We start from the raw sequence: 111,081 nt of genomic DNA on the forward strand, positions 1-111,081 counted from the left end.
GGCCATGAGGGAGTTCTGTGAGTTCCGCAACCTGTTGCCCCGGGGCGTCAAGTTGTCTCCTGAAGACATCTGGGAACGCTGCGCCTATGTGTTGTCCTTCAAGATGCAGGAACCCCAGTTTTCCGGCCAGACCAAGGAACGTTTGTCCTCCCGGGAAGCCGCCGCGTTTATTTCCGGTGTGGTGAAGGACGCGTTCAGTCTGTGGCTGAATCAGCACACGGACATTGCTGAAGCACTCGCTGAATTGTTTATCAGCAATGCCCAGCGTCGTCTCAGGGCCAGCAAGAAAGTGGCCCGCAAAAAGGTCACATCCGGTCCGGCTTTGCCCGGAAAACTGGCGGATTGTTCCGGCAGCGACACCAACCGCTCGGAACTCTTTCTGGTTGAGGGTGACTCCGCCGGCGGCTCCGCGAAACAGGCTCGTGACCGTGAATTTCAGGCGGTCATGCCCCTGCGAGGCAAGATCCTCAACACCTGGGAAGTGGACTCCAGCGAAATTCTTGCTTCCCAGGAAGTCCATGACATTGCCGTTGCCATTGGGGTAGATCCTGGCTCCGACAAACTGGAAGGCCTGCGTTACAACAAGATCTGCATCCTGGCGGACGCTGACTCCGATGGCCTACACATCGCCACCCTGTTGTGCGCGTTGTTCGTCAAGCATTTCCGACCGGTGGTTGCTGCCGGCCACGTATTTGTTGCCATGCCCCCGCTGTATCGTGTTGATTTGGGAAAGGAAACTTTTTACGCCCTTGATGAGCACGAGAAGCAGGGCATTATCGACCGGCTGGCGGCCGAAAACCGTCGCGGCAAGATTTCCGTTACCCGTTTCAAGGGCCTGGGCGAGATGAATCCGCTCCAGTTGCGGGAGACGACAATGGCGCCGGATACCCGCCGGCTGGTGATGCTGACCATTGAAGACGGCGACGATACCGACAGCCGCATGGACATGCTGCTGGGTAAAAAGCGGGCGTCTGACCGCCGCACCTGGCTGGAGACTTACGGAAATATGGCGGATATCGAAGTCTGAATCGTCCTATATTTCTTCTGGTGCTTTAAACAGCATCCTTTATTCTTTCTAAGTATTCGGCAAACTCGTTATCCTGCCCCTTTTATCCAAAGGACCACCAGATGGATTGGCAGGGCTGGTTTGCATTAAGCCTTACGGGTGTGGCGTTATTATTGATGAGTGTCGGGCGGTTCGGCCCGCATCTCGTCATGCTGGGTGTACTCATAGTTCTCAGTGCCAGCGGCATTATCAGTGCCGATCAGGCCCTTGCCGGATTCAGTAACAGTGGATTGATCACGGTGGTTGCCATGTTCGTGGTGGCGGCGGGCATTCACCATTCCGGTGGAGTGGACCTGGTTGTCCATCACCTGCTCAGGTCGCCTCGTACGGTGCGCTCGGCCCAGGCCCGCATTGCATTCCCTGTCGCGTTGCTGAGCGGCTTCCTCAACAATACCCCGGTAGTGGCCACCATGATTCCCGCGGTCCATGCCTGGTCCCGCAAGATTGGCATATCACCCTCGAAACTGATGATCCCCCTGAGTTACTCCGCCATTCTGGGTGGTACCCTCACCCTGATTGGCACCAGCACCAACCTGGTGGTCAATGGCCAGTACCAGCAATTGACCGGGGAGGGCGGTTTCTCGATTTTTTCCATCACCGCCGTTGGGTTGCCGGTTGCTGTGATCGGCTTGGCTGTCATGCTTCTGGTGTTACCGAGGGCGCTTCCGGATCGTAAGGACCAGCAGAAGTTCGGTTCCATGCGGGAGTTCACCCTGGAGGTGGCAGTTGCCTTTGATGGGCCGTTGGTGGGCAAGAGTGTCGGAGAGGCCGGGCTGCGTGAGTTGGAGAGGCTGTACCTCGTCGAGATTGAGCGGGATGGCAGCGTTGTTACGGCGGTACCTTCGGAAGAGCGCCTTCGAGGCGGTGACCGGTTGGTCTTTGCTGGCGATACCCAGGCTATTTCCGATCTGCTGCGAATCAACGGTATTGTCCCTTCGGTACACGATGATGAGCCAAGCCTGAGTAAAGACCGGGCAGAGCGCCGGCTGGTTGAAGCCGCGCTGTCCCCGCAGTCGGAAGTGCTGGGTCTGACCATCCGGGATGCCCGTTTTCGGGATCGCTATGGCGCGGTGGTATTGGCAGTCGCCCGGGGTGGTGAGCGGGTGTCGGGCAATCTCGGCAATATTCGTCTGAAAACCGGCGACGTTCTGTTGCTGGAGGCACGTCCCGCTTTTGTCAGTCGTCAGCGATACGCCAAGGACTTCCTGCTGATCAACGACCTGGAAACCGAAACACCCCGCCATGACCGTGCCTATCTGTCCTGGGGCATCCTGCTGGTGCTCGTGGGCGCTGCCGCTTTTGGGGCATTGAGCATGCTGAACGCCGCACTGATGGGGGCGGCCCTGATGGTTCTTAGCGGTTGCTGTTCCGTCGGTCAGGCGCAGAAAGCGGTGGATGTACCAGTGATGCTTACAATTGCTGCGTCATTTGCCTTAGGGGCTGCGCTTCAGGAAACCGGGGCTGCAGGTTATGTTGCGACGGGCATTCTGGAGGTGAGCAGTGGTCACCCACTGCTGACCATCCTGCTGGTGTACTTCGCGGTATCGGTGCTGACCGAGGTCATTACCAACAACGCAGCCGCAGTGTTGGTACTACCCATTGTACTGTCAATGACAACGGCCCTGGGGATAGCGTCAGAGCCCTATGTTATCGCCGTGATGATGGCGGCATCCGCCAGTTTTGCCACACCACTGGGCTACCAGACCAATATGATGGTGTTTGGGCCAGGGGGATACCGGTTTATGGACTTCGTAAAGGTAGGCCTGCCGATGAACCTGTTTATCGGGCTGGTGACCGTCGGCGTGATCTCGGTGGTCTACGGGATCAGCCTTTCCTGAGGGCGGTTTCGGTAGGGTTGGCGAGAATGTCGCAGCAAAGAACCCTCAGCTCGCCCTTGTGGTAGTAACCGAGGGACAGGGTAACGCACATGTATGCGCCGGTAATACAGAGGTAGGGCGCGGTTATATGAACATGGCCTGGCTGGGCAATGGCCTGGCGTAGATACTGTTGGCGATACCAGTCGGCACTGGTGGTGCTTTCCAGCGGCCGGAATCGAGGGTCCAGGCCCCGGGCTGTGGCGTCCGATACCATGGTGTCATCAATTTGTACGCCGTTGGCATCGACCAGGTAACACCGCGACACCGCAGGATGATTCAGCAGGCTACTGCATGCCTCGTTCATCGGCATGCCCTGCGAGAGTGTGTCTACGGCACTACGAAAGAAATCCTCGAAGTAGGAAATCAGTTGCTGTGTTGGGTCTCTCGTTATCCGGTTTTTGCTCTTGTAGTCTTGCAGTAACCCGTCCAGGTCCGTCACTTTGTGGGGAATGTCCGCCAGGGCAGTACTTGGCCTGCTGAAATAGAATCCCTGGACAAAATCAACGCCCGCGTCGATAGCAATCATTGCCTGGTCGTGAGTTTCCACGCCTTCAAGGAGTACTAGGCACCCAGACTGATGCAGCAAAGAGACGATGCCGTTGAGTATCTGTCTGGCCTTGTGGTCGTCTGTGGCCCGAGTCAGAAGCTTACGGTCCAGCTTCACGATATCCGGTGACAGGTTCCAGATGCGCTCAAAGTTGGAATGCCCAGCACCAAAGTCATCGATAGCGGTCAGGCAGCCCAGCTGTTGGTAGTAGGCAACGGTTTCACGCAGTCGTTCTGCATCGTCCGTTGGCTGCTCTACAATCTCCATCACGATGCGATGGGGAGGCAGGCCCGTTTTCTTCAACAGTTCGCCGAAAAAGCTGTCGGCACGGTTGCCAGCTGAAACCACACGGGGAGATACGTTCAGGAACAGCCAGTTCAGCTGGTCCTGGAATCCGGAATAGTTGCTGATGTGCAGGTATCGGCAAAGGCGATCAAGCAGCAGGTTTTCGGCGTCAGAGCTCGGTAGCTCGAACAAATGAAGGGGTAATACCGCAGCATTATCGGTATCAAAGGCGCGAATCAGCGCTTCGTAGCCGACAACCCGTTTGTGGGAAATACTGAATATTGGCTGCAGCGCCGTTCGTAAAGTCAGGCCCTGGTAGTCGGCCGTCCATGATTCCCCCTCCCTGGTTAACATAGGCGACAGCACATCAACTTCCGGTGCGGTCATCTGCTCTGGGAGGGTTCGCGACATAGGCCTTTTCTGGTCCGGATAAACGAAAACATCGGGAAAGCCTGTGGCAGCCCGATCTGTTGATCCTGGTCGCATTTCGTTGACTTATAGGAAAGTAAATCAGTCAGCACGAACAGGATGGTCTAGATAGACAGAAGAGTGCCAAAAACAGCGGGTTATTACCACTATTTCATGTAAAAACAGGCAACGTCAGGCGGCAATGCGCAGGTGGGTGAGCAGGACCGGTGTCCGGCAGCTCCGGTGGGAGCTGCAGGGAATCAGTTGTTGCTGGGTACTGCGACGGATTCGTCGAATTCAAGTTCCATGTTTATTCCTCTCGTTCACTGAGTGACCCGAACCGGGTAAATGAAGTATGTAAAAAGTTTATCGTACCCATTGTTTTCCACAATCCGTAAAACCCGTATCAGACCAAAGGTATAAGGGATCGTACGTATGGGGTTGTTCATCAGAAAATCTGATCTTCGTCTCCAAAACATTTTGATTGGTTTTGTGCGGGGCTCTTCCTAAACTGTTGGGATCTTGTCTGGTATCAGGGAGTGGGACGTTAAGCGTCATGCAGGTACGCAATTCGAGCAGTAATTTTGGTGTGGTATCCGTAGCCATTCATTGGCTGGTGGCTGTAGCGGTGTTTGGCCTATTCGGGCTGGGTTACTGGATGGTGGATCTATCCTATTACGACGACTGGTATCGCACCGGCCCGGATATCCATAGAAGTATCGGTATATTGCTGCTGTTGGTCATGCTGTTTCGCCTGGTGTGGCGACTGTTCAATCCGCTGCCGCGTGCACTCCCGAGCCATAGCCGACTGGAAGTGTTGGCCGCTCATGGCGCACACTCTCTGCTCTATGTGCTGATTTTTGTTGCTATGGCCAGTGGGTATCTCATTTCGACGGCGGATGGGTCCTCAATAAGTGTGTTCAACTGGTTTGATGTGCCTTCGGTGACCGGCCAGATTAAGGGGATGGAGGACACCGCCGGGCTTGTCCATTACTGGTCTACCTGGGCACTTGTCGTGCTTGCCGGGGTACACGGTCTGGCTGCGGTTAAGCATCATCTGATTGACCGGGACGACACCCTTCGACGCATGTTGGGTTCAGGTCGCCGCCAATCGTAATTCAGACTATCGATTCAATCGTGCCTACGGGCTGTTTCAACAAGGAGATGAACATGAAAAAATTGCTGCTTGCATCTGCGGTTGCACTTGCGGTGTCTGGCGGAGCCCAGGCATCCGAGCACAGTGGAACCTATGCTTTTGATACCAAGGGTTCCCACCAGTTTATTACGTTCAAGATTTCCCATCTGGGCTATAGCTGGTTGTATGGCCGGTTCAACGATTTCGATGGTGAATTTGTCTACGATGCACAGAATCCGGCGAACAGTTCCGTTGAAGTTGCCGTGGACACATCCAGCGTTGATTCCAACCACGCCGAGCGTGACAAGCACCTGCGCTCGGAAGACTTCCTGTACGTTGACGAATTCCCAGAGGCCACGTTCAAGAGTAAAAGAGTGGTTGTGGACGATGAGGGCGAGGCCGATATCGTCGGTGACCTGACCCTGCGTGGTGTGACGAAAGAGGTCACCCTGGACGTGGAAATGCTCGGGCATGGTGACGATCCATGGGGTGGTTACCGCATGGGGTTTGAAGCTGAAACCGAATTCAAGTTGACGGACTTCGGTATCCCCATGGATCTGGGCAAGGCGTCTGAAACGGTTGAGATGATCATTTCTGTCGAAGGCATTCGCCAGTAAAAGCTTTCTAAATGCCGCCTCCAGATTTTAGTCCGGAGGCGGCAATGCTCCTTCCTTCAAATTCACACCTTGAACCGGCCTGTCTGCTGCTCAAGTTCCCTGGCATAGCCATCCAGCGATTCGCTAATGCGGTCGATGCTGCCTGAGCGCGTCATGCTCTCTGACGCCAGATCATTGATTTCAGTCACGCTTCGGTTGATTTCGTCAATTACCTGGGTTTGTTCCTCGGTGGCTGAAGCCACGCTGGTGTTCATGTCGCTGATATCCGCCATGGATTCGAGGATGCCCTGAAGCTCCGCCTCCGCCTCTGTGGCCAGCTTTTCAGTTTCCACCGCTTCCTTGCTGCCGGTCTCCATCACCGCAACGATATCGGCAACGCCGGTCTGCAGGGCAGTGATCATGGCCTGGATATCTTCCGTGGATTGTTGGGTGCGCTTGGCCAGGGTGCGAACCTCATCGGCCACAACCGCAAACCCCCGTCCCTGTTCGCCGGCCCGGGCGGCCTCGATGGCGGCGTTGAGGGCGAGCAGATTGGTCTGGTCTGCAATCTCGCGGATAACATCCAGTACCGAGGTGATGTTCTCCGAGTCCTGTGACAGCTTGCGTATAACCTCCACCGCCTTGGAAATCTGCGCCGCCAGTCGCTGTACCTGGACGGAGGAGTTGCGAATGATGGTGGCCCCGTTGCGGCCTTTTTCCTGGGCGTGTTTGGTAATGTCGGCCGCACGTGATGCATTGCCCGCCACTTCTTCAATGGCGCTTTGCATCTCATTGATGGCCGTGGCGACCATGGAGATAGCATCTGTTTGCCGTGTTATCCCGTCGCTGTTGTCGCGCGCCGCACTGGACAGCTCGGATGCGCCCGAGCCAAGTTGCTTGCTGAGGTCCTGGATGGAGCCGATCATGGCCTGGAGGTTTTCCAGCACCTGATTAAAGCTTGTGGCCAGTTTGCCGAGGTCATCGTCCATTTCCACGGGAATGCGTTGTGTGAGGTCTCCTTCGCCCCGGGCAATGTTGTCAAGTTGCTTCCTTAGCACACCAACGGACGCAATAATCATCCGGAGGAACACGATAAACAGAAGAATGCCGGCTATGACAGCGCTGGCGGTGATGACCAGTATAAAGGCCGAGCTGGCAGCCCCCTCCTGAGATGCTTCGTTGGCTACAATCTGAGCCTGCTCATCGGCGTGAACCCCCACCTGGTCGTAGTAATCCCTGAGCTCACTGAACAGCGGGTTGCTTTGTTCAGTCAGTAGCCTGTGCCCCGCGGCGGGGTCTCCTGACTGTGCAGTCCGCATGGACTCTCGAGCGGTCTCCAGCCAGAGGTCATAGGTTTTGCGAAAACTCTCGGTTTTCCCGGAGATACCAGTGCCTTGCAGGCGTTCTATCGCTTTCTCCAGCCTCTCCAGTGCTTGGTCAGCGTTTTCCTCGAAGTCAGCCTGATGCTGGTCCGGAGATTCATTGTTCTCCGTTGCGCTGATAAAAGACATTTGCGCGACCAGGGCCTGATAAAGGTCTCGATCGCCGTTGAGCGCTTCGCTTACGGCGGGAAGATAACGTTCGGAGAGCGTATCTGTGTCGGATACCAGATTCCGTGCCGTCAAGACGCTAAAAAGACCGATGACGATCAAAGCGATGGCGGAAATTGCGAAAGGTAAAGCGATCTTGGCTCTCAGGCCTAAGGAATTCTTGAAATTCATCTTTCCTTCCTGCTTTTCTGAAGACGCGTTTAGTCAGGATAGCATCGGAAAGAAGGTTGTCAGTGTTAGCGGGTTGCTTATGAGGTGTGGTTGGCAGGAATACCCTTAAAGCGTATCAGGGGACTCCTGGGCCGATTGTCCGTTCCGGCAGAGATGGCGCTGGCGCCAGAACTGGGCAAAGAAAATAACCAGTCCGATGAGCAACCCCGCCCACAGGTAAGGGCCCGCCAGTTGGAAAGTGCCGGTTATGGCAAACTCCACCAAGAGCATCAGGGTAAGAGCAAGAACAGCGTTCACCATGGCCGTAATCAGCGCCTGCCCACAGGCTTTCAGGTTGGGTCTCATAGTTCTCCACTCGTGGATGTCGTGAAACGGATCATCGTTTACTGATGGCGAGCATACGGTGAGGGTTACACTCTCTCCATGCGGGAATTCCGCTATTGGAAAATCCACGGGGTGTTGGTGTATCCGTCCCCGCCTCCATATAATGTGCAGTCCCGGCTTAGGCCGGGATAACCAGCGGAATTCATATCAGGCAATAACAAAGGGGCATCCATGCCAGAGTTTCAGACCACGGATGAAGGCTTTGAGCGGGTTTCATTGCGGGACTACACCGAAAAGGCCTACCTCGACTACTCCATGTACGTCATTCTGGACAGGGCGTTGCCCAACGTCGGAGACGGACTGAAGCCGGTGCAGCGGCGTATTATCTACGCCATGTCCGAGCTTGGTTTGAAATCCACCTCAAAGTATAAGAAGTCTGCCCGTACGGTGGGCGATGTCCTGGGTAAATTTCACCCCCATGGCGACAGTGCCTGCTACGAAGCCATGGTGTTGATGGCTCAGCCGTTTTCCTATCGCTACCCACTGGTGGATGGCCAGGGCAACTGGGGCGCGCCTGACGACCCCAAATCTTTCGCGGCCATGCGTTATACAGAATCCCGTCTCGCGAAATTCGCGGATGTCCTTCTCAGCGAGCTGGGGCAGGGCACAGTGGACTGGGTGCCAAACTTTGATGGCACCATGGACGAGCCTTCAGTATTGCCCGCGAGGTTGCCTCACGTACTTTTGAACGGCACCACCGGTATTGCCGTGGGTATGGCAACGGACATCCCGCCGCACAATGTCCGGGAGGTGGCAGCGGCCTGTGTAAGGCTGCTTGACCAGCCGGAGGCCACCACCGATGACCTGTGTGAGCATGTCCAGGGGCCAGACTTTCCCACCTACGCGGAGATCATTACGCCTCGCAAGGATATCCGCCAGATGTACGAGACCGGCCGGGGCTCGCTAAGAATGCGGGCGCGCTGGATTAATGAGAGCGGGGAAATCGTGGTGACCGACCTGCCTCATCAGGTCTCCGGGAACCGGGTGCTGGAGCAGATCGCTCAGCAGATGCAGACCAAAAAGCTGCCCATGGTCGCGGACCTGCGCGACGAATCCGACCATGAGAACCCGACCCGGCTGGTGATCGTTCCACGCTCCAATCGTGTGGATCAGGAAGGGCTGATGGCCCACCTGTTTGCCAGCACGGATCTGGAGAAAACCTATCGGGTGAATATCAACGTCATCGGCAATGACGGCCGCCCGGGCGTGAAGGGCCTGCGCGAAATGCTGACGGAGTGGCTCAGCTTCCGTCGCACCACCGTCACCCGGCGCCTGCAGCACAGGTTGGATAAGGTCCTGGCGCGTCTGCATATTCTTGAAGGCCTGTTGGTGGCCTATCTGAACATCGATGAAGTTATCGCGATTATTCGCTACGAAGATAAACCCAAAGCAGAGTTGATGTCCCGCTTCGGGCTGTCCGGAGAGCAGGCTGAAGCCATTCTTGAGTTGAAGTTGCGTCACCTGGCCAAGCTTGAGGAAATGAAAATCCGTGGCGAGCAGGACGAGCTGTCGGCTGAGCGGGATGAGCTGCAGGCGATTCTTGGCTCCGAGGACCGCCTGCGGGAGCTGATCAAGGACGAATTGCTGGCGGATGCGGAAACCTATGGGGATGATCGTCGTTCACCCATTGTCGAGCGCCGGGAAGCCAGGGCCTTCAGCGAAACCGAATTGGTTTCCAACGATCCGGTCACGGTTGTGCTGTCGGAGAAGGGCTGGGTCAGGGCGGCCAAAGGGCATGATATTGAGCCTGAGGGGCTTAGCTATAAGGCGGGTGACAGTTTTGCCATGGCTGCCAAGGGGCGTAATAACCAGCAGGCGGTATTCCTGGACTCCACGGGGCGGGCTTACTCCCTGGTCGCCCATACGTTTCCATCTGCGCGGGGGCAGGGCGAGCCTCTGAGTGGCCGTATCAATCCGCCGTCGGGGGCAACGTTCTCTGGGTTGCTGATGGGCGATCCAGCGCGGAAGGTGTTGTTGGTTACCGATGGCGGCTACGGATTCGTGACCTCCCTCAATGACATGATCAGCAAAAACCGCAACGGCAAGGCCGTGGTGTCGGTACCGAAAGGGGCGAAGATCATGTCGCCGGTGGTGGTGCCCGGCTCGGACAAGCCGCTTTATCTGGGTGCCATTTCCAATGAAGGACGGATGCTGGTGTTCCCGCTGAGCGAGCTGCCGGAGCTGGCCAAAGGCAAGGGCAACAAGATCATCAGCATTCCCTCGGCGCGGGTTCAGAACCGGGAAGAATATGTGGTGGCTGTTGCCGTTTTCGCTGAGGACGACCAATTGGAGATTCGTGCCGGCAAGCGCAAGATGGGGCTTCAGTTCAGCGATCTGGAGCACTACCTGGGCGAGCGTGGCCGCCGTGGTCATAAACTGCCTCGCGGGCTTCAGAGAGTGGATGCGATAGATGTGATTCAGTCAGCCAGCAATGCGGCAGGCGTTTCCGATGCAGACAGCGTTGCCAATGCAGAGGAGCAGCCTGACAGTGAGTGAACTGGTTCTGATTAACGTTTCGGGGCGCGACAAGCCGGGCCTGACGTCGGAGATAACCGGCATCATGGGGCAGTACGATGTGCGTATTCTGGATATCGGCCAGGCGGTGATCCACGACCACCTGACCTGGGGTATCCTGATCGAGATCCCCGATGAGTCCAAATCCTCACCGGTGATTCGCGACCTTCTGTTCCGACTGCATGCGCTGGATCTGCAGGTGCGTTTTGCGCCGATTACGATCGAGGAGTATCAGCAATGGGCGGAGGGACGTAACCGCGCCTGTTACATCGTCACGCTGCTGTCGCGGGATATCAAGGCCGAGCAAATTGCGCGGGTGTCTGCGATTACCGCCCGCCATGGCCTGAACATCGATAACATCAGCCGGCTTTCTGCCCGCCCGTCGCTGAATTCCTCCGAGAACCGCATTGCCTGTGTGGAGTTTTCTGTCCGTGGCACACCATCTGATCTCGAACAGCTGCGCTCCGACTTCCTGCATATCGCCGGAGAGATGAACGTGGATATTGCCTTCCAGGAGGACTCCATCTTCCGCCGTAATCGACGGCTTGTCGTGTTCGATATGGATTCCACCCTGATCGACGCCGAAGTGATCGACGAACTGGCTTTGGAGGCCGGCGTTGGGGCGCAGGTGGCGGAGATTACCGAGCGAGCTATGCAGGGAGAGCTGGATTTCGGGCAGAGCTTTGCAGAGCGTCTGGCGCTTCTCCAGGGGTTGGATGAATCCGTGCTTGAGGGCATCGCCGCCCGCCTGAATCTAACCGAAGGTGCGGAACACCTGATACTGAGCCTGAAATCCCTGGGCTACCGTACGGCGATACTGTCTGGTGGCTTCACCTACTTTGCTCGCCATCTGCAGAAAAAACTCGGGATTGACTATGTGTACGCCAACGAGCTGGAAATTGAAAACGGCAAGGTGACGGGCAAGGTGTCGGGCCAGATTGTTGATGGCAAGCGCAAGGCGGAACTGCTTCAGGAAATTGCGGAACGCGAGCATATTTCACGGGAACAGGTCATTGCGGTGGGTGATGGTGCCAATGATCTGCCCATGCTAAGCCAGGCGGGGCTCGGGGTGGCTTTTCGGGCCAAGCCCCTGGTCAAGGAATCCGCACGGCATTCGATTTCGACGCTGGGGCTGGATGCGATCCTCTACCTGATCGGGTTCAGGGAAAGCGACAGTCTGCAGGCCCGGGAAAGGTAGCAAAACGCGCGGCATGGGAGGGCTATGCCGCGCGATTCTTCAGTGGTCACCGAAGTCGTAGTTCATCTCCGGAACCGGGGCCTGCAGATAATAGCCCTGGATGTAGTTCACCCCAGCCTGCCACAAGGTTGCAAGCACGCTGGCGTTCTCGACCAGAGGCACGATGGTCAGCTTGCCTGCACTCTGCAGGCTCTTGACCATTTCCTTGACCTCTTCCTTGGCGTCGTCCTTCTTCTGAAGTTCTTCAGTAAAGGAACCGTCGATCTTCACGTAATCCACGTCGATATGCTTCAGGGTATTGAACGGATTCAGAGCGCACCCGAACTGGCAGATCGAGACCTTGCAGTGCAGCTCGTGAACCGCCTTGGCAAACTCTTTGGCCTGTTTCATGTAGTTGTTGGCATCACCTTCGCGTATCTGGAAGATCAGTGAGTCGCCCGGCAGGCGAGCTGCCTTCAGGGCCACACTCAGCCAGGGGGTAAAGGTTTTGTCTTCCAGGGTCTCTGCCGTCACGTTCAGGAACAGGCGGGTATCGTGCCCGCGCGATCGATGGCTGGAAAGCTGCTTGATGGTCTGCAGAATCACCCAGCGGTCAATCTTGATAGCCATCTCCGAGGGGCCAACGGGCGGCAGGAAGTCGTACGGTGAGACTTCCTCGTTGTCCTTGTTCAACATCCTGACGAAGGCCTCGTAGTGTTCTTCACCCTCGCCGCGTAGATTGATAATGGGTTGGAAAAGCAGCTTGAAGCGATTGTCATCCAGGGCTTTCTGGATGGCATCGACCGAGTTGCTTTCATCCATGGCCTCGTAATCTGCCGGGTTGTACACCAGAACGCCGTTGCCCTGCTCATGGCCCGGCTTTTTCTTCAGCTCCGAGGAGGCGGTGTGGGCCCGGCCCATCAGGTCCGGTGCCTTGGGTGCATTCTCGGTAATCGCGGCAACGCCGATGCTGAGAGTCAGTTGTACCGTGCGGCCGTTGATGTCGAACAGATGGTCTTCGACCTTCTTGCGAATGGCTTCACATTGCTCCGCCATGACTTTCTCTTCGCACGGTTGGCACAGCAGGCAGAAGGCGTCGTCGCTGAGGCGGGCGAGGACCATATTCTCAGGCGCCTGCTCCTTCAGCAGGGTAGCCAGGTCGCCAAGCATCAGGTCGGCGCCGGCAATGCCCACCTGGCCTTTCAGGCTCATGAAGTTGTCCAGGGCGATATAGGCCAGTGCACCAGTCTTGTTGTCCTTGCCAGCCGTCGCAATCGTTTGGCCCAAGGCATCCATCAGGTATTGACGGTTAAACAGGCCGGTTAGCAGGTCCTGGCTGCTGATCTGACGAATCTTCTCTTCCAGCTCCGCGTCGCTGTGCTCTGGCTGGATCACGATCTGGGTGCAGGTCTCACCATCATACGTCGCTGCGGATACCGACATGGTGACGCTGAGTTCCTGGTCGTCACTGCGGCGGGCGACGCAGTTCATGGTCATGCCATCCTCACCACTATCGGCGAAGGATTTCATGAACTCCTTGTATTTTTCCTGGCTTTCCGGTGTCAGGGTGTCGAGCACAGGGATGCAGATCAGGTCGTCGATGTCGTCGTAGCCCAGGAACTCCATGTACGATTGGTTGGCGTAGATGTGCATGCCATCGTTAATGTAAGCGATGGCGTCCTTGGAACTTTCCAGCAGAAGCTGGCAGCGTTGTTCAGATTCCCGTAGGTGGGATTCGAGAGTCCTGCGACGCCGCCGATCCTCCAGGGCGCTCAGCTCCCGGTTAACCACCAGCACCAACTGATCCGTGTTCTCGAACGGAACCGTGTCCTGTCCACCGGCTTTCATAATGGAGACTGTGCGCTCGCGATTGAATTCGCCGGTCAGGAGAACGAACGGAATGTCCTTGTCCAAGCGCCGAATCATCGCCAGGGCGCCATCTGCGCCGAACTCCTGTTCAACATCGTCGCGCGCTAAAAGCAGGTCCCAGTTACCCGTTTTCAGGGTTTCTTCAAGGTCTTCCTCGGACGTGATGCGATGGGCTCGCGTGGCTTTGCCCGAGTTTCGGAGCAGGCTGACCAGGGTCTCGGCGTCGTTCTGGGACGGATCAAGGATGAGCAGGTGTACGGTTGCGTTCTTTTTCTGCATTTCGTCAGATGTCTCGTGATACACGTTGGCTGTGCCGACACCTGTCGTAGAACTCAGAGCACGGGGCCGGCTTTCACTAACGCTGAATGATGCAGGGGTTACCGGTTAATAACAACCCTTCGGGCGGGTTCATAAGCGTCCGTTCACAGTAACGGTGCGCTATAGCGAGGGCCATAGTGAGTCGAACTCGTCTTCACTGGTGCCTGCCTCCGGCGGATTGCCGCCGGCTGGCGTTACACTGGCGCTCTGAAGCTTGAGTTCAAACTGACTGACACTGCCGGTCGCTGAAATCTTGCGGGACAGTGTGCCCTGATCTTCCCGACCGTCATGAAGCAATGAAATCCGGCTGCCGGACTGGAACGGAAGTCGCGGTGTGATTAGGGTTGCTGCCTGGTTAACGACGCTGATTTCCGGTAGCAAGAGGCCGCGCAGGTACTCGCTGCTGTTGCCAATTTTCTGAATCAGTCTTACGCCGCATGGCGCCGCACTGGGGGCCAAAAGCTCAATGCCAACCTGTGTGCCCTGGTTGCGAACCTGTCTTATCCAGCGCACAACCGCTACGCTCCAAGGGTGGTTTGACTGCTCGCGGACGCCGAGAACCTCGCCCGCCTGAAGGGAGGAGGGGACGTTGGTCTCCCACGCGGCGCAGTATCCGCCGGGACTGGTGTTCACCAGCAGTGCATGGTGGCGCTTGGGTTTTCTTCGATCACTTTCACTGTCTGGTGTGGCGCCAATACTGTTACGGAAGTTGATTGGCGTATCTGCCGATTGCAATGGCTCGTCGTTGGGCCCGGCGTCATGGGCGCCGGCCCAGGCATCCTGTTTCTGCCGGGACGAGCGCAGGAACATGTTGTCGTCGCCGTTCTGGTTGTCGTTGCCGCTGACAAATTCGTTGAACGTTTTTTCGCCGGCCACGTAATAATGGGTTGCGGTCAGGCCTACGCATATCTCGAGCGTGCCCTGACTGGCAATGCGATTGAAGTTGCGCTTGGCAAGGATGCCGAGCGCCTGGCTCAGGTGAGTCAGAAGTGTGTCGCCAATGCGGGAGGGCAGCTCAAGTTCGCTGGATCCACCATCCCGTTTGTTGCGGGCGTGCAAGGCGTCCGTGATCTGTTCTGATAATTCCCGAGTGTCGAAGTTGTAGCAGTCGTTACCCGGCTTTTGTTCCAGCAGGCTGCGGTAGACCGGCGAGGTGTCCCGCTCCATGTTTACCACGAACAGGCTGTCGTTATCGGTTTCGGGCCCGCAGGAAACCAGGTGGGTCCAGTTCTCGAACAGCTCGTAAACCTGCGCCAACTCGCCTTGCCGGAGTTGATTGGGGCGGGCGCAGCCTAGCAGCAGGATGCGTTTGTAGCAGTCTTCCACGGAGCTTCCACGGCGATGGGTCAGAGTATCGTCGTCGACGGACAGCCCCTGAATCTTGTTGCGATGGGCGAATCGGAAAAGTCGATGACATTCCAGCCAACTTTGCGCAGGGCTTGGGCAATACAGTTGATGGGCCCTTACGATCGTAGCTGCCAACTCTGAGATGGCGCGGTGAATCGCTGTCGAGACCGCCTTACGATTTTTGTCCAGGCCGCCGTTGTCCAGGAACTCAAGCACGCACAGTTTGTAGCCGCTGGCGGCATGGAGCTGGAGGGCTTGGGACAGATTGGCAACCTTGCGCTGCTTTTCCGGTAGTGCGACGGCCAAGCCAAGGTAGTGGCGAGACAGTTCGGAGCAGACGAAGTGAATCTTCGGGCGAATCAGTTCCAGCAGTTGCAGCCGCTGCTGAGGCGCGATAAACAGATGATTGAGCTCAATGATGGCGTGATAGAGCTGCCGGGAAGCTTCCCCAATATTCGCCATTGGTAACTGGTTTACCCAGTCCCTGAAGGCTTTGGGGGAAGTCTGGCAAAAAGAGAGACTTGCCGTCTTCTGTTCAGGAACGCGGAGATCGGGCTTCAGAATCATGCCTTCCATGCTATCACGCCAATTGTCTGGACCACGGTAGGTACTCCGGGTTGCACCACGAACTACAGGCGTATCTTGGTAACGCCTGCGTGTTTTAATCGGAAAACGCCGCGAATATCGGTTTTTATTGTTATCGCTTTCTGCACTGTAAAATAGCAAACGCACAACAAAAAGCGAGAAAAGCACGAGTTGACAATGTTTAACAAGTAAAATTGGGCCAACATTGCCAAATGGGTCACGCAAACAGGTCTAATGGTGTTTTCCCGGGCTGGCCCGGAATCTCCCTGACAAGCCTGGGTACCAGGAAACCTGGCAGCACTGTAATCAGTTGCCGTACCAGGTCCCGAGCCTTGTCGTCACTAACTTCGAAGTGGTGGGCGCCGGCCACTGGGTCGAAGGCATGGAGGTAATAGGGCAGTACACCGCACTCGAACAATCGCTCGCTGAGTTCCGCCAGCACTCTGGCGTTGTCGTTCACGCCTTTCAATATCACGCTCTGGTTCAGCAATGTGACGCCTGCAGCTTTCAGTCGCCCGAGGGCCTGTTGCGTGTCGGCATCCAGTTCGGCGGGATGATTGACATGGATGACGACGACAGACTGCAGGCGTGAGCCCGAGAGCCACGCGATCAGCGAATCAGACACCCTCTGGGGGATGACGACGGGCAGTCGGGTATGGACTCTCAGTCTGCGGATGTGTGGGATGGCTGCCAATGCCTCGGCCCAGGCCGACAGCAGCCGGTCATTCGCCACCAGCGGGTCGCCCCCGCTGAAAATCACTTCGTTTATGCGAGTATCGTCGGAGAGGGCCTTGAGGGCCTGCGACCGGTCCTCCGGCGACAGTCGGTGGTCCTCGTAGGGGAAGTGGCGGCGGAAGCAGTAGCGACAGTTGATGGCGCATTGCCCGGTCACCATTAACAGGGCGCGGCTATCGTACTTGCGAATCAGCCCGGTCGCTGGCATCGAGCCACTTTCCTGAAGTGGGTCGGAGACAAACCCGGGATAGGTGTCTGCTTCGGACGATAAAGGCAGCACCTGACGTAGCAGGGGGTCGTCGGGATCGCCCCTCGTGATTCGATTCAGATAGGGTTCGGGTACCCGTATGGGGAACAATCGGTGGCCTTCGTCCGCGCCATGGAGCCAAGCTGCCGGGTCGAGGTCAAGCCGGCGCAGGAGGGCATCCGGCGTAGTGACGGACTCCGAGAGCAGTCGCTGCCAGCTGTGATCAGCGTGATCGACGGGGCGGGCTTCTATACGGGTGGCGGTTCGCTGTATCATAGCCAGCTTCGAATTTCCAAAAGCATCGTTTCAGGTGATAATTTCATGGCTTCATATTCTACCAACGAATTCCGTGGCGGTCTTAAGGTTTTGCTGGACGGCGACCCCTGCATCATTCTCGAGAACGAATTCGTAAAGCCCGGCAAAGGGCAGGCATTCAACCGGGTAAAACTGCGTAACCTGATGACCAACCGGCAGTGGGAACGCACTTTCAAATCCGGCGAGAGCCTGGAAGCTGCTGACGTGATCGATCTGGAAATGGAGTACCTGTATACCGATGGCGAATTCTGGCACTTCATGAAAACCGACGGGTCTTTCGAGCAGTTTCCGGCGGATGCCAAGGCGGTTGGTGACTCGCTTAAATGGCTGAAAGAGCAGGATGTTTATACCGTAACGCTCTATAACGGCGCGCCTCTGACAGTCTCCCCGCCCAACTTTGTCGAGTTGGAAGTGGTGGACACGGATCCGGGTATGAAAGGCGATACCGCCCAGGGTGGCTCCAAGCCGGCGACGCTTTCCACGGGTGCCGTTGTCAACGTGCCACTATTTATCACCATTGGTGAAGTGCTCAAGGTGGACACTCGCTCCGGTGAATACGTCAACCGGGTCAAAAACAGCTGATTGGAGCCCTGGTGACTGACTCCCTTCAGTGGCGGCCCTCGGCTTCACAGGTGGCTCTTAAAAGCCGCGCACAACAGCTTGCCTGGGTGCGTGGCTTTTTTGCGCAACGTGATGTGATGGAAGTCGAGACGCCCGTGCTTGGCCGGCATGGTGTTACTGATATCAATATTGACAGTATCTCCGCGAATCCCGCCTCGATCGGAGTCCGCCCAGCGGGCGGGTGGCTGCAGACATCCCCGGAATATCACATGAAACGGATGCTGGCGGCTGGATCCGGCCCTATTTATCAGATCGCCCGGGTGTTTCGCGACGGTGAGTTCGGGCGGCGACACAACCCTGAGTTTTCCCTGCTTGAATGGTACCGGCCCGGTTTTACGGACGTTGATCTGATGGAAGAGGTCTCCGAGTTGGTTTGTGGCTGGCTGGGTTGTGAGCCGCCACGCACCATGGATTATCGCGATGCGTTTGTCCGGTTCGCGGGTATTGATCCGTTTTTGGCCGGTAATGACGAGTTGTCAGAGCGTTGCGAACAATGGATGGAACCATCCCAGCTGGATGGCCTCTCTCGTGACGATTATCTGGATCTGCTGATGAGCTCTCAGGTGGAGCCGGCACTGGCGGGCGTTGGGCCGGTATTCGTGACCGGTTATCCGGAGTCCCAGGCTGCACTGGCCCGTGTGTCTGAACGGTCCGGGGTGCGGCGGGCTCATCGTTTCGAGCTCTACGTGGGCGGTGTGGAGCTGTGCAATGGCTACTGGGAACTGACCGATCCCGACGAGCAGAGGCGTCGGTTTGAGGCGGACAACCAGGCTCGCCGCAGAGTGGGAAAGCCCGAGATGCCCATCGACCAGTCGTTCATGGCGGCCCTGGAGTCGGGGGTGCCCGATTGTTCCGGAGTGGCCTTGGGCCTGGACCGCCTGTTGATGCTGAAGTTGGGGCTTGATGAGTTGGCCGGCGTTATTGCGTTCCCGGCTGACCGGTGTTGATGTCGCCGAAAGCTTCACCCATGCGCACCGTACCGCCTGCTACCTGATTGGCGTTCCATTTCACGGCGCCCTTGGGCATAACCATGATCACCGTTGAGCCCAGGCGGAACCGTCCCATTTCCTCGCCTTTTTCAAACTGGATGGGTGTTTTGAGGCTGTCATAGCGACTCTCGGAAACCTCACCCCCGCCGGGTGCCACGACGCCGGCCCAGGTCGTCTCGACACTGCCCACGATCATTGCGCCGACCAGCACCAGGGCCATTGGGCCTGCGGGGGTGTCGAATAGACAGGCAACCCGCTCATTTCGGGCGAACAGGTTGGGCACGTTCTCCGCGGTGGTCGGGTTGACGGAAAACAGCTTGCCGGGAACGTACACCATTTCCCGGAGCGTGCCGGCCAGCGGCATATGAATGCGGTGATAGTCCTTGGGGGAGAGGTAGATGGTGGCGAATTCGCCATCGGTAAAGCTTGCCGCCCGCTCCTGATCGCCACCGAGCAGTTCGTTGAGGCTGAAGGACTGGCCCTTGGCCTGGAATACCCGATCATTGCTGACTTGACCCAGTTGGCTGATGGCGCCGTCAACGGGACTGACCAGAGTGCTTTCTCGCTCGTTCACGGGCCTCAGGCCGGGTTTCAGGGCGCGGGTAAAAAAGGCGTTGAAGCTTGCATAGGCCGCCGGGTCCGGTTCCAGCGCTTCGTTCATATTGACGCCATAGCGGCCGATGAACCACTTCACCACACGATCCTTTAGCCCGGGCATGCTTTCATTGTCCGCAAGTCGGCCCGCAAGGCGTGAAACCGCGAGTTGCGGCGTTATGTACTGGCTCATTACAAACAGCTTGTCGAACATTGGAAAGTGATCCTTGGCGCTCAAAGGCGCGAAGTTTAACAAATCGCGGGGTGTGTATAGAAATTGTTTCATATCTTCGCGGTTCGGTCCGCTGCTTGCTATTATCTGTGCAGGCCGGCCAGGCGGCTCCGCTTCAGGCGCCTAGCCTGACAGAAATCATAGAAGGTGTGTTCTCAATCCATGCTACTCATAATCGGTGCAGTCATTGTCATTGCCAGCGTCCTCGGGGGTTATGTCCTCCATGGTGGTAATCTTCTGGTGTTATGGCAGCCCACGGAAATACTTATTATCGGCGGCGCTGCAGTGGGGTCGTTCATCATTGCCAACCCCCTGCACACCATCAAGGAAGTGGCGAAAGGTGTCCTCAGCCAACTGACGGGTTCTCCCTACAACAAGTCCTTTTACATGGATTTGCTCAGCCTGATGTACGAGATTTTCGACAAATCCAGGAAACAGGGTGTGATGGCCATCGAGGAAGACATCGACAATCCGGAGTCAAGCCAGATCTTCAGCCGTTACCCCGCCATTATTAAGTCGAAGTACCTGCTGGCCTTTATCACCGACTACCTGAGAATTATCAGTTCCGGGAACATGGCAACCCATGAGCTCGAAGGCATGATGGAAAATGAGATCGAGAGTCGTCAGCACGAACTTGAAGAGCCAGCCCACGCTGTCAACAAGATAGCCGATGCTCTGCCAGGCCTCGGGATTGTCGCAGCCGTGCTCGGTATTGTTATCACCATGAACTTCCTGAGTGAGGGCCCTGAAAGAATTGGCCTCAGCGTGGCGGCGGCGCTGGTGGGAACGTTCCTCGGAATCTGGATGGGGTATGGCTTCGTTGGCCCCACCTCCATTGCCATGGAGCACACCGCCAAATACGAGATCAAGGCCTACGAATGCGCCAAATCCGCAATCGTTGCCACCGTGTCGGGCCAGGCGCCGCAGATGGCCATCGAGTTCGGCCGCAAGGCCCTGCCGTCGGATAAGCGGCCCGGGTTTCAGGAACTCAACGACCACGTGCGTTCAAAATAGTCTGAGCAAGAGCCGTCAGGAGCAGTTTCTTGGAAGAACAGCCAATCATCGTAAAGAGAAAAAAGAAAGTTGCGGCTGGGCACCACGGCGGGTCATGGAAAGTGGCTTTCGCCGATTTCGCTACCGCCATGATGGCGTTTTTTCTCGTGCTCTGGCTGACCGCAACGGCGTCTCCTGAACAGATTCGTGCTGTGGAAGGTTACTTCAAGGACCCGGTCGGGTTTACTGAGGGTGGGTCTCCCAATCCGGTGGATCTTGAGGGCAGTGCCTCGGTGATCAACGAAAGCAGCGAGGACATCGAGCGCAGCGATATCCAGATCGAAGACCAGGTTGTGGAGGAGCTGGCGCAGACTCTGGAGCAGCGGCAGATGGAGGAGCTCTTTCAGGACCTTCAGGACCGTATAGAGCAGAGCGAAACCCTTCAGGAGTTCAAAGATCAGTTGCTGATCGATATCACCAGCGAGGGCCTGCGTATTCAGATCGTCGACCGCTCACAGCGCCCCATGTTTGACAGTGGCCGGGCAGAGCTCAAGTATTATTCTCAGGACATCCTGTTCGAGCTTGCCAAGACACTCGGCACCGTCAACAACAAACTGAGCATTACCGGCCATACCGACTCCACGCCCTTCAGCGGTCGCCCGGGTTACACCAACTGGGAATTGTCGGCGGACCGGGCCAACACGGCTCGCAGAGCGCTCGTTGCAGGCGGTGTCAGGCAGGAGCAAATTGGCCGGGTTGTGGGGCTGAGCGATTCGGTGCTGTTTGATCAGGACGATCCTCAGGCGCCGGTTAATCGTCGTATTTCCATTATCGTGATGAACAAAAAGACAGCGGCTGGCATCCAGAGCAATGCCAGTCGATCGGGTGAGCCCTTGATTGACCTGACTGCCCCCTCTGAAGAGGAGCAGCAGGAGGCAATGAAACGGCTGGAAGAAGGCAGCTGGGCGGAAGAGAAGGAAGAACCCAAGCCCGGCGAGCTGAACTGGTAAGCCGGTTCAGTCGGCTTTCAGTCCCCGTGACTGCTGTTCCGCCATATCCTGAAGAATCCGGTTGAAGCTTTTCAGTCGCTCCGTGCTGATGCGACCATCCTCGGCAGCCTGCGCAATGGCACAGCCGGGGTCCCCCATATGGCTGCAATTGCGGAACTTGCAGTGACCGATCAGGTCACGTATCTCCCGGAAGCCGTACTCGATCTCTTGTGGTGTCATGTGCCACAGCCCGAACTCCCGGATACCCGGCGAATCGATGAGATCGCCTCCGCAGTTGAGGTGAAAAAGTTTGGCGGTCGTGGTGGTGTGAACCCCTTTCCCGGTGCTCTCCGAGACCGCGCCTACCCGGATCGATGCTTCCGGCAATAACGTCTGGATAATGGACGATTTGCCAACGCCTGATTGACCCACGAATACGCTGGTCTGACCTTTTACCAGGTCTTCAACCCTAACCGCCTGCTCACCCTCCAGGGTTTTTGCGGAGGTGCGCTCTATTCGATATCCGAGCTTTTCGTAGCGAGCCAGAAGTTGGTCGATTGCTTCCCGATTCTGGTCAGTCACCAGGTCGGTCTTGTTGAGCAGGATGATGACCGGAATGTCCGTGCTCTCGGCCGCCACCAGATAACGATCAATCAGGTTGTCGTGGGGTTCCGGTTCGGGGGCGATCACAAGGATGATGTAGTCAATATTGGCAGCGACGGGCTTGAGTGCGCCGAAGTTGTCGGGCCGTTGCAGTAGGGTGTGACGGTCGCAACGCGCCACAATGACGCCGGTATTGTCGCTGCCTGGGCGCCAGATCACCTTGTCGCCAGTTACCAGGCTGTCGATGTTCGCTCTCACAAAGCAGCGCAGCACCGTGCCGGTGTCTTCCCCCTCCAGGGCTTCCACGTCGAGTTGCTGGCCGTAGTGAGCGATAACAAGGCCTTGTTGCTCCGGGCCGAGATCACCAGCGTCCAGCTTTTCGCTGATGGATTCTTCTTTCTTCGCCGCCCGTGCAGCCCGCTCCTGCTGAATTTTCTTGATGCGCCACTGCTGCTGCTTGTTGAGTCGACGTTTAGCCATATCGTGGGTCGGTTAATTCCTGCTGGGAAATGGTGATTGCTGTAACATCATACGTGAATGATTTCGTCAGAGCCTGTTTGTTCTGTCGGGATTGGCCGATATATTACCAATATTACGAGGGTGGCCGGTCACTGCTTCCCGGGAGCGTCTGAAACCAGGGATGGTTTCAGTCGAGCGCACATGGATGTGCTTGTAGCGTATCCCGGGAAGCAGTGACCGGCCACCCATGCACGCATTGGAAGGCTGGGAGTCACCGAATGCCAGAAGCCAACTACCTTGTCTGGATTGACCTGGAAATGACGGGGTTAGACCCGGAAAAAGAGCGCATCATCGAGATAGCAACCATCGTTACGGATTCTGAATTGAACACGATTGAAGAAGGGCCGGTGATTGCCGTTCACCAATCAGACAAACTGCTCAGTGAAATGGACGAGTGGTGCACGCGGACCCATGGCGAAAGCGGACTGACCCAGCGGGTAAAGGACAGCAAGTACGGCGAGATCGATGCCGAACAGAAAACCCTGGAATTCCTGCAGCGGTATCTCGAGCCGGGGCAGTCCCCATTATGTGGCAATAGCATCGGCCAGGATCGTCGCTTCCTGGTGAAGTACATGCCGGAACTGGAAGCCTTCTTTCACTACCGCAATCTGGATGTGAGTACCATCAAGGAGCTGGCGAGGCGCTGGCGCCCGGATGTGCTGGACGGGGTTAAGAAGAAAGGCAGTCACCTGGCGTTGGACGACATTCGCGACTCCATAGAGGAGCTGCGGCATTATCGGGAACACTTCTTCCAACTGTAGGCTGCGGCGCTTTCAAGCTATAGGCCGTGCCTGCGAAGGGCCCAGTGCACATGCTCCCGAACCATCTCTGACGGAAAGTCAGCCCGCTGTTTTAGGGCCTCGATCACTGGGATGGTTGAAGGCGCATTGCCAAGGCCCACCGCCAGGTTCCTCAGCCATCCCTCGTAACCGGTGCGGCGGATGGCGGAGCCTTCAGTGCGTTTGAGGAATTGTTCTTCCGTCCAGAGGAACAGCGTAGCCAATTCGCTGTTGTCCAGACCATGGCGGGGCTGGAAGTCTTTTTCCGCCGTTGGCTTGCTGAACTTGTTCCAGGGGCAGACCAGTTGGCAGTCGTCACAACCGAACACTCGGTTGCCCATTTTGGGGCGCAGTTCTTCCGGAATGCTGCCCTTGAGTTCAATGGTGAGGTAGCTGATGCATTTGCGGGCATCGAGTTTGTGGGGGCCTTCAAAGGCATCTGTGGGGCAGATGTCCAGGCACGCGGCGCAACTGCCGCAATGTTCCTTTTCAAACGGTTCGTCCAGCGGTAATGGCGCGCTGGTAAAGATTTCTCCGAGGAAGAAAAACGACCCCGCTTTTGGATGAATCAGCATGTTGTTCTTGCCAATCCAGCCCAGGCCCGCGCGCTGGGCAAGGGCCCTTTCGAGCACAGGAGCGCTGTCTACGAAAGCTCTGTAATCGTATCCCGATACTGCCTCGTCAATGCGTTTTGCCAGGGTCGCCAGTCGTTTGCGCATCAGCTTGTGATAGTCACGCCCAGTGGCATAGCGGGTAATGTAGGCCTTCTCGGGGTTAGTGAGTATTCGCCCCGGGTTATCGGGCGCAGGCAGGTAGTCCAGCCGCACGGAAATGACTCTTTGCGTTCCTTCCACCAGTGAGGTGGGGGTATAGCGTTTGTCGCCATGATCTTCCATATACGACATTTCGCCGTGAAAACCCTTGCGGAGCCAGTCCTTCAGGCGAGCTCCGTGAGCACCGGTGTCCGGGAGGGTAATGCCGACATCACTAAAGCCGAGTTCCCGGGCCCAGGATTGGATGTGTTCCGGCAGATGTTCGAGGTTTTGATCGATCGATTCGGTCATGGAGTGCCAGTCGAGTGGCAACCGGTTTTCCCGGCGGCCCGAAGGGTAATGAAGTTTAATTTGATTAAGTTATGACCTTTTCCGCTGTTTTGCTATTCTTTACAGGTATCTGGCCGATTTTCTTAATCCGAATTCTTTAGCGGGAGCCGATTTTCATGCCCCTGTCTGGTGGTCATAGTTTACCAGAAGACCTCTACTCCGCCGATGCGGTGAGGGAGATTGATCGCTATGTAATTGATCAACAAGGGGTTGACGGATTTGACCTGATGCAGGCCGCAGCCGCCGGTGCGTTTCGCAGGCTGGTACGCAACTGGCCTGAGCCGGGCCGGGTTCTGGTGCTGTGTGGCGCCGGCAACAATGGCGGTGACGGCTATTTGGTGGCGGCCAATGCCGTACGCCATGGTTTGGATGTGGACTGTATTGCCGTTGCGCCGACGGGAAAATTATCTGGTGATGCCCGCAAGGCCTGGCAAAAATCCGTGGCCGATGGGGTAAAAGTGCGGGAACTTGCGGATCTTGGTAGCGGCGATGCGCAGCGATCAATTGCCAGCGTCGGTTTAATCGTGGACGCCATGTTGGGAACCGGCGTAACAGGCGCTCCCAGGGAGCCCTTTGCGGCGATGATCGACGCGTGCAATGAGGCGCCTGCGCCCGTAATGGCGATTGATTTGCCGTCCGGCCTGAACGCAACCACTGGAGCGGTGGTCGGACAGGCGATACGGGCTGATGCAACAGTGACCTTTATTGGGCTCAAGGCCGGACTGTTTACGGGGCAGGGGGCTGAGTGTGGGGGTGACATCCTGTTCGAGTCCCTGGATACCGATGACTGGGCCTCCGAGAGCGGTCAGCAGCCTTTTGCTCGCCGGGTTGACTGGCGGTCGATTCGTTCGGTCATCCCCAGGCGATCAAGAACCGCGCATAAGGGTCGTTTCGGGCACGTGCTCGTGGTGGCCGGGGACCGGGGTTTTGGCGGTGCCGGCCTGTTGGCAGCCGAAGCAGCGGCAAGAGCCGGTGCCGGACTGGTTACGCTGGCCACGCGCCCGGAATACGTCTCACCGGCCCTCGCGCGCTGTCCATCGGTCATGGTGCAGGGGCTGATTCATGGTTCTGAACTGCCGCCGTTGATTGAAGCGGCGGATGTCATAGTCTGTGGTCCGGGCATCGGCCAGGGTGCCTGGGGGCAGCAGATGCTCCAGCAGGTGGTTGCGAGCGGTAAGCCGAGGGTGCTCGATGCAGATGCCCTCAACCTGATGGCCTCAAGGGTGGCGCAGCCGGCACACAATCATATCCTTACCCCGCATCCTGGAGAGGCGGCGCGGCTTCTGGCGTGTGATGTGGCGGAAATTGAAGAGGATCGTGTAGGCGCTGCCGGGCGAATCTCTCAGATGTTTGGCGGAGTTGTGCTACTTAAGGGGGCCGGAACGGTGGTGGCAGGCGGAGGTGCAGTGCCGGACGTTGTCAGCGGCAGTAACCCTGGCATGGCGACTGGTGGCATGGGGGATGTTCTTTCGGGCGTGCTGGGTAGTTTGTACGCTCAACTGAAGGATGCCCGTGTTGCAACCTCGGCAGGCGCTGCATTGCATCTGGCGGCTGCGGACCTGGCGTCGGAAACCCGCGGTTATATGGGGCTGTTGCCGATGGACGTTATTGAGGCCCTGTCACAGGTATTGGTGGATTCTGAGCGCTGGCCGGATCGTCGTTCGGTTGGCGGTGGTGGAGACGAATGATGGACGTTGCAGCGCAGGAGCTCTCGCTGTTCCTGAAGGATGAGGTGGCAACAGAAAACCTTGGAAGGGGGCTCGCTACCGTTGTGGTTCAGGCCGGACAGGGAGCCATTGTATTTCTCGAGGGCAACCTGGGTACGGGAAAGACGACCCTGAGCCGTGGAGTCATGCGTGGCCTTGGCCATGACGGGGCTGTTAAAAGTCCGACCTACACCATTGTGGAGCCGTATGAGCACCTGAGCCCTCCCGCTTACCACTTCGACCTATACAGATTGGGTGATCCGGAGGAGCTGGAGTACATGGGTATACGTGATTACTTTCAGGGCCAGAGCCTTTGTTTGATTGAGTGGCCCGAGCGGGGTCAGGGAATCCTTCCGGATCCCGACCTTTGGATACGCTTGAGTGTCAGTGGAGATGGGCGTAAAGCGCTTGTCTCGGCGGCAACGGCTGTGGGTGTGGGGCTGCAGGCCAGGCTTGCGGCAATACCGTTGTCGAGTGTTCGAGGTTAATTATGTGTGATCAGTGCAGGTGGGCAGGAAAATGATGGCAAGAATGTTCTCCAGATGGTGCCTGGCCGGTAGTGTAATGCTGACTCTGTTGTTTCCTATGGCAGCAATGGCGGGCGTTAACGTGGAAGGCGTGAGGATCTGGCCCGCGCCGGACCATACCCGGCTGGTGCTGGATGTTGCCGACAAGATTGATCACAAGGTGTTTGCCCTTTCCGGGCCTTCGCGCCTGGTGATTGACCTTGAGAACACGACGCTCAAGGCCGATTTTGACAAGCTCGATCTCTCGGGCAGTCCCGTAAAGCGTATCCGCAGCGCCCCGCGCAACGGTAATGATCTTCGGGTAGTGCTCGATCTGAAGAGTGACATCAAGCCGCGCAGCTTTCAGCTCGAACCCAATCAGCAGTACGGTCACCGGTTGGTCGTTGACCTGATCGACGAAGGTGGCCTGAAGGCTCGAAAGCCTTCGGAGCCAACCGTCACCGAAAACGCCAACGGCAAGCGGGATATTATCGTGGTGGTTGATGCCGGCCACGGCGGCGAAGACCCGGGAGCAATCGGCCCCCGGGGCACCCGAGAAAAGGACGTGGTGTTGAGAATGTCGAAAACCCTGGCGGAATTGATCGACGCCAAGCCGGGTTATACCGCCAAGCTAACCCGTACCGGCGACTACTACATCGATTTGCGTAGCCGCACACTGCTGGCCCGGAAGCACAACGCCGACCTGTTTGTGTCGGTCCACGCCGATGCCTTTCGCACGCCTCAGCCCCGTGGTGCTTCGGTGTTTGCGTTGTCACAGCGGGGTGCCACCAGTGAAACCGCCCGCTGGCTGGCCAAGACCGAGAACCGCTCTGACCTGATCGGGGGTGCCGGTGGGGTGTCCCTTGATGGTCGAGATGACATGCTGGCGGGTGTGCTGCTGGACCTCTCCATGACCGCCAGCATCAATTCCAGCCTCGGTGTCGGGGACTCTATCCTCGGCAGGCTTGGCAGTGTCGCCAAGCTTCACAAGAAAGGCGTTGAGCAGGCTGCGTTTGCGGTGCTGAAATCACCGGATATTCCATCGGTTCTCGTTGAGGCGGGATTCATCTCGAACCCGAAGGAAGAGCAGAACCTTTCCAGTGCCTGGTATCGTGAAAAACTGTCCCAGGCGGTGTTTCGGGGTATCGATGACTACTTCCAGAAAACGCCCCCGCCAGGCACGTTGCTGGCGTGGCAGAAGCAGAACGGCCGTGGCGATGGCAGTGTCAGTCAGTACCGGATTCGCCGGGGGGATACGCTCTCAGGTGTCGCTCGGGAGAACCAGACAACCGTCAGCGAACTGATGCAGTATAACGGCCTCAATGATGACCGTGTTATGGTAGGGCAAACCATTCGTATTCCTGCATCCTGACACGAGGTCCCCTGGTAACATGCCCTCCATTCGATTACTGACGCCCCGCCTGGCCAACCAGATTGCTGCCGGTGAGGTGGTTGAGCGCCCGGCTTCGGTCGTGAAAGAACTGGTAGAAAATGCGCTCGATGCCGGTGCCCGCCGGGTCGATATCGAGGTGGAGCAGGGGGGTGTCAAGCTGATCCGGGTACGTGACGACGGCATGGGCATAGACGAGACGGACCTTCCCCTTGCGCTCAGCCGTCATGCCACCAGCAAGATTGAAAATCTCGAAGACCTTGAAGCAGTGGCGTCCCTTGGTTTCCGGGGGGAGGCCCTGGCCAGTATCAGTTCCGTTTCCAGGCTGGCACTGACATCACGCACAGAGCGCCAGGAGGCGGCCTCAAAGGTAGAAGTGGAAGGGCGCGACATGGACGCCAGTATTTCCCCGGCGGCCCATCCGGTGGGCACGACGGTGGAGGTCCGGGACCTGTTCTTTAACACGCCCGCCCGACGCAAGTTTCTCCGTACGGAGAAGACCGAGTTCAACCATGTTGAAGAATGTATTCGCCGCCAGGCCCTGAGCCGTTTCGACACCGGTTTTACGCTTCGACATAACCAGCGTGTGGTCCAGAGCCTCAGGCCGGCTGAGAATCCGCTGGACCGGGAGCGGCGGATTGGCTCTCTATGCGGTCAGCAGTTTATCGACAACGCCGTGGTGATTGATGCTGAGGCTACGGGATTGAAACTTTGGGGTTGGGTTGCCCTGCCGACCTTTTCCCGCAGTCAGGCGGATTTGCAGTACTTTTTTGTCAACGGGCGGGTGATACGGGACCGGCTGGTAGCGCATGCCGTGCGCCAGGCTTATCGGGATGTGCTTTACAACAACCGTCACCCGGCGTTCGTGTTGTATCTGGAGGTTGATCCCGCGAACGTGGACGTGAATGTTCACCCCACCAAGCACGAAGTGCGTTTCCGCGATGGGCGCCTGGTTCACGATTTTATTTTCCGGACGCTTCACAAGGCGCTGGCAGATGTGCGCCCGGATGATCATCTCAAGGGAGCGGTAGCCCAGTCCCACGGTCGGGAGGCCGGTACGGCAACCGGTGGTTTTGGCGTTCAGGCTGCCATGCCGGGTGTCAATCACCAGTCCGCCTCCGATCCGTTTGCAGGTTCCGGCGGCAGCCCGCAGCATGCCGGGTTCTCAGGGAGCCCGAGGCCCCCGCAGCCTGAATGGCAGGCCCGCGATCAGATGGCGTTCTACCAGTCCCTGAACGAGGGCGGTGGAACCGGGGCGCAGCCCGCGATGGCCGACACCGGTGATCTGGCCGTTGCGGCGCCTACGCCACCGCAGGACAGCGGTGATGAGCCGCCGCTTGGCTACGCCATTGCCCAACTGCACGGAATTTATATCCTGGCCCAGAGCCGTCAGGGCATGATCGTGGTGGATATGCACGCGGCCCATGAGCGTATTACCTATGAGCGTATGAAGCGTGCGCTGGAGGCGCAGGACCTCAAGAGTCAGCCGCTGCTGGTGCCGGTTTCCCTGGCTGTCAGCCAGAAAGAGGCGGCATTGGCGGAGACTCATGGTGAAGAGCTTTTGCAGTTGGGATTGAGGGTGGAGCGCATTGGCCCCGAAACTCTCGCTGTGCGGCAGGTGCCTGCGCTGTTGCGGGGGGCGGACACCGAGCAATTGGTTCGGGATGTGCTGTCTGACCTGATTGAGAACGGCGAAAGCGACCGTGTGGAGGCGGTGATACATGAGTTGCTTGGTACCATGGCATGTCATGGTTCCGTGCGTGCCAATCGGCAACTGACCATTCCGGAAATGAATACCCTGTTGCGGGACATGGAGGCCACCGAGCGCAGTGGTCAGTGCAACCATGGTCGGCCCACCTGGACTGTGGTCACCCTCTCGGAGCTGGACAAATTATTCCTGCGCGGGCGTTAACACCGGTATGACGGCATCAACCGCTAAAGGCACCAAGCCCCTGGCCATATGCCTGATGGGCCCGACTGCCTCGGGCAAGACCGACCTGGCCATCGAGCTCTGTCGCCACCTGCCCTGCGATATCATCAGTGTTGATTCGGCGATGATCTACCGGGGTATGGATATTGGAACCGCCAAGCCCTCGCACGAGGAGCTCTCCCAGGCGCCACACCGGTTAATTGATATCTGCGACCCGGCGGAAACATACTCGGCAGCGGACTTCCGTCGCGATGCCCTGCGTGAAATGAACGACATTGTGTCAGCGGGGCGGATTCCGTTGTTGGTGGGTGGCACCATGATGTACTTCAAGGCATTGCTGCATGGTATGTCCAACCTGCCGTCTGCTGATCCAGTCGTCCGGGAGGCCCTTGAGCAGGAGGCGAAGGAGCGAGGCTGGGGTGCCCTTCACCAGGAGCTGGAGCGACAGGACCCTGTGGCGGCGGGTCTCATTCATCAGAATAACCGGCAGCGACTTATTCGGGCACTTGAGGTGATTCGTCTGACGGGACGGCCGATTTCCTCAATATGGCAGGACAAGGCGAGCAGAGGCCAGGCAGAGAACCGTCAGAACAGCGATGGCATTGAGGATTACACCTATTTCACCCAATGGCAGGCAGACGAATCGCCGTCTCTTCCGTATACTGTAGTGCAGCTTGCGATGGCTCCCGCCGAGAGGCGGGTGCTCCATGAAAGAATAGCCCTGCGTTTCAACGCCATGCTGAATGCGGGTTTTCTTGATGAGGTCAGGGTGCTGAAGGCCAGGGGTGATCTGAATGCTGGCCTGCCCTCCATGCGTTGTGTCGGATATCGTCAGGGCTGGGCACATCTGGCCGGTGATTATGATTACGACACCATGGTGGACAAGGGCGTTGCTGCTACCCGGCAGCTTGCCAAGCGACAGCTGACTTGGTTGCGAAAGTGGTCCGATGTGGACTGGTTGGATAGTGGCGACAAACTTATGTCCGACACTGCCTTGAAAATTATTGAGTTTCGCACCACATTTAACAATTGAAGTTGACGATCTGCCTTTACTTATAAACAGGAGAAAACACATGTCAAAAGGGCACTCTCTACAAGACCCTTACCTTAATGCATTACGCAAGGAACGCATTCCGGTTTCTATCTTTCTGGTCAATGGTATCAAGCTTCAGGGCCAGATCGAGTCTTTTGACCAGTTCGTGATTTTGCTGAAAAACACTGTCAGCCAGATGGTCTATAAGCATGCCATTTCCACTGTGGTGCCCGCGCGGAACGTTCGTATTCCGCCACAGGCTCCGGGCGGAGAAGAATCTGAAGACTGATTTATCCGGGCACACCGGTGTTGTCACCCGCGCTCCCGAAGGGCCCGAAAAGGCTCCCAGGGCCGCGGGTGTTTGTTTTGGTGACAGGTGCAGCCTGACTGATTTGGAGTTGTTACTACTTGTTTGAGCGTCCCGACGTTGGTGAACGGGCGATTCTCGTTCATATCGAGTTTTCCTCACACGAAGAAGCTGAGGATCTGGGCGAGTTCCGTGAACTGGTCTGGTCTGCCGGTGTCGAACCCGTAGGTGTTGTCACCGGCTCGCGCAAGCAGCCCAGCCCGAGACTGTTTGTCGGCGAGGGGAAGCTGGAAGAAATTCGTGATGCCGTGACCGCCAACGAAGCGGATGTGGTGCTTTTCAATCACGCACTCAGCCCCAGCCAGGAACGAAACATTGAGCGTGAGCTGAGCTGTCGTGTGCTCGATCGCACGGGTGTCATCCTGGATATTTTCGCTCAGCGTGCTCGCACCCATGAAGGTAAGCTTCAGGTGGAACTGGCTCAACTTGAGCATATGTCGACCCGCCTTATTCGGGGTTGGACGCACCTTGAGCGCCAGAAGGGTGGTATCGGGTTGCGTGGCCCGGGTGAAACCCAGTTGGAGACGGATCGGCGGTTGCTGCGGGAGCGTATCAAGTCCATTCATCGCCGCCTTGAAAAGGTCCGTAAACAGCGTAACCAGGGTCGCCGGGCCCGGATGCGTGCGGATATTCCAACCGTCTCACTGGTGGGCTACACCAACGCGGGCAAGTCCACGCTGTTTAACCGCATAACAACGTCAACCGTTTACGCGGCGGATCAGCTGTTTGCGACCCTGGACCCGACGCTGAGGCGCCTGGAACTTCCTGACATTGGCCCGGTCGTAATGGCCGACACTGTCGGCTTTATCCGTCATCTTCCCCACAAGCTGGTTGAAGCCTTCCGTGCCACCCTGGAAGAAACCACCGAAGCCTCAATTCTGCTCCACATAATCGACTGCCACGATCACCGGCGTGACGAGAACATGGAGCAGGTGGAAGAAGTGCTGGCAGAAATAGGTGCTGACGAGATTACGGTGCTGCAGGTTTTCAACAAGATCGACCTGCTGGATAACTTCCAGCCGCGGGTTGAGCGCAACGAAGATGGCGTTCCCGTGCGTGTCTGGGTTTCTGCGGTCACCGGGGAAGGTCTTGAAGGCCTGTTTGATACCATCGTCGAACGATTGGCGGAGGACGTGATCCATCAATTCGTACTGCTGGGCCCGACGGACGGCAAGTTGCGGGCGCTTTTGCATGAAGCGGGCTCTGTCGTGACGGAAAGTCACCGCAATAGCGGGGATTCGGTACTGGAAGTGCGCCTTCAGCATCGTGACTGGTTACAGCTGTTGAGCCGCGCTGGCGTGCGCGAAAATGATGTAAGGCTTGAAGAACAACGTACATAGGCCGGCTGTGCTATTGCCGGGGCGCTTATAAATCCCTAGTATTTGCAGCCATTCGATTAGTTTGGAACGGAGAACACTATGGCCTGGAATGAACCGGGTGGAAACCGCAACGACAATGACCCCTGGGGTACTGGTGGTGGTCGTGGCGGAAATGACCAGGGCCCACCGGACCTGGACGAGGCGCTGAAAAAGGGTCTCGACAAGCTCAATCGCTTGCTGGGTGGCAAGGGCAACAAGTCCGGAGGCAGTGGCGGCAGTTCGTCCTCGGGTGGCGCCGGCGGTTTTGGTGCCATCCTGGCGTTGGCGGCCATCATTTTTGCCGGATACGTGGTCTTTCAATCGTTCTACACCGTGAACGAGCAGGAGCGTGCGGTTGTGCTTCGCTTTGGCGAGTTCAGTCGTACTGAAACGCCGGGTCTGCGCTTCAAGGTTCCGTTGATCGATAGCGTTTATCTGGTCCGGGTGACGAACGTCCGGAATGCGGAATCTACAGGCCAGATGCTGACACAGGACGAGAACCTCGTCTCTGTTGACCTTCAGGTCCAGTATCGTGTTGGTGATGCTCAGGCTTATGTGCTGAACGTCCGTGATTCCAACCAGGCATTGGCGTTTGCTACTGACAGCGCCTTGCGCCATGAAGTTGGTAGCTCAACACTTGATGACGTGTTGACGGAAGGTCGTGCCGAGTTGGCCGTTCGCGTGGAGCAGCGCCTGCAGAGCTTCCTGGAAGAATACGGCACTGGCTTGACCATTGTCCGTGTCAACGTCGAGAGCACTCAGCCACCCGATGCGGTGCAGGATGCCTTCCGTGAAGTGCAGCGCGCCCGTGAGGACGAGCAGCAGGTCAAGGAAGAAGCTGAAACCTACCGCAATAAAGTGGTCCCCGAGGCTCGTGGCCGGGCACAGCGCCTGACCGAGGAAGCGGCGGCCTACAAGGAAGAAGTGATTGAGCGTGCCCGTGGTGAAACCTCACGTTTCCTGGCGGTTCTTGGTGTGTATCAGACTGCGCCGGAAGTCACTCGCGAGCGTATGTACATCCAGGCGCTTGAAGGGGTTCTGTCGAATACCAGCAAAGTGCTGGTGGACACCCAGAGCAGCGACAATATGATGTACCTGCCTCTGGATAGGCTGACTAACCGTTCCGGTGCCAGCACCGGCAGCCAGAGCGGTTCCGGAAGCTCCGGCAGTGACATCGACATCAAGACCCTGTCAGATCAGGTGATTCAGGAGCTGCGTGGCAGGCAGGATAGTGGCGTTCGGAGGAGCAGATAATGATGGGACCCAAAAGTATTGTGGGCCTTGCAGGCGCCCTGATTGTCGTACTGGTTACGCTCTCCAGTGTTTACATTATCCCGGAAACCCATCGTGGCGTGCTGCTGCGGTTCGGTGAGTTGATCGAAACGGATATTTCAGCCGGGCTTCACTTCAAGGTGCCGGTCATTGATCAGGTCCGGGAATTCGACATCCGATTGCTGACAACGGATCTTCCATCGCGTCAGTATTTGACCATCGAGAAGAAGCCGCTGGACGTCGATTCCTACATCGCCTGGAAAATCCGCAACGTGGATCAGTTCTACCGGGCCACTGGTGGTGACGAATACCGCGCCTCCGAGCTGCTGTTGTCTCGCGTGGATAACGGCCTGCGGGATGAGTTCGGTGTTCGGACCATGGTCGAGGTCGTTTCCGGCCAGCGTGACGAGCTGATGCACACCCTGCGTGACCGGGTGAACGAAACGTCGCTCAAGGAATTTGGCATTGAAGTGGTGGATATCCGCGTCAAAGCCATTGAATTCCCGGGGCAGGTGAGCCAGAACGTCTATCGTCGAATGGCGACCGAGCGCGAGAAACTGGCGCAGGAATTCCGCTCCCGCGGTCGCGAGTTGGCGGAGGGTATTCGCGCGGATGCTGATCGCCAGCGCACCGTTATCCTGGCGGAAGCCTTTGCCAAGGCTGAGGAAATGCGTGGTGAAGGTGATGCTCAGGCCGCCCAGATCTATGCCGATGCCTATGGGTCTAACAGCGAGTTCTATAGCTTCTACCGCAGTCTGGAAGCCTATCAGAACACCTTTGCCAATGAAGACGACATCATGGTCATCGACACTGATAGCGACTTCCTGAAGTTCCTGAAGGACCCTCAGGGAAACCGCTAACCACGACGATGGTAGTGACAAAACCGGAATACCTCGGTATTCCGGTTTTTTTGTGTCTGCCAACAGTGTAAAATTCTGCCGGTTTTGGTTCGGGTTTTTATCTTTCCCCGAGCATCGCCCTAAATCCTGTGCACTCTCGCGGCAAGAAGCTTCCGCCCCGGGACAGAACGGACAACCGAATCTCATGACAGTATCTGATCGCTGGCTACTGCCTGATGGCGTGGAAGACATCCTTCCGCCATTGGCTGGACAGATTGAATCCCTGCGCCGGGATGTAATGGATACCTGCCAGCGTTGGGGTTACCAGCTGGTTATCCCGCCGTTGATCGAATACCTCGAATCACTTTTTACGGGCACCGGGCACGACCTGGAGCTTCAGACCTTCAAGCTGACTGATCAGCTGACCGGCCGGATGATGGGGCTGCGTGCGGACATGACGCCGCAGGCAGCACGCATTGATGCCCATACCCTCGGCCAGGAAGGTATTACGCGGCTGTGTTATGCCGGCCATGTGCTCCACACCCGACCGCGCCATATGCTGACAGGGCGCACGCCCATCCAGGCGGGTTGCGAGCTGTTTGGTAGCGCCTCCGAATCGGCGGATCTGGAAGTGATCAGCCTGATGCTTGAAACCCTGCGTGTATCGGGTTTGCCCCGGATCCATCTGGATCTTGCCCATGTCGCGATCTACGAGACATTGGTTGGAGAGGCCGGGTTTGATCGCGATACCGGCGCGGCCATCTTTGATGCCATGGCCCGTAAGTCTGTGCCGGAACTGGATGAATTGCTGGGCGGGTGCCCACCGGGTTCTGCTGGCGGCATGCTCAGAGAACTGGCCAGAGTCAGCGGTGGGAAGGATGCCCTGCGTGAGGCAAAGCGCATTCTTGAAGGGGCGCCGGAACCGCTTCGTCAGGCGCTGGATCAACTGGATCGAGTGGCGGATATGCTGTCCGCGAGCTATCCAGAGGTAAGCTTCGGGTTCGATTTTTGTGAGCTTCGAGGATACAACTACCATACCGGGCTGGTGTTTGCGGCCTATGTGCCGGGGCATGGTGACGCGGTTGCCAAGGGCGGTCGCTACGATGCCATTGGCAGTGATTTCGGCCGTGCACGTCCGGCGACGGGCTTTAGTCTTGATATCCGTGCGCTGGTCTCACTTGGTCAGCGAACCGGCCGCGCTGGCAAGGCCATATGGGCGCCAGCCACCGAAGATCCTGCGCTGGATGGCGTGATTTCCGGCCTGCGGATGACGGAGACGGTTATCCGCGCCCTGCCGGAAGACGAGGGCGTTGATCCTGGCACGCGCAATTGCGATCGTGCCCTGGTGAAGCGAGACGGCCAGTGGGTCGTGGAGCAGTTGGACTGATGACCTTCGGGGTCGGGCCACTCATTTACAGGTAAACCTGCGGGCACCCCATCAATTGGCGGGGCCGCACTGAGAGAGAGTCATGGGTAAAAACGTTGTAGTGCTGGGCACCCAGTGGGGTGATGAAGGAAAAGGCAAGATTGTTGACCTGCTGACCGATAAGGTTGCGGCGGTGGTGCGCTTTCAGGGCGGCCACAATGCCGGCCATACCCTGGTTATTGAAGGTAAGAAAACCGCCCTTCATCTGATTCCGTCTGGCATTCTTCGCCAGAATGTCCAGTGCCTGATTGGCAACGGCGTCGTGCTCTCTCCGGAAGCGTTGCTGAAGGAAGTCCGCGAACTCGAAGGCAATGGGGTTGCTGTGCGGGAGCGTTTGAAGATCAGTCTGGCGTGCCCGGTCATCCTCAAGACCCACGTTCGTATCGATCAGGCGCGCGAGCGAGCGCGAGGTGTCGACAAGATTGGCACCACCGGTCGCGGTATCGGGCCAGCCTACGAAGACAAGGTTTCCCGCCGTGGGATTCGCGTTGGAGATCTGTGTGACCCGAAGAGCTTTGAAGAGAAGCTCCGGGAAATCATGTCGTACCATAACTTCGTGTTGACCGAGTACTTCAAGGAAGAGCCCGAAGACATTGATCAGGCGTTTTCCGAACTGATGACCATGGGCGAGGAAATTCTACCCATGTCTGCCGACGTCACGGATATCCTCCATGACCTTCGCAAGCGCGGCGAACACATCCTCTTTGAAGGTGCGCAGGGCTCGCTGCTGGACATTGATCTGGGTACCTACCCGTACGTCACCTCCTCAAATACCACGGCTGGCGGCACGGCTACCGGGTCTGGTTTTGGGCCGTTGTTCCTGGATTACGTGCTGGGGATCACCAAGGCCTACACCACTCGTGTCGGTTCCGGTCCGTTCCCGACCGAGCTGTTTGACGATATGGGCCATCACCTGGCGGTCAAGGGCAACGAGATTGGCACCACCACCGGGCGTTCACGCCGTTGTGGCTGGTTTGATGCGGTTGCACTGCGCCACGCCATCCAGATCAACAGCGTATCGGGCATCTGCCTGACCAAGCTGGACGTGCTCGATGGCATGGATACGGTGAAGGTGTGCATTGGCTACAAAACGCCTAACGGGGAGATTACCCGCCCGCCGATCGGTTGCGATACCTACAAGGACATTGAGCCGGTGTATGCGGATCTTCCGGGTTGGCAGGAGAGCACGGTCGGGCTGACAGGCCTGGACCAGTTACCGGAGAACGCCAGGGCCTATATCCGTTTCCTGGAAGAGCAGATCGAAGCACCGATCGATATCATTTCCACCGGTCCTGACCGGGTAGAGACAGTCATTCTGCGCCACCCCTTCGGCGAGTAACCTTCCCGGGTTATCGCGGACACCTTCAGGGCTTGTCCGCGATAACCGTCGCCCTTTTCGGACCCGGATAACCTTCCACGGTCTTCGTTGGGTCGTCCGGGTCGAGAAAGTCCTGCAGCGACTGGAATTGCATCCAGTCAGTGCTGCGTTGCTCCTCGATCGTGGTTTCTGTCACATCCACCACGCGGGCGTTGCGAAAACCGGTTCGGTCCAGCCAGCGCAACAGAGTGTCGCAGCTGGGCAGGAACCAGACGTTGCGCATCCGGCCGTAGCGGTCCTCCGGCATCAGGCTGTAACCTTCCGGCCCATCCGCTATCAGCGTTTCCAGCACCAGTTCGCCACCCGGGCGGAGTGTGTCTTTCAGTTCCAGTAAGTGATCAAGTGGTGAGCGACGGTGGTAGAGCACACCCATTGAGAAAGTGGTGTCGAATGCTTCCAGCTTTGGCGGCAGATCCTCTACGCGCACCGGGAGCAGATCAATGCGCTGCTCCTGGCCTGCATACTGTTTGACGCTGAGAAACTGGAACAGGAATAACAGTCCTGGGTCGATGCCAATCACCCGGCCGGCTCCTTCGCCCAGCATGCGCCAACAGTGATAGCCAGAGCCGCAACCGACATCCAGTATCTGCCGACCACTCAGGTCTGACAGGTAGGGAGCGACGCGGTCCCATTTCCAGTCAGAACGCCACTCGGTATCGATATAGGTGCCAAAGAATTCGAACGGGCCCTTACGCCAGGGCATCAGTCCTCGCAGCCCTTCTTCGAGCTTTGCACGGTCTTCTGTGCTGAGGGGCTGGTCGGAGTTCAGGGTAATGGCCGACTGGTTCAGGTTCGCCGTGGCATCACCAATGTGGGGCAGGGTGTCCAGAGCCCGGTTCCATCGGGCAATATCCCCATGAGGGTTGTCGTCAAAGCGCTTTTGTAGCTGTTGCTGCAGTTGCTTTCGCCAGCGCTCAAGGCCACGGCTATCAAGATCGTCAAGCAGCGGGGCAAAGCACCCCTGCCAGTTGAAGGTCGTCATGGAGGCTCCGTTCAGTGCGATTTAATGGCGAGCATGGAGACAAAGTTGAAACACTGGTACCACACCATAACCTGACTAAATCCTGCGTTTATCAGTCTCTCACGGTGTTCGGCCAGGGTTTCCGGTATCAGTACCTGTTCCAGGGCGGAACGCTTCTGACTGATCTCCAGGTCGGAATAGCCGTTGGCCCGTTTGAACTCGTGATGGAGTTGGGTCTGTGTTGATTGCTCGGAATCGGATTCAAAGCGAATTTTCTCGGAGAGGATCAGTACTCCGCCGGGCAGTGTGGCGTCGGCGATGCGAGCCATCAGTTCTGCGCGTCTGTCTGGCGCCACGAACTGCAGTGTGAAGTTCAGGGTGGTCACCGACGCGTTCTCAATCGGGGTGTCGAGGATGTCCTCGCACCGCAGCGAAACCGGCAATGGGTGGTCGTCCAGAGCAATATAATGCTCGCAACGCTCAATCATGGCAGCCGAGTTGTCCACGCCTGTAAGGGTGCAGTCGCGGTCCCCAATGCCATGGCGCATGGCCAGAGTGGAGGCGCCGAGAGAGCAGCCGAGATCGTAGCAGTGACTGCCCGGGCGGGCATACTGTTCGGTGATCACTTCAATCATCGGAATAATCGTGGTGTAACCCGGTACTGAGCGCCGGATCATGTCCGGAAATACCCGAGCCACCGATGTGTCAAACCGGAATTCTCCGGTTTCCCGTTCAGTGGCGAACAGACGGTCCAGCGCCTGGCCCGGTTTTTTGTTCCTGTCAGCCATTGTCTGCTGGCTCCTGGCCCTCATGGACAGGCCTGTCGTGTGCGGGTGTCGGGCCTCGGCTGCAGCGTACGCCCCGGTTCTTGTAATCAACGAGGATGCCCCGGAACTCCGGGTCCACATCGGCGGCGATGGCCAGATACCCCTGTTCGCAGACAGCGTGGAGTTCCGATGACTTGGGCGACATGCGGAACTCTTCGCCAGGTTTGATGTGAACGGCCTCAAATTCCCCCACCGGCACATGATCCTTATTCTCGGCATGATCAATCCGCCCGCTGGCCTCCAAAACCACGATGGTAACGATGATGGTGGCAATGGCAGTGACAATCAGGCTGCGGACGGTAAATCGGGCCTCACTTTGGCTCATCGGTTGGTCTCCGGTCTGTCGGTAATAGTGGCCTCAATATTGGCCGGGTACATGAATGGAAGGGGCCTGTAGCGCCGCCAGTTGTTCCCGAAGTGACAGGATCTGGTCGGACCAGAAACGCGGCTGGGCAAACCAGGGGAAGAAACGCGGGAAGGCCGGGTCGTCCCAGCGCTTGGCCAGCCAGGTGCAGTGGGAAATCTGCCGGAAGCAGCGCATGGGTTCAATCAGATGACGCTCACGACGATTGAAATCGCGGAACATCTCGTAGCCTTCCAGTAGTTCACCAAATTGCTGGCCACGTTCAACGTCATCACCGTTCAGTAACAGCCACAAATCCTGAATCGCCGGCCCGGTACGGCAATCGTCCAGGTCGACAAACAGCATCTGCTCCTCGCGGCAGAGGATGTTGCCGGCGTGGCAGTCACCATGAATTCTCAGGGAGTGCACCTCGCCAGCGTCATCGATCCGACGGGCGCAGTGGTCGACAAGATCGGGAATCAGCGAGTCCCACGCTGGCCGAAGGTCATCTGGAATCCAGCGGTTTTCCGTAAGGAACCGATTGTTATCCTCAATGCCCGAAAGAATCGACATAACCGGGCGATGGTTGAAGGGCTCAGTGTCCCCGATATTGTGGAGCTGGCCCAGCCACTGGCCGAGGCGGTACAGGGTATCTGTCACGCTGGTGTCGGGCGCCTGCCCGCCCCGCTGCTGAAATACGGCAAACAGAAAGTCCCCGCAACGGCCCAGTGTATCGCCGGAGGGCATAGCCATGGGCGCCACGACCGGAATATCGGCGTTGAGCAACTGGACGGTAAACTGATGTTCTTCCCGGATCTGGGCTTCGCTCCAGCGCCCCGGACGGTAAAACTTGGCGATTACCGGTGGCTGGTCTTCAATACCAATCTGGTAAACACGGTTCTCGTAGCTGTTGAGGGCAAACAGGCGTCCACTGACCACAAATCCGGCGTCTTCCAGGGCATCAAGAATGGTATCGGGGGTAAGGGCGTCGTAAGGATGGCTGGAGGTTTCGGTCATAAATAAGGTTTAGTATCTCGAATTCTGTTGGGACTTCATGCTGGCGAGGTGATACCAGTTTTCGTCCAGTTCCCATCGCACCCGATCAATGCCAGACGCGCTGAGGACGATGTTGCCTGCCTGGGCCTGGACCTGGGCCAGTTCACGCTCGGCCCGTTGCCAGTCACGATCATTGTCTCCCAGGTTACGCATGCTCGGAAAAATGGTGGTGAGTGCTTCGTGCGTCGAGGTTTCATGGGAGCGCAGTGAGCTCATGATGGCGGTCCCTCCTTCAACCCTGAGAACACGATGCTGATAAGGATAGTTGGCCACCATTTCATCGGCCTTCAGTGCCTGGTTCAGGCTGATGACTTCAAAGCCTCGCCAGCCAAGCCAGCCAACAAATATGGCCGCCACCAGCATTACAATAATAAACTGCTTCCTGTCAGACATCGGTTCCCTGCTCCGTGCACTCAATTCACGGCCAAGTATAACGTTTCGGGGGCGACACCGTAATGCGATTCGGGCTTTTTAGCCAACGAGCGTGTTGGTGATGCTGACAAACGATCGAAACACAACGCGGGTGACGTTAGAGCAGATGACAGGGCGAGACATAGTACAGGCAGATACCGTGGTCATCGGTGCCGGCATTGTCGGCCTCGCAGTGGCCAGGACGCTGGCCATGCAGGGCAGGGAGGTGCTGGTACTGGAATCCGGCGCTCACTTTGGCGAAGGGGTGTCGTCCCGCAATAGTGAGGTTATCCATGCTGGTATCTACTATCCCGAGGACACCCTCAAGGCCCGACTGTGTGTTCGTGGTCGTCGGATGTTGTATGAGTATTGTCAGACCCGTGGCATCGACCACCGCAAAACCGGCAAGTGGATTGTTGCCAATGGCGTGTCCCAGGTGGAGAGGCTCGACACTATCGCCAGTCAGGCCCTTCGCAACGGTGTTCTGCTCCAGAGGGTAACCCGCAGGGCCTTGCGGGTTTCTCTGCCGGACGTGACCGCCCAGGAGGCGTTGTACTCACCGGAAACGGGCATTGTAGACAGTCATGGAGTGATGCTGTCGTTGCTGGGAGAGCTGGAGGACTACGGTGGCCATTTGGTCCGCCAGGCGCCTGTAGAGCGTGCGGCGACCTGTGACGGAGAGCATCGGTTGCAGGTTGGAGGGCCAGCGCCCTGTGAGCTCAGGGCGCAACGGGTGGTGAACGCAGCCGGCCTCGGAGCAGTACCATTGGCCACGAGCTGGCAGGGAGTACCAGCGGATATCGCGCCCCGCCAGTGGCTGGCCCGTGGTGTCTACTTCAGCTATTCCGGTCGCCACCCCTTCCATTCATTGGTATACCCTATCCCTGAACCAGGCGGCCTCGGCGTTCACCTGACGCTTGATCTAGCGGGCCAGGCTCGATTCGGGCCCGATGTTGAATGGATAGAGCGGGTGGACTTCTCGGTTGACCCCGGTCGGGCAAGGTCGTTTGCTGAAAGTATTCGCCGTTGGTGGCCAGCATTGGACGAGTCCCGCCTGCAGCCCGCCTATGCCGGCATTCGTCCCAAGCTTGCTGGCCCGGATGGTGGGTTTGCGGATTTCCGGATCGCCGGAGAACGTCGGCACGGCGTTGCCGGGCTGGTGCACCTGTTCGGCATTGAGTCGCCGGGATTAACGGCTGCTTTGGCCATTGCGGATGAAGTGGCAGGGCAGCTCGCCGACTAATGCGTTTGCATACCTTTATCCGGGGGTTCTTGCCAGCGCCCAGATCTGAACCTCCCTGGCGCCGGCCTCAAGCAGCACTTCAGTCAGGCTTCGTGCAGTGGCGCCGGTGGTGACCACGTCATCAACGATGGCAATACTGGCCGGCGGTATACGGGTAACCTGGTAGATTCCCCGCAGGTTGGCCAGGCGCTCTTCGCGGTTCAGTCCTCGTTGTGGCCGGGTGCGCCGGTTCCTGACGACAAGGTCAGCGCTCCAGGGAATGCCCGATTGACGGCTGATGTGCTCTGCAATATCCGCCGCTTGATTGAATCCTCGTTTTCGTCGACGGGCCGGATGCATCGGGCTGGCCAGAAGCAGGTCCGGCGTGCGTTCAGGATGGGTCTCCAGCATCAATGTCAGATGAGTGCTCAGATCCTGGATCAGGGGGCGGGCATAGGCGCGTTGGCCATTGTATTTGTAGCGCTGGACCATACCGTCAACCGGGAATCGATAGCGCCAGGGCGCGACGATTCGGCTGAAGGGCGGTGGGTCTTTCAGGCACTGACCGCAGATGAGTTCATCGCCAGCGTAGGCGATAGGCAGTGCGCAGCAGCGGCAGTGCGAGTGGTTGGCGGGCAAGTCCTGCCGGCAGGGAGTGCAGAGCCCGAAATGGGCATGCGGTTCCAGGCAGGCCACGCATTGCCCGCCGCGCAGCTGAAATAAGCCCTTGATGCTGATTTGAGCGCGCGGAATCCGTTTCGCGCTGTTAACCTTTGGTGTCATCAAGGTTGACAGCGATTTCAGTCCCTTTATCATCTGTTCAATCCGTAAACCAGAATCCCGGTAAAGTTAACAGGACTGAATCATGACTGCCACCGCACACGCCGATGCACCCTCTATAGCGCCTTCTGCCGCGCCTTCTACCTCACCGCGCCACGATTGGACCATGCAGGAAGCCCGTGCGTTGTTCGAACTGCCATTCAATGACCTGGTGTTCCGGGCTCAGAGCGTCCATCGTGAGCATTTCGACCCGAATGAAGTGCAGATCAGCACGCTCCTGTCCATCAAGACCGGTGCCTGCCCGGAGGACTGTAAATACTGTCCCCAGAGCGGTCATTACAACACCGGCCTGGAAAAGGAAAAACTGCTGGAAATTGAAAAAGTGGTTGCTGAAGCCAAGGCCGCCAAGGCAAAGGGTGCGTCCCGTTTCTGTATGGGGGCGGCCTGGCGTAGCCCGTCGAAGAAAAACATGGAATATGTCGTGGATATGGTGCGCCAGGTTAAATCCCTGGGCCTGGAAACCTGCATGACCCTCGGCATGTTGGAGCAGGAACAGGCCGACGAGCTGGCCGAAGCCGGGCTGGATTACTACAACCACAATCTGGATACGTCCGAAAAGTACTACAGCCATATCATTACCACCCGCACCTATCAGGACCGGCTGGACACCCTCGAGAATGTCCGTAATGCAGGCATGAAAGTATGCTGCGGCGGCATCGTGGGCATGGGCGAAGACCCTGACGATCGTGCTGGCCTTCTGGTTCAGTTGGCGAATCTGCCCCACCATCCGGAGAGCGTGCCGGTGAACATGCTGGTGAAGGTGGCAGGAACGCCGATGGAAAATGTGGAAGATCTGGACCCGTTCGACTTTATCCGCACCATCGCTGTTGCTCGGATCATGATGCCTGCCTCGCACGTGCGATTGTCTGCGGGCCGTGAAAATATGAATGAGCAGATGCAGTCCCTGTGCTTCCTGGCTGGTGCGAACTCGATTTTCTATGGCGAGAAGCTGCTGACGACCGCCAACCCCGAGGCGGATGCGGACCGCGAGTTGTTCAAGCGTCTGGGCATTCGGCCTGAAGAGCGCGAGCAGTCCTGCACCGAACAGGAAGCGGAAGAAGCTATCGTTGAAGCGGTCGAATACGAACAGACCCGTCACATGTTCTACGATGCCACCCGTGAGTCTGCATAGGCAGACAGCATGTCTGTGAGGGCTGGCCATGCGTGACTTTGCAGCAGAGCTGGAAGAGCGAAAACAGGCGGGGCTTTACCGCACCCGCCGCCAGATCAGCGGCCCCCAGCAGCCCGCGTTGGTTTCCGATGGCGTTCCGCTACTGTCGTTCTGCAGCAACGATTACCTGGGGCTGGCGAATCACCCCGGGATTATCAAGGCTGCCACTGAGGCCATGCCAAACACCGGTTTTGGCGGCGCCGCTTCGCATCTGATTTGCGGTCACCACGATGCCCACCACCAACTGGAACTGCGGCTAGCGGAATTTACCCGCCGCAGTGCTGCGCTGTTTTTTTCGACCGGCTACATGGCCAATATGGGTGTTATCTCTGCGCTGGCTGGCCGTGGCGATACCATCTTCTCTGATCGCCTGAACCATGCCTCCATCATCGATGGTTGTGTTCTCAGCCGCGCCAGGGTGCGTCGTTATCGCCACGGTGATATGAGTGCCCTGGCTGACATGCTTGCCGCTACCGGTGGCCACAAGTTGGTGGTGACAGACGGCGTATTCAGCATGGATGGGGATATCGCGCCATTGAGGGAGTTGGCGGCACTGTGCCGGGCGCACGAGGCCCTTCTGGTGGTGGATGACGCCCATGGTTTGGGCGTCCTGGGGCCTCAGGGGCGGGGCAGCCTGATGGAGCAGGGATTGTCCGAGGAGGACGTGCCCATATTGATCGGCACCCTGGGCAAGGCTGTGGGCACCAGTGGCGCCTTTGTGGCTGGCCCCCAGCTGTTGATGGATTACCTGGTACAGAAGGCCCGCACCTATATCTACACCACCGCCATGCCTCCGGCCATCGCTCTGGCCACCTGTGCCAGCTTTGACCTGATCGAACGGGAAGATAGCCGTCGCAGTCACCTGCAGATGCTGATCTCAGAGTTTCGCCAGGAGGCATCGGCACTGGGCTATGAGTTGATGCCATCGCGCACACCAATTCAGCCAATCTTGGTGGGCGACAACTGGGCAGCCCTGGCATTGAGTCAGGCCCTGGAGGAGAGGGGGCTAATGGTTACGGCGATCAGGCCGCCGACTGTGCCGGAAGGCCAGGCTCGTTTGCGGGTCACCTTCAGCGCTGCGCACTCTTCGGAAGACCTGGCAATGTTGCTGTCCGCATTGGCGGACTGCCGTTCACTACTGAACAGGCCCTCTGCAGAGGTGGTATGAACGCTGTGGAATCACGAATCCCGCTGGTGGTTGTGGGTGGTTGGGGTGTCGATGCCGCCATGTTGCTTCCGTTGTTTGATCGTTGGCCAGGGGAGATTCATCTGATATCGCTGAACGACGCCCTGATGTCCCGATGCGACTCGATCACGGGGGTGGCGGATTATCTGCTGGAGCGTTATCCGTGCCCGTCAGTTTGGGCGGGTTGGTCCCAGGGGGCGCAGGTGGTAATGGCGGCTGCCTCACGCAGTTGTCCCCAGGTCCGCAAGGCAATCACTCTGGCGGGGTTTCCCCGCTTTGTGGCTGGGGAGCAGTGGTCCACAGGGATGGAAGTGGATACTTTTGAGACATTCCGGGAACAGGTGTCGCAAAACGCCGGCCTTGCCTGGCGGCGCTTTCAGCGACTTTTGATTCACGGCAGCCATGATGAGTCGCAAGCCCGGCAGGAACTGCGCCCCTGGCTTGCGCGAGGGCCTTCTGTCAGCGACGTGAACCTGGTTCGGGGCCTGGACTGGTTGGGCAGCGAAGATCAGCGGTCTCTGTGGGGTGCTTTACCAGTGCCGACGCTGCATCTTCAGGCGAGCAACGATGTGGTCGTTGAATGTTGGGAGCACTCGTTTCATCCGTCTCCAGCCGCCAAGGTCGTTAGGGTAACCGGTATGACCCATTGGCCTCGAGGGCAGGCGCTTTCGCGTTGCCATGACGAAATCCTTCAGTTTGTTTTCGGCAAGGAGGTTGAATGGACCCTGTAACAACCAATATCCACGACTGGGTGCCTCCGAAATCCACAATTGCCCGCGATTTCGGCTCAGCTTCCCATACCTACAATCCCGCTGCCCGGCTGCAGCGCTATATGGGCCAGGTCTTGCTGGACCAGTTGAAGGAAGGGCTGCATCAGGCCCAAAGCGCAGATGGACTCCAGATACTCGATCTGGGTAGCGGCACTGGGTGGTTTACAGGGCAGTTGGCGTCGATTCCGGGGAGCCAGGTGACCGGCGTTGATATTGCTGCGGGAATGCTTCGTTACGCCCGATCTGCCAACCCGAGCGGCATTCGGTGGATCGAGGCGGATGCCGAGGCGTTGCCGTTGCCGGATAACAGTGTGGACGTGGTCTTCAGCAATTTGATGATTCAGTGGTGCCGTGACCCGGCCGGTGTGCTTGCTGAATGCCGCCGGGTTCTGCGCCCAGGCGGTCGGCTACTGGTGTCGACATTGCTGGAGGGTACCCTCGACGAACTTCGGGAAGCATGGCACCGGGCAGACCCCGGGCACCAGCATGTGAATGGTTTTGAATCGGAAGCGCGTTTTCGGGAGCAGGCATTTGAAACGCTCCCGGATCCGCAACTTGCGATCGAGACCATTTCACTGGATTATCCCTCGCCGCTGGCTCTGCTGGCGGAGCTCAAGGCTATCGGCGCCGGGTACAAAGGCGCCTCGCGGCGGCAAAGCGCGACCGCGCCTGGCCGTTTGCGGGCCATGTGCCGTTATTATCCGCGAGACGGGGAAGGCCGGATACAGGCCACTTACACATCGGCATGGCTGGGTTGCCGTCTGCCGGACTGACATGGGGATTCATTGATCTATGGCCAGAAAGAGTTACTTTGTGACGGGTACCGACACCGGCGTGGGGAAAACGCTGGTGTCTGCTGCGATTCTTGAGGCGGCCGCTACCCTGGGGAAGAAAACGCTTGCGATGAAACCGGTGGCGTCTGGTTGCGAAGAAACACCGGAGGGGCTGCGCAATGAAGATGCGCTGATACTGATGGAGTCCATGTCGGAACCGTTGCCTTACGATCAGGTGAACCCGGTAGCCTTACAGCCCGCCATCGCGCCCCATGTGGCAGCTGCCCAGGCGGGTCGGCACCTCACGGCGGAACGGCTGGTCGGATTTTGCCGCGGGTTGCAGATGCGTCCCGCGGATTTACTGTTGGTGGAGGGTGCCGGCGGCTGGCGGGTACCACTCAATGATCGTGAAACCTACGCCGCCATGCCTGTCGCTCTGGGTATGCCTGTCATTATGGTGGTACCCCTGAAACTGGGCTGTATCAACCATGCACTGTTAACCGCTGAAGCTATCCGCCGTGATGGATTGCCTGTCGCAGGTTGGGTGGCCAATCGGCCGGACCCCGCGGCCATGAACTGTGAGCAGGAAACCCTCGATTATCTGATTCAGAACCTGCCCGCGCCATGCCTGGGGGTGTTGCCATGGCAGAATCGTGCCGACCCGAAGGAGCTGGCCAAAGCACTGGATGTTGCCGTTTTGTTTGAAAATTGACCAAATTTGTGGCTTACTGGTGTCAATATATGGTCATTGGGCTGCGCGGTTATGATCAGCAATACATTAGGCATTGGTATTCAGGGTATCCAGGACGGCATGCAAGGCATGGAAAATGCCGCCCGCAGGATTGCCCGTGGTGGTGTTGATGGCCCCCAGGGCACGGCAGAAGGTGTCGGTGGCCTCGTGGAACCGATCATTGATCTAAAACTGTACGAGCGCAGCGTTGAAGCTTCGGCCCAGGTAGTGAAAACCGCCGACGAAACCCTGGGAACGCTTCTGGATATTACTGCCTGAACCCTCTCAGGGCGTCCGAGCCCTGTTCAGGTCCTTTGGATTCGACGGCCAGTCTGCTGACATGATGATTTCGGGCTCCCTTCCGTCAATGGCTCCTGCCTTTCCTGCGCCTTCCGTTGGCTCGGGAGACGCAGCTGCGGGTGCCCCTCTCCGGCCATCTTCGGATGAATCACCTTCATCTCGAACATCTCCTGAAACCTCCGGGTCCGGCCGGGTAGCTGACGATAATGCTGCGGAGGATCGTACCCGCTCGCAGGGTTCCAGCGTAGAGGATGCTCAGGGCCTGGATGAGGCAGAGCTGAAACAGCTTACGGAACTGAAAGCCAGGGACCGTGAGGTTCGTGCCCATGAGGCAGCCCATCAGGCGGTTGGCGGCCAGTACGCCGGTTCTATTTCCTACGTCTATGAACGGGGCCCCGACGGTGCCCAGTACGCTGTTGGTGGCGAGGTCTCGATTAGCACCTCGCCCGTGCGGGGAGATCCCCAGGCGACAATCGATAAAATGCGTGTGGTCAGGGCTGCAGCGTTGGCGCCGGCAGAGCCTTCCCCACAAGACCGGGCAGTGGCGGCAGAGGCCATGCAGTTGATGCTGCAGGCACAAGCTGAACTCTCCTCAGAGTTGGGTCGCACTGACGAGTCCGGGCAATCTGAAGTGTCCGAGGACCAGGCGGGTGACGAAAGCAGTGCAAAGCAGTCGCAGGAAGCGACGAATGCCTATCAGGTCATCTCCGGCGTCGGGAGCAATGATGTAAGCGCCAATCCCTCTTCATCCTTCCGGGCAACAGCCTGATAACAAGCTGCTTTTTAGTCTAAAACCTTCCCGTGTGCTTAAGCCATCGGTACACATTCGCGACAAAACACAACACAAATTTTGATTACGCCTATTGACAATTCTGTGCCTCTAAACGTATGTTTCAAACAAGTGTTTTATTGGCGTTCAGCTTCTCTTGCTGAGCGTATGAGTAAATCCCGAGGCTGAGTGTTGTGACCGTGTCGCAGCTGAGACCGAAAACCTGAGGTGGATTCCATGCCTGACTACAAAGCGCCCCTGCGTGACATTAAATTCGTAATGAACGAGCTGCTGGACAGCGAGCAGCACTACGCCAATCTGGAAGGCGCCGAAGATGCAACTCCGGATATGGTCGATGCCATCATCGGGGAAGGTGCCAAGTTCTGTGAGCAGGTTCTGTCTCCGCTGAACCAGGTGGGCGATAAAGAAGGCTGCACCTGGAGCGAAGACGGCGTGAAAACGCCAACCGGCTTCAAAGAGGCCTATCAGCAGTACGTGGAAGGCGGCTGGCCGTCCATGACCGCTGATCCCAACTATGGTGGCCAGGGCCTGCCACACTCTCTTGGCCTGGTAATGAGCGAGATGGTGGGTACCGCTAACTGGTCCTGGGGCATGTATCCCGGCCTCAGCCACGGTGCGACCAACACCATTGAAGCCCACGGCACTGAAGAGCAGAAGCAGACTTACCTCACCAAGCTGATCAGCGGCGAGTGGACCGGCACCATGTGTCTGACCGAGCCTCATTGCGGTTCCGACCTGGGCACGCTGCGTTCTAAGGCTGAGCCCAATGCAGACGGCACCTACAGCATCACCGGCACCAAGATCTTCATTTCCGCTGGTGAGCATGACATGGCCGAAAACATCGTCCACATTGTGCTGGCCCGGCTGCCAGGCGCTCCTGAAGGTACCAAGGGCATTTCCCTGTTTATCGTGCCCAAGCTTCTGCCGAATGACGACGGCTCTTCCGGTGAGCGCAATGCCGTTTCCTGTGGTTCCATCGAGCACAAGATGGGTATTCACGGCAACGCCACTTGTGTGATGAATTTCGACGGCGCCAAAGGCTGGCTGATCGGGCCTGAGAACAGGGGCCTGAACTGCATGTTCACCTTTATGAACACGGCGCGTATTGGTACCGCGATCCAGGGTCTGGGTGCTGCTGAGCTTGGCTTCCAGGGCTCCCTGGCCTACGCCAAAGACCGTCTGGCCATGCGCTCGCTGAGTGGTCCAAAGAACCCCGAGGGTATCGCTGACCCGATTATCGTTCACCCGGATGTTCGTCGCATGCTGCTGAGCCAGAAAGCGGTTGCAGAAGGCGCCCGTGCTCTGATTTACCTGACCGCACAGCAGGCTGATATCGTTCACAGCGGTAAGACCGAGGAAGATCGCAAAGCGGCTGATGAAGCCCTGGGCTTCCTCACCCCGATCGCCAAGGCGTTCCTGACCGAGATCGGTTACGAAGCAGCCAACCTGGGTATGCAGGTATTCGGTGGTCACGGGTTTATCTCCGAGTGGGGTATGGAGCAGAACGTTCGTGATTCCCGTATCGGCATGATCTATGAAGGCACCACCGGTATTCAGGCGCTGGATCTTCTCGGTCGCAAAGTACTGATGACCCAAGGTGAATCCCTGAAAGGTTTCACCAAGCAGGTTCACGTGTTCTGTAAGGAAAACGCCGACAACGAGCAGTTGAGAGAATTCGTTGAGCCGTTGGCCGCCATGAACAAGGAGTGGGGCGAACTGACCACCAAGGTTGGCATGTCCGCCATGAAGAACCGCGAAGAAGTGGGCGCGGCCTCCGTGGACTACCTGATGTACTCCGGTTACGCTGTTTTCGCCTATCTTTGGGCCCGTATGGCCAAGGTCGCGCTGGACAAGATGGTGGAAGGTACCACCGAGGAAATGTTCTATAACGCCAAGGTCCAGACAGCGCGCTTCTACTTCAAGCGCATGCTGCCGCGGGCCAAAGGGCATGCGGAAAGCATGCTGGCGGGCTCAGACAGCCTGATGGACATGCCGGAAGAAGCCTTTGCCCTCTAAGGCGGGTTTCACGGAACTCTAAAAGCCCGCTCTCCCAGGAGGCGGGCTTTTTTGATGACATGGCCGCCGGCGCTCCATGAGTTGGGGGCTCCGATAGGGTAGAATGGGCCACCATAAATATAACCTGTGCGGACACATAGCCGAGGAAGTGATCAGGGCCGAAGGTCCATCGTTGTTCACTTCGCAGACTGACTGAATTGTGGAGAGTTTTGAGATGGCTGATTATCAGGCACCTTTACGTGACATGCGCTTTGTCCTGAATGAAGTATTTGATGCGCCGGCTCTTTGGGCGTCTCTGCCCAAAGTGGCAGAGAACGTTGACCCGGACACTGCCGACGCCATTCTGGAAGAAGCCGGTAAGATTACCAGTGGTGTGCTGGCTCCTCTGAACCGCGAGGGCGATGAGCAAGGCTGTAAGTGGAATGACGGCGACGTGTCCACACCCGAGGGGTTTCGCGAGGCCTACCAGACCATCGTTGAGGGTGGCTGGAACGGCCTGGGCGGCAACCCGGAGTTTGGCGGTATGGGCATGCCAAAAACTCTGGTTGCCCAGTTTGAGGAGATGATGCAGGCGGCCAACATGGCCTTTGGCCTAGCCCCGATGCTGACGGCGGGCGCCTGCCTGGCCCTGGACGCCCATGGCAGTCAGGAGCTCAAGGAAAAATACCTGCCTAATATGTACGCGGGTACCTGGTCAGGCGCTATGGACCTGACGGAACCTCATGCGGGCACGGATCTGGGGATTATCCGCACCAAGGCCGAGCCTAATGGCGATGGATCCTTCAGTGTAACGGGCACCAAGATTTTCATTACTTGGGGCGAGCACGACATGGCGGAGAACATCATCCACCTGGTGTTGGCGAAGCTGCCGGATGCGCCCAAGGGCCCCAAGGGGATTTCCCTGTTTTTGGTGCCCAAGTTTGCAGTCAACGAAGACGGCTCCCTTGGCGAGCGCAATAGCCTGAGCTGCGGTTCCCTCGAGAAAAAAATGGGCATCAAGGGGTCCGCTACTTGCGTGATGAACTTCGACGGCGCCAGGGGCTGGCTGGTTGGCGAGGAGAACAAGGGACTGGCCGCCATGTTCACCATGATGAACTATGAGCGTCTGGGCGTGGGCATCCAGGGTGTTGGTGCTGCTGAAGCATCGCTGCAGAGTGCTCGTGAATACGCTCTGGAGCGTATCCAGAGCCGAGCTCCCACGGGTGCCCAGCAGCCGGAAAAAGCTGCGGACCCGATCCTGGTCCACCCTGATGTGCGCCGCATGCTGCTAACCATGAAAGGGTATGTGGAAGGAGGGCGCGCGTTCTCTACCTATGTTGCTCAGTGGCTGGATATCGCCAAGTATTCCGACGATGACGAGCGCCGCAAGCATGCCGAGGGCATGGTGGCGCTGTTGACACCGGTAGCGAAGGCTTTCCTGACCGATCGTGGCCTGGACGCCTGTATCATGGGCCAGCAGGTTTTCGGCGGTCACGGCTTTATCCGGGAGTGGGGCCAGGAACAACTGGTTCGCGACTGCCGCATAACGCAGATCTACGAAGGCACGAACGGCATCCAGGCGCTGGACCTGATGGGTCGGAAAGTGGTCGGCAGCCAGGGCAAGCTTTATGAGCTATTTGCTGAGGACGTGGCCACCTTCATCGAGGAAAACAGCAGCGACGAAAACCTGCGCCCCTACCTGGAGCCACTGGCAGCAGCATTTGAGCGCCTGTCGGATGTGACTGAGCATGTGATCAAGCAGGCTGGGGATAACCCGGACGCTGTGGGCGCGGCCTCCGTGGACTACCTCGACCTGTTTGGCCTGACGGCTCTCGGCTATATGTGGGCCAAAATGGTTAAAGTGGCGGCACCGAAGGCCGATGGCGACACCTCTGGCTTCTACACCGGCAAGGTGAAGAGCGCACGCTTCTACTTCGACCGATTGCTGCCGAAGACCGTCGCACTGGCTGAGGGCATTCGCAGTGGTAGCGACTCAATGATGGCTCTGACGGCTGAGGAGTTCTGAGTAGTCAGCGGTGAACAAAAAGGCAGGCCCGCGGGCCTGCCTTTTTGTGCTGCTCTATATACTCGCTTACAGGTTTTCTATCCGGCCTGGATCAAGAACAAACGGGTTTTCGTTACCTTGAATGTCGGCCACCTGGCGATGGCGGACAAGCTCTCGATCATCCGGTGGATCGATCTGATTCCAGCTCTTGAACACCCGGGAAGCGCCTGCCCAGGGCAGGTCATAGGTGTCCACCATATAGGCAACCGTGCGGGCGATATCGCCTTTTACCTTTTGCGGGGGTTCAAAAAACTGCGCACTCTCGCGAATTCCGCACTCGTCCGGGCTGCTTGCATTGCCCAATTCTTCGTAAATCGCGTTTCTCCGGGACATTTCAATGCGACTGCGCACGGGGACCATGTTATGAAGGTCCGATGCAATCTGCCGGTATCTGTCGTCATCGTCGCATTGGCTGCTGGTGCCGCACCCAAGTGCATTGCGAACTTCTGCCAGAGGGTAGACATAGCCTTCCGTAAGGACAAAGCCTTTATTTTTGAAGGGTGTGTCACAGAAGAAGGAGTTGCCGCCCTGGGCATAAAGGTTGCCCCAGAACTCGTTTTTTACAACGGTGTCCGGGTCACTGAAGCGGGTGTTCTGGCTGATGACGAGAGACGGGATAAGCAAGGCCGCCAGTGCGACCAAAACAACGTTTTTAGTTTTCATAGGCCATTTATACCTCTCAGCGCGTGACAGCGCCTTTGCTGATCGGGCCAGGAAAGGAAGTGGTTAGATCTGGCCGGTCAGAAAAATGACGGTTTATTCATTTATAATTGAGAAGTATGACACAGAGGCTCCAAAGGGAGAGAGCCTCTGTGTGGCTATTTGTTGCATTATGTTAACTGGTTAACACTTCACTTCTTTCGGTTGCGCAGATTCTGGTAACCCGTTCTCAAATCTTCGCCCAGCTTATGAGCGGTCTCGCGAGCCTCTTTTGATGCATCTTCGGCGTCGTGAAGGATGTGATCGAGTTTGCTCCGAAACCGTTCCCAGTCCTTCTCCAGATCGTCCCACTCGTCTTTCACGTCCTCATGGGCCAGATGCATCTGAACCCGTGCTTCGTCACGGTACTGTTTAATCTTTTCGGACAGTTTTTTCAGTTCGTCCTGGAAGCTCATATCACGCACCTCCTTTAACAGTTAACAACTATACGATGCTACTGAATATCGAAAACTGTCAAGCCGGATGACGGCCATTTCGCGGAGTCAGGCGGGTCTTGCAAGCAAGGTGATCAGGTCTTGCAGGTAATGCCAGGGGGAGAGCGTATCAAAGCCTTTGGCGGCCCTGTCGGTGGTGCTGCATAGTTCCAGTGCGGTATTGAGCTGGTGGCGGTTCAGGCGTCTCGCCGCTTGTTCAACGGCCTTTGCGCGCTGGGGCTGGAACACGCCGCGCTTCTTGAGGAAGCCGGCAGTATTCTCCCGTTTGGCCGCGGCGATATTCAGCTCCATGGTGAGGTTCAGGTCCCGTGTCAGCACCGCCAGCAATCCCAGCGGGTTCTCGCCTTCCTGCTGCAGTACCCCGACGATTTTGCGAGCGTGGGCGGCCCGGCCCGCGAGGAGTTCTGTCACCAGCTCAAAACCGTTGAAGCGGGAGCTGTCCTGAACAGCCTGTTCGACGGTGTCTTCGTCGATGGTGGCGCCGGTGCCCAATAACGCCAGGCGATCCAGTTCCTGACTTGCCGCCAGGAGGTTGCCCTCGAGGCGTTCCGCCAGGATGTCCAGTGCGCCGCGGGTAAGGCTGAGGCCATGGTTGCGAGCCCGCTGTTGCAGCCAACCCGGGAATTTATCAGTATCAATGGGCCATACCGGCACGTGTACGCCTTTGTCCTGCAATTCCTTGTACCACTTCCGGCGGGTTTCGGCGGCATCCAGCCGTGCGCTGATCAGTAGCAGCACAATGTCGTCAGGAGGATTCTGCAGCACGCTTTCAAGAACGGCGCGGCCATCACCCAATTTGCCGGTAGGCAGGTGTATTTCGATACGGCGTTTTTCGGCAAACAGCGATAGCGCACCAAACTCCTCGCCCACGCGGTTCCAGTCCAGCTGCTGGTCGGCGTGGAAGGTTACCCGGTCCTGATAGCCCGCTTCCCGCGCAGTCTTCCGGATCTGGTCGCAGCATTCCTGAACCAGTAGGGGCTCATCGCCTGACACCAGGTAAACAGGTGACAAGCCTTTCTGGAGAAGCTGGGGTAGCTGGTGGGCCTGGGTCTTCATGGTTGGCCACTGTCTTGATCGCGGGTCTGTTCCGCTTCCTGTTTCAGCCGGTCAATGCGATCCCGGTCAAGGGGCGCCAGGCGAAAGATAATTTGCTGGGCCAGTCGGTCATAGAGTTGCTCCTGGAGGGCTTCTTCTTCCCGTTGCTTGGCCAGCACATTGGATTCGTCGTAGCGATAGGTTTCACTGCTATTCAAGTCGGTTGGGGCGATCAGAGGAACCTTGTCGGAGGTCAAAACCTCAATATCGACCGTTTGCCGCAACGTATACTCGGCAGCCGCGGCGCGCACGGTGATGGCGCTGGCACGACGTTCCCGGCGGAAATTGCTGATGTTGAGCACATAATCGGCTTTTTCGGAGGGCTGAAGGTCGATGTTGCCCAGAGACAGCTGTTCCTTCACCGAGCCACACAGCTGTTCTGGCACATCGCCGGAGCAATCAACAGCCAGCGGCTGCAATGCGGACGACACCGGCGGGGCGCCCCGTAGCTGAAACCCGCATCCTGACACCAGAAGTGACAGGGCGAGGCCAGCCGGAAGTATCTTGGGTAGGCTCGCCGGGAGGTTCATATCAGTTCGCCACCACGTTCACCAGTTTACCGGGCACAACGATGACCTTTCGCACGGTTTTGCCCTCGGTGAAACGGACAACGTTCTCGTTCTCGAGTGCCAGAGCTTCCAGTGCGCTCTTCTCGATGTTCGCTGGGACGTCGGCTTTTGCCCTGACTTTGCCATTCACCTGCAGGACAACCTGAATCTCGCTGCGAACCATGGCGTCCTTGTCTGCCTCAGGCCAGGGCGCGTCAACCACAGGCTCGTCGTGACCCAGTGCGTGCCACAACTGGTGACAGATATGGGGAACGATTGGAGACAGGACGAGTACCGCGGTATCCAGTGCTTCCTGGCGAACCGCCAGGCTCTGGGGCTCATTGTCAGTCAGTTTGCTGACATCGTTGAGCAGTTCCATCACCGCTGCGATGGAGGTGTTGAACGTCAACCGTCGGCTGACATCGTCGCTCACCTTGGCAATAGTCTCATGGGTCTTGCGACGAAGATTGCGCTGACCTTCACTGAGGCCGGTGGTATCCAGGGCAGGAACTATTCCGCTTTCAGTGTGCTCGCTGACCATACGCCACAGGCGCTTGAGGAAACGGTGGGCGCCCTCAACACCGCTGTCGGACCATTCCAGTGACTGCTCTGGAGGCGCCGCAAACATCATGAACAGACGCACGGTATCGGCACCGTGCTCATCGATAATAGCCTGGGGGTCAATGCCGTTGTTCTTGGACTTGGACATCTTGGTGACACCACCGGCCACCACCGGTTGTCCGTCGTCCTTGTGAACGGCGCGCACGACCTGACCCTTGTCGTCTTTCTCAGTAACGACATCCGCTGGCGAGATCCAGATTTTTGCACCGTTATCGTCTTCACGATAATAGGTTTCGGCCAGCACCATGCCCTGGCACAGAAGGCGGTTAAAGGGCTCGGAACTGTTGACCAGCCCCACATCCCGCAGCAGCTTATGGAAGAAGCGCGCATAAAGCAGGTGCAGAATGGCGTGCTCGATGCCGCCGATATATTGATCTACCGGCAGCCAGTAGTTGGCGGCAGCCGGGTCCAGCATGCCCTTGTCGTAGTTGGGGCTGCAGAAGCGGGCGTAGTACCAGGACGACTCCATAAAGGTGTCAAAGGTGTCTGTTTCCAGCGTGGCCGGTTGGCCTTCAAAGCTGGTCTTTGCCCATTCCGGATCTGCCTTGATGGGAGATTGGACGCCGTCCATCTCCACGTCTTCGGGCAGTGTGATCGGCAACTGATCGTCCGGTACCGGGCGTTCGGTGCCATCGTCCAGGGTCATCATCGGGATTGGAGCGCCCCAGTAGCGTTGGCGCGACACGCCCCAGTCCCGCAGGCGATAGTTGACCGTGCGCTTGCCAATACCGCTTTCTTCCAGATGATCGGCGATTGCGTCAAACGCCTCGGCACTGGTCAGGCCGTTGTACTTTCCAGAGGATACCAGAACACCTTTTTCGGTGAAGGCGCGCTCCTGAACATCGATTTCGCGGCTGTCTGTGGCGGCGATAACCTGCTTTATGGGCAGGCGATACTTGAGCGCGAACTCGTGGTCACGGTCATCATGGCCGGGCACCGCCATCAATGCGCCAGTGCCATACTCCATGAGCACGAAGTTGGCGACGTAAACGGGAATCTCTTCCTGCGTCAGCGGGTGAATGGCCTTGTAACCGGTATCAATGCCTTTCTTTTCCATGGTTGCCATATCGGCTTCGGCAACCTTGCTGTTACGGCACTGCTCGACAAATTCAGCAACCTCGCGATAGCGCTCGGAAGCGGCCTTGGCAATGGGGTGCTCGGCGGCCACGGCCATGTAAGTCACGCCCATGAGCGTGTCCGGGCGGGTGGTGTAGACGTCCAATGCGTCCTCGCGGCCTTTGAGGGGGAAGGTCAGCTCGGTACCCACGGATTTGCCGATCCAGTTACGCTGCATGGTCTTGACCTGCTCAGGCCAGTCCTCCAGCTCGTCCAGATCATTCAGCAATTCTTCGGCGTAGTCGGTAATGCGGATAAACCACTGGGGAATCTTTTTCTGCTCGACCAACGCGCCGGAGCGCCAGCCGCGACCATCAACCACCTGTTCATTGGCCAGCACCGTCTGGTCGATTGGGTCCCAGTTGACGGTGGACATCTTCTTGTACACCAGGCCTTTTTCGTAAAGGCGGGCGAAGAACCATTGCTCCCAGCGGTAATAATCCGGCTTGCACGTCGCCAGCTCGCGGTTCCAGTCGTAACCGAAGCCCAATTGCTTGAGCTGGTTTTTCATGTAGGCAATATTGGCGTGGGTCCACTTCGCCGGCGCAGTCTTATTGGCAATGGCGGCGTTCTCAGCGGGCAGACCGAACGCGTCCCAGCCCATGGGCTGCATGACGTTCTTGCCCTGCATGCGCTGGTAGCGGGAAATGACGTCGCCGATGGTGTAGTTGCGCACGTGCCCCATGTGCAGTTTGCCGCTGGGATAGGGGAACATGGACAGGCAGTAGTATTTGGGTTTGCCCGGTTCTTCCTTCACCGTAAACGTGTTGTTTTCTTCCCAATAGGTACGGGCTTGTTGTTCAACATCGCGCGGATTGTATTGCTGGTCCATTCCTGCCATTACCAAAGTTACCCTTTATCAGACCGTATCAAAAAAGATGTGCGAAGAGGCCGGACATTCTAACGCACACAAGGCTTAACAGGTAGTCTGCCAATTTGCCGATACTGTGCCATGCTTGGGGTTATGGTGAAGGGCAGAGCGGGTATGGCTGTCCAGGGCACGCTGTAAATACGTCCCTGTACGCTTGACAAAAACATCCATGTTTTTGACATCCCTGGACAGCCATACCCGCTCTGCCCCGGACTCTGGGAGTCAGGCTTACAAGGCAACTGCCAATGTCTGGTGTCGGGGTGTCGGTTGCCTTTGCGGGACTGTCTGCAGCATGGATGCTGCAGTCAAGCTTACATGGACGTATTTACAGCGTGTCCCGCAAAGGCAACCGACACACCGGCGCGGCACCTGTAACCCGGTATAAGGAGCTGTCATGACCGAACCAGAACGCAATCATCTCTCAGGCAGGGCTCTCGAGGCCTACGACCGCATGCTGGAGCGGGTCCAGGCCCGTCTCAGTGATATGGAGAATACCACTCGCGATACCTTGAAAGAGGAAATCGAGCGGGCGGTGGAGTTTGAGTATGAACTGGCAGAGATGACCCGCGAAGAAGCGGACCTGCTTGGCGCGTATCTGCAGCGGGACCTCGAACACCTGCTGCATTTTGTGGAAGAAACCGGCGAAGGTCTGAAGGAATGGTTGCAACTGGATATCTCACTGCTGGAGCACCAGTTGGCGGATATGCTGTTCTCGGTGGCGGATAAGACCCGACTGGATACGCTGGAGCTGAACCAGAAACTGGAAAACCACGAGCCCAGCCAGTATATCAGCGGCGAAGTGGCCACTGCCGGCATGTTCAAATGCCTGAACTGCAGCCACATGCGCTGCCTGACCGCAACCAGCCATCTGGAACCCTGTGACGCCTGCGGCTCCCACTACTACGAACGCGTCACCAGCCGCTGGCCACGGAAGTCAGAATAGCCATAGGAAGACTAGGGGAGTCCAGCGCAGAGCCAGAACGGCCATGGGGTGGGGGTCCCTTTTCTGCCAGAAAAAGGTGTCCGAGCAAAGCGAGTTCTTTTTCCAAAGAAAAGGGACCCCCACCCCGTGGCCAGGCACCATTCAGGCAGGCTACGAACCCGCCCCCAGGAGAAATCAGTTCCGCGGAATCACCCGCTCCCGAACAAACACAATAAGAATCGCCGCCAGCGTCAGCACCGGCCAGGAACCGGATTGCATGTAGGGCGTATTGCCCTCCGCCGCATAGACCTCACCTGTCATCACCGCACGTTCAAACTGCGGGATGGTTTCGGTGATCTGGCCCTTCTCGTCAATAATGGCCGTTACACCATTATTCGTGCCCCTCAGCATATAACGACCGGTTTCCAGTGCACGCATGCGGGCGATCTGTAGGTGTTGCAGCGGGCCAATGGAATCGCCAAACCAGCCATCGTTGCTGATGGTCAGCAGCATGTCACTGTTGCGGGCATTGGTGGCGACGAAGTCCGGGTAGGCCACTTCGTAGCAAATAAACGGCATGATCCTGATGCCATTGGCCTCAAGCGGCGACTGATTGGCAGGGCCGCGACTGAAACTGGACATGGGCAGGTCAAAAAAGCCGATCAGACCGCGAAGCCACTGCTGCAGCGGCACATACTCACCGAAAGGCACCAGCTTCTGCTTATGGTAGATGCCGCCGCCGCTACCGATGGCCATGATGCTGTTGTGGTACGTAAAGTCTTCAATGCGGTCACTGAAGCCGTACCAGGGGATGCCGGTAATCAGTGTGCTGCTCTCTCCCAGTTCCTCACCGATGTGGTCGATGATTTTGCCAGCCTGGTCCTGGGGAATCGGAATAGCGGTTTCCGGCCACAGAATCAGGTCGGTATCCCAGTGGTCTTCAGTCAGCTCCAGGTATGCGACGATCTGGTCCCGGAGGAAGTCCGGGTCCCACTTGATTTGCTGGGGAATGTTGCCCTGCATCGCGACAAACGTGGTTGGTTCTGTCTGCAGGGTCGTCCATTGTGCCTGGGAGAATGCCGGGCCGGTTACCCAGGGCAGCAGCACCACACCAGCGACGAGCGCCGTGCTGGCATGGCGGGCTTTCCGGATCAGCCACCAACAGCCTGGAATTGCGCAGCCGGTCACGGCCACCCAGAACGTAAGCCCGTGAACGCCCGTTAAGGGGGCGAAGCCGGCCAGAGGCCCATCAACGTGGGCGGTGCCCAGGTACAGCCAGGGAAATCCTGTCAGTAGCCAGCCCCGGACCCAGTCACAGAGTATCCACACCGCCGGAAACAGGAACAGCCGCCTGACCGCGTTGTTTTTGGCAAGCTTGCCCCAGGCCCAGAACGCCAGACCATGGAAAAGAGCGAGTCCCGACACAAAAATAACGGTGAGTATGATCGCGAGTGGAACGGACGTATTGCCGTGTTCACTGATGCTGATGTAGACCCAGCTTGCGCCCGTACCGAACAGCCCCAATCCGACCAGCCAGCCAGCCCGAAACAGCTTTTGCGGGGCGAGCGGCAGGCAGCAAAACAGTATCAGCGCGACCGACAACGGCCCCAGCCACCACCAGTTAAAGGGTGAAAAGGTGAGTGTTTGCAAGGCCCCGGCAACGAGCAGAGTGGCCGCTCGCAGCCAGGCGTGCTCGGACAGGGCGGATGTCAGTTCGGAGGTTCGGGCCGTTGTATTACTGGTCATCACCACGCGTTACCTGCAGCAGACGGATAACACGGTTATCGGCGTTGGCAATGGTGAACTGCAATCCGCCAAACTCAACCGACTCGCCCCGTCTGGGCAGATGGCCGAATTCCTTGAGCACAACGCCGCCAATGGTGTCGAACTCCTCTTCGTCCAGCTCGGTTTCGAAGAATTCGTTAAAGTCGTCGACGGGGGTGACGGCCTTCACAGCGTAAGTGCCATCGCCGCGGGCCTTGATGTGGGTTTCCTCGTCGAAGTCATGTTCGTCTTCGATTTCGCCCACGATCTGTTCCAGCACATCCTCAATGGTGATCAGGCCGGCTGTACCACCGTATTCGTCAACTACAATGGCCATGTGGTTGCGGGTTTCCTTGAACTCTTTTAATAGCTGGTTCAGGCGCTTGCTCTCCGGTACGAACGTGGGAGGGCGAAGAATCTCGCGGATGCGGGTCCAGTTGAGGTCGTTGTTCAGGGCCAGAGGGAGTAGGTCCTTGGCGAGCAGTACGCCAATGACATCGTCCTGGCTGTCGCCAATGACCGGGAAGCGGCTGTGGGCAGATGAAATGATTTCTCCCAGGAACTCTTTCGGGTCCTGGGATGCCTTGACGGTGACCATCTGGGAGCGGGGAATCATGATTTCATCCACCCGCATGTCGATCACCTGCATGGCACCTTCGATGATGCTCATGGCATCGGTATCGATGATTTCCTGGGACTCGGCGTCCCGCAGGATTTCCAGCACGTCCTCGACGGACTCAGGCCCGCTGGAGAAGGCCTGTGATATACGCTCCAGCCAGGACTTGTTGCTGCCCTGACTGCGACTCGACTGATCGTCGTTCATGAGTCTTTTTCCGTTTCCTCTGTCTCGTAAGGATTGCTGAACCCGAGCTGCGCAAGCAGCCGGATCTCGAGGGCTTCCATGACCTCGGCATCATTGTCTTCAATGTGGTCGTAGCCCTGAAGGTGCAGCATACCGTGCACCACCATATGGGCCCAGTGTTCCGTCAGTGTTTTATGCTGCTCGGCTGCTTCTTTTTCAACAACCGGGGCACAAATGATCAGATCACCGGCCAACGGAACCGTTATACCGGCTGGCGCCTCAAATGGGAAGGACAGTACATTGGTTGGCCCTGATTTCCCGCGATACTGGCTGTTCAGCTCGGCGCTCTCATCACTGGCAACGATACGGATCGTCACCTCGGATGGATTCTCACCCAACCATGCGGCCCGGGCCCAGCGCTCAAACTCGATGTCATCTGGCGCCTCGGGTACCTCGATGGCCCGCTGCAAGTCCACTGTCAGTTCACTCACTGGCCTGTAGCGCTCCCGTCGTCAAAGGAATCGTAAGCCTCGACAATCCGCTGCACCAATGGGTGACGCACCACATCGCGGGCCTCGAACCGTGTGAAGCCAATACCGGACACCTTGCTCAGCACACCGGCCGCATGGATCAGGCCGGAATTCTGCCCGCGGGGAAGATCCACCTGGGTGGTGTCACCGGTGATCACGGCAGTGGAACCAAACCCGATCCGTGTCAGGAACATCTTCATCTGTTCGCGGGTGGTATTCTGGCTCTCATCCAGAATGATGAACGAATTATTGAGCGTGCGGCCGCGCATGAAGGCTAGCGGCGCGATCTCAATCACGCTTTTTTCGATCAGCCGCGTCACATGATCAAAGCCCAGCATTTCGTAGAGGGCGTCGTAGAGGGGGCGCAGGTAAGGGTCCACCTTCTGGGCCAGGTCACCCGGCAGGAAGCCGAGTTTTTCGCCGGCTTCCACGGCCGGCCGGACCAGCAGGATGCGCTTCACCTGTTCGTCTTTCAGTGCCTCAACCGCGCACGCCACCGCCAGCCATGTCTTGCCGGTACCGGCGGGGCCAATGCCAAAATTCACATCGTGGGTACGGATGTTGTGCACGTATTTCTGCTGGTTCTCGCCTCTGGGCTTGGCCTGCAGTTTCGGGGTTTTGATGACGGTGACGGCGCCCTTGTAAGGCACGTCATCCGGCAGCCGTTCGAATCCGGTCTCGCGGATAAACAAATGAACCATGTCCGGCGAGATATCATCGTTGGCTTCGGTTTCCCGATACAGGTGCCGGACAACTTCCGTAGCGGCTGCCACGTGTTCAGTTTCACCTTCCACCCGGAAATGATGGCCACGGCGGCCAATTTTGACGTTCATGCGCCGCTCAATGTGCTTCAGGTGCTCATCAAACTGGCCGCAGAGGGTGGTCAGCCGGCGTTGGTCTACCGGGTGTAGGTCGAATTGTCGGTGATCGTTGGCGTCCAAAAGTGCTCCGTTTGTTTACTCCCGTGGATTCAGGGAGCGGGTATGTCATGAATTGTGCAATCGGGCGCTGGCCGGAGGACTATTCCAAAAAACGCCCGTGAATACGTCCATGTAGGGCTCGGTCGCGCCATCCTTGGCGCTCCACGTTTTTGGAATAGTCCTCCGGCCAGCGCCCTTATCCAACTATGTGCAGGCTCACTTGTTTAAATACAAGACCATTTGCACGCTGAAGACACGAGAAGAAGTTGCGGAGAGTAGTGGGGACCTCCTCCCAAAAATGTGCGGAGCCATGGATGGCGGAGCCCAAGCGCACATGGATGTGCTTGTAGCGTTTTTTGGGAGGAGGTCCCCACCACTCGCCATTCACCAAACCCGAGACGCGTGGGGCCCAGGTTTAATACATCCCGGAACCCACAGGAACCCCGCGAAGAGAATTAGGCAGAGCCTCCCGAATCTCCACATCAATAAAGTGCCCAACCACCTCCGGATTCTCATGCCGGAAGTTCACAATACGGTTGTTCTCGGTACGGCCCGCGTATTCACCGGGGTCCTTCTTGGACAAGCCTGTTACCAGAATACGCTGTGTCGTGCCCACCATCTTGCGACTGATGTCCATCACATTCTGGTTCAGCCGGTCCTGGAGAATGCTCAGGCGCTGTTTCTTCACCTCCAGTGGCGTGTCATCCGGCAGGTCCGCCGCCGGAGTGCCGGGCCGGGCGCTGTAGATGAAGCTGAACGACATATCGAAGCCAATATCGTTGATCAGCTTCATAGTGTCCTCGAAATCCTTCTCGGTTTCCCCCGGGAAGCCAATGATGAAATCCGAGGAGAAGCTGATGTCCGGGCGAATCTTGCGCAGGCGGCGAAGTTTGGACTTGTACTCCAGAGCTGTATGGCCGCGCTTCATGGCTGCCAGTATCCGATCTGAGCCACTTTGCACTGGCAAGTGCAGGTGGCTGACCAGCTCTGGTACCTGCTCATAGGCCTCGATCAGTGAGTCCGAAAACTCCACCGGGTGTGAGGTGGTATACCGGATACGGTCAATGCCGTCGATGGTGGCGATCAGGGTCACCAACTCCGCCATATCCATCACGTCACCATCGTGGGTCTCGCCACGGTAGGCGTTCACGTTCTGGCCCAGCAGGTTCACCTCACGTACGCCCTGGCTGGCAAGGTGGGCGACTTCCGCGATCACGTCGTCCACCGGACGACTGACTTCCTCGCCACGGGTGTAGGGCACCACGCAGAAGGTGCAGTATTTGCTGCAGCCTTCCATGATGGAAACAAACGCGGACGGGCCGTCCGCGCCGGGATCAGGCAGGTTGTCGAACTTCTCGATTTCCGGAAAGCTGACGTCTACCACGCCAACACCATTACCCTTGGCGCGGACTTCGGTGATCATATCCGGCAGACGATGCAGGGTTTGCGGGCCAAAAACCATGTCCACGTAGGGCGCCCGGTCGATGATCGCCTGACCCTCCTGGCTGGCCACGCAACCGCCCACGCCGATGATCAGGTCCGGTTTGCTGTTTTTCAGTTTCTTCCAGCGACCCAGCTGGTGGAACACTTTTTCCTGCGCTTTTTCGCGGATCGAGCAGGTGTTCAGCAACAGGATGTCGGCGTCGTCCGGCGAGTCGGTCATTTCGACGGTTTCGCCGGTGCGAAGCAGGTCTGCCATGCGTGATGAGTCGTACTCGTTCATCTGGCAGCCATGGGTCTTGATGTACAGCTTCTTGGCCATGATTCTCAACGTGCTTGGTGTGTGATTTGCGCCGGGAGGTTGGGAGTGGCGCTTAAAAAAGTTAGCTGCACATTATAACGGGGTGATCAATCGGCAACCACCTTTGTCTCGGCAATCCTCTAAATCGCTTGTGGTAGTATTGGTTTTTCCAATTTTTTAGAACGCTCAAACAATCATGACTCCCGAACGCCTGGCCCGAATCAAACAAACCCTGGATACTCGCCAGCCCGATCTCAGCGTCCTCACCGACCAGGTCCACAAACCCCGCAATCTGTCGGCCATCATCCGCTCCTGCGATGCGTTTGGTCTTGCCAGCATGCACGTGGTCTGGCCGCGGGAAGGTTTCCGTGCCTTCCGAAAAACCGCCGGCGGCAGCTACAACTGGGTCACCACCCACACGCACCCCACCATGGACGATGCGGTTTCGGAGCTGAAAGGGCGGGGCCACAAACTCTACGCCGCCCAATTGTCGGAAAGAGCGATTGATTACCGGGAAGCGGATTTCACCGTGCCCTGCACGGTGATCATGGGTAATGAAGTAGATGGTGTCAGCGACAGCGCTGCCGAACAGGCTGACGAGCACATTGTGATCCCCATGATGGGCATGGTGGAGTCCCTGAACGTGTCGTCCGCCTGTGCGATTATTCTGTCCGAAGCACAACGGCAGAGGAAACAGGCAGGCCTGTATGCCCACCAGAGGCTACCAGACGATGAATACAACCGTCTGCTGTTCTGCTGGTGCCAGCCGGTCGTAAAACGCTACTGCGACGACCGCAACCTGCCATACCCGCCTATAGACCCGGAAACCGGTGAATTAGTCGACGGCGTAGGCTGGATGCAGGAAGTCCGAAAGCTCCGAGCCAACCGTCCGAGGTGGACTGATAAAACAGAATCAGCCACCAACGAACCTCAATAAAAGGATTAACCACAGTCGATTGATCGGTCACGGTGTGGGGTAGCATTTTCTGCCGGAAAAAGGTGTCCGAGCGCAGCGAGTTCTTTTTCCAGAAGAAAATGCTACCCCATGGCGGGACCAGCCCCAAGAGTTCTCAGTCTAGAAGGTCAGCCCCCAAAGTCATCAGATCAGTGAGCTGCTATTCCTCCCGGCCTTCAAGATAACGTTGCAGCTGCTCCCGCAACGCCTTAGGCAACCGCGTAATCGTCAATGCGTCGTTGTCACGGTCATAGTAAACCGCCTGATTCACCAGATCCGAAGAGAACGACACGCTCATACCACCACCTGAGCCCGCAATCCGAACCAGCTTCTTCACCTTGCGGTGATCTGGATGCAACACCCCGCTTTCCGGCAGCTCGGCAGTCTCACTGGCAAACTCCTTGAAACGCTGAGGCTCGTTCTCATCCAGGTAGCCCGACAATGCCTCGATGGCCACCGGCTCGCCCAACGCATGCTGCTCCTTCGAGAACTCATAGGCTCGCGCCCGAATCTTGCCTGCCTCTTCCGGTTCGGATGATTTGGCAAAGGCTTCCACGGCATCCATGAACGTCAGCGTCTCTTTCTCCACATCCACCTGATTGGTGAAACCGCATAGCTTGATGAACAGGTCACCGCCTTCCCCGGAACCACGAGCGTGGACCAGCGTAAGATAGTTCTCGCCGGCGTTGTCACCCAGCCAGTCGTCCAATTCCACGCGCACCGCCAGATTCAGCCGCGACAGGCTCAGGATGTCCGTCGCGTCCAACGTTTGCTGGGCATCAAAACGCATGGCGCTGTCGTTTTCCAGGATAAACAGATAAACCACCTCCGCATCCGCGAGGGCTTCGTGGACAATCATCAGGTGCCCCTCAAATTCCTCCTGGGCGCTGTTCAGCAGTTCTTGCCATTGCCCAAAAAGACGGTCAGTCATCGACGCAAAGCTTTGCTTGTCCTCCCGGTAGTCCTTCAGCCAGCTGCTAAACGGACTTTCACCGATGTCCTCGGAAAAGCGACCGTATTTCTTGCCGGGCTTGCTGTTGAACAGGCGCTTCATCTGCTTGTGAAGCGCCTCATAGTCGCCACCCGGCTCGGCCAACGCCTCGCCGGGACGAACCCGCGCCGGCTGTCCGGGCTGATACTGGCTGGCGAAGAGAGTGCGGAGCTGTTTGATGGCCATGGAGTCAAGAGTCCCTTGGTTAATAGAGCGTGTAGGAGGCTGAGGGTAAACCTTCAGGGATTGGGATTGTAATGGTTTTTATAGGGCTGTGGGATCAGCCCCAAAACGAAGAAGCCCCCAAGGCCTAAGACCATGGGGGCTATCCTCAAGTCCCAAAAGCGAGGTTAAACCCGCTTATGCCGCATCAGGTCCTGAATCAGTGAAGTCACCGCTTCAGTGATCTCCTTGTCATTGTCTGCAGAAACAGACGCCGATGCCACATCCGCACCCAGGTTCACCGCAATGGCAATCAGGCCATGGGCACTGACCACCTGCGCTGCGCGCCGACGGTCTTCGGCATTGCCGGCGTTGTCCTCGCTGAGGACAACGGAGGTCTTGCCCTGATCGAACAGCGCCCGTTCAACTGCCAAGGCCAGCGCCGTGGCCTGCTTGCCGTTACAGGCAATAATGGCAGGCTTCTGCGCCAGACGGCGCTCGCGCTCTTCGCTGGTCACCGGGTCCAGCGACTCAACTGTGCCTGCAGTGCCAGCAATCATGCCCGCACCGATCGTCACGTTGGTCAGTCGATCAATCACAATGAAGCTGCCCGTGGCGTGGTTGCGCTGATAGGCATCAAACGCAATGGGCTGGCTCAGGGTCAGCTCACACAGTCCGATTTCGTTCAGCTGAAGCGCAGACGGGTTGTCGTTCTTCTCCAGCGTGTTGACGTCGGTCTGGTGATGAATCTTTTTGACGGTAGCCGAGGTAAACGTCGGGCCGAGCTTGATGTCGTAAAGGCGACCGGTTTCCAGCGGGCCGTCCGTCATCCAGACAATGTTGGCGGTGAAGCGGTTGCCCACTTCTGGCTCATCCTCAGCCTTGACCAGCATATCGCCTCGGCTGACATCGATTTCATCGGTGAGCGTCAGTGTGACCGCCTGGTCGATATAGGCTTCTTCCAGGTTGCCATCAAACGTCACAATGTCTTTGATTGCGCTGGTGCGTCGTGAAGGCAAGGCCATCACTTTGTCGCCGGGGCGCACAACACCAGAGGCTATGGTGCCGCAGAAACCGCGGAAGTTCAGGTTCGGGCGCGTCACGTACTGGACGGGGAAGCGGAAGTGCTCCAGATTTTTGTCGTGGGATACTTCCACCGTCTCCAGAATGTCCATCAGGGGCTGGCCGTCGAACCAGGGTGTGTTCTCACTCCTGTTAACGACGTTGTCGCCTTCGAGGGCAGACAGTGGCACGAAGCGAATATCCTTCAGGCCAAGCTGATTGGCAAACGCCAGGTAGTCGTCCTTGATTTCATTGAAGCGTTCTTCGCTGAAATCAACCAGATCCATTTTGTTCACTGCGACCACGATGTGGCGAATGCCAAGCAGAGAGGCAATGTAAGAGTGGCGGCGGGTCTGGGTCAGAACGCCGTGGCGCGCATCGATCATCAGGATCGCAACTTGAGCCGTCGATGCCCCTGTCGCCATGTTGCGAGTGTACTGCTCGTGGCCGGGAGTGTCTGCGATGATGAACTTGCGCTTATCAGTTGAGAAAAAACGATAGGCAACATCAATAGTGATGCCTTGTTCCCGCTCGGCCTGCAGGCCATCGACCAGAAGGGCAAGGTCCAGCTTTTCGCCCGTTGTGCCCATCTTGGCGCTGTCACTTTTCAGGCTCGCCATATGATCTTCATAGATCATCTTGGTGTCGTGCAGCAGGCGGCCAATAAGGGTGCTCTTGCCGTCGTCCACACTGCCGCAGGTGAGTAGGCGCAGCAGTTCCTTGTTTTCGTGTTGCTTCAGGTAGGCCTGAATATCTTCCGCAATCAGATCAGACTGGTGTGCCATCTTAGAAATACCCTTCCCGCTTTTTCTGTTCCATGGAGCCGGCCGAATCGTGGTCGATCACGCGGCCCTGGCGTTCGGAGCTGGTTGCCAGCAACATCTCCTGGATGATCTCCGGCAGCGTGTCTGCCTCGGATTCGATGGCGCCGGTCAGTGGGTAACAGCCCAGGGTGCGGAAGCGGATGGATTTCATCATCGGCTTTTCGCCTTCTTTCAAAGGCATGCGGTCGTCGTCCACCATGATCAGCGTGCCATCGCGTTCCACGACGGGCCGCTTGGCAGAGTAGTAAAGTGGCACGATTTCAATGTTTTCGAGGTAGATGTACTGCCAGATATCCAGCTCGGTCCAGTTGGACAGCGGGAATACCCGGATGCTCTCGCCTTTGTTGATCTTGCCGTTGTAGATGTTCCAGAGCTCAGGACGTTGGTTCTTTGGGTCCCAGCGGTGGTACTCGTCACGGAAGGAATAGACGCGCTCCTTGGCACGGGATTTTTCCTCGTCCCGGCGAGCGCCGCCGAAAGCAGCATCAAACTTGTACTTGTCCAGGGCCTGTTTGAGGGCCTGGGTTTTCATCACGTCGGTATGCTTGGCGCTGCCGTGAGTAAAGGGGCCGATGCCCTGTTTGATCCCGTCCTCGTTCTTGTGGACGATCAGGTCCAGGCCATACTCTTTTGCTTTGCGGTCCCGGAATTCAATCATCTGCTTGAACTTCCAGGTGGTGTCCACGTGTAAGAGCGGGAAGGGCAGCTTGCCGGGATGAAAGGCTTTGCGGGCCAGGTGCAGCATTACTGCGGAGTCTTTCCCGATGGAATAGAGCATGACCGGGTTGTCGAACTCGGCTGCAACTTCCCGGATGATGTGGATGCTTTCAGCTTCCAGCTGTTTGAGATGCGTCAGGTTGTAAGTGGTCATCGTGTCCTGTTACCGCTTTGCGTGCCTCCGGATTCGATAGAGGCTGGGCGTGTGAATGCCGCAATGATACCAGATCAGGCCATGGCATAAGAAGTCGGGTAACTAGAGTTTACTGCTATAACAATATAGCGGCAGGAAAGGCTGGAGGGTAAAACTTCCGAGTTAGTGCGACGAGGTGGAAAGCAGTTTGCTGACGTAGTTGTTCACGTAGTCGAAACCATTGCCTTCGAACTCCGAGAACTGGATGCCGAGCTGGAACTGGTCGCGGGCAATTCGTCGCATGTGGACAATGTTGCCTCCGGCGATCACAGAAACGGGTTGGTTGGCAACAACCGGCACAGAGAATGTCGTTGTTACGGATATCCAGTTTCCGGGTGCCGGTGTTTTCTGGCCGGGAACCAGTTTTCTCACGGAGTCCTGATCACAGAGGACCATCAGGCCGGTTCGGGAAATGTTGGAGACTTTACAGGTAAGGCAGCTGCCGTCGGTTTTTTCAATCCGGGCTTCGGTAGCGACATCGACGCGTTGTTGGTTGCGTAGGTTTGGCTTGGCGGCAACTGGTTTCATAGTCACTCTTCTTGCATCTCTGGTTTCAAAGCAGGCAGCCTTACCCATCGTTCAATCCTTTATTATTTTTTACTCGCTGCCTTCTTTCCAGGCACGCTTTCTATACACACGAGAAAGCCAGCCAATTGTCATAAATCTGCAATATGGCGAGTGCGAAAAACAGCAAGCGCTTGTTGTTTCGATCTTAACTTCCTGAAAGTTTAGTTGTTTGTTTGGTGATCAGCAAGTTGCCTGTCGCCAAAACTGTCAGATTTGTGAACTGAATGTGAGCGTGGTGTCACCAATATCGATTCGGAGCGCTCGCGATCAGCGGATACGACGGACAGCTGTTACTTACGGTGTCGGATTGGCTGCGGTAAACTACGCACCAACATCCACCGGGGCCGCTAACGGCTCCACGATTTCGTGCAGGTTATGACAAACAAGATTTCATCCGTTCCCGCAGGCAGCGGAAAAGTGGGTTTTATCAGTCTTGGCTGCCCCAAGGCCCTGGTTGATTCCGAGCGCATCCTGACCCAGCTTCGGCTGGACGGCTACCATGTGGTACCGACCTATAACGATGCTGATATCGTCGTGGTGAACACCTGTGGCTTTATAGATGCCGCCAAGCAGGAGTCCCTTGATGCCATTGGTGAAGCAATCAATGAAAATGGCAAGGTCATCGTAACCGGTTGCATGGGTGTTGAAGCGGACAAGATACGTGACACTCACCCGGGTGTTCTCGCCGTGTCCGGCCCACACGCCTACGAAGAAGTTGTGGGAGCGGTGCACCAGTTCGTGCCGCCGAACAAGCAACACGATCCGTTTACGGACCTGGTACCTCCTCAGGGTATCAAACTGACCCCCCGGCATTATGCATACCTGAAAATTTCCGAAGGCTGTAACCACCGATGCACCTTCTGCATCATCCCGTCCATGCGCGGCGACCTGGTCAGTCGCCCGATTGGTGACGTGATGGACGAGGCCAAGCGCCTGGTGGACGCTGGCGTAAAAGAGCTTCTGGTGATCTCCCAGGACACCTCTGCATACGGTGTCGACACCAAGTACCGTACCGGATTCTGGCAGGGCCGCCCGCTAAAGACCAAGATGCAGTCCCTGTGTGAGGCGTTGGGTGAAATGGGCGTTTGGGTGCGCCTGCATTACGTTTATCCCTATCCGCACGTGGACGATGTGATCCCGCTGATGGCGGAGGGCAAAATCCTGCCGTACCTGGATATCCCGTTCCAGCACGCCAGCCCGAAAGTGCTCAAGGCCATGAAACGCCCGGCCCACGACAGCAAGACGCTGGAACGCATTCGCAAGTGGCGTGACATCTGCCCGGAGCTCACCATCCGTTCCACCTTTATTGTCGGTTTCCCCGGCGAAACAGAGGAAGATTTCCAGTACCTGCTGGATTGGCTGGATGAGGCTCAGCTTGATCGTGTCGGAGCCTTCAAATACAGCCCGGTGGAAGGTGCGAAGGCGAACGAGATCGAAGGTGCCGTTCCGGAAGAAGTAAAGGAAGAGCGCTTGGCCCGGTTCATGGAAAAACAGGCTGAAATATCAGCGGCCCGATTGCAGGCCAAAATCGGCCAGACTATTGACGTTCTCATCGACGAAGTCGACGAAGAAGGCGCCATCGGCCGCTCCAAGGCGGATGCGCCGGAGATTGACGGCATGGTTTACCTCAACGACGAAACCGATCTTGTTCCGGGGCAGATTGTTCAGGCTGCGGTCGAGCATGCGGATGAGCATGATCTATGGGGTCGGCTTGTTCGGTAGTCTTCAGGTTACGCTACTAGCCTCCTTGGGCTGGAGTTGCTTGTCAGGCGTTTTCTCGGAGCCAGTTGGCCTTGGTGGGAGGCTTCTCCCAAAAATGTGCGGAGCCATGGATGGCGGAGCCCAAGCGCACACGGATGTGCTTGAAGCGTTTTTTGGGAGAAGCCTCCCACCGAGGCCTCCCCCCAAACCAAGCAGGCTGGGGCCGCAGCCAGAGGGTCAGCCCCCCAGTTTCTTCACCAGAATCTCATTAAACAGCTTCGGATTGCCCTGGCCCTTGGAGGCCTTCATCAGCGGCCCCATGAACCCGCCGAGCATCTTCTTCTGCTTCTTGGGGTCGGATTCCTGCTGATACTGGGCCACCTGATCCGGCATGGAGGCCAGAACCTCGTCCACCATCTTCTCAAGCTCGCCAGTGTCCGACACCTGCTTCAGGCCTTTGGCATCGATAATCGCATCCACGCTGTCATTTTCGCCGGCCCAGAGCGCCTCGAACACTTTCTTGGCACCCGCCGATGAAATCGTGTTGTCCGCGATGCGCACCACCAGATCCCCAAGCTGCTCGCCGGAAATCGGTGAGTCGGCAACAGATTTTTCCTCCGCATTCAGACGTGCGGAGAATTCGCCCTGAACCCAGTTGGAAGCCAACTTGGCGTCCTTCCCGCGATCAGCGGCGGCTTCGAAGAATGCGGCCAGTTTCGAGTCGCCAGCCAGTAGTCCAGCATCGTAGTCGTTCAGGCCGTACTGCTCCTTGAAGCGGGCCTTGCGGGCATCCGGAAGTTCCGGGAGGCTGTTGCGGGCTTCGTCGATAAAGGCGTCGTCGATGTCCACCGGCAGCAGGTCCGGGCAGGGGAAGTAGCGGTAATCGTTGGCTTCTTCCTTGGTGCGCATAGAGCGGGACTCGTCCCGGTCGCCATTGTACAGGCGGGTTTCCTGAACAATGGTGCCGCCGTCCTCGAGAATGTCCATCTGCCGCTCGACTTCGTGGGCAATGGCCTGCTCCATGAAGCGGAAGGAGTTCAGGTTCTTGGTTTCGGTGCGGGTGCCCAGGGTATCGGAACCCTTGGGCTTGAGTGAGATGTTCACGTCAAAGCGCATGGAGCCCTGTGACATGTCACCGTCACAGATGCCCAGGGACGTGACAATGCCGTGGAGTTTTTTGGCAAAGGCGACAGCCTCATCGGCATTGGTCATGTCGGGTTCAGTGACCACCTCAATCAGCGGCGTGCCTGCGCGGTTCAGGTCGATGCCCGTCATGCCGTGGAAATCCTCATGGAGAGATTTTCCGGCATCCTCTTCCAGGTGGGCATGGTGAATACGCACCCGCTTGGATTCGCCGCTGGCCAGATCGATATCCACATAGCCGGGGCCGACAATTGGGCGCTCCAGTTGTGTTGTCTGGTAGCCCTTGGGAAGGTCCGGGTAGAAATAGTTCTTCCGTTCGAACACTGAGCGGCGTTCAATCTCGGCGTTGACCGCCAGGCCAAACATCACCGCGTAGCGGAATGCCTGCTCGTTCGGCACTGGCAGCGTGCCCGGCATGGCCAGGTCAACGGCATTGGCCTGGGTGTTGGGTTCGGCACCATAGGCGGTGCTGGAGCCGGAAAAAATCTTGGTTTTGGTGGCGAGCTGAACGTGAATCTCCAGCCCGATCACAATGTCCCATTGCATAGTCGTTCTCCTGTATCGGGCTTATTGCGGTTCGCGCTGGTGCCAGTCGGTCACCTGCTGAAATTGATGGGCGGCGTTCAACAAGCGAGCTTCGGAGAAGTAATCCCCAATAATCTGCAGGCCTACTGGAAGCCCATCCACAAACCCGGCTGGAACGGACATGGCGGGGATGCCCGCCAGGTTGATGGCAATGGTAAACACGTCCTCCAGGTACATGGTCACCGGGTCGCTGGTTTTCTCGCCCTGTATAAAAGCCGGGGAGGGCGTGGTCGGGCTCATCAGCACATCCACTTCCTTGAAGGCGTTAATGAAGTCCTGCTGGATCAGCCGACGAACCTTCTGGGCTTTCAGATAATAGGCGTCGAAGTAACCGGCGGACAGGGCGTAGGTGCCCACCAGAATCCGCCGCTTGACCTCGGTGCCGAAACCTTCGGCCCGGGTGCGTGTGTACATGTCCAGCAGGTCTTTCGGGTCTTCGCAGCGGTAGCCATAACGGGCGCCGTCAAAACGGGACAAGTTGGCCGAGGCCTCGGCCGGGGCGATAACGTAGTAGGCCGCGATGGCGAGGTCAGCGTGGGGAAGGGACACTTCCTTTACCGTGGCACCGAGCTTCTCGTACTCCCGGATAGCACCCCGAACTTGTTCTTCCATGGCGGCACTGAGGTTGCCAGCGAAGTATTCCTTCGGCAGCCCGATGCGTAACCCTGTCAACGGCTCGTTCAGCGTTGCGGTATAGTCCGGAACGTCACGGTCAATGGAGGTGGAGTCCTTGGGGTCAAAGCCCGCCATTACATTCAGCATCAGCGCATTGTCTTCGGCTGTGCGGGCCATGGTGCCACCCTGGTCCAGGCTCGAAGCAAAGGCAATCATGCCGTAACGGGACACCCGACCATAGGTTGGTTTCAGCCCGGTCACGCCACACAGCGCGGCCGGTTGACGGATGGATCCGCCGGTATCCGTGGCTGTCGCCGCGGGCACCAGCCGCGCTGCAACCGCCGCCGCGGAGCCGCCGGAAGAGCCGCCCGGCACCCGCTTCTCGCCCTGGCTCAGACCCCAGGGGTTGGCAGTGGCGCCAAAGTAGCTGGACTCGGTAGACGACCCCATGGCGAACTCGTCCATGTTGGTCTTACCCAGGCACACAGCGCCCGCCTTGCGGAAATTCTCCGTGACCGTTGCATCGTAGGGTGGCACAAAATTCGCCAGCATCTTCGAGCCACAGGTGGTCGCCACGCCATTGGTGCAGAATATGTCCTTGTGGGCGAAGGGCACACCCGTCCAGGGTGTGGCCTTACCCGCTGCCCGTTGCTCGTCTGCCGCATGGGCGTCGGCCAGGGCCTGTTCTTCCGTAATGGTGATAAAGCTGTTGAGCTGCTCATCTTCCTTTTCAAGGCGGCCCAGGAACTGCCGGGTCAGCTCCACGCTGGAAATCTTGCCGCTTTCCAGATCTCGGGAAAGCTCTGCTACGGATTTGTTATGCATGATACGTCCTGTTTACGTCGCTGTTCGTCGGGTCAATCGATGCCCTTTATTCAATCACTCGGGGAACCAGATAGAGGCCATTCTCGGTAGCCGGCGCAATCTCCTGGAAAGCCTCCCGTTCATTGGTTTCCGTCACCTCATCCGGGCGCAGGCGCTGGACGGCATCCAAGGGGTGGGCCATGGGCGCCACCGAATCGGTATCCGCCGCGCTCAACTGGTCCACCAGATCCAGGATATTGCCCAGATCCTTTTCCAGCGCTGAAACCTGCTCCTCGTCCACCCGAATGCGGGCGAGCACAGCGACTTTCTCAATGTCCTTGCGGGAAATGGTCACGCTTCCTCCCATATATATGAAGTTTCAGTAACTTAAATGCGCGCTTTATATCAACTGACGTTTGCACGGATGATGAGGGTGCTTGAGAGACAGCCTTCCAAAACTGTGCGGAGCCATGGATGGCGGAGCCCAAGCGCCACACGGACGTGCTTGAGCGTGTTTTGGAAGGCTGTCTCTCAAGCGCCCATGCACCCAAGTTCAAAAAGAAAGCGCTATGGTAACAGATTCAAACAATCGCGGGAGGGGCCAAAACAAAGGAGAAAAGCGCGAAAGGCGCCTCGGGAGCCCCGATGGTGCCTTGCCTGCGGGGGTGCTCACTGCTAAAGTTGCCGCATCATTTTTGCGACTGCAACTCTCAGGTTGAAACTACACGAATGTTGATCAAAAGACTCCGAGGTTTATTTTCCAGCGACCTGTCCATCGACCTGGGCACCGCCAACACCCTTATATACGTGCGCGAACGCGGTATCGTACTCAACGAGCCCTCCGTTGTAGCCATCCGCACCTCTGGCTCACAGAAAATGGTCGCAGCCGTCGGCGCCGAAGCCAAACGCATGCTTGGCCGCACACCGGGAAACATCACCGCCATCCGTCCGATGAAAGACGGTGTGATCGCAGATTTCGTGGTTACCGAGAAAATGCTCCAGCACTTCATCCACAAGGTGCATGAGAACAGCTTTATCACCCCAAGCCCCCGCGTACTGGTTTGCGTTCCCAGCAAATCCACCCAGGTAGAGCGTAAGGCTATCCGTGAATCCGCCCTGGGCGCTGGTGCCAGGGAAGTGTTCCTGATTGAAGAGCCGATGGCTGCGGCCATTGGTGCTGGCCTGCCGGTGGAGGAAGCCAGCGGTTCCATGATTGTGGACATCGGCGGTGGCACCACCGAAATCGCTATCATCTCCCTGAATGGCATTGTGTACGCCGAGTCTGTTCGTACCGGTGGCGACAAGTTCGATGAAGCGATCGTTACCTACGTTCGCCGCAACTACGGCAGCCTGATCGGTGACTCCACTGCAGAGCGCATCAAACACGAAATTGGTTGTGCCTATGAGGGGTTGGATATCCGCGAGATCGACGTTCGCGGCCGCAACCTTGCAGAGGGCGTGCCCCGGGCGTTTACCCTGAACAGCGAGGAAATCCTCGACGCGCTCCAGGAATCCCTGGCGCAGATCGTCCAGACAGTGAAAAGCGCCCTGGAACAGTCGCCACCAGAGTTGGCGTCTGATATCGCCGAGCGTGGCATTGTGCTTACGGGTGGTGGTGCGTTGCTGCGCGGTTTGGATAAACTGATCAGCGAGGAAACCGGCCTGCCGGTGATTATTGCGGAAGACCCGCTGACCTGTGTCGCCCGTGGTGGCGGCAAGGCGCTGGAAGTGATTGATCGTGGCGGAATCGGAATGTTCTCCCAGGAGGGCTGACCTTGACTCCGGCTTTACGCCCCGACATTGCCTTTACCCGGCCGCCGCTCGTGAATGATCACGGCGGCGGTTGTCGTATGGACACCTGCATGGAGTGCGGGAGGGTGAGCTATTAAAACCATCTTTGTCCAAGGCCCCGTTCCCGGTTTCAGGCTGCTACTGGTTATTGTGCTCTCTGCGATACTGATTGTTGCGGATGCCCGCTTCGATCAGGTAACGCCGGTTCGCAGCGCGATCGGTACCGGCCTTGCCCCGGTTCACTGGCTTGGCAATGCACCCTCCGAATTCAGCGACTGGGTCGCCAGCCTGTTTACCACCCGTGAAGACCTCCAGGAAGAAAACGAAGCGCTGCGTGCTCGCTTGCTGATACTGGAGCGCCGGGCGCTCAAATATGCCGCCCTGGCCTCAGAAAACAACGAACTGCGCAAGCTGATGAACTCCTCAGAGGTCCTTGATGACCGGGTCATAGTTGGCGAAATAGTCGGTGTTTCACCGGACCCGTTCTCTCACGAAGTGGTGATCAACAAAGGCAGTCGCGACGGTGTTGTGGTCGGCCAGGCTATCCTGGATGCCAACGGCCTGATGGGGCAGGTCCAACAAACCAGTAGTTTTACCTCACGGGTTCTATTGGTATCGGACAGCAGCCACGCGGTGCCTGTGGAAGTGGTTCGCAATGGCTTGCGAGCTATCCTGCTTGGAAATGGGGACACCAGCACGCTTGAATTGGTGCATGTGCCGGATACCGCCGATATTCGCGAAGGGGATCTGTTGGTCAGCTCCGGGTTGGGGGGGCGTTTTCCCAAGGGCTACCCGGTGGCGGAAGTGGACCAGATTTCCAAGGAGCCGGGTGAACCGTTTGTGAAAATTCGTGCTACGCCAATGGCGGAACTGAACCGGAGTCGCCTGGTGTTGGTTGTGTTTTCACCGGAACAGGACGACGCCACGAATGACGCTGAAAGCTCGCCCGAAGGCTCCGATGCTGGATCACCAGAACAGGATGGGGTGCGCTAATGCTGTCGGTGATCAGTTATCCCGTTTTTGCCCTGAGCGTTTTGTTTGCCCTGGTGCTCAGCAGTTCGCTGTTTCCGCTGGGCTGGTTTGAGTTCCGGCCGGAATGGCTGGGCCTGATTGTGTTCTACTGGACATTCCGGGCACCGGCCCAGTTCGGTATCCTGTTGGCCTGGTGCCTCGGTCTGCTGCTGGACGTACTGGAAGCCACCCCGCTGGGCGTGAATGCCCTGGCCATGGGTGTTATTGCGTTCCTGGTGCTGACCATTCACCAGCGGCTGCGTATGTACCCTTTGCCGCAGCAGTGCCTGATGGTGTTCCTGTTGTTGGGTATCAACCAGATGCTGGTGCATTTTATCAAGCAGACACTGGGAGCTGACAGCTCCGGTTTCAGCTACTTGTGGCCGGCGCTGACCAGCGCTCTGGTCTGGCCGGTGTTGTGTGTGTTGCTGGATAACCTGAATCGCAAGCTTGGCTAGGATTGGAGGGCGCTATGCAGTCTATTGTTCTTGCCTCAGCGTCTCCTCGAAGAGCCGAACTGTTAAGGCAGATCGGTCTGTCGTTCCTGGTTCAGCCGGCGGATATTGACGAAACGCCCGCGAGCAACGAGTCAGCCGAACACTATGTCGAACGCCTTGCCCGGGAAAAGGCTCTGGCGGGAAGTGCTTCCAAGCCTGGCTGCCTGGTGATTGGTTCGGACACCTCGGTTGTACTGGAGGGCCGGATTCTGGGCAAGCCAGACAGCACCGGCGATGCGACCGTTATGTTACAGGCGCTCTCGGGAACCACCCATCAGGTCATGACCGGTGTTGCTGTGGTTCACAAGGGTATTTGTGAGTCCCGCCTGGTGATAGCGAATGTTCGTTTCCGCGAGCTGTTGGCGGCGGAAATCGATGCCTATGTGGCAACTGGTGAGCCCATGGATAAAGCGGGCGGCTATGGCATTCAGGGGCGGGGTGGTATTTTTGTAGAGGAACTCCGAGGCAGTTACAGCGCCGTAGTGGGACTGCCCCTGCAGGAAACCGCAGCATTACTGGCCGGTGCCGGATACCCGGTATGGGAAACCTGGAACAGCAGGCAGGAGAGCCGCAATGAGTGAAGAAATACTGATCAATGTGACCCCGGTGGAAACCCGGGTGGCGCTCGTGGAGAACGGTATGCTCCAGGAGGCCTACATTGAGCGCACCAGCCGCAAGGGCATCGTGGGCAACATTTACAAGGGCAAGGTGGTTCGTGTATTGCCCGGCATGGAGGCGGCATTTGTAGACATCGGCCTGGAACGTGCGGCGTTTATTCATGCCTCTGATGTCGTCACCAGTCAGCAGCCGGCCAGCGAAGCCCCCGAGACACCGAAAACGGTTCCGGATATCCGCACCCTGCTCCGAGAAGGGCAGTCCCTCGTGGTTCAGGTCACCAAGGACCCCATTGGAACCAAGGGTGCACGGCTGACCACCCAGCTATCCATCCCCTCGCGCTATCTGGTATTCATGCCTGGCGTCCGTCATGTTGGTATTTCCCAGCGAATTGAAGATGAGACCGAACGTTCACGGTTGAAGTCACTGGTTGAAGAGGGTGCTGCCGCAGAACCGGACATCTCTGGCGGCTACATTATTCGCACCGCTGCAGAGGCTGCCTCGGAAGATGACCTGATTGGCGATATGACCTACCTGCACCGTCTGAACCAGGCCATTGAGGAGCGCATTACCCGAAGTCAGGCGCCTTCGGTGGTGTATCAGGATCTTCCCCTGTTTATCCGCACCATTCGCGACCTGATTCGTCCACAGACTGAGAAGGTGCGCATCGATAGTCGGGAAAGCCACCAGCGGGTGATGGAGTTCGTCGAGGAGTTTGTGACCGAGTTTTCCGACAAGGTCGAGTATTACCCGGGCGAACGTCCCATTTTTGACCTGTATTCTGTTGAGGATGAAATTCAGAAAGCCCTCAGTCGCAAGGTCCAGCTCAAATCCGGTGGCTACGTGATCATCGACCAGACCGAAGCGATGACCACGATCGATATCAACACCGGCGCGTTTGTGGGGCACCGCAACCTGGAAGAAACCATTTTCAAGACCAACCTCGAGGCGGCCCGTGCCATTAGTCGCCAGCTCAGGTTAAGGAATCTCGGTGGTATTATCATCATCGATTTCATCGATATGGAGGATTCCGAGCACCAGCGCCAGGTCCACCGAATGCTGGAGAAAATGCTGGAGCGGGATCACGCCAAAACCAAGATTACCGGGGTTTCCGAGCTCGGATTGGTGGAAATGACCCGTAAGCGCACCACCGAAAGCCTTGGTCAGATTTTATGTGAGCCTTGCCCCATCTGTGATGGACGCGGCTTTCTCAAGACCAGCGAAACGGTCTGTTATGAAGTATTCCGTGAAATTCTCAGGGTCAATCGCGCCTATGACGCGGAAAGCTATCTGGTGATGGCGTCCCAGAGCGTGGTGGATCGGCTGTTGGATGAAGAGTCCGACAACGTGGCAGACCTTGAGACGTTTATCAGCAAAACCATCCGTTTTCAGGTTGAGCCATTCTACAGTCAGGAGCAGTATGATGTGGTACTGCTGTAACGCCGGCCCGGCAGGCATTGGTTAGGCGTGGCGATTACCCCTGATGGCATCCAGTGTGGCTGATCAAACTCTGAAACATCTGTTACTTCGAATCGTCTCGGGCGCCGCCAGTCTGATCTGGTGGTTGTTGCTGGCGGTCGTCGTCCTGCTTGCACTTTATGCCGGAATAGGGCGCCAGGTTACTCAGAACATCAACGAATATCGCTCTTCGATTGAACAACGGTTGTCGTCTGAGCTGGGCCAGCCGGTCAGTATTGGTTCGCTTTCCTCTAGCTGGAACTGGCTGGATCCAACCATTGTCGCCCGCGATATCGTGGTCGTCTCCGAAAACGACCGTAGTGACGTTGCCGGGTCACTGAAGAGCGTCCGCATTGGCCTCGATTTTCTCGCCTCGCTCATGCGCCTGCGTATTGTGTTCGCTGATTTTGACGCCGATGGGCTGGAACTGACGATCAACCAGACACCGAGGGGGGCGGTGACCGTCGAAGGTGTCGATATTCCCGATCCCGTGGCAAGCGACCTGGAACTCTGGCTGGATATTGCCGGCGAATGGCTGTCCGACCCTTCCGTCAAGATTACACGCCTGGACCTTGGTATTCGCGACGCCAATGGCACCCTGCGGCACGTAGAGGTGCCTCAGTTGGATCTGATCTACCGGCGCGGGCTGTTTCATGCATCAGGCCGTGCCATGCGGCCGGGAACGACCGAACAACTGGCCAGCTTCGAGCTGGTTGGTCGGCACTTCTTCCGTGGTGACTTCACGGGGCAGGTTTATGCAGATATTAACTCCGGCCGGTTGTTTGATGGACTCGCAGAGGAGTACGCCTGGCGGAACATTCGGGCGGAAGGTTTTGATCTCGGAGGTCAGGTCTGGATGACGTTTCGGGATGGGCACATCGAGCAAGTCAGTGGCAACCTGGAAACGCCGTATCTGCAACTCGGTGTCGGTCTCCAATCCCTGGCCCCACTAGAGAACATCAGGGCGAAATTTGGTTGGCGCAGGCACGACACGTTGGGCGAGCGTGAGCCAGAAGCGGCGGCTAAGCCCTGGTACGCCACCGGTGAGTTTCACGTAAAGGAACTTGAGTGGGAGTGGAACGGCAATACGGTTTCTCCGTTCAGCCTCCGGTTCAGTCATCGCGACGGGGGCCGAAGATTGATCGCTGATGCGCTTCCACTCCAACCCCTTAGACGGTTGGTCGCAGGCATGAACCTGTTGCCAGGCAGGGCTGAAAGGGCCCTTGAGAATTATCGCCCCACCGGCCGCCTGGACCGGGTGATGCTTAATCTGCCCACGGATGATAGCGGTGGCTTTGAGCTGACGGCAGCGTTGAACAATATTGGCGTCAGGGCCCATGACGGTGCGCCGGGTGTGTCTGGTCTTGATGGTAGCCTGGTTATTGACCGGGAAGGCGGTTTCGTCAGAGTGAACAGCGAGGGGTTGTCACTCGGTTTTCCGGAGCTGTTCCGGGGGTTCTGGAGCCTCGGCGACGTCCGCGCAGGTGTGGCCTGGCGTTTTGAGGGAGGGGTAACCCGCGTATACGCGGATGATATCCGTATGGTTTATGGTGCCAACACCCGGCTGACGGGTGCCTTTGACCTGCGGATGGATCAGGGCGGGGAGGACAATTTGGGGCTGAGGGTCGGTGTGCGGGATGGTACGGCCGATATGCTTGCCGACTTCGTGCCAATGAAGGTTGTCGACCCTGACCTCTACCAATGGCTGACGACGTCGATCACCAAGGCCGATATCTCCAGCGGTGAGTTTTACGGTCATGGCCAGATTGATCGTGACGCCCCGGAAAATTCTTTCTCGTCCTCAATGGTTTACCGATTCGAAGAAGCCAGTATCCGCTACGACGAGCGATGGCCCGAGGTGGCGGATGCCAGTGGTGAAGTCTTTATTCAGGATGGTCGCACCCGGGTCGACATCCGCGCAGGACGAACGGGAGGGCTGGAACTGGAGCCCGGCGAGGTGAGGGTTGTCCCGGAGGGTGAGGATATTCAGGTGTACGTCGATGCGTCAGCCCCGGTTCCCGGGTCAGCGTTGGCTTTCTGGATGGACAACAGCCCCCTGGGTGAGCTGGCGGGAGAAGCAGGGCGGAGCATCGTCCTGGATGGCGATTTTCACCTGGATCTCGGGCTTGGTTTGCCATTGATATCCGATGCGCCGCCCACCATCAACGCCAGCGTCAGAGCCGATTCCGGTACCCTGACTTATCCCGAAGCCGATCTACAGTGGACCCAGGTCAATGGGGAACTGGGGTTTAACAGCGATGAGGGATTTTCCGAGAACCCCCTGCAAGCTCGGTTTATGGGAGCTCCGGTCACGGTTCTGATGCGGCGGAGTGAGAACGGTCAATCGCTCAATATCCGTCAATATGGTCGCCTTGACGTTCGCCAGCTCCTGGATCGAACTGAGTTGCCGGAGGGCATGGACATGGGGCTCAGTGGCGACATTGGCTACCAGGCAACGTTGGACGTCTCAACGGACACCGCTTCCGCCGTTACGCTGTATTCGGACCTGGCCGGGCTCTCGGTTGACTGGCCTGAACCGCTGGCAAAAGACATTGATGATGAAGCGCCCCTGAGGGTAACGGTCACGCCCCGACAAGAGTCCGGCGTCGATCTGTCAGTCGACTGGCAAGATCGCGCCAACCTGGATATGACCTGGGAGTCGGGAATGGTAGACGTTGCCCTGAACGAACTGTTTCTGGGCGACCGCCAACTGACTGATATTACGGTGTCTGCGCGGCAAAGTGACAGTGAGTGGTTGATCACTACCGACTCGGAATGGGCGTCAGGCCATGTGCTCTGGCCCCAGGACGATCGACCGGTCAGCGTCGACTTTGAGCGCCTGATGCTCTCCAGGGGCAATAGTGAGTCGGGCGATGAACAGGAGCCCGAACAGCAGGCACAGACATTCCGTGACCTGGGCCTCGGCAACTGGCCGGACGTGGATGTCCGTATTGCCGCTCTCAACATGGATGGGGAAAACGCCGGTAGCTGGTCGTTCCAACTGAGGCCCGAAGCCACACAACTGCTAGTACAGGACATTGTTGGCACTCTCAAATCCCTGACCCTGACCGGGGAGCTGTCCTGGAGCATTGCAGCCGGGCGGGAAATCACCCGTTTTACCGGTGATATCAACGGTAAGTCGCTGGCAGACCTGGACACCTTGGTTGGCGCTGAGATTCCCTTCCGCAGCAAGAACACGGCCGTCAAGCTTGATATTGACTGGCCCGGCCGCCCGGATCAGTTTGACGTTTCGGGCCTTAGTGGCTCGGTCAGTGTGCGTTTTGATGACGGTGTCATCCTTGAGGGCAACAATACGGCTCAGCTGTTCCGGGTGTTCAACCTGCTCAATGCTGACACGCTCTGGCGACGCCTGAAGCTCGATTTCTCCGATCTGTACGAAGCGGGTGTCGCCTTCGATGCCATCTCCGGCAAGGCCAGCATGATTAACGGCCTGCTGACGTTGGATCCAGAGCTGCAGGTGGTAGGGCCTTCCGGCGCGTTCAAGCTGACGGGCACCTCCAACATGATTGAGGAAACCCTCGATATGAGAATGGTGGTGGTGTTGCCTCTGACCCAGAACCTGCCACTGGCCGCTTTGTTAATGGGGGCAGGTGCTCCGATTGGCGGCGCGTTGTTTGTCCTCGACAAAGTGTTGGGTGATCCATTGAGCAAACTCACCAGTGCGACCTATAGTGTAAGTGGAAGCTGGGACGAACCAGACGTTCGACTGAGGCGGGTATTCGATACCGGCAATTGATGGTTTTGGCAGGAGGGCCGTAATGTCAACGCAAAGAGACAATCCCGTCAAATGGCAGGCAAGTCGGGTAGCGGCGATACAGATGGTGAGTACCCATGACATCGCCGCCAACCTCAACGAGGCAGCAAGATTGCTGAAGGAGGCGGCCGACGCAGGTGCCAGCATTGCAGTGCTGCCTGAAAACTTTGCGGTACTGGCCACAAAGCAGATGATCGGCTGTGGCCGCCGGGAAGCGGAACCGGACAACGTGATTCGGCAATTCCTCGCACAGCAGGCGACCGAACTTGGCATCTGGGTGGTCGGTGGTTCGCTACCCATTGCGGCGAGGCCGGACTGGTCCACTGTGACCGATCGGGTTCGTGCCTGCTGCTATGTCTACGATGACCGAGGCCGTGAGGTTGCCCGCTACGACAAGATTCATCTTTTTGACGCCACCGTTGAAGATGCCCAGGGGCAGTATCGTGAGTCGGATACCTTCGAGCCGGGTGAAGACGTGGTTGTGATTGATACACCGGCAGGCCGACTCGGCATGGCCATCTGTTACGACCTGCGCTTTCCCGAGCTGTTCCGACAGCTCAGGGAGCAGGACGCAGAATGGGTGTCCCTGCCCAGTGCCTTTACCTGGTATACCGGTGACGCCCACTGGCATGCGCTGATACGTGCCCGTGCGATTGAGAATCAGTTCTGGCTTGTGGCAGCGGCCCAGGGTGGGCAGAACAGTGAGCGCCGGCGCACCTATGGGCACAGCGCGATCGTCGATCCCTGGGGCCGAATACTATCCGAGGTCGATGAAGGGCCGGGTGTCGTCGTTGGAGAGCTTGATCGTGAAACACTCAAGGACATCCGCACACGGATGCCCGTCTGGGAGCACCGGAGACTTTAGTTTCCGGCGGCTTCCGCGTCGTCGATGCACTCCCTGAGGTAGCGAAACAGCTTTCGTGGCTGGCCGGTATTCTTTTCTTTCTGCACGTCCCGGCGAGCGTTGCGCGCGAGGTTGCGCAGATGCTGTATATCCGCCGTTGTGCAGTAGTTCAGGAATTCGCCGACGGCCGAGTCGCCTTCCTCAATCATCCGGTCTCGCCAACGTTCAGCAAGGTGATGTCGGCGGGTGTGCTCCTCGCTTCCGGCATCGAAAGCATCAATGGCTCGAGTCAGCCCTTCCGGGTCGTCTTCCTGGCGGATAATCTTTCCGATGTACTGCAGGTGGCGGCGACGGGCTTCGTTCTGGCGAATGCGACGGGATTCCTCGATGGCCGCCCGCAGGGTGTCGCTGATCGGCAGGGTATTGAGCTGATCGTTACTCAGATCCAGCATACGCCTGCCAAGGTCCTGCAACTGGTGCATTTCGCGCTTGAGTTGGGATTTGCTCGGGCCGAGGTATTCCGGGGCGTCGTCTTGGGAGTCGTTCATTTTCAGTCCGTGTTGTCGGATACAGGTTATCCGTAGAATATCGTCGCCAGACCAAGGAAGGCCATAAAGCCGACCACATCCGTGACCGTTGTCAGTATAACGCTACCGGCCAGTGCCGGATCAATGTTGCGGGACTTCAGGAACAGAGGCAGCACGGTGCCCACGAGTGCCGCAGCGATCAGGTTGATAATCAGCGCGGCGGCGATAATGGCGCCAATCATGATGTCGCTGAACCAGAGGGTTGCCGCTGACGCAACCACCACTGCCCAGAGCAATCCGTTCAGGGCACCCGCAATAAATTCGCGGTTTAGCAGCCAGCCCACGTTGGCGCCACTGATTTGTCCCACGGCCATGCCACGGATGACCAGGGTCAGGGTCTGACTGCCGGCAATGCCGCCCATGGATGCCACGATGGGCATCAATACCGCCAGCGCCACAACCTTTTCGATGGTCGCCTCAAACAGCCCGATCACGGCCGAAGCGGTAAAGGCCGTAAGCAGGTTGATGCCCAGCCACACGGCCCTGCGCCGGGTGGTCTTCAGAATCGGCGCGAAGGTGTCTTCGTCTTCATCAAGACCGGCCATGCTCATCAGGGAGTGGTCTGCGTCTTCGCGAATAACGTCAACCACGTCATCGATGGTGATTCGGCCCAGGAGTCGGCCTTCCTCACTGACCACGGGTGCTGAGATTAGGTCGTACCGTTCGAACAGGGTTGCCACCTTGGTGTCGGACAGCGTAACCGGTATCGGTTCGATGTCCGTGTCCATCACCTCCCGCACGGTTGCCGCCGGGTTGGATACGAGCATTTTGGTGATAGGCAACATGCCGATGAACTCGTCGCGTCGGCTGACCACGATAAGACTATCCGTCATCGGCGGTAGGTTGCGATGACGGCGCAGGTAGCGCAAAACCACGTCGATACTGATGTCCGGGCGCACCGTGATGGTGTCCGTGTTCATCAGGCCGCCGGCGGTATCTTCCGGGTAGGAGAGGACTTCTTCGACACGTTGGCGGTCCTGCTCGTCCATGGTGTCCAGGACTTCCTGGATGACCGTGTCGGGCAACTGCTGCAGTAAGTCGGCCAGATCGTCCGACTCGAAATCCTCGATGATGTCAGCAAGTTCCTGAGCGTTCAGCTGGCTCAGGAAGTAACCTCGGATATCGTCGTTCAGATACTGGAGGACTTCGCCTTCAAGCTGCTTGTCGACCAGGTTCCAGAGCAGGGCACGCTGGCGGGGTGGTGATGATTCCAGCAGGTGGGCGATGTCACTGGGGCTCAGGCCGCCATTCAGGATGCGGGCAACCTGTTTCAGGGCGCCACTGTCCAGCGCTTCGCTCAGGGAGCGAAGGCGTTGGCGCGCTTGGCTTTTCTCCAGAATATCGGTCATGGATCACCCACGGTCAGAAAACCCTCGTATTATAGCGGAGTTAGGCAACATAGGTGAGGAAGAGTTGTAGGTGAATGCCGTAGACGGGCAAGGATGTCCAGTGTGGAGGTGGTTATTCGCCTTCCCCGAAGTAGTCGTTGATCAGCGTAACCAGCGCATCGACAGCTTCGGACTCATCCGGACCGTCTACAATCAGCTCTACCTCTGATCCCTGGCTGGCGGCGAGCATCATGACTGGCATGATGCTTTTGGCGTCCACCTGTCGCCCTTTGCGGCTGATCTGAATGCTGCTGTCGAATTCAGATGCCTTGCCCACCAGTTTGGCTGCGGCCCGGGCATGGAGCCCAAGTTTGTTGATGATGGTAATGGGGCGGCGGATCATAGGCGGTTCAGCTTTCCCTGCTTTGCAGGTGGGGCAGTTCGGTGTGGCGAACCTGCACATTGCTGTATTTGCCCGAGAAATAGCGGCCGAGCTGGTCGCAGATATAAACCGAGCGATGCTGGCCACCGGTGCAGCCGATGGATATGGTCATATAGCTGCGGTTGCTGTCTGCGAACGAGGGTAGCCAGTTTTCCAGGAATTGGGTCAGGTCCTCGACCATCTTACGGCTCAACGGCTCCTTTTCCAGGAAATCGATAACCGGCTGGTCGGTGCCCACAAACTGCCGAAGGCTGGTGTCCCAATAGGGATTGGGCAGGCAGCGCACATCGAACACATAGTCCGAATCCAACGGCACGCCGTGCTTGAATCCGAATGACTGGAATAGCAGTGCCAGTTCCTGGTGGCGCCTGCCCGCGACTCGTTGCTTTACCATATCCCGGAGCTCGTACATGGACAGCCCCGTGGTGTCGATGTAGAGGTCTGCCAGCTTGGACAGCGGCTCCAGAAGCTTCTTTTCGTTACCGATGGCCTCCCTCAGGGAGGTCTTGTCATCACTCAGTGGATGCTTTCGGCGCGTGGCATGGAAGCGCTGCAGAAGAGACTGTTCATCGGCGTCGAGATAGATGATCTCGATGGTTACGCCAGTATCCTGAAGGCTGCGGTAGATATCCTCGAAGTTGCTCAATTCTCCGGAAAGGTTACGGGCATCGATGCTGACCGCCATCTTTCCCAGCCGGCTGGGAGAGTTCTGGTTGGTGGCTTCCTGTGTGAGGGGGAACAGGAGGCCAATGGGCAGGTTGTCAATGCAGTAAAAGCCCAGGTCTTCCAGAACATGTAACGCGGTACTTTTCCCGGAACCTGATCGGCCGCTGACGATGATCAGTTTCATAGCCCGTTCACCTTGGATGTGGAGTTGTTCAGCTTGTTTCGGCTGTCATCCGGCGATAGAGAGAGCCTGCATCAGTGCACTGACGCAGCTGGTCGCAGAATGCACGTTCGTTGAACTTTTCAGCAAGTTGGCTCAAAAGCTCAAGATGCTCGCTGGTGGCTTCCTTGGGGACAATCAAGGTGAAGACGAGGTCCACCGGCTGGTTGTCGATAGCATCGAACGCAACGCCTTCTTCCAGGGTCAGCAAAACGCCAACCACGTGATCCAGCCCTTCCAGTCTGCAGTGGGGGATCGCGATGCCCTGTCCGATACCCGTGCTCCCCAGTCGCTCCCGTGCGACCAGATTAGTGAATATCTGGGTGTCGCTGAGCAAAGCGTCGTGTTGCTGGATCTGCTCGGCAATGGTTTCCATAACCCGCTTTTTGCTGGAGGCAGGCACCCGGCAAAGGGTTAGCTCCGGCGCGAGAATGTTCTCGATAGTCAGGGATGTGTCGGTCATGAATCGACTGCATTTCCGTAAAAAAAGGCTGCGGCACGTGTTGCATGGTTAGCCAGTGCCGCAGCTCGATTAACTGTCATGCCGGGGGCGTCGTCCTAGCGGGCGCCGTTCCCGTGCATCCGGTCTACGTTCTTTTCCTTGTGCTTCAGGATCTGCCTGTCCAGCTTGTCTACCAGTGCATCAATGGCAGCGTACATATCGCTGTTTTCGGCCTTTGCGTGAATCTCACCACCTATCACGTGAAGCGTAGCTTCCGCCATCTGGCGCACTTTTTCCACCTCAAGGGTAACCTGGCAATTGCTGATATGGTCGAAGTGCCGCTCAAGCTTTTCAAATTTGCCTGATACGTAATCTTTCAGTGCGGGAGTCAGTTCTACGTGATGGCCTGAAATATTGAGTTGCATAGGCTTCTCCTGTTTTCAGCTTGCCGGCACCCGTTAGGATACCGGCTGTGTGCCACAGCGTTATGCTGTAGGCGGTATACTTTCAGGAAAGGGCTCTCCCCGTGAGGCCGGGAACAGACGCTTCCTACACCAATCGCTTTCGCTCGTTGGACGGAGGAATGTGCATTGCCTCGCGATACTTGGCCACGGTTCGTCTAGCCACCTTTATACCCTGGTCTCCTAGCATGGCTGCAATTTTGCTATCGCTCAATGGCTTTTTCGGAGTTTCCGTTGTAATCAGCTTCTTGATCATCGCGCGGATTGCCGTGGATGAGCACTCTCCACCCTCGTCGGTACTGACATGGCTCGAGAAAAAATACTTAAGTTCAAATATGCCCCGCGGCGTGTGCATGTATTTCTGGGTGGTGACCCTTGAAATGGTCGACTCGTGCATTTCCACCGCCTGGGCAATATCCGAGAGAATCAATGGTTTCATGGCTTCCTCGCCATGATCCAGGAATCCCTGCTGGTGCTCGACAATGCGCGTGGCCACCTTAAGCAGGGTTTCGTTGCGGCTCTGCAGGCTCTTGATGAACCACTTTGCCTCCTGCAACTGGTCCCGCAGGTAGGTGTTGTCAGCACTGCTGTCCGCACGCTTTATAAGAGAAGCATAGCTTGCATTCACACGAATGCGCGGTGCAATTTCAGGATTCAGCTCCACGCGCCAGCGTTCATTGTGCTTGCGCACGATCACATCTGGGATGACGTAGTCTGGCTCGGCCTGATCCAGGGTGTCGCCGGGACGGGGGTTTAACCCGGTAATAAGTGCCAGAACGTCCCGTAGCTGCTCTTCTTTCAGGCGGCTGCGGCGTAACAGCTGGGCGTAATCACGGTTACCCAGCAGGTTTATGTAGTGGGTAATCACCAGTCGCGCCTGAGCCAGCCAGGGTGTTTCCGGGGGCAGCTGATTCAGCTGGATCAGCAGGCATTCCTGCAGATTACGGGCGAACACGCCGGGTGGATCGAAGTGCTGCAGGCGATGAAGAACGGCTTCCACTTCGTCCAGTTCCAGCGGGTCTTCGTCGGATTCGTCCACCATGCCTGAATGAATTTCTTCAAGCGGAGAGGTCAGGTAGCCGTGGTTATCAACCGCATCCATCAGGGCATGGGCGATGGCCTGATCCCGCTCGCTCATGGGCGTCAGGTTCAGTTGCCATTCCAGGTGGTCCTGGAGCGTTTCGGTGGGGGAATTACGGGTTTCGAAGTCGTGGTCGTTTTCGTCGTCGTTACGGGCTGCTGACGCGGGGGCTGACTGGTAAATGTCATCCCAGGCGGTGTCGACGGGAAGATCATCGGGAATGGTGTCGGGACTGTCCGTTTCTGATGACCAGTCAGGTCCATTTTCGGATTCGTCCCACTCAGTAGCAGTGTCTGAAGCGGTGTTGGATTCCTCGGTTGACGCTGTTTCAGACGACTCGTTGTCACTGTCCGTTGATTCCGGATTCTGGTTGTCGTCGTCTTCGGAGGTTTCCAGCATTGGGTTGGATTCCAATGCCTGCTGGATTTCCTGCTGGAGGTCCAGGGTGGAGAGCTGCAGAAGCCTGATAGCCTGTTGCAGCTGGGGCGTCATGGTCAGGCTTTGGCCCAGCTTTAACTGTAGTGAGGCTTTCATAACCATGGTTCAGGATCCGTCACTCGGTCTCTCTCTTCCGTCACTCAGGCTCTCTCTTTACGTCATCAAGGCGCTTTCTGGAGCCGGGGTTGCACAAAAACTCTTTGTATGCTGGCTACTTGCCGCACCAAGCAAGTTCTTTGCCGAGTGTACTACAGGCGAAACTCGTTGCCCAGATACACTTCCTTGACCTGCTGGTTGGCCAGTATATCGTCCGAATTACCAGAGGCAATGATGTGGCCGCCGCTGACAATGTAGGCATTCTCGCAGATGTCGAGGGTTTCCCGCACGTTGTGGTCGGTGATCAGTACGCCGATACCCTTGTCCCGCAAGTGTCGGATGATCTGCTTGATGTCGCTCACGGAGATCGGGTCGACTCCGGCGAAGGGTTCGTCCAGCAGGATGAACGCCGGCTCCATCGCCAGCGCCCGGGCAATTTCCACCCGTCGTCGCTCGCCGCCTGACAGGGCCATGCCGACGCTATCGCGGATGTGGGTAATGTGAAACTCTTCAAGCAGTTCCTCTAACTTGGCCTCCCGGTCAGTGCGTTTGAGTTCGCGGCGGGTTTCCAGGATCGCCAGTATGTTGTCGCGTACGGTAAGCTTGCGGAACACGGATGCTTCCTGGGGCAGGTACCCGATTCCCTTGCGGGCACGACCATGCATGGGCAGCGGCGTTATGTCCTGATTGTCGATGGTGATTCGACCGTTGTCGGCGGGAACCAGGCCAACAATCATGTAGAAACACGTCGTTTTGCCCGCGCCATTGGGGCCGAGTAAGCCGACGATCTCGCCACTGCGAATTTCCAGGGAAACGTCGATGACGACCTTCTTCTGTTTGTAGCTTTTTGCGAGGTTACTGGCCCTGAGAACTGCCATCGATATCCTGTCCGTTAGGGTTGTTATCTGGATTGCTACCGGCGTTGCCGCGCGGCTGGATGACCATTTCGACGCGACCGCTGCCATCGCCCTGGTCAGCAGAGCCTTCTGCGGTCACCACGCGTTCGGCGCTGTCATAATGAATGACGTCGCCCCGGAACAGGTTGCCGCCCTGTTCGATCACAGCTTCGCGCTGAAAGGTAACCCGGTTGTCGGAGGCGGACCAGGTGATCGTTAGCGCACGGGCGTCGGTTTCGCCCTGGCCTTCCATGGCAGGCTGGCGGTAGCGTGCCGGGGTACCGGTGGCTTCAATGCGGCTGACGCCATTCTCATCCCGGTGGAGTACAACTTTGTCCGCGATAAGGTTGGCATCGCCCTGGCTCATTTCAACCGAGCCGGTATAGGTTGCAATGCCCTGGCCTTCGTCGAGCCGCGCGTTGTCGGCATTGACCCTGATGGGTTGGTCAGACTCAAGATCAAAGGCCGCGGCGAACGGCATGCCCACGGTCATTGTCAGCGCCAGGACAATCGCTGAGACTGCCGGGCGCGATGCCACCGGTCGGTGCCTATTGCGGTGAGGGTTGGGCATGAATTTACTTGCCGGTCTCATAGCGTCCTTCCACGTCAGAGTCGAGTTCGAGGATTCGGTCATCAATCCATGCCTTCATGCCGGTTGCGCGGGTCAGGCTGAACGAGTCGGTCAGTTCCACCGGGGCGTCTGTGTAAACAGTACGCTCTGTGTTATCCAGTGTCAGCGTTGACGTGGTTAATGTCAGGGGGCGCCCGCCTTGGGCTTGCTGGGACACCCGAACATCCCCCGTCAAGTAAACCAGGTCGTCAGCTTCCATGAATTGGCCTTTGTTGGCCTGGACTTGCCAGGGTGCGTTGCCGGGGTCGCCGTAGAGCCTCGCATTCGGCGACTCCATAATGGTTTCGTTGCGGGCCTCGAATTGCTCGATACGTGGGCTTTCGAAGTGTGCGGTAAGCCGCCCGGTCTCATCGAAAGACAGATAGCGACCATTGACCACGAAACCGTCTGGTTCCGATTCGCCTCTCAGCGCGGCGGCATCCACCGGCTCTGATGACTCGTCACTTTGCCAGAGCAGGAAAAACAGTGCCACTATCGTGACAGCCAGCCCCAGAGTTCGTACCCAGGGCCGGGTAAAGAGGGCTTCAGCGGCCATTCAGTCCTGCTCCAGGTAGGGTTGCAGGCTTGCGTTGAGCTGCCCGCAGGCGCAGAGCAGCAGTTCGCAGGCTTCACGGACGGCGCCGCTACCCCCCGCGGCCGACGTGCAAAAATCCGCGTGCTGGCGCACCAGCCAGTAGCCGTTGGGTACTGTTATGCCCAGCCCGGCGTAACGGATTGCGGGCAGGTCCGGCAGGTCATCGCCCATGTAGGCGATTTGGTTTGGCGCGATCTCCAGCCGTGCAGCCAGTTCCCGCAGGGCGATTTTCTTGTCCTCTCGGCCTTGCATCAGGTGCGGGATGCCGAGGTCATTCATGCGTTTCTCTGTCAGCGGCGAGCGCCGTCCGGTAATGACGGCAACGTTGATGCCAGCAGCCATAACCTGTTTGATGCCCAGGCCGTCGAGAATGTTGAACCCTTTCATCTCATCGCCTGAAGCGCTGAACAGCAGAGTGCCGTCGGTCATGATGCCGTCCACATCCAGGGCCAGCAGGCGAATGGCAGCGGCTTTTTCAATCAGCTCCGCTGGCCATTGAGGGCGCAGAGTGTCGGCCATCAGATGACTCCCGCCCGCAATAAGTCGTGCATGTTGATAGCGCCGGTCAGTTTGCCGTCGCGATTGATGACGGGCAGGGCGTTGATCTTCAGCTCTTCCATCATGTTCAGTGCCTCGGCGGCCAGTTGGTCATCGTGGATCACACGACCGTTGCGGGTCATGGCCTCGGCAATCGGTGTGTTGTGAATGTCCACGGAGCGGTCAAGGGTGCGGCGCAGGTCGCCGTCCGTAAATACACCGACCAGGTCGCCCTCGGCGTTAATGACCGTTGTCATGCCCAGGCCCTTGCGGGAAATCTCCAACAGTGCGCCGCTGAGGGTGGTGTCTTCCTGCACTCGGGGGATCTGGTCCCCGGTGTGCATAATATCGCTGACACGCAGCAGCAACCTGCGGCCCAGACTGCCACCGGGGTGTGAGAGCGCAAAGTCTTCGGTGCTGAACCCCCTGGCTTCAAGCAGTGCCACGGCCAGGGCATCACCCATCACCAGAGTGGCCGTGGTGCTGGAGGTGGGGGCCAGGCCGAGAGGGCAGGCCTCCTGGGCGACGCTGATATCCAGGTTGGCAACGGCCTCCCGAGCCAGGATGGAGTTCTCGTTGCCCGTCATGCTGATCAGCGGGGCTCCCATGCGTTTGATTAACGGCAAAATGGTCAGCACTTCGCTGGTGTTGCCGCTGTTGGAGATGCCCAGCACTACATCCTGGCTGGTGATCATGCCCAGGTCACCGTGGCTGGCCTCGCCCGGGTGTACGAAGAACGAGGGCGTTCCGGTGCTGGCGAGGGTGGCAGCGATCTTGTTGCCGATATGGCCGGATTTGCCCATGCCGGTCACGACAACGCGCCCCTTGCACGCCATGATGACTTCGCAGGCGCGGACGAAACGGTCATCAATCCGGTCGGTCAGGGCGTGAATGGCCTCACGCTCGATCTCAATGGCTCGGAGGGCGGATTCTTTGAAGGTCTGGCTGGTTTCGGTGTTCATCTGGCTTCCGGGTTCGAAATGTTGATGCTTTCGTCGTGGCAAAAGTATATCACTTCAACGGCTTTGGCTGCCCTTCATGACAAGACGTTCAGTAAAACTGATCATTGACATCAGTTCATTTTGTGATGGATGGATTGAGGTTCACGGCAGGTTGACATAATGTAGCGCACTCATTAAAGGCTGGGAATGCGGGTTCACCGACACTCAGGCGGTTCTGGAAGCAGGTATGGACACATCCCCCTACATTGAATTGAGAGACGTGGTTTTCAAGCGCGGGAATCGTCGTATCTTTGATGGCGTCAGCCTGGACATTCCCCGCGGCAAGATTACCGCCATCATGGGGCCGAGCGGCACCGGCAAGACTACCTTGTTGCGGCTGATCGGCGGCCAGCTGAAACCGGATTCCGGCAGCATATCCGTAGCGGGGGAGAACGTTCCTCAGCTCAAGCGCAAGGCGCTTTACCGTCTGCGGGAAAAGATGGGAATGCTGTTCCAGAGTGGAGCGCTGTTCACGGATCTCAGTGTCTTTGAAAACGTGGCGTTCCCGCTCAGGGTTCATACCACCTTGCCGGAGGACATGATCCGCGACATCGTTCTAATGAAGCTCGAAGCTGTGGGGCTTCGCGGAGCCCGGGATCTGATGCCGGCAGAGCTGTCAGGTGGTATGACCCGGCGCGTGGCCCTGGCCCGCAGCATCGCGCTGGACCCTGAGCTGATCATGTACGACGAGCCCTTTACCGGCCAGGACCCGATTGCCATGGGAGTACTGGTGAAGCTGATCCGGGATCTCAACAGCTCCATGGGCCTGACCAGCGTGCTGGTATCCCATGATGTGCCGGAGTCCCTGAGTATCTGCCACTACGCCTGTATCGTTGCAGACGGCCGTATCATAGGCGACGGCACGCCCGAGGAGTTGAGGGCGCACCCATCGGAGCAGGTTCAGCAGTTCCTGCGTGGTCATCCGGACGGTCCGGTGCCGTTCCACTATCCGGCTGCGGATGCGGCTCTGGACTGGAGTGTTGCCGGGAGGGGGGATTGATGGACCGGCTGGCGGCTTTTGGCCGATTGGGGCTGAACGTGATTGCATCGCTCGGTCGCTCCGGGCGTTTCCTTTTCGGTGCCCTGGCAGGTGTTCCGCGGCCCTCGGTTGGTTTTCCGCTGTTGCTGAAGCAACTTTACTCGGTCGGTGTTCTGTCCCTGGCCATCATTGTGGTGTCCGGCCTGTTTATCGGGATGGTTCTGGGGTTGCAGGGATACACCATTCTCAGTGACTACGGGTCTGAGGCCGCGATCGGTCAGATGATTGCCCTGACTCTGGTGCGGGAATTGGGCCCCGTGGTGACCGCGCTGTTGTTTGCCGGCCGTGCGGGTTCCGCACTGACGGCGGAAATCGGGTTGATGAAAGCCACCGAACAGCTTTCCAGCATGGAAATGATGGGTGTTGATCCACTGCGCCGGGTGATTGCCCCGCGGTTATGGGCGGGCTTTATCTCAGTGCCCGTGCTGGCTGCTGTGTTTTCGGTGGTTGGTATCTGGGGCGGCATGCTCGTGGGTGTGGAGTGGCTGGGCGTGTTTGAAGGCTCTTTCTGGGGCAACATGCAGTCTTCCGTAAGCTTCACCGCCGATGTTCTGAACGGTGTCGTCAAGAGCCTTGTGTTCGGGTTCGTCTGTACCTGGATTGCGGTCTATCAGGGTTACGACTGTGTGCCCACCTCAGCTGGTATCAGTGCCGCAACCACGAAAACCGTGGTGTATTCGTCGCTGGCCGTACTCGGGCTGGATTTTGTGCTTACCGCCGTCATGTTTGGTGACTTCTGACCGCGGTATACTGAAACGTCAGGAAACAGGGGGCCGGAATGGCACAGAGAACAACAGAAGTGATTGTGGGGCTGTTCATGATCGCGGGCATCGCCGCCATAATGTTCCTGGCGTTGCAGGTCAGCGGGCTGACACCGAAGGCCCCGGAAAGTTCGTACACGCTCTACGCCAACTTTAACGACGCTGGCGGGCTGACGCCCCGGGCAAAAGTGTCCATGGCTGGTGTCACGGTGGGTAAGATCCGGGAGATAACCCTGAATCGGGAAACCTACCAGGCCCGCGTGACCATTGATGTGAACGCCAGTGTGGATAATATCCCGGCGGATAGCTCAGCAGTAATACGTACATCCGGGCTGCTTGGTGAACAGTACATTGATATATCGGTGGGCGGTGATATGGAGTCCCTGGGGGACGGGGATACGTTCTATTCCACACAATCCGCCATGAATCTTGAGCGGCTCATATCCAACTTTGCCTCCGGGCAGTCACAATGAAAGAAAGTGGTTCACGGGAGAAAACCATGGTTCTGATCAGACATAGCCTGATGATTGTTGCGTTGCTGATGGTGGCGCTGGCAGCACCGGCCCACGCCGGACCGGAGGAGGACCTCCGCACGTATGTGGATAAAAATACCCAGCGCCTGGTCGACAAGCTCCATCAGGAAAAGGGCCTGTACGAGCAGAATCCACAGGCGTTTTATCGGAGCATGGATCAGGAGCTGAAGAACTTCGTCGACTTTCGCCGAATTGCTGCCCGGGTCATGGGTCGCTATGCGCGGCAGGCATCACCGGAGCAGCGCGACGAGTTCGTCGAGAAGTTCAAGCGCAGTCTTTTCGACAGTTACGCTCAGGCTCTGGTGAGCGCTGACGATTTTACCATCGAGGTAAAGGAAGCCACGATCAACCCGAATGACGACGGTCGGGCGTCTGTGCGTATGGAGGTGATCAGTGCCTCTGGCAATCGCTACCCCGTGACTTATTCCATGTACGAAACAGATGAAGGACGCTGGATGATGGAAAACGTGATCGTCGAAGGTGTGAACATCGGGCTGGCTTTCCGTGATCGTTTCAGCCAGGAGATGGAGAAGAACGGCGGCAAGGTCCAGGCTGTTATCAACGACTGGGGCGATGCAGTGGAATCGCTGAACCTCGAAGGTGAAGTCGACAAATCATGAATGCAAGCCGGCCCGTGGTGACTCTTGATGGCGACACGCTATTGGTGAGCGGCGCGGTTGATCCGCTCACCGTGATCTCCGTCAGGCAGGAAGGCGAGAAGTGGATACGGGCGAGCAAGGCGGATTTACAGGTGGACCTGTCCGCCATGGGCACCGCGCACAGCGTGGTGCTGTCTCTGCTGCTGTGTTGGCACCGCCTTGCAGTTGCCCGCAGTCAGGCTCTGCGATTCACCGGCGTAAGTGCGCGGCTGAACTCTTTGGCGGCCCTGAGCGGCCTTGATCGCCATTTGCCGGGCTTTTCCTCCCAGTCCTCTTCTGAAAACCTGCACCATAGCTGACCCGAATGCCATAATTGGTTACAATCTCGCCCCTGATTTAAAAACGCCCGAGGATTATTTATGGAAGCCACCGAAGTTGCCGAGTTGGTTAAAGAGGCGCTGCCTGGCTGTGAGGTCGAAGTGCAGGTCGATGGCAATCACTATCTTGTTGTTGTAGTGGGCGATGTATTCGAGGGTTTGCCAACCATCAAACGGCAGCAACTGATCAACAAGGCGCTGTTCCAGCACATTCTGGACGGTACCATTCATGCCCTGCACCCCAAGGCCTTTACGCCGGCTGAATGGGCCGCGCGCCAGGGCTGACATGCCCGCAAACTACAGGACACCATTGTGGACAAACTTCTGATCAGAGGCCGCAAGCCTCTCGATGGCGAAATCCGGATTTCCGGCGCCAAGAACGCCGCCCTACCGATTCTGGCTGCCACCCTGTTGGCGGATGAACCGGTGACCGTGGGCAACCTGCCGCACCTGAACGACATCACCACGATGATCGAGCTGCTTGGCCGCATGGGCGTTGAGCTGATGATCGACGAAAAAATGAGCGTCGAGGTGCACGCCAACACCATCAAGCAATTCCATGCGCCGTACGAGCTGGTCAAGACCATGCGTGCGTCGATCCTGGTGCTGGGCCCGCTGGTGGCTCACTTTGGTGAGGCAGAAGTCTCCCTGCCCGGTGGCTGTGCCATCGGTAGCCGACCGGTAAACCTGCACATCCAGGGCCTGGAGCAGATGGGTGCCGACATCAAGGTCGAGAATGGCTATATCAAGGCGAAGACCAATGGTCGCCTGAAAGGCGCGCACATCTTCCTGGACACGGTGACCGTCACCGGTACGGAAAACCTGATGATGGCTGCCGCGTTGGCCGATGGTAAAACCATCCTGGAAAACGCTGCCCGGGAACCGGAAGTGGTGGATCTCGCTGAATGCCTGATCGCCATGGGTGCTGACATCAAGGGTCATGGCTCTGCAACGATTGAGATCAACGGTGTCGAGCGTTTGCATGGCTGTCACTACGATGTGCTGCCGGATCGCGTCGAAACCGGCACTTACCTGGTTGCTGCCGCAGCTACCCGTGGCCGGGTCAAGCTCAAGGATACCCGCGAGGATCTGCTGGAAGCAGTCCTGCTGAAGCTGGAAGAGGCCGGTGCCCACATTGATACGGGCAAGGACTGGATTTCGCTGGATATGAAAGGCAATCAGCCAAAGGCGGTCAGCCTGCGCACAGCGCCATACCCTGCGTTTCCGACCGATATGCAGGCGCAGTTTGCGGCGATGAATGCGGTATCCGAAGGCACTGGCACCATCGTGGAAACGGTCTTCGAGAACCGGTTCATGCACCTGCAGGAGCTGATCCGCATGGGTGCGGACATTGCTCTTGAGGGCAACGCTGCGATCATCAAGGGCGTGGATCACCTCACCGGTGCCCCGGTGATGGCAACGGACCTGCGGGCGTCCGCAAGCCTGGTCATTGCCGGACTGGTGGCGGATGGCGACACCATCGTTGATCGCATCTACCACATCGACCGTGGCTACGAGTGTATCGAAGAAAAATTGCAGCTGCTGGGCGCCAGTATCCGCCGCCTGCCAGCCTGAACACATTGAACCGGAAAGACGCATGACCGATTCCATCACCATCGCGCTGTCGAAGGGGCGAATCCTCGACGAGACCCTGCCGCTGTTAAGAGAAGCGGGTATCGAGCTGGTCGACGATGTTAAGAAGTCCCGGAAACTGGTGTTTCCCACCACGGACCCGAACGTGCGGGTTTTGATCCTTCGGGCCACCGACGTGCCTACCTATGTGCAATACGGTGGGGCGGATCTGGGGGTAACCGGTAAGGATGTGCTGATGGAGCACGGCGGTGAGGGGCTGTATGAGCCGCTGGACCTGAATATTTCCCGGTGTCGGTTGATGACGGCCGGGAAGAAAGACTGCAAAGCGCCAGAGGGCCGTTTGCGTGTGGCGACCAAGTTCGTAAACTTGGCTCGGCGCTATTACGCGGCCCAGGGGCGGCAGGCCGATATCATCAAGCTCTACGGTGCGATGGAACTTGCGCCGATTCTCGGGCTCGCCGACGAGATTGTCGATATCGTTGATACCGGCAATACCCTGAAAGCGAATGGTCTTGAGGCTCGCGAGCTGATTGAAAACATCAGTTCTCGACTTGTGGTTAACCGTGCCTCGATGAAGATGAAACACCGGGGCATTAATCCCATAATTGAGAAAATGTCGATCGCCGTTGAAAAAAGGCGAGCTTCAGAGTAAGAAGCGCTCAGGGACGGCTTTCCAAAACACGCTCCTTCGGCACATCCATGTGGCGCTTGGACTCCGCCTTCCATGGCTCCGTACAGTTTTGGAAAGCCCTTCCTGACCCGTTCCCGGGCCATGTCCTTGTCCTCAGACCAATGACACGTTTCAAACCGCGGAGTAAATTCGCAAAGCAGGAAAGAAGAAATGACTGATATCAGCATCAGACGATTGAACGCTTCCGACAGTGACTTTGACAGTGCACTGGCCAAGCTATTGGCGTGGGAAGACAGTGTGGATCATCAGGTGAATGAGTCGGTTCGTCATATCCTGCATGAGGTGAAAACCCGTGGGGATGCAGCGGTTCTGGAGTTTACCGAGAAGTTTGATCGCTTGAAGGTGGGCACCGTTGCGGAACTTGAGATGGGGCAGGATCGGTTGCGGCAGGCGCTGGAGTCGATCCCACAGGACCAGCGTGTGGCTCTGGAGAAGGCCGCCGAGCGGGTGCGTGACTATCACGAGCGTCAGAATCAGACGTCCTGGCAGTATGAAGACGATGACGGCACCGTACTCGGTCAGAAGGTCACGCCGCTGGATCGGGCAGGGCTGTATGTGCCCGGTGGCAAGGCGGCCTATCCCTCCTCCGTGCTAATGAACGCCATCCCGGCGAAGGTCGCGGGTGTGGGCGAGGTGATTATGGTGGTTCCCACGCCGGACGGTGTGGTGAACGAACTGGTTCTGGCCGCTGCGGCGATTGCGGGTGTGGATCGCGTCTTTTGTGTGGGGGGGGCCCAGGCGGTGGGTGCATTGGCCTACGGCACACAGACCATTCCTGCCGTCGATAAGATTGTTGGGCCGGGCAATATTTTTGTCGCTACCGCCAAGCGAGAGGTATTCGGAACCGTTGGTATCGACATGATTGCAGGCCCTTCGGAGATTCTGGTGATTTGTGACGGCAAGACTGACCCAGACTGGATTGCCATGGATTTGTTCTCTCAGGCCGAGCACGATGAGCAGGCTCAGTCCATTCTTGTCAGTCCCGATGCCGATTTCCTGGATGCCGTGGAAGCCAGCATCAACAAGCTGCTGCCGAACATGGAGCGGGCCGGCATCATTGCTACCTCGATGACGGACCGGGCTGCGCTGATTCACGTGGCCGACTTGTCGGAAGCGGCTCGCGTTTCCAATCGTATTGCGCCGGAGCACCTGGAGCTTTCGGTGGAAGATCCAGAAAATCTGGTGGACGAGATTCGCCATGCCGGTGCCATCTTTATGGGGCGCTATACGGCGGAGGCGCTGGGTGATTACTGCGCCGGGCCCAACCATGTGTTGCCGACGTCCGGGACGGCGCGTTTCTCCTCTCCGCTGGGGGTTTATGACTTCCAGAAACGGTCGTCCCTGATCGGTTTTTCTGCAGCCGGGGCCGACAGGATGGGGCGAGTCGCCTCTGTTCTGGCGCGTGGAGAAGGGTTAACGGCTCACGCCCGTTCTGCAGAGTATCGGGTTCGGGAGGGCCAGTCAGATGAGTAAGTTCTGGAGTTCACGGGTCAAGGAGTTGGTCCCCTATGTGCCGGGGGAGCAGCCGAAAATGGCCAACCTCGTGAAACTGAATACCAACGAGAACCCGTTCGGCCCGTCTCCGAAGGTGATCGAGGCGATCAACACGGAACTGAATGACAACCTTCGGCTTTATCCGGACCCCGAAAGTGAGGCTCTGAAAAGCACCATCGCGAATTACTATGGCGTGCAGGGCGAGCAGGTTTTCCTCGGTAACGGTTCCGATGAAGTGCTGGCACACATCTTTTATGGTCTGTTCCAGCACGGTGAGCCCGTGTTGTACCCCGATATCACCTACAGTTTTTATCCGGTGTATTGCGGCCTCTACAACATCGAAGGCAAGACCGTACCGCTGACCGACAGCTTTGAGATTGATCCCAAGGACTATAAGCAGCCGAACGGCGGCATAATCTTCCCCAATCCCAATGCGCCCACTGGGCGTTACCTGGCGTTGGACAAGGTTGAGGCTATCGTCGCCGCCAATCCCGACCGGGTTGTGGTTGTGGATGAAGCCTATGTGGATTTCGGCGGCGAGAGTGCGATCAAGCTGGTGGGGGAATATCCCAATCTGCTGGTTTGCCAAACGCTGTCCAAGGCCCGTTCCCTGGCTGGGTTGCGCGTCGGTTTCGCCATCGGCAGCCCGGAGGTCGTCGAAGCCCTGAATCGCGTCAAGAACAGCTTTAACTCCTATCCTATCGACCGCCTGGCTCAGGTCGGCGCCATTGCCGCATTCGAGGATGAAGACTGGTTTCGAGCCACCTGCGAAGGCGTCATTGGCGAGCGGGGGTGGGTGACCTCGAAACTGGAAGCCTTGGGGTTCGATGTATTGCCCTCACAGGCCAACTTTATTCTTGCGCGCCACCCGGACCATGCCGGTGAGGCGTTGGCGAAGGGGCTTCGGGAGAAGGGGGTTATCGTGCGTCACTTCAATAAGCCCCGCATCTCGGACTTCCTGCGCATCACCATCGGCACGGCAGACCAGAACAAGCGACTGGTCGAGTGCCTTAAACCGTTGGTGTAACACGAGACATTCAAGGCAAACCCACGGAGGCAGCATGGCTTCACGCAATGAGATACTCCGCACACTGAACGACTGGTTGGCCCCGCAAGACTTCAAGGACTATTGCCCTAATGGTCTTCAGGTTGAGGGCGCTGAAGAGGTCAGTACCATAGTAAGTGGCGTCACGGCTTCCCGGGCGCTCGTGGACGCGGCGATCGAAGCCGATGCCGATATGATTCTGGTGCATCACGGGTATTTCTGGAAAGGTGAGGATCAGGCCATCCGTGGCATGAAGCGGGACAGGATCAAGCGTCTGCTGGATCACGATATCAATCTGGTTGCCTATCACCTGCCGTTGGACGATCACCCTGAGTATGGCAACAACCGGCAGTTGGCCGACGTGTTGGGTATTCTCAATCCCCGGCCACTGGGTGGACTTGTGTGGCAGGGTGAACTGAGCGCTCCGATGGAGCCCCGGGCGTTCGCGGAGTTGATCGGAGAGCGTCTGGCCCGTGCTCCGCTCTGGGTCGGGGACGGCTCCGCAGAGATTTCCAGGGTCGGTTGGTGTACTGGCGCAGCTCAGGGGTTCATTGGCAGCGCATTGGAAGCCGGGCTGGATGCCTATATCAGTGGCGAGATTTCAGAACCCACTACCCATACTGCCCGCGAATGCGGCATTCATTACTACGCAGCCGGCCATCACGCCACTGAACGATATGGCGTTCAGGCCCTGGGGCGGGCCCTGGAGCAAGCATTTGGGGTAAGTCACCGGTTTATCGACTGCGATAACCCGGTGTAAGCGTCAGGCTTTCTGCTGCTTTTCGGCCAGGCCAAAGTCTTCGGCGAGGGTGCCTTTCTCCTGGGGGTCGCTCTTGGGGGCGTAGTCCCGGGGTGGCTCTGCATCATCCTTGCTGGCGGCGCCTTCCAGACGCGCCTTGGCGTTCTCTTTCTCGAGCTCCAACAGCCAGTCTTCGTCGTTGCACAGGCGGTTAGCGCCCCGCGCCATGTGCTGATTTACGTCCCGGTAGGTGTCGTTGAAGCGGCGCAGCAGATGCGCAGATTCCATAAAATGCTCGTTCACTTGCGCCTGATAGCGTGTGTACTCGTTTCTCAGCTCCTCGATCTGCTGTTCAGCCCGGCGCTGCCGCAGCGTAGAGCCCTGACCAGACCGGCCAACCAGTACTCCGATGACAATGCCGACAATCAATGCGGCGATGGCTGCCAGAATCAGGTTTGTCATAAGCTGTATGATCCTTTTAATGAATAGGAATTCCTTCCCGAAGTATACCGTCCTAAGGCCCGTTCACGCACGATTGCCTCGTGCGCCAATCGTCGTATTGCGTCGTATGTCTGGCTCGCCCCCGCTGTTGCAGCGGTTTCTCAGGGTGTTGAACGTGGCGAAAAAAGCCAAAATCGGCCACAATACGCCGCCGTTATGAATGACCATACTTCGGGAAACGCCTTAATGACACCCCAAAAGCGAATCCGTATGACCACTACCCATATGACCCCATGGGAACGATACCAGCAGGACCTTGAGCGGCCCGAGTTTCACAAAGACCCGGCCCAGGAAGATGCGGTCCGCCGTTTGCAGTCACTTTACGACAAACTGGTGGCGGCGGAAAGGGAGCGTGACAAACCGATGGTCAAACTTCGCCTCAAGTTCAAGAAGGGCAAAGAAGATCCGGTGAAGGGTTTGTATTTCTGGGGCGGCGTGGGTCGCGGTAAAACTTACCTCATGGATACGTTTTATGAAGCTCTGCCCTTTGATCGCAAGATGCGGGTGCACTTCCACCGGTTTATGCAGCGTGTTCACAAGGAACTGAAAAGCCTGAAAGGCGAGAAAAACCCGTTGGATATCGTGGCGAAAATGTTTGCGGACGAAACCCGGGTGATTTGCTTTGACGAATTTTTTGTCTCTGACATCGGTGACGCCATGATACTGGCAACGTTGATGGATGGTCTGTTCAGCCGTGGTGTGACCTTGGTTTGTACCTCCAATATCGTGCCTGACGGGCTTTACAAGGATGGCCTGCAGCGTGCCCGCTTCCTGCCCGCCATCGCGCTGGTCAAGAAACACACCGAGGTGGTGAATGTGGATGGCGGTGTGGATTATCGCCTGAGAACCCTGGAACAGGCTGAGCTGTACCACTTTCCCCTGGATGAGGATGCCGACAAGAGCCTTCAGAAAAGTTACGACGGGCTTGCGCTTGAGGCGGGCAGCCACAGCCTGGAGTTGGATATCAACGGCCGAAAGCTGACTGCCCTCAGCCACGCCGATGACGTGGTCTGGTTTGATTTCAAGACTCTGTGCGATGGCCCGCGCAGCCAGAACGACTACATCGAGCTGGCGCGGGAGTTCCATGCAGTGATCATCAGCAATGTCCCGGTGCTGGGAAAAGACAAGGACGATCAGGCCCGGCGATTCATAAACATGATTGACGAATTTTACGATCGCAACGTCAAGGTGATCATTTCCGCAGAAGCTTCGATTACGGACCTGTATGCCGGCGGGCGGCTAGGGTTTGAGTTTGAGCGCACGGAGTCCCGGTTGCTGGAAATGCAATCCAGGGAATACCTCGAGGCACCTCACAAGGCCTGATAGGCGTCGGACTAAACGAAGTCCAATTCGATAACGAACTACCCAAACTATAGAGAGATCAAGCAATGAGCACAGACAACGTCGTCATCGTCAGCGGTGTGCGCACCCCCATGGGCGGATTCCAGGGCAGTCTAGCCGCGGTTTCCGCGCCGGAGCTGGGCGCTATCAGTATTGCCGAAGCTATCCGCCGTGCCGGCTTGCAGCCGGCAGACGTGCAGGAAGTGATCATGGGCAATGTCCTGCCGGCAGGGCTCAAGCAAGGGCCGGCTCGCCAGGCAATGCGCCAGGCAGGGCTACCGGACAGCACTGGTGCCACTACGATCAATAAGCTTTGCGGTTCGGGCATGAAAGCCGCCATGTTTGCCCACGATGTGATCAAGGCCGGCACCAACGATATTATGGTTGCCGGTGGTATGGAGAGCATGTCCAATGCACCGTACATTCTTCAGGGTGTTCGCAGTGGTTACCGCATGGGGCCTGGCCAGGCGCCTCAGGACCATATGTTCCTGGACGGCCTTGAAGACGCGGAAACCGGTCGGCTGATGGGGGCTTTCGCTCAGGAAATGGCCGACAAGAAAGGCTATACCCGGGAAGAGATGGACGAATACGCGATTACCTCCCTGACCCGGGCCAAGAGAGCCATTGAAGAAGGGCTGCTGAAAGATGAAATCATCCCGGTTACCGTCAAAACCCGCAAAGGCGAGGTAGTGGTTGAGGACGACGAGCAACCCCACAACGCCAACATCGAAAAGATCCCGAGCCTGCGCCCGGCCTTTGCCAAAGACGGCACTGTTACCGCGGCCAATGCCTCGTCAATATCGGATGGTGCCTCTGCACTGGTGTTGATGCGTGAATCCGAAGCCGAAAAGCGCGGCCTTAAACCCTTGGCACGGATCGTTGCCCATAGCACCCAGTCCCAGCATCCGGCTGAATTCACCTGCGCTCCGGTGGGTGCCATCGAAACCCTTTTCGCCAAAACCGGCTGGACAAAGGACGACGTGGACCTGTTTGAGATCAACGAAGCCTTCGCCATGGTCGCCATGATGCCGATCCGCGAGCTCGGCCTGGACCCGGAGAAGGTCAATATCCACGGCGGCGCCTGTGCCCAGGGCCACCCGGTTGGCTCCACCGGCTCCCGCCTGCTGGTGACGCTGATGCACTCCCTCAATCACTACGGCAAGAAGAAGGGTGTTGCAGCACTGTGTATCGGCGGTGGTGAGGCAACGGCGATGGCTATTGAAATGCTGTGATTTGTGCCGGCTGGTTGCATCCAAATTTGTTGACTATAGTGACTCAGTGCGAGGGAAGTCTGCCGCAGAGAGGGGCGTAATAGAGAGAGGCTTAATCGTAAAATCATACTTTTGACTGATCAAAGCGTTCGATGGCGTTAGCTATAGTGCCAACATCACGAGCACTGTGCATGAAGCCTCCAAACATCGTGAACACCAATAATCAGAGCAGCGACTCAGAACAACAATGGAGTAGCCTTCCAATGACAAGAAAAACACATCAATGGCAGCAGTGGACTAAATTGCCGCTGGCCGTAGCAGTTGCAGCCGGAGTATCCGGGCAGGCAGCTGCCTATTCATTTTACGTGGGGGATGTGGAAGCCTCTTTCAACACGACGCTGTCGGCGGGCGTTGGCTGGCGAACCGAGTCACAGGACAGAAGGTTGATTGCCCAGGGTAACCTGGGGCCTGAATACGCTCCCGGTCAGCCCTTGGCCAACATCGGTGCTTCTACCAACAACTATGACGACGGTAACCTCAACTTCGAGAAAGGGGATACCTACTCCAAAATCGTCAAGGGTAACAGCGAACTTTTTCTCAGCTACGATGTGGATAGCGACACGCTTACCCGGATAGGTGGCTTTGCGCGGGGGCGTTACTGGTATGACTTCGAGTTGAAGGATGAGAGCAGAGCGGTTGATCCTGTTGGTCAGCGTCGCGAACTGAACGAAGAGGCCAAAAAATATGCCTCCGGCGGCGAAATTCTTGATGCCTACGTATTTTCCGACTGGTATTTTGGTAATGTGCCGGTCAGCCTGCGCTACGGCAAGCAGGTGTTGAGCTGGGGTGAGAGTACATTTATCCAGGGGGGCATAAATACCATCAACCCGGTTAACGTACCTGCCTTCAGGGCACCAGGCTCGGAACTGAAGGATGCGCTGTTGCCGGTTGAGATGTTTTACGCGTCCGCAGGTATTACGGAAAATGTGACTGTTGAGACCTTCGTGCAAGCTGACTGGGAGCCCGTTCGCCCAGATGATTGCGGCACATTCTTCTCCACAAACGACTTTGCCGCTGACGGCTGTGGCCCGGTTTTGTTGGCCGGTCAGTTGCCTGATTCCCAAGCGGAGGCTCAGGGCTTTATCGCTCCTCGTCTGGCGGACCGTGAGGCGGATTCCAAAGACCAGTTCGGTGTCGCACTGCGTTGGTACGTGCCGGCCCTGAACGATTCGGAGCTTGGTTTCTACTACATCAAGTACAACAGCCGTCTGCCGTATGTCAGTGGCCTGGTGAACAATCCGTCTTCGCCCAGTGGTAGCCAACAGAACGATCCGAATGAGCCGAACTCCCAGTTTCCGAGCTACTTCATCGAGTATCCCGAAAACATCAATCTCTATGGCATCAGTATCAACACCACGACCCCGGGTGGCTGGTCTCTGGGTGCTGAGTACAGCTTCCGTGATAACGTTCCGCTTCAGTGGAACGCATTTGAGCTGATTTATGGTGGTTTGCAGCAGCGTGGCCCAAACGGGGAAATTCTGAGCAAACTTGAAAAGCAGCGGCTTGAAGAGTCGGGCGGCGCCAATCTGGCCGGAAAGCCTGTTGACGGCTACGACCGGTTCAACGTTTCCCAGGCGCAGTTTACGCTGATCAAGTTCTTCGACCAGGTTATGGGCGCCAGTCGCCTCTCCCTGATCACGGAATTCGGTGCCACCTACGTTCACGATCTTCCGGACGAAGATGAAGCCCGTTACGGTCGCTCAGGCACCTTCGGTATCGGTACGTTGCCGGTGGACGGTTCCAACTTCACGGGTGATTTCTGTGAGGCCGGTGCCAACATCAATACCAACTACTGTAACAATGATGGCTTTACCACGGCCTTCTCATGGGGCTACCGTACCCGTCTGGTGTGGAGCTACCTGAACGCGTTCTCTGGCATTAACCTTTCACCACAGTTGGCGTGGAGCCACGATGTGCAGGGTTACGCGCCTTCTCCGGGTGGTAACTTCAGCGAAGGCAACAAAGCCATTGGTCTGTCACTGCAGGCTGAATACCAGAACCGTATAACCGGTAATATCGGTTACACAAACTTTTTCGGTGGCAAGCCGTATAACGAGTTGACTGACCGTGATTTCGTGAGTGCGAGCGTTTCCTACTCATTCTGATTCGGCCTGAATTCGTTTAACGAGGTAATTTAAATGAAACTGAACAAGAAGCTACTGGCCACTGGCATCCTGTCCGCAACGTTGTTTGCGGGTAACGCCTTTGGCGCGGTTTCCGCACAGGAAGCGGCCAAGCTGGGTGACTCGCTCACGCCAATGGGCGCTGAGAAAGCGGGTAACGGAGGCGCTATTCCGGCCTGGGATGGAGGTCTGACCACGCCTCCTGCCGGGTATAAAAACGATGGTATCTATGTGAACCCGTTCCCGAACGAAGAGCCAAAGTTCACCATCAACCAGAGCAACGTTGACCAGTATGCGGAAAACCTGTCCCCGGGACAGGTCGCAATGATCAAGCGTTATGACGATTACGTCATGCCGGTATACGAGACGCACCGTTCCGCTGCATACCCGGAACAGGTCATGAAGGATACTGTTGACAACGCCACGAGTGTGGAGTTGATCAAGAGTGGTAACGGCCTGGGTAATTACCAGACCGCTACGCCATTCCCGATCCCTCAGAACGGCCTGGAAGTTATCTGGAACCACATCACCCGATACCGCGGCGGTTCGGTCCAGCGTAACGTTGGGCAGGTGACTCCGACTGAGGACGGGTCCTTCAGCGTTGTAAAGTTTCAGGACGAGCTGACATGGAAGACGTATCTGGATGACTATGAGCCGGGAATGGACCCCAATGTTCTGTTCTATTTCAAACAGGCCATTACCGCGCCGGCTCGCCTGGCTGGTAACGTCCTGCTGGTTCACGAGACCATCGACCAGGTTCAAGAGCCGCGTCGCGCGTGGGTATACAACGCCGGTCAGCGCCGGGTTCGTCGCGCACCGCAGGTAGCTTATGACGGCCCGGGTACCGCTTCAGACGGCATGCGTACCTCCGACAACTTCGATATGTTCAACGGTGCGCCTGATCGTTACAGCTGGGAGTTGGTTGGCAAGAAGGAAATGTACATCCCGTACAATTCCTACAAGCTGGTGGACCGTGACCTGGATTATGACGAGATCATCAAGGCCGGTCATATCAACCAGGACCTGACCCGCTATGAGCTGCACCGTGTCTGGCACGTGCGTGCCACCCTGAAGGACGGTGAGCGTCATATCTATGCCCAGCGTGACTTCTACATCGATGAAGACTCCTGGCAGGCGGCGGTGATTGATCACTACGATGGTCGCGGAGAGCTCTGGCGTGTGGCAGAAGCGCACAGCATGCAGTTCTACGATCAGATTGTTCCCTGGTACGCCATTGAAACCCTGTACGATCTGTTGTCTGGACGGTATCTGGTTCTGGGTTTGACCAACGAAGAGTCCAACCCTTACGAGTTCGGTGTTGAACGCATGTCACGTGACTACACACCCGCTGCTCTGCGTCGTGCAGGTACGCGGTAAGTCACCGTTATCCGGGAGCAATCCCGGCTGACTGGAAAGCGGCGGGCCCTTGGGTCCGCCGCTTTTTTATTAAAGTCTTTGAATTTCCTCAAATGTTAGGAATTTGCCGGTATTTCGTTATCTTGCCGTCAAATTTTTGCAGCCTACCCCCGATTTGGTTTAACCTCTCCCTACTAATACTAAAGGCGTACCCGATGCAGGGCGCTGCAGCAACGACAAAGCAGAGATCACATTTGCCGGATAAGGGCCCATCGGGCTCATAGATTCCGGGCTTTCAACGGGGCAAAGAGTGAAACCATTCGATGATGGCCGTGCGGCCAACGATGAGTTCCAGTCAACACTAGGCGGCACTCATCGTGGCGAGTTGATCAGGGATTTGTTGCGCCAGCGGGTACGGATGCCGGAGCCCGTTCCGAATTACCTCAAAAGGCCAGCGCTGACCGAGAAACTGACCGCGGCAATAACACCGGGCTCGGTCCTGTTGCTTGAGGCACCGTCCGGTTATGGCAAAACCCATGCCCTGAGTGCGGCGTTCCGTGAAACCTCCCGTAGCTCCGACACCCTCCGATGGCTGGCTCTGACCGGACAGGAGAACGATTCCGGGCGCCTG

102 protein-coding genes and 1 pseudogene are annotated in these 111,081 nt (G+C 57.5%); 58 read left to right on the top strand and 45 right to left on the bottom strand.

What is annotated here, in order from left to right; all coding sequences use genetic code 11:
- Both AXW11_RS16925 and AXW11_RS16930 read left to right on the top strand, forming a co-directional pair.
- Positions 1 to 1,027: toprim domain-containing protein (locus AXW11_RS16925; RefSeq protein ID WP_286792492.1), on the top strand; the 1,027-nt coding region annotated here is incomplete at its 5' end.
- Between the two features lie 101 nt (positions 1,028 to 1,128).
- A complete protein-coding gene (locus AXW11_RS16930) occupies positions 1,129 to 2,904 on the top strand; it encodes an SLC13 family permease (protein WP_075196544.1) in 1,776 nt (591 codons plus the stop codon).
- On the opposite strand, the gene AXW11_RS16935 is transcribed toward AXW11_RS16930, so the two are convergent.
- Positions 2,891 to 4,186, bottom strand: a complete 1,296-nt coding sequence (locus AXW11_RS16935; RefSeq protein ID WP_091640962.1) for an EAL domain-containing protein — start codon at positions 4,184 to 4,186, stop codon at positions 2,891 to 2,893. The genes AXW11_RS16930 and AXW11_RS16935 overlap by 14 nt on opposite strands.
- A gap of 553 nt (positions 4,187 to 4,739) precedes the next feature.
- Between AXW11_RS16935 and AXW11_RS16940 the strand changes: the two genes are divergently transcribed.
- Entirely contained in the window at positions 4,740 to 5,300 is a 561-nt protein-coding gene (locus AXW11_RS16940) for a cytochrome b (protein ID WP_036209677.1), read from the top strand.
- Positions 5,301 to 5,353: 53 nt separating this feature from the next.
- Positions 5,354 to 5,935, top strand: a complete 582-nt coding sequence (locus AXW11_RS16945) for a YceI family protein (protein WP_036209679.1) — start codon at positions 5,354 to 5,356, stop codon at positions 5,933 to 5,935.
- 62 nt (positions 5,936 to 5,997) lie between these two features.
- Here the strand turns inward: AXW11_RS16945 and AXW11_RS16950 are convergent, their stop codons facing one another.
- A complete protein-coding gene (locus tag AXW11_RS16950; RefSeq protein WP_085679770.1) occupies positions 5,998 to 7,635 on the bottom strand; it encodes a methyl-accepting chemotaxis protein in 1,638 nt (545 codons plus the stop codon).
- A 105-nt stretch (positions 7,636 to 7,740) separates the two neighbouring features.
- Positions 7,741 to 7,980 (bottom strand): hypothetical protein, encoded by a 240-nt coding sequence (locus AXW11_RS16955; RefSeq protein ID WP_036209682.1) that lies wholly within the window; start codon positions 7,978 to 7,980, stop codon positions 7,741 to 7,743.
- Positions 7,981 to 8,190: 210 nt separating this feature from the next.
- On the opposite strand from AXW11_RS16955, the gene parC reads away from it, so the two are divergent.
- Positions 8,191 to 10,515 carry a DNA topoisomerase IV subunit A gene (parC, locus tag AXW11_RS16960; RefSeq protein WP_036209686.1) on the top strand — a complete coding sequence of 775 codons (2,325 nt, stop codon included), beginning with the start codon at positions 8,191 to 8,193 and terminating at the stop codon, positions 10,513 to 10,515.
- On the top strand, positions 10,508 to 11,731 hold the full coding sequence (gene serB / locus AXW11_RS16965) for a phosphoserine phosphatase SerB (protein ID WP_036209688.1): 1,224 nt from the start codon (positions 10,508 to 10,510) through the stop codon (positions 11,729 to 11,731). Before parC ends, serB begins: the two co-directional genes overlap by 8 nt.
- 39 nt (positions 11,732 to 11,770) lie before the next feature.
- Here serB and AXW11_RS16970 read toward each other — a convergent pair whose 3' ends face one another.
- The 3 genes from AXW11_RS16970 to epmB all read right to left on the bottom strand — a co-directional run bounded on the left by AXW11_RS16970 (position 11,771) and on the right by epmB (position 17,087).
- Positions 11,771 to 13,858: an EAL domain-containing response regulator gene (locus AXW11_RS16970; RefSeq protein ID WP_036209690.1), complete on the bottom strand. Its 2,088-nt coding sequence runs from the start codon at positions 13,856 to 13,858 to the stop codon at positions 11,771 to 11,773.
- Between the two features lie 159 nt (positions 13,859 to 14,017).
- Positions 14,018 to 15,820 (bottom strand): cyclic-di-GMP receptor FimW-related protein, encoded by a 1,803-nt coding sequence (locus AXW11_RS16975; RefSeq protein ID WP_075196541.1) that lies wholly within the window; start codon positions 15,818 to 15,820, stop codon positions 14,018 to 14,020.
- A 226-nt stretch (positions 15,821 to 16,046) separates the two neighbouring features.
- Positions 16,047 to 17,087 (bottom strand): EF-P beta-lysylation protein EpmB, encoded by a 1,041-nt coding sequence (gene epmB, locus AXW11_RS16980; RefSeq protein WP_036209695.1) that lies wholly within the window; start codon positions 17,085 to 17,087, stop codon positions 16,047 to 16,049.
- A 45-nt stretch (positions 17,088 to 17,132) separates the two neighbouring features.
- Here epmB and efp point away from each other — a divergent pair, with 45 nt between their 5' ends.
- The gene (gene efp, locus AXW11_RS16985) at positions 17,133 to 17,708 is read left to right on the top strand and encodes an elongation factor P (RefSeq protein ID WP_036209698.1); all 576 of its coding nucleotides are present in this window, start codon (positions 17,133 to 17,135) and stop codon (positions 17,706 to 17,708) included.
- An 11-nt stretch (positions 17,709 to 17,719) separates the two neighbouring features.
- Positions 17,720 to 18,694: an EF-P lysine aminoacylase EpmA gene (gene epmA, locus AXW11_RS16990; protein ID WP_085679774.1), complete on the top strand. Its 975-nt coding sequence runs from the start codon at positions 17,720 to 17,722 to the stop codon at positions 18,692 to 18,694.
- Here the strand turns inward: epmA and asd are convergent.
- Entirely contained in the window at positions 18,666 to 19,544 is an 879-nt protein-coding gene (asd, locus tag AXW11_RS16995; protein ID WP_091640965.1) for an archaetidylserine decarboxylase, read from the bottom strand. The two genes, epmA and asd, sit on opposite strands and share 29 nt — an antisense overlap.
- A gap of 180 nt (positions 19,545 to 19,724) precedes the next feature.
- Between asd and motA the strand changes: the two genes are divergently transcribed.
- A complete protein-coding gene (motA, locus tag AXW11_RS17000) occupies positions 19,725 to 20,576 on the top strand; it encodes a flagellar motor stator protein MotA (RefSeq protein WP_075196537.1) in 852 nt (283 codons plus the stop codon).
- 29 nt (positions 20,577 to 20,605) lie between these two features.
- Positions 20,606 to 21,565 (top strand): flagellar motor protein MotB, encoded by a 960-nt coding sequence (gene motB, locus AXW11_RS17005; RefSeq protein ID WP_036209707.1) that lies wholly within the window; start codon positions 20,606 to 20,608, stop codon positions 21,563 to 21,565.
- Between the two features lie 6 nt (positions 21,566 to 21,571).
- On the opposite strand, the gene rsgA is transcribed toward motB, so the two are convergent.
- A complete protein-coding gene (gene rsgA, locus AXW11_RS17010) occupies positions 21,572 to 22,627 on the bottom strand; it encodes a small ribosomal subunit biogenesis GTPase RsgA (protein ID WP_091640967.1) in 1,056 nt (351 codons plus the stop codon).
- Positions 22,628 to 22,884: 257 nt separating this feature from the next.
- Here rsgA and orn point away from each other — a divergent pair, with 257 nt between their 5' ends.
- Positions 22,885 to 23,427 carry an oligoribonuclease gene (gene orn, locus AXW11_RS17015; protein ID WP_036209714.1) on the top strand — a complete coding sequence of 181 codons (543 nt, stop codon included), beginning with the start codon at positions 22,885 to 22,887 and terminating at the stop codon, positions 23,425 to 23,427.
- A gap of 17 nt (positions 23,428 to 23,444) precedes the next feature.
- On the opposite strand, the gene queG is transcribed toward orn, so the two are convergent.
- Positions 23,445 to 24,509, bottom strand: a complete 1,065-nt coding sequence (queG, locus tag AXW11_RS17020; protein ID WP_036209717.1) for a tRNA epoxyqueuosine(34) reductase QueG — start codon at positions 24,507 to 24,509, stop codon at positions 23,445 to 23,447.
- 155 nt (positions 24,510 to 24,664) lie between these two features.
- On the opposite strand from queG, the gene AXW11_RS17025 reads away from it, so the two are divergent.
- From AXW11_RS17025 to AXW11_RS17075, 11 genes are all read left to right on the top strand, one after another.
- The gene (locus AXW11_RS17025) at positions 24,665 to 26,236 is read left to right on the top strand and encodes a bifunctional ADP-dependent NAD(P)H-hydrate dehydratase/NAD(P)H-hydrate epimerase (RefSeq protein WP_075196534.1); all 1,572 of its coding nucleotides are present in this window, start codon (positions 24,665 to 24,667) and stop codon (positions 26,234 to 26,236) included.
- Entirely contained in the window at positions 26,236 to 26,742 is a 507-nt protein-coding gene (tsaE, locus tag AXW11_RS17030; protein WP_085679782.1) for a tRNA (adenosine(37)-N6)-threonylcarbamoyltransferase complex ATPase subunit type 1 TsaE, read from the top strand. Before AXW11_RS17025 ends, tsaE begins: the two co-directional genes overlap by 1 nt.
- A 34-nt stretch (positions 26,743 to 26,776) precedes the next feature.
- Positions 26,777 to 28,132, top strand: coding sequence for an N-acetylmuramoyl-L-alanine amidase (locus AXW11_RS17035; protein ID WP_041332406.1), 1,356 nt, complete (start codon positions 26,777 to 26,779; stop codon positions 28,130 to 28,132).
- Between the two features lie 19 nt (positions 28,133 to 28,151).
- Positions 28,152 to 30,062, top strand: coding sequence for a DNA mismatch repair endonuclease MutL (gene mutL, locus AXW11_RS17040; RefSeq protein ID WP_091640970.1), 1,911 nt, complete (start codon positions 28,152 to 28,154; stop codon positions 30,060 to 30,062).
- Between the two features lie 7 nt (positions 30,063 to 30,069).
- The gene (gene miaA / locus AXW11_RS17045; protein WP_036209732.1) at positions 30,070 to 31,113 is read left to right on the top strand and encodes a tRNA (adenosine(37)-N6)-dimethylallyltransferase MiaA; all 1,044 of its coding nucleotides are present in this window, start codon (positions 30,070 to 30,072) and stop codon (positions 31,111 to 31,113) included.
- Between the two features lie 40 nt (positions 31,114 to 31,153).
- A complete protein-coding gene (hfq, locus tag AXW11_RS17050; RefSeq protein WP_007154829.1) occupies positions 31,154 to 31,402 on the top strand; it encodes an RNA chaperone Hfq in 249 nt (82 codons plus the stop codon).
- Between the two features lie 119 nt (positions 31,403 to 31,521).
- Entirely contained in the window at positions 31,522 to 32,820 is a 1,299-nt protein-coding gene (hflX, locus tag AXW11_RS17055; RefSeq protein WP_091640972.1) for a ribosome rescue GTPase HflX, read from the top strand.
- 78 nt (positions 32,821 to 32,898) lie between these two features.
- On the top strand, positions 32,899 to 34,092 hold the full coding sequence (gene hflK, locus AXW11_RS17060) for an FtsH protease activity modulator HflK (RefSeq protein WP_041332407.1): 1,194 nt from the start codon (positions 32,899 to 32,901) through the stop codon (positions 34,090 to 34,092).
- A 2-nt stretch (positions 34,093 to 34,094) separates the two neighbouring features.
- Positions 34,095 to 34,970 carry a protease modulator HflC gene (gene hflC / locus AXW11_RS17065; protein ID WP_041336347.1) on the top strand — a complete coding sequence of 292 codons (876 nt, stop codon included), beginning with the start codon at positions 34,095 to 34,097 and terminating at the stop codon, positions 34,968 to 34,970.
- Between the two features lie 184 nt (positions 34,971 to 35,154).
- On the top strand, positions 35,155 to 36,336 hold the full coding sequence (locus AXW11_RS17070; protein ID WP_036209740.1) for an ATP phosphoribosyltransferase regulatory subunit: 1,182 nt from the start codon (positions 35,155 to 35,157) through the stop codon (positions 36,334 to 36,336).
- Positions 36,337 to 36,418: 82 nt separating this feature from the next.
- Positions 36,419 to 37,714, top strand: coding sequence for an adenylosuccinate synthase (locus AXW11_RS17075; RefSeq protein ID WP_036209743.1), 1,296 nt, complete (start codon positions 36,419 to 36,421; stop codon positions 37,712 to 37,714).
- Between the two features lie 25 nt (positions 37,715 to 37,739).
- Here AXW11_RS17075 and cmoB read toward each other — a convergent pair whose 3' ends face one another.
- Genes cmoB through AXW11_RS17100 form a run of 5 tightly spaced genes read right to left on the bottom strand, consistent with a single transcriptional unit; the run spans position 37,740 to position 41,333 of the window.
- Entirely contained in the window at positions 37,740 to 38,735 is a 996-nt protein-coding gene (cmoB, locus tag AXW11_RS17080) for a tRNA 5-methoxyuridine(34)/uridine 5-oxyacetic acid(34) synthase CmoB (protein ID WP_036209745.1), read from the bottom strand.
- Between the two features lie 11 nt (positions 38,736 to 38,746).
- A complete protein-coding gene (cmoA, locus tag AXW11_RS17085) occupies positions 38,747 to 39,502 on the bottom strand; it encodes a carboxy-S-adenosyl-L-methionine synthase CmoA (RefSeq protein ID WP_036209747.1) in 756 nt (251 codons plus the stop codon).
- The gene (locus AXW11_RS17090; protein WP_036209750.1) at positions 39,495 to 39,866 is read right to left on the bottom strand and encodes a PA3694 family proteiin; all 372 of its coding nucleotides are present in this window, start codon (positions 39,864 to 39,866) and stop codon (positions 39,495 to 39,497) included. The genes cmoA and AXW11_RS17090 overlap by 8 nt, the downstream gene beginning before the upstream one ends.
- Before the next feature lie 33 nt (positions 39,867 to 39,899).
- Positions 39,900 to 40,901, bottom strand: a complete 1,002-nt coding sequence (locus AXW11_RS17095) for a serine/threonine protein kinase (protein ID WP_075196528.1) — start codon at positions 40,899 to 40,901, stop codon at positions 39,900 to 39,902.
- A 9-nt stretch (positions 40,902 to 40,910) separates the two neighbouring features.
- On the bottom strand, positions 40,911 to 41,333 hold the full coding sequence (locus tag AXW11_RS17100; RefSeq protein WP_007154819.1) for a hypothetical protein: 423 nt from the start codon (positions 41,331 to 41,333) through the stop codon (positions 40,911 to 40,913).
- A gap of 145 nt (positions 41,334 to 41,478) precedes the next feature.
- On the opposite strand from AXW11_RS17100, the gene AXW11_RS17105 reads away from it, so the two are divergent.
- Complete coding sequence (locus tag AXW11_RS17105) at positions 41,479 to 42,594, top strand: NAD(P)/FAD-dependent oxidoreductase (protein WP_091641101.1); 1,116 nt, start codon at positions 41,479 to 41,481, stop codon at positions 42,592 to 42,594.
- A 15-nt stretch (positions 42,595 to 42,609) separates the two neighbouring features.
- On the opposite strand, the gene AXW11_RS17110 is transcribed toward AXW11_RS17105, so the two are convergent.
- Entirely contained in the window at positions 42,610 to 43,389 is a 780-nt protein-coding gene (locus tag AXW11_RS17110; protein ID WP_075196527.1) for a ComFC family protein, read from the bottom strand.
- 49 nt (positions 43,390 to 43,438) lie between these two features.
- Between AXW11_RS17110 and bioB the strand changes: the two genes are divergently transcribed.
- The 9 genes from bioB (at position 43,439) to AXW11_RS17155 (ending at position 53,154) form a co-directional block, all read left to right on the top strand.
- Positions 43,439 to 44,545 (top strand): biotin synthase BioB, encoded by a 1,107-nt coding sequence (bioB, locus tag AXW11_RS17115; protein WP_143071122.1) that lies wholly within the window; start codon positions 43,439 to 43,441, stop codon positions 44,543 to 44,545.
- Between the two features lie 28 nt (positions 44,546 to 44,573).
- Complete coding sequence (bioF, locus tag AXW11_RS17120; protein ID WP_075196526.1) at positions 44,574 to 45,752, top strand: 8-amino-7-oxononanoate synthase; 1,179 nt, start codon at positions 44,574 to 44,576, stop codon at positions 45,750 to 45,752.
- Positions 45,749 to 46,501, top strand: a complete 753-nt coding sequence (locus tag AXW11_RS17125) for an alpha/beta hydrolase family protein (RefSeq protein ID WP_051947032.1) — start codon at positions 45,749 to 45,751, stop codon at positions 46,499 to 46,501. Before bioF ends, AXW11_RS17125 begins: the two co-directional genes overlap by 4 nt.
- Positions 46,489 to 47,313 carry a malonyl-ACP O-methyltransferase BioC gene (gene bioC, locus AXW11_RS17130; protein ID WP_075196525.1) on the top strand — a complete coding sequence of 275 codons (825 nt, stop codon included), beginning with the start codon at positions 46,489 to 46,491 and terminating at the stop codon, positions 47,311 to 47,313. Before AXW11_RS17125 ends, bioC begins: the two co-directional genes overlap by 13 nt.
- Before the next feature lie 19 nt (positions 47,314 to 47,332).
- The gene (gene bioD, locus AXW11_RS17135; RefSeq protein ID WP_075196524.1) at positions 47,333 to 48,025 is read left to right on the top strand and encodes a dethiobiotin synthase; all 693 of its coding nucleotides are present in this window, start codon (positions 47,333 to 47,335) and stop codon (positions 48,023 to 48,025) included.
- A 51-nt stretch (positions 48,026 to 48,076) separates the two neighbouring features.
- Complete coding sequence (locus AXW11_RS17140; RefSeq protein WP_007154811.1) at positions 48,077 to 48,322, top strand: hypothetical protein; 246 nt, start codon at positions 48,077 to 48,079, stop codon at positions 48,320 to 48,322.
- Between the two features lie 61 nt (positions 48,323 to 48,383).
- Complete coding sequence (locus AXW11_RS17145; RefSeq protein ID WP_051947034.1) at positions 48,384 to 49,112, top strand: putative metalloprotease CJM1_0395 family protein; 729 nt, start codon at positions 48,384 to 48,386, stop codon at positions 49,110 to 49,112.
- Positions 49,113 to 49,349: 237 nt separating this feature from the next.
- Positions 49,350 to 51,149 (top strand): acyl-CoA dehydrogenase C-terminal domain-containing protein, encoded by a 1,800-nt coding sequence (locus AXW11_RS17150; RefSeq protein WP_075196523.1) that lies wholly within the window; start codon positions 49,350 to 49,352, stop codon positions 51,147 to 51,149.
- A 214-nt stretch (positions 51,150 to 51,363) separates the two neighbouring features.
- Entirely contained in the window at positions 51,364 to 53,154 is a 1,791-nt protein-coding gene (locus tag AXW11_RS17155; protein ID WP_075196522.1) for an acyl-CoA dehydrogenase C-terminal domain-containing protein, read from the top strand.
- A gap of 66 nt (positions 53,155 to 53,220) precedes the next feature.
- Here AXW11_RS17155 and AXW11_RS17160 read toward each other — a convergent pair whose 3' ends face one another.
- From AXW11_RS17160 to leuS, 5 genes are all read right to left on the bottom strand, one after another.
- The gene (locus AXW11_RS17160; protein WP_041332413.1) at positions 53,221 to 53,856 is read right to left on the bottom strand and encodes an endonuclease; all 636 of its coding nucleotides are present in this window, start codon (positions 53,854 to 53,856) and stop codon (positions 53,221 to 53,223) included.
- Between the two features lie 188 nt (positions 53,857 to 54,044).
- On the bottom strand, positions 54,045 to 54,308 hold the full coding sequence (locus AXW11_RS17165) for a hypothetical protein (protein ID WP_041332414.1): 264 nt from the start codon (positions 54,306 to 54,308) through the stop codon (positions 54,045 to 54,047).
- 87 nt (positions 54,309 to 54,395) lie between these two features.
- A complete protein-coding gene (holA, locus tag AXW11_RS17170; RefSeq protein ID WP_041332415.1) occupies positions 54,396 to 55,403 on the bottom strand; it encodes a DNA polymerase III subunit delta in 1,008 nt (335 codons plus the stop codon).
- The gene (locus AXW11_RS17175; RefSeq protein WP_036209774.1) at positions 55,400 to 55,972 is read right to left on the bottom strand and encodes an LPS-assembly lipoprotein LptE; all 573 of its coding nucleotides are present in this window, start codon (positions 55,970 to 55,972) and stop codon (positions 55,400 to 55,402) included. Before AXW11_RS17175 ends, holA begins: the two co-directional genes overlap by 4 nt.
- A gap of 1 nt (position 55,973) precedes the next feature.
- Positions 55,974 to 58,559, bottom strand: a complete 2,586-nt coding sequence (leuS, locus tag AXW11_RS17180) for a leucine--tRNA ligase (protein WP_075196570.1) — start codon at positions 58,557 to 58,559, stop codon at positions 55,974 to 55,976.
- Between the two features lie 433 nt (positions 58,560 to 58,992).
- Between leuS and AXW11_RS17185 the strand changes: the two genes are divergently transcribed.
- Complete coding sequence (locus AXW11_RS17185; RefSeq protein ID WP_007154802.1) at positions 58,993 to 59,541, top strand: zinc ribbon-containing protein; 549 nt, start codon at positions 58,993 to 58,995, stop codon at positions 59,539 to 59,541.
- A 174-nt stretch (positions 59,542 to 59,715) separates the two neighbouring features.
- On the opposite strand, the gene lnt is transcribed toward AXW11_RS17185, so the two are convergent.
- From lnt to miaB, 5 genes are all read right to left on the bottom strand, one after another.
- Complete coding sequence (lnt, locus tag AXW11_RS17190; RefSeq protein WP_075196521.1) at positions 59,716 to 61,266, bottom strand: apolipoprotein N-acyltransferase; 1,551 nt, start codon at positions 61,264 to 61,266, stop codon at positions 59,716 to 59,718.
- Complete coding sequence (locus AXW11_RS17195) at positions 61,256 to 62,107, bottom strand: CorC family transporter (protein WP_036209781.1); 852 nt, start codon at positions 62,105 to 62,107, stop codon at positions 61,256 to 61,258. Before AXW11_RS17195 ends, lnt begins: the two co-directional genes overlap by 11 nt.
- Entirely contained in the window at positions 62,104 to 62,577 is a 474-nt protein-coding gene (ybeY, locus tag AXW11_RS17200; protein WP_036209787.1) for an rRNA maturation RNase YbeY, read from the bottom strand. The genes AXW11_RS17195 and ybeY overlap by 4 nt, the downstream gene beginning before the upstream one ends.
- The gene (locus AXW11_RS17205; RefSeq protein WP_075196520.1) at positions 62,574 to 63,557 is read right to left on the bottom strand and encodes a PhoH family protein; all 984 of its coding nucleotides are present in this window, start codon (positions 63,555 to 63,557) and stop codon (positions 62,574 to 62,576) included. The genes ybeY and AXW11_RS17205 overlap by 4 nt, the downstream gene beginning before the upstream one ends.
- Positions 63,558 to 63,951: 394 nt before the next feature.
- Positions 63,952 to 65,298 (bottom strand): tRNA (N6-isopentenyl adenosine(37)-C2)-methylthiotransferase MiaB, encoded by a 1,347-nt coding sequence (miaB, locus tag AXW11_RS17210; protein ID WP_041332420.1) that lies wholly within the window; start codon positions 65,296 to 65,298, stop codon positions 63,952 to 63,954.
- Positions 65,299 to 65,473: 175 nt separating this feature from the next.
- Here miaB and trmH point away from each other — a divergent pair, with 175 nt between their 5' ends.
- On the top strand, positions 65,474 to 66,214 hold the full coding sequence (gene trmH, locus AXW11_RS17215; RefSeq protein ID WP_075196519.1) for a tRNA (guanosine(18)-2'-O)-methyltransferase TrmH: 741 nt from the start codon (positions 65,474 to 65,476) through the stop codon (positions 66,212 to 66,214).
- A gap of 178 nt (positions 66,215 to 66,392) precedes the next feature.
- Here trmH and AXW11_RS17220 read toward each other — a convergent pair whose 3' ends face one another.
- The 4 genes from AXW11_RS17220 to AXW11_RS17235 all read right to left on the bottom strand — a co-directional run bounded on the left by AXW11_RS17220 (position 66,393) and on the right by AXW11_RS17235 (position 70,709).
- Positions 66,393 to 67,409: a nucleoid-associated protein gene (locus AXW11_RS17220; protein WP_075196518.1), complete on the bottom strand. Its 1,017-nt coding sequence runs from the start codon at positions 67,407 to 67,409 to the stop codon at positions 66,393 to 66,395.
- 164 nt (positions 67,410 to 67,573) lie between these two features.
- Positions 67,574 to 69,232 (bottom strand): sulfate adenylyltransferase subunit CysN, encoded by a 1,659-nt coding sequence (cysN, locus tag AXW11_RS17225; RefSeq protein WP_091640975.1) that lies wholly within the window; start codon positions 69,230 to 69,232, stop codon positions 67,574 to 67,576.
- A 1-nt stretch (position 69,233) separates the two neighbouring features.
- Entirely contained in the window at positions 69,234 to 70,142 is a 909-nt protein-coding gene (gene cysD / locus AXW11_RS17230; RefSeq protein WP_036209815.1) for a sulfate adenylyltransferase subunit CysD, read from the bottom strand.
- Between the two features lie 162 nt (positions 70,143 to 70,304).
- Complete coding sequence (locus AXW11_RS17235; protein ID WP_036209818.1) at positions 70,305 to 70,709, bottom strand: PilZ domain-containing protein; 405 nt, start codon at positions 70,707 to 70,709, stop codon at positions 70,305 to 70,307.
- 414 nt (positions 70,710 to 71,123) lie between these two features.
- Here AXW11_RS17235 and rimO point away from each other — a divergent pair, with 414 nt between their 5' ends.
- Positions 71,124 to 72,470 carry a 30S ribosomal protein S12 methylthiotransferase RimO gene (rimO, locus tag AXW11_RS17240; protein ID WP_091640978.1) on the top strand — a complete coding sequence of 449 codons (1,347 nt, stop codon included), beginning with the start codon at positions 71,124 to 71,126 and terminating at the stop codon, positions 72,468 to 72,470.
- Between the two features lie 216 nt (positions 72,471 to 72,686).
- On the opposite strand, the gene gatB is transcribed toward rimO, so the two are convergent.
- Genes gatB through gatC form a run of 3 tightly spaced genes read right to left on the bottom strand, consistent with a single transcriptional unit; the run spans position 72,687 to position 75,951 of the window.
- Positions 72,687 to 74,138 (bottom strand): Asp-tRNA(Asn)/Glu-tRNA(Gln) amidotransferase subunit GatB, encoded by a 1,452-nt coding sequence (gene gatB, locus AXW11_RS17245; protein ID WP_091640981.1) that lies wholly within the window; start codon positions 74,136 to 74,138, stop codon positions 72,687 to 72,689.
- 21 nt (positions 74,139 to 74,159) lie between these two features.
- Entirely contained in the window at positions 74,160 to 75,617 is a 1,458-nt protein-coding gene (gene gatA, locus AXW11_RS17250) for an Asp-tRNA(Asn)/Glu-tRNA(Gln) amidotransferase subunit GatA (RefSeq protein ID WP_041332422.1), read from the bottom strand.
- 46 nt (positions 75,618 to 75,663) lie between these two features.
- Positions 75,664 to 75,951 carry an Asp-tRNA(Asn)/Glu-tRNA(Gln) amidotransferase subunit GatC gene (gatC, locus tag AXW11_RS17255; RefSeq protein ID WP_041332423.1) on the bottom strand — a complete coding sequence of 96 codons (288 nt, stop codon included), beginning with the start codon at positions 75,949 to 75,951 and terminating at the stop codon, positions 75,664 to 75,666.
- Between the two features lie 377 nt (positions 75,952 to 76,328).
- Here gatC and AXW11_RS17260 point away from each other — a divergent pair, with 377 nt between their 5' ends.
- The 7 genes from AXW11_RS17260 (at position 76,329) to AXW11_RS17290 (ending at position 85,608) form a co-directional block, all read left to right on the top strand.
- Positions 76,329 to 77,369 (top strand): rod shape-determining protein, encoded by a 1,041-nt coding sequence (locus AXW11_RS17260; protein WP_036210335.1) that lies wholly within the window; start codon positions 76,329 to 76,331, stop codon positions 77,367 to 77,369.
- Positions 77,370 to 77,489: 120 nt separating this feature from the next.
- Complete coding sequence (gene mreC, locus AXW11_RS17265) at positions 77,490 to 78,380, top strand: rod shape-determining protein MreC (RefSeq protein WP_075196514.1); 891 nt, start codon at positions 77,490 to 77,492, stop codon at positions 78,378 to 78,380.
- The gene (mreD, locus tag AXW11_RS17270; RefSeq protein ID WP_036209841.1) at positions 78,380 to 78,856 is read left to right on the top strand and encodes a rod shape-determining protein MreD; all 477 of its coding nucleotides are present in this window, start codon (positions 78,380 to 78,382) and stop codon (positions 78,854 to 78,856) included. The genes mreC and mreD overlap by 1 nt, the downstream gene beginning before the upstream one ends.
- 14 nt (positions 78,857 to 78,870) lie before the next feature.
- Positions 78,871 to 79,476: a Maf family protein gene (locus AXW11_RS17275; RefSeq protein ID WP_041332424.1), complete on the top strand. Its 606-nt coding sequence runs from the start codon at positions 78,871 to 78,873 to the stop codon at positions 79,474 to 79,476.
- Entirely contained in the window at positions 79,469 to 80,950 is a 1,482-nt protein-coding gene (rng, locus tag AXW11_RS17280) for a ribonuclease G (protein ID WP_036209846.1), read from the top strand. Before AXW11_RS17275 ends, rng begins: the two co-directional genes overlap by 8 nt.
- A 55-nt stretch (positions 80,951 to 81,005) precedes the next feature.
- On the top strand, positions 81,006 to 84,725 hold the full coding sequence (locus tag AXW11_RS17285; RefSeq protein WP_258955181.1) for a YhdP family phospholipid transporter: 3,720 nt from the start codon (positions 81,006 to 81,008) through the stop codon (positions 84,723 to 84,725).
- 22 nt (positions 84,726 to 84,747) lie between these two features.
- A complete protein-coding gene (locus AXW11_RS17290) occupies positions 84,748 to 85,608 on the top strand; it encodes a carbon-nitrogen hydrolase family protein (protein WP_052479341.1) in 861 nt (286 codons plus the stop codon).
- Here AXW11_RS17290 and yjgA read toward each other — a convergent pair.
- The 12 genes from yjgA to AXW11_RS17350 form a co-directional block, all read right to left on the bottom strand.
- Entirely contained in the window at positions 85,605 to 86,135 is a 531-nt protein-coding gene (gene yjgA / locus AXW11_RS17295; protein WP_036209854.1) for a ribosome biogenesis factor YjgA, read from the bottom strand. The genes AXW11_RS17290 and yjgA overlap by 4 nt on opposite strands.
- Positions 86,136 to 86,161: 26 nt before the next feature.
- A complete protein-coding gene (gene mgtE / locus AXW11_RS17300) occupies positions 86,162 to 87,523 on the bottom strand; it encodes a magnesium transporter (protein WP_007155323.1) in 1,362 nt (453 codons plus the stop codon).
- A 112-nt stretch (positions 87,524 to 87,635) separates the two neighbouring features.
- A complete protein-coding gene (locus AXW11_RS17305; protein ID WP_036209856.1) occupies positions 87,636 to 87,905 on the bottom strand; it encodes an HPr family phosphocarrier protein in 270 nt (89 codons plus the stop codon).
- A gap of 7 nt (positions 87,906 to 87,912) precedes the next feature.
- Positions 87,913 to 88,794, bottom strand: coding sequence for an RNase adapter RapZ (gene rapZ, locus AXW11_RS17310; RefSeq protein ID WP_036209858.1), 882 nt, complete (start codon positions 88,792 to 88,794; stop codon positions 87,913 to 87,915).
- Between the two features lie 28 nt (positions 88,795 to 88,822).
- Complete coding sequence (gene ptsN / locus AXW11_RS17315) at positions 88,823 to 89,293, bottom strand: PTS IIA-like nitrogen regulatory protein PtsN (protein WP_036209861.1); 471 nt, start codon at positions 89,291 to 89,293, stop codon at positions 88,823 to 88,825.
- A gap of 95 nt (positions 89,294 to 89,388) precedes the next feature.
- Positions 89,389 to 89,697, bottom strand: a complete 309-nt coding sequence (gene hpf, locus AXW11_RS17320; protein WP_007155319.1) for a ribosome hibernation promoting factor — start codon at positions 89,695 to 89,697, stop codon at positions 89,389 to 89,391.
- 124 nt (positions 89,698 to 89,821) lie between these two features.
- A complete protein-coding gene (locus tag AXW11_RS17325; protein ID WP_091641104.1) occupies positions 89,822 to 91,348 on the bottom strand; it encodes an RNA polymerase factor sigma-54 in 1,527 nt (508 codons plus the stop codon).
- Between the two features lie 152 nt (positions 91,349 to 91,500).
- On the bottom strand, positions 91,501 to 92,226 hold the full coding sequence (gene lptB, locus AXW11_RS17330; RefSeq protein ID WP_036209864.1) for an LPS export ABC transporter ATP-binding protein: 726 nt from the start codon (positions 92,224 to 92,226) through the stop codon (positions 91,501 to 91,503).
- A complete protein-coding gene (lptA, locus tag AXW11_RS17335; protein WP_374700659.1) occupies positions 92,204 to 92,836 on the bottom strand; it encodes a lipopolysaccharide transport periplasmic protein LptA in 633 nt (210 codons plus the stop codon). Before lptA ends, lptB begins: the two co-directional genes overlap by 23 nt.
- On the bottom strand, positions 92,820 to 93,410 hold the full coding sequence (gene lptC, locus AXW11_RS17340; protein WP_091640987.1) for an LPS export ABC transporter periplasmic protein LptC: 591 nt from the start codon (positions 93,408 to 93,410) through the stop codon (positions 92,820 to 92,822). Before lptC ends, lptA begins: the two co-directional genes overlap by 17 nt.
- The gene (locus tag AXW11_RS17345; protein WP_091640990.1) at positions 93,411 to 93,968 is read right to left on the bottom strand and encodes a KdsC family phosphatase; all 558 of its coding nucleotides are present in this window, start codon (positions 93,966 to 93,968) and stop codon (positions 93,411 to 93,413) included. It abuts the gene before it with no gap.
- The gene (locus AXW11_RS17350) at positions 93,968 to 94,948 is read right to left on the bottom strand and encodes a KpsF/GutQ family sugar-phosphate isomerase (RefSeq protein ID WP_091640993.1); all 981 of its coding nucleotides are present in this window, start codon (positions 94,946 to 94,948) and stop codon (positions 93,968 to 93,970) included. Before AXW11_RS17350 ends, AXW11_RS17345 begins: the two co-directional genes overlap by 1 nt.
- Before the next feature lie 226 nt (positions 94,949 to 95,174).
- On the opposite strand from AXW11_RS17350, the gene AXW11_RS17355 reads away from it, so the two are divergent.
- From AXW11_RS17355 to AXW11_RS17405, 11 genes are all read left to right on the top strand, one after another.
- On the top strand, positions 95,175 to 95,987 hold the full coding sequence (locus AXW11_RS17355; protein WP_091640996.1) for an ATP-binding cassette domain-containing protein: 813 nt from the start codon (positions 95,175 to 95,177) through the stop codon (positions 95,985 to 95,987).
- Positions 95,987 to 96,766 (top strand): lipid asymmetry maintenance ABC transporter permease subunit MlaE, encoded by a 780-nt coding sequence (mlaE, locus tag AXW11_RS17360; RefSeq protein WP_177190581.1) that lies wholly within the window; start codon positions 95,987 to 95,989, stop codon positions 96,764 to 96,766. Before AXW11_RS17355 ends, mlaE begins: the two co-directional genes overlap by 1 nt.
- A gap of 38 nt (positions 96,767 to 96,804) precedes the next feature.
- Entirely contained in the window at positions 96,805 to 97,260 is a 456-nt protein-coding gene (mlaD, locus tag AXW11_RS17365) for an outer membrane lipid asymmetry maintenance protein MlaD (protein ID WP_007155310.1), read from the top strand.
- A 26-nt stretch (positions 97,261 to 97,286) separates the two neighbouring features.
- Positions 97,287 to 97,940, top strand: coding sequence for an MlaC/ttg2D family ABC transporter substrate-binding protein (locus AXW11_RS17370; RefSeq protein WP_041336359.1), 654 nt, complete (start codon positions 97,287 to 97,289; stop codon positions 97,938 to 97,940).
- On the top strand, positions 97,937 to 98,278 hold the full coding sequence (locus AXW11_RS17375) for an STAS domain-containing protein (protein WP_091641002.1): 342 nt from the start codon (positions 97,937 to 97,939) through the stop codon (positions 98,276 to 98,278). Before AXW11_RS17370 ends, AXW11_RS17375 begins: the two co-directional genes overlap by 4 nt.
- A 60-nt stretch (positions 98,279 to 98,338) precedes the next feature.
- Positions 98,339 to 98,581, top strand: a complete 243-nt coding sequence (locus AXW11_RS17380) for a BolA family protein (protein WP_036209886.1) — start codon at positions 98,339 to 98,341, stop codon at positions 98,579 to 98,581.
- A 27-nt stretch (positions 98,582 to 98,608) separates the two neighbouring features.
- Complete coding sequence (murA, locus tag AXW11_RS17385) at positions 98,609 to 99,871, top strand: UDP-N-acetylglucosamine 1-carboxyvinyltransferase (RefSeq protein ID WP_091641005.1); 1,263 nt, start codon at positions 98,609 to 98,611, stop codon at positions 99,869 to 99,871.
- Between the two features lie 22 nt (positions 99,872 to 99,893).
- The gene (gene hisG / locus AXW11_RS17390; protein ID WP_091641007.1) at positions 99,894 to 100,541 is read left to right on the top strand and encodes an ATP phosphoribosyltransferase; all 648 of its coding nucleotides are present in this window, start codon (positions 99,894 to 99,896) and stop codon (positions 100,539 to 100,541) included.
- Positions 100,542 to 100,730: 189 nt separating this feature from the next.
- Complete coding sequence (gene hisD / locus AXW11_RS17395) at positions 100,731 to 102,053, top strand: histidinol dehydrogenase (RefSeq protein ID WP_091641010.1); 1,323 nt, start codon at positions 100,731 to 100,733, stop codon at positions 102,051 to 102,053.
- The gene (gene hisC / locus AXW11_RS17400) at positions 102,046 to 103,101 is read left to right on the top strand and encodes a histidinol-phosphate transaminase (RefSeq protein WP_091641012.1); all 1,056 of its coding nucleotides are present in this window, start codon (positions 102,046 to 102,048) and stop codon (positions 103,099 to 103,101) included. The genes hisD and hisC overlap by 8 nt, the downstream gene beginning before the upstream one ends.
- Before the next feature lie 34 nt (positions 103,102 to 103,135).
- Positions 103,136 to 103,879 (top strand): Nif3-like dinuclear metal center hexameric protein, encoded by a 744-nt coding sequence (locus AXW11_RS17405; RefSeq protein ID WP_091641015.1) that lies wholly within the window; start codon positions 103,136 to 103,138, stop codon positions 103,877 to 103,879.
- A gap of 3 nt (positions 103,880 to 103,882) precedes the next feature.
- Here the strand turns inward: AXW11_RS17405 and AXW11_RS17410 are convergent, their stop codons facing one another.
- Complete coding sequence (locus AXW11_RS17410) at positions 103,883 to 104,320, bottom strand: Z-ring associated ZapG family protein (RefSeq protein WP_007155665.1); 438 nt, start codon at positions 104,318 to 104,320, stop codon at positions 103,883 to 103,885.
- A gap of 264 nt (positions 104,321 to 104,584) precedes the next feature.
- On the opposite strand from AXW11_RS17410, the gene zapE reads away from it, so the two are divergent.
- The 5 genes and pseudogenes from zapE to AXW11_RS17435 all read left to right on the top strand — a co-directional run.
- Positions 104,585 to 105,682, top strand: coding sequence for a cell division protein ZapE (gene zapE, locus AXW11_RS17415; protein WP_177190585.1), 1,098 nt, complete (start codon positions 104,585 to 104,587; stop codon positions 105,680 to 105,682).
- A gap of 65 nt (positions 105,683 to 105,747) precedes the next feature.
- Complete coding sequence (locus AXW11_RS17420) at positions 105,748 to 106,932, top strand: thiolase family protein (protein WP_075196500.1); 1,185 nt, start codon at positions 105,748 to 105,750, stop codon at positions 106,930 to 106,932.
- A 242-nt stretch (positions 106,933 to 107,174) separates the two neighbouring features.
- Positions 107,175 to 109,076 (top strand): DUF1302 domain-containing protein, encoded by a 1,902-nt coding sequence (locus tag AXW11_RS17425; protein WP_075196499.1) that lies wholly within the window; start codon positions 107,175 to 107,177, stop codon positions 109,074 to 109,076.
- 33 nt (positions 109,077 to 109,109) lie between these two features.
- Positions 109,110 to 110,471 (top strand): DUF1329 domain-containing protein, encoded by a 1,362-nt coding sequence (locus AXW11_RS17430; protein WP_075196498.1) that lies wholly within the window; start codon positions 109,110 to 109,112, stop codon positions 110,469 to 110,471.
- 289 nt (positions 110,472 to 110,760) lie between these two features.
- Positions 110,761 to 111,081, top strand: a pseudogene (locus AXW11_RS17435) (LuxR C-terminal-related transcriptional regulator); the annotation flags it as partial.

Source organism: Marinobacter sp. Hex_13 (genome assembly GCF_001566815.1).
Lineage (GTDB): Bacteria > Pseudomonadota > Gammaproteobacteria > Pseudomonadales > Oleiphilaceae > Marinobacter > Marinobacter salarius.

Coding starts and splice junctions, on each gene's coding strand:
- AXW11_RS16930 (WP_075196544.1), top strand. CDS start 1,129: ATGGATTGGCAGGGCTGGTTTGCATTAAGCCTTACGGGTGTGGCGTTA.
- AXW11_RS16935 (WP_091640962.1), bottom strand. CDS start 4,186: ATGTCGCGAACCCTCCCAGAGCAGATGACCGCACCGGAAGTTGATGTG.
- AXW11_RS16940 (WP_036209677.1), top strand. CDS start 4,740: ATGCAGGTACGCAATTCGAGCAGTAATTTTGGTGTGGTATCCGTAGCC.
- AXW11_RS16945 (WP_036209679.1), top strand. CDS start 5,354: ATGAAAAAATTGCTGCTTGCATCTGCGGTTGCACTTGCGGTGTCTGGC.
- AXW11_RS16950 (WP_085679770.1), bottom strand. CDS start 7,635: ATGAATTTCAAGAATTCCTTAGGCCTGAGAGCCAAGATCGCTTTACCT.
- AXW11_RS16955 (WP_036209682.1), bottom strand. CDS start 7,980: ATGAGACCCAACCTGAAAGCCTGTGGGCAGGCGCTGATTACGGCCATG.
- parC (WP_036209686.1), top strand. CDS start 8,191: ATGCCAGAGTTTCAGACCACGGATGAAGGCTTTGAGCGGGTTTCATTG.
- AXW11_RS16970 (WP_036209690.1), bottom strand. CDS start 13,858: ATGCAGAAAAAGAACGCAACCGTACACCTGCTCATCCTTGATCCGTCC.
- AXW11_RS16975 (WP_075196541.1), bottom strand. CDS start 15,820: ATGGAAGGCATGATTCTGAAGCCCGATCTCCGCGTTCCTGAACAGAAG.
- epmB (WP_036209695.1), bottom strand. CDS start 17,087: ATGATACAGCGAACCGCCACCCGTATAGAAGCCCGCCCCGTCGATCAC.
- efp (WP_036209698.1), top strand. CDS start 17,133: ATGGCTTCATATTCTACCAACGAATTCCGTGGCGGTCTTAAGGTTTTG.
- asd (WP_091640965.1), bottom strand. CDS start 19,544: ATGTTCGACAAGCTGTTTGTAATGAGCCAGTACATAACGCCGCAACTC.
- motA (WP_075196537.1), top strand. CDS start 19,725: ATGCTACTCATAATCGGTGCAGTCATTGTCATTGCCAGCGTCCTCGGG.
- rsgA (WP_091640967.1), bottom strand. CDS start 22,627: ATGGCTAAACGTCGACTCAACAAGCAGCAGCAGTGGCGCATCAAGAAA.
- orn (WP_036209714.1), top strand. CDS start 22,885: ATGCCAGAAGCCAACTACCTTGTCTGGATTGACCTGGAAATGACGGGG.
- queG (WP_036209717.1), bottom strand. CDS start 24,509: ATGACCGAATCGATCGATCAAAACCTCGAACATCTGCCGGAACACATC.
- AXW11_RS17025 (WP_075196534.1), top strand. CDS start 24,665: ATGCCCCTGTCTGGTGGTCATAGTTTACCAGAAGACCTCTACTCCGCC.
- tsaE (WP_085679782.1), top strand. CDS start 26,236: ATGGACGTTGCAGCGCAGGAGCTCTCGCTGTTCCTGAAGGATGAGGTG.
- AXW11_RS17035 (WP_041332406.1), top strand. CDS start 26,777: ATGGCAAGAATGTTCTCCAGATGGTGCCTGGCCGGTAGTGTAATGCTG.
- mutL (WP_091640970.1), top strand. CDS start 28,152: ATGCCCTCCATTCGATTACTGACGCCCCGCCTGGCCAACCAGATTGCT.
- miaA (WP_036209732.1), top strand. CDS start 30,070: ATGACGGCATCAACCGCTAAAGGCACCAAGCCCCTGGCCATATGCCTG.
- hfq (WP_007154829.1), top strand. CDS start 31,154: ATGTCAAAAGGGCACTCTCTACAAGACCCTTACCTTAATGCATTACGC.
- hflK (WP_041332407.1), top strand. CDS start 32,899: ATGGCCTGGAATGAACCGGGTGGAAACCGCAACGACAATGACCCCTGG.
- hflC (WP_041336347.1), top strand. CDS start 34,095: ATGGGACCCAAAAGTATTGTGGGCCTTGCAGGCGCCCTGATTGTCGTA.
- AXW11_RS17070 (WP_036209740.1), top strand. CDS start 35,155: ATGACAGTATCTGATCGCTGGCTACTGCCTGATGGCGTGGAAGACATC.
- AXW11_RS17075 (WP_036209743.1), top strand. CDS start 36,419: ATGGGTAAAAACGTTGTAGTGCTGGGCACCCAGTGGGGTGATGAAGGA.
- cmoB (WP_036209745.1), bottom strand. CDS start 38,735: ATGACGACCTTCAACTGGCAGGGGTGCTTTGCCCCGCTGCTTGACGAT.
- cmoA (WP_036209747.1), bottom strand. CDS start 39,502: ATGGCTGACAGGAACAAAAAACCGGGCCAGGCGCTGGACCGTCTGTTC.
- AXW11_RS17090 (WP_036209750.1), bottom strand. CDS start 39,866: ATGAGCCAAAGTGAGGCCCGATTTACCGTCCGCAGCCTGATTGTCACT.
- AXW11_RS17095 (WP_075196528.1), bottom strand. CDS start 40,901: ATGACCGAAACCTCCAGCCATCCTTACGACGCCCTTACCCCCGATACC.
- AXW11_RS17100 (WP_007154819.1), bottom strand. CDS start 41,333: ATGTCTGACAGGAAGCAGTTTATTATTGTAATGCTGGTGGCGGCCATA.
- AXW11_RS17105 (WP_091641101.1), top strand. CDS start 41,479: ATGACAGGGCGAGACATAGTACAGGCAGATACCGTGGTCATCGGTGCC.
- AXW11_RS17110 (WP_075196527.1), bottom strand. CDS start 43,389: ATGATAAAGGGACTGAAATCGCTGTCAACCTTGATGACACCAAAGGTT.
- bioB (WP_143071122.1), top strand. CDS start 43,439: ATGACTGCCACCGCACACGCCGATGCACCCTCTATAGCGCCTTCTGCC.
- bioF (WP_075196526.1), top strand. CDS start 44,574: ATGCGTGACTTTGCAGCAGAGCTGGAAGAGCGAAAACAGGCGGGGCTT.
- AXW11_RS17125 (WP_051947032.1), top strand. CDS start 45,749: ATGAACGCTGTGGAATCACGAATCCCGCTGGTGGTTGTGGGTGGTTGG.
- bioC (WP_075196525.1), top strand. CDS start 46,489: ATGGACCCTGTAACAACCAATATCCACGACTGGGTGCCTCCGAAATCC.
- bioD (WP_075196524.1), top strand. CDS start 47,333: ATGGCCAGAAAGAGTTACTTTGTGACGGGTACCGACACCGGCGTGGGG.
- AXW11_RS17140 (WP_007154811.1), top strand. CDS start 48,077: ATGATCAGCAATACATTAGGCATTGGTATTCAGGGTATCCAGGACGGC.
- AXW11_RS17145 (WP_051947034.1), top strand. CDS start 48,384: ATGATGATTTCGGGCTCCCTTCCGTCAATGGCTCCTGCCTTTCCTGCG.
- AXW11_RS17150 (WP_075196523.1), top strand. CDS start 49,350: ATGCCTGACTACAAAGCGCCCCTGCGTGACATTAAATTCGTAATGAAC.
- AXW11_RS17155 (WP_075196522.1), top strand. CDS start 51,364: ATGGCTGATTATCAGGCACCTTTACGTGACATGCGCTTTGTCCTGAAT.
- AXW11_RS17160 (WP_041332413.1), bottom strand. CDS start 53,856: ATGAAAACTAAAAACGTTGTTTTGGTCGCACTGGCGGCCTTGCTTATC.
- AXW11_RS17165 (WP_041332414.1), bottom strand. CDS start 54,308: ATGAGCTTCCAGGACGAACTGAAAAAACTGTCCGAAAAGATTAAACAG.
- holA (WP_041332415.1), bottom strand. CDS start 55,403: ATGAAGACCCAGGCCCACCAGCTACCCCAGCTTCTCCAGAAAGGCTTG.
- AXW11_RS17175 (WP_036209774.1), bottom strand. CDS start 55,972: ATGAACCTCCCGGCGAGCCTACCCAAGATACTTCCGGCTGGCCTCGCC.
- leuS (WP_075196570.1), bottom strand. CDS start 58,559: ATGGACCAGCAATACAATCCGCGCGATGTTGAACAACAAGCCCGTACC.
- AXW11_RS17185 (WP_007154802.1), top strand. CDS start 58,993: ATGACCGAACCAGAACGCAATCATCTCTCAGGCAGGGCTCTCGAGGCC.
- lnt (WP_075196521.1), bottom strand. CDS start 61,266: ATGACCAGTAATACAACGGCCCGAACCTCCGAACTGACATCCGCCCTG.
- AXW11_RS17195 (WP_036209781.1), bottom strand. CDS start 62,107: ATGAACGACGATCAGTCGAGTCGCAGTCAGGGCAGCAACAAGTCCTGG.
- miaB (WP_041332420.1), bottom strand. CDS start 65,298: ATGGCCAAGAAGCTGTACATCAAGACCCATGGCTGCCAGATGAACGAG.
- trmH (WP_075196519.1), top strand. CDS start 65,474: ATGACTCCCGAACGCCTGGCCCGAATCAAACAAACCCTGGATACTCGC.
- AXW11_RS17220 (WP_075196518.1), bottom strand. CDS start 67,409: ATGGCCATCAAACAGCTCCGCACTCTCTTCGCCAGCCAGTATCAGCCC.
- cysN (WP_091640975.1), bottom strand. CDS start 69,232: ATGGCACACCAGTCTGATCTGATTGCGGAAGATATTCAGGCCTACCTG.
- cysD (WP_036209815.1), bottom strand. CDS start 70,142: ATGACCACTTACAACCTGACGCATCTCAAACAGCTGGAAGCTGAAAGC.
- AXW11_RS17235 (WP_036209818.1), bottom strand. CDS start 70,709: ATGAAACCAGTTGCCGCCAAGCCAAACCTACGCAACCAACAACGCGTC.
- rimO (WP_091640978.1), top strand. CDS start 71,124: ATGACAAACAAGATTTCATCCGTTCCCGCAGGCAGCGGAAAAGTGGGT.
- gatB (WP_091640981.1), bottom strand. CDS start 74,138: ATGCAATGGGACATTGTGATCGGGCTGGAGATTCACGTTCAGCTCGCC.
- gatA (WP_041332422.1), bottom strand. CDS start 75,617: ATGCATAACAAATCCGTAGCAGAGCTTTCCCGAGATCTGGAAAGCGGC.
- mreD (WP_036209841.1), top strand. CDS start 78,380: ATGCTGTCGGTGATCAGTTATCCCGTTTTTGCCCTGAGCGTTTTGTTT.
- AXW11_RS17275 (WP_041332424.1), top strand. CDS start 78,871: ATGCAGTCTATTGTTCTTGCCTCAGCGTCTCCTCGAAGAGCCGAACTG.
- rng (WP_036209846.1), top strand. CDS start 79,469: ATGAGTGAAGAAATACTGATCAATGTGACCCCGGTGGAAACCCGGGTG.
- AXW11_RS17290 (WP_052479341.1), top strand. CDS start 84,748: ATGTCAACGCAAAGAGACAATCCCGTCAAATGGCAGGCAAGTCGGGTA.
- yjgA (WP_036209854.1), bottom strand. CDS start 86,135: ATGAACGACTCCCAAGACGACGCCCCGGAATACCTCGGCCCGAGCAAA.
- mgtE (WP_007155323.1), bottom strand. CDS start 87,523: ATGACCGATATTCTGGAGAAAAGCCAAGCGCGCCAACGCCTTCGCTCC.
- AXW11_RS17305 (WP_036209856.1), bottom strand. CDS start 87,905: ATGATCCGCCGCCCCATTACCATCATCAACAAACTTGGGCTCCATGCC.
- rapZ (WP_036209858.1), bottom strand. CDS start 88,794: ATGAAACTGATCATCGTCAGCGGCCGATCAGGTTCCGGGAAAAGTACC.
- ptsN (WP_036209861.1), bottom strand. CDS start 89,293: ATGACCGACACATCCCTGACTATCGAGAACATTCTCGCGCCGGAGCTA.
- hpf (WP_007155319.1), bottom strand. CDS start 89,697: ATGCAACTCAATATTTCAGGCCATCACGTAGAACTGACTCCCGCACTG.
- AXW11_RS17325 (WP_091641104.1), bottom strand. CDS start 91,348: ATGAAAGCCTCACTACAGTTAAAGCTGGGCCAAAGCCTGACCATGACG.
- lptB (WP_036209864.1), bottom strand. CDS start 92,226: ATGGCAGTTCTCAGGGCCAGTAACCTCGCAAAAAGCTACAAACAGAAG.
- lptA (WP_374700659.1), bottom strand. CDS start 92,836: ATGAGACCGGCAAGTAAATTCATGCCCAACCCTCACCGCAATAGGCAC.
- lptC (WP_091640987.1), bottom strand. CDS start 93,410: ATGGCCGCTGAAGCCCTCTTTACCCGGCCCTGGGTACGAACTCTGGGG.
- AXW11_RS17345 (WP_091640990.1), bottom strand. CDS start 93,968: ATGGCCGACACTCTGCGCCCTCAATGGCCAGCGGAGCTGATTGAAAAA.
- AXW11_RS17350 (WP_091640993.1), bottom strand. CDS start 94,948: ATGAACACCGAAACCAGCCAGACCTTCAAAGAATCCGCCCTCCGAGCC.
- AXW11_RS17355 (WP_091640996.1), top strand. CDS start 95,175: ATGGACACATCCCCCTACATTGAATTGAGAGACGTGGTTTTCAAGCGC.
- mlaE (WP_177190581.1), top strand. CDS start 95,987: ATGGACCGGCTGGCGGCTTTTGGCCGATTGGGGCTGAACGTGATTGCA.
- mlaD (WP_007155310.1), top strand. CDS start 96,805: ATGGCACAGAGAACAACAGAAGTGATTGTGGGGCTGTTCATGATCGCG.
- AXW11_RS17370 (WP_041336359.1), top strand. CDS start 97,287: ATGGTTCTGATCAGACATAGCCTGATGATTGTTGCGTTGCTGATGGTG.
- AXW11_RS17375 (WP_091641002.1), top strand. CDS start 97,937: ATGAATGCAAGCCGGCCCGTGGTGACTCTTGATGGCGACACGCTATTG.
- AXW11_RS17380 (WP_036209886.1), top strand. CDS start 98,339: ATGGAAGCCACCGAAGTTGCCGAGTTGGTTAAAGAGGCGCTGCCTGGC.
- hisG (WP_091641007.1), top strand. CDS start 99,894: ATGACCGATTCCATCACCATCGCGCTGTCGAAGGGGCGAATCCTCGAC.
- hisD (WP_091641010.1), top strand. CDS start 100,731: ATGACTGATATCAGCATCAGACGATTGAACGCTTCCGACAGTGACTTT.
- hisC (WP_091641012.1), top strand. CDS start 102,046: ATGAGTAAGTTCTGGAGTTCACGGGTCAAGGAGTTGGTCCCCTATGTG.
- AXW11_RS17405 (WP_091641015.1), top strand. CDS start 103,136: ATGGCTTCACGCAATGAGATACTCCGCACACTGAACGACTGGTTGGCC.
- AXW11_RS17410 (WP_007155665.1), bottom strand. CDS start 104,320: ATGACAAACCTGATTCTGGCAGCCATCGCCGCATTGATTGTCGGCATT.
- zapE (WP_177190585.1), top strand. CDS start 104,585: ATGACCCCATGGGAACGATACCAGCAGGACCTTGAGCGGCCCGAGTTT.
- AXW11_RS17420 (WP_075196500.1), top strand. CDS start 105,748: ATGAGCACAGACAACGTCGTCATCGTCAGCGGTGTGCGCACCCCCATG.
- AXW11_RS17425 (WP_075196499.1), top strand. CDS start 107,175: ATGACAAGAAAAACACATCAATGGCAGCAGTGGACTAAATTGCCGCTG.
- AXW11_RS17430 (WP_075196498.1), top strand. CDS start 109,110: ATGAAACTGAACAAGAAGCTACTGGCCACTGGCATCCTGTCCGCAACG.